At 46.6% G+C, this 115,343-nt stretch carries 110 protein-coding genes, 3 pseudogenes and 2 riboswitches (2 of these 115 cut by a window edge); of the genes and pseudogenes, 87 read left to right on the top strand and 26 right to left on the bottom strand.

Going from position 1 to position 115,343, the window contains the following annotated elements; all coding sequences use genetic code 11:
• From ilvD to ACR32F_RS25115, 3 genes are all read right to left on the bottom strand, one after another.
• Positions 1 to 263: the 5' portion of a dihydroxy-acid dehydratase gene (gene ilvD / locus ACR32F_RS25125; protein WP_036616973.1), read on the bottom strand. Its footprint begins 1,423 nt before the window's first position; 263 of the gene's 1,686 nt are visible here — the first part of the coding sequence; it begins with the start codon at positions 261 to 263; its stop codon lies beyond the left edge, outside the window.
• Positions 264 to 573: 310 nt separating this feature from the next.
• Complete coding sequence (locus ACR32F_RS25120) at positions 574 to 825, bottom strand: KGG domain-containing protein (protein WP_440111877.1); 252 nt, start codon at positions 823 to 825, stop codon at positions 574 to 576.
• Positions 826 to 935: 110 nt separating this feature from the next.
• Positions 936 to 1,988, bottom strand: coding sequence for an acyltransferase family protein (locus tag ACR32F_RS25115; RefSeq protein WP_440111874.1), 1,053 nt, complete (start codon positions 1,986 to 1,988; stop codon positions 936 to 938).
• A gap of 220 nt (positions 1,989 to 2,208) precedes the next feature.
• Between ACR32F_RS25115 and ACR32F_RS25110 the strand changes: the two genes are divergently transcribed.
• The 6 genes from ACR32F_RS25110 (at position 2,209) to mgrA (ending at position 7,489) form a co-directional block, all read left to right on the top strand.
• The gene (locus tag ACR32F_RS25110) at positions 2,209 to 3,174 is read left to right on the top strand and encodes a sugar kinase (RefSeq protein WP_440111872.1); all 966 of its coding nucleotides are present in this window, start codon (positions 2,209 to 2,211) and stop codon (positions 3,172 to 3,174) included.
• Between the two features lie 86 nt (positions 3,175 to 3,260).
• Positions 3,261 to 3,926, top strand: a complete 666-nt coding sequence (locus ACR32F_RS25105) for a bifunctional 2-keto-4-hydroxyglutarate aldolase/2-keto-3-deoxy-6-phosphogluconate aldolase (RefSeq protein WP_440111870.1) — start codon at positions 3,261 to 3,263, stop codon at positions 3,924 to 3,926.
• An 89-nt stretch (positions 3,927 to 4,015) separates the two neighbouring features.
• Positions 4,016 to 4,780 carry an alpha/beta fold hydrolase gene (locus ACR32F_RS25100; protein WP_440120010.1) on the top strand — a complete coding sequence of 255 codons (765 nt, stop codon included), beginning with the start codon at positions 4,016 to 4,018 and terminating at the stop codon, positions 4,778 to 4,780.
• A 63-nt stretch (positions 4,781 to 4,843) separates the two neighbouring features.
• Positions 4,844 to 5,608, top strand: a complete 765-nt coding sequence (locus tag ACR32F_RS25095) for an HAD family hydrolase (protein WP_440111868.1) — start codon at positions 4,844 to 4,846, stop codon at positions 5,606 to 5,608.
• Positions 5,609 to 5,649: 41 nt separating this feature from the next.
• Positions 5,650 to 6,390 (top strand): NAD-dependent protein deacylase, encoded by a 741-nt coding sequence (locus ACR32F_RS25090; protein ID WP_440111866.1) that lies wholly within the window; start codon positions 5,650 to 5,652, stop codon positions 6,388 to 6,390.
• A gap of 91 nt (positions 6,391 to 6,481) precedes the next feature.
• Positions 6,482 to 7,489 carry an L-glyceraldehyde 3-phosphate reductase gene (mgrA, locus tag ACR32F_RS25085; protein WP_440120009.1) on the top strand — a complete coding sequence of 336 codons (1,008 nt, stop codon included), beginning with the start codon at positions 6,482 to 6,484 and terminating at the stop codon, positions 7,487 to 7,489.
• 136 nt (positions 7,490 to 7,625) lie between these two features.
• On the opposite strand, the gene ACR32F_RS25080 is transcribed toward mgrA, so the two are convergent.
• Complete coding sequence (locus ACR32F_RS25080) at positions 7,626 to 8,582, bottom strand: AraC family ligand binding domain-containing protein (protein WP_440111863.1); 957 nt, start codon at positions 8,580 to 8,582, stop codon at positions 7,626 to 7,628.
• Between the two features lie 159 nt (positions 8,583 to 8,741).
• On the opposite strand from ACR32F_RS25080, the gene ACR32F_RS25075 reads away from it, so the two are divergent.
• The 11 genes from ACR32F_RS25075 (at position 8,742) to ptsP (ending at position 22,452) form a co-directional block, all read left to right on the top strand.
• Positions 8,742 to 9,923: a galactokinase gene (locus ACR32F_RS25075; RefSeq protein WP_440120008.1), complete on the top strand. Its 1,182-nt coding sequence runs from the start codon at positions 8,742 to 8,744 to the stop codon at positions 9,921 to 9,923.
• 1 nt (position 9,924) lies between these two features.
• The gene (galE, locus tag ACR32F_RS25070; RefSeq protein WP_440111861.1) at positions 9,925 to 10,914 is read left to right on the top strand and encodes a UDP-glucose 4-epimerase GalE; all 990 of its coding nucleotides are present in this window, start codon (positions 9,925 to 9,927) and stop codon (positions 10,912 to 10,914) included.
• Between the two features lie 15 nt (positions 10,915 to 10,929).
• Complete coding sequence (locus ACR32F_RS25065; RefSeq protein ID WP_440111858.1) at positions 10,930 to 12,528, top strand: UDP-glucose--hexose-1-phosphate uridylyltransferase; 1,599 nt, start codon at positions 10,930 to 10,932, stop codon at positions 12,526 to 12,528.
• Between the two features lie 256 nt (positions 12,529 to 12,784).
• Positions 12,785 to 13,372 carry an MSMEG_1061 family FMN-dependent PPOX-type flavoprotein gene (locus tag ACR32F_RS25060; RefSeq protein ID WP_440111856.1) on the top strand — a complete coding sequence of 196 codons (588 nt, stop codon included), beginning with the start codon at positions 12,785 to 12,787 and terminating at the stop codon, positions 13,370 to 13,372.
• A 90-nt stretch (positions 13,373 to 13,462) separates the two neighbouring features.
• Complete coding sequence (locus tag ACR32F_RS25055) at positions 13,463 to 14,626, top strand: iron-containing alcohol dehydrogenase (RefSeq protein ID WP_440111854.1); 1,164 nt, start codon at positions 13,463 to 13,465, stop codon at positions 14,624 to 14,626.
• A 264-nt stretch (positions 14,627 to 14,890) separates the two neighbouring features.
• Positions 14,891 to 15,427 carry a protease gene (locus tag ACR32F_RS25050; protein ID WP_440111852.1) on the top strand — a complete coding sequence of 179 codons (537 nt, stop codon included), beginning with the start codon at positions 14,891 to 14,893 and terminating at the stop codon, positions 15,425 to 15,427.
• 66 nt (positions 15,428 to 15,493) lie between these two features.
• Positions 15,494 to 17,041, top strand: a complete 1,548-nt coding sequence (locus ACR32F_RS25045) for a flotillin family protein (RefSeq protein ID WP_440111850.1) — start codon at positions 15,494 to 15,496, stop codon at positions 17,039 to 17,041.
• Positions 17,042 to 17,203: 162 nt separating this feature from the next.
• A complete protein-coding gene (gene glcT, locus ACR32F_RS25040; RefSeq protein WP_440111848.1) occupies positions 17,204 to 18,052 on the top strand; it encodes a glucose PTS transporter transcription antiterminator GlcT in 849 nt (282 codons plus the stop codon).
• Between the two features lie 290 nt (positions 18,053 to 18,342).
• Positions 18,343 to 20,394, top strand: coding sequence for a glucose-specific PTS transporter subunit IIBC (gene ptsG, locus ACR32F_RS25035; RefSeq protein WP_440111845.1), 2,052 nt, complete (start codon positions 18,343 to 18,345; stop codon positions 20,392 to 20,394).
• A gap of 77 nt (positions 20,395 to 20,471) precedes the next feature.
• Positions 20,472 to 20,747 carry an HPr family phosphocarrier protein gene (locus tag ACR32F_RS25030; RefSeq protein ID WP_440111843.1) on the top strand — a complete coding sequence of 92 codons (276 nt, stop codon included), beginning with the start codon at positions 20,472 to 20,474 and terminating at the stop codon, positions 20,745 to 20,747.
• Positions 20,740 to 22,452 carry a phosphoenolpyruvate--protein phosphotransferase gene (gene ptsP / locus ACR32F_RS25025; protein ID WP_440111841.1) on the top strand — a complete coding sequence of 571 codons (1,713 nt, stop codon included), beginning with the start codon at positions 20,740 to 20,742 and terminating at the stop codon, positions 22,450 to 22,452. Before ACR32F_RS25030 ends, ptsP begins: the two co-directional genes overlap by 8 nt.
• A gap of 293 nt (positions 22,453 to 22,745) precedes the next feature.
• On the opposite strand, the gene gcvPB is transcribed toward ptsP, so the two are convergent.
• From gcvPB to gcvT, 3 genes are all read right to left on the bottom strand, one after another.
• Complete coding sequence (gcvPB, locus tag ACR32F_RS25020; protein WP_440120007.1) at positions 22,746 to 24,185, bottom strand: aminomethyl-transferring glycine dehydrogenase subunit GcvPB; 1,440 nt, start codon at positions 24,183 to 24,185, stop codon at positions 22,746 to 22,748.
• Positions 24,186 to 24,328: 143 nt separating this feature from the next.
• Positions 24,329 to 25,684 carry an aminomethyl-transferring glycine dehydrogenase subunit GcvPA gene (gcvPA, locus tag ACR32F_RS25015; protein ID WP_440111839.1) on the bottom strand — a complete coding sequence of 452 codons (1,356 nt, stop codon included), beginning with the start codon at positions 25,682 to 25,684 and terminating at the stop codon, positions 24,329 to 24,331.
• Positions 25,681 to 26,817 (bottom strand): glycine cleavage system aminomethyltransferase GcvT, encoded by a 1,137-nt coding sequence (gene gcvT / locus ACR32F_RS25010; RefSeq protein ID WP_440111837.1) that lies wholly within the window; start codon positions 26,815 to 26,817, stop codon positions 25,681 to 25,683. The genes gcvPA and gcvT overlap by 4 nt, the downstream gene beginning before the upstream one ends.
• A 214-nt stretch (positions 26,818 to 27,031) precedes the next feature.
• A riboswitch (glycine riboswitch) is annotated at positions 27,032 to 27,132 on the bottom strand.
• 3 nt (positions 27,133 to 27,135) lie between these two features.
• Positions 27,136 to 27,258, bottom strand: a riboswitch (glycine riboswitch).
• Between the two features lie 343 nt (positions 27,259 to 27,601).
• Here gcvT and gcvH point away from each other — a divergent pair.
• From gcvH to ACR32F_RS24985, 5 genes are all read left to right on the top strand, one after another.
• Complete coding sequence (gene gcvH / locus ACR32F_RS25005; protein ID WP_440111835.1) at positions 27,602 to 27,994, top strand: glycine cleavage system protein GcvH; 393 nt, start codon at positions 27,602 to 27,604, stop codon at positions 27,992 to 27,994.
• Positions 27,995 to 28,413: 419 nt separating this feature from the next.
• Positions 28,414 to 29,850, top strand: a complete 1,437-nt coding sequence (locus ACR32F_RS25000; RefSeq protein ID WP_440111833.1) for a PTS mannitol transporter subunit IICB — start codon at positions 28,414 to 28,416, stop codon at positions 29,848 to 29,850.
• A gap of 38 nt (positions 29,851 to 29,888) precedes the next feature.
• Positions 29,889 to 31,991, top strand: coding sequence for a BglG family transcription antiterminator (locus ACR32F_RS24995; RefSeq protein ID WP_440111831.1), 2,103 nt, complete (start codon positions 29,889 to 29,891; stop codon positions 31,989 to 31,991).
• On the top strand, positions 31,988 to 32,422 hold the full coding sequence (locus ACR32F_RS24990) for a PTS sugar transporter subunit IIA (RefSeq protein WP_440111829.1): 435 nt from the start codon (positions 31,988 to 31,990) through the stop codon (positions 32,420 to 32,422). The genes ACR32F_RS24995 and ACR32F_RS24990 overlap by 4 nt, the downstream gene beginning before the upstream one ends.
• On the top strand, positions 32,419 to 33,564 hold the full coding sequence (locus ACR32F_RS24985; protein WP_440111827.1) for a mannitol-1-phosphate 5-dehydrogenase: 1,146 nt from the start codon (positions 32,419 to 32,421) through the stop codon (positions 33,562 to 33,564). The genes ACR32F_RS24990 and ACR32F_RS24985 overlap by 4 nt, the downstream gene beginning before the upstream one ends.
• A 65-nt stretch (positions 33,565 to 33,629) precedes the next feature.
• Here the strand turns inward: ACR32F_RS24985 and ACR32F_RS24980 are convergent, their stop codons facing one another.
• Together ACR32F_RS24980 and ACR32F_RS24975 are read right to left on the bottom strand one after the other, a co-directional pair.
• Positions 33,630 to 33,878 carry a cysteine-rich CWC family protein gene (locus tag ACR32F_RS24980; RefSeq protein ID WP_440111825.1) on the bottom strand — a complete coding sequence of 83 codons (249 nt, stop codon included), beginning with the start codon at positions 33,876 to 33,878 and terminating at the stop codon, positions 33,630 to 33,632.
• A gap of 122 nt (positions 33,879 to 34,000) precedes the next feature.
• On the bottom strand, positions 34,001 to 36,007 hold the full coding sequence (locus tag ACR32F_RS24975) for an endonuclease MutS2 (protein ID WP_440111823.1): 2,007 nt from the start codon (positions 36,005 to 36,007) through the stop codon (positions 34,001 to 34,003).
• A gap of 526 nt (positions 36,008 to 36,533) precedes the next feature.
• On the opposite strand from ACR32F_RS24975, the gene ACR32F_RS24970 reads away from it, so the two are divergent.
• Entirely contained in the window at positions 36,534 to 38,870 is a 2,337-nt protein-coding gene (locus ACR32F_RS24970) for a helix-turn-helix domain-containing protein (protein ID WP_440111821.1), read from the top strand.
• A gap of 51 nt (positions 38,871 to 38,921) precedes the next feature.
• Here the strand turns inward: ACR32F_RS24970 and ACR32F_RS24965 are convergent, their stop codons facing one another.
• A complete protein-coding gene (locus ACR32F_RS24965; RefSeq protein ID WP_440120006.1) occupies positions 38,922 to 39,761 on the bottom strand; it encodes an IS3 family transposase in 840 nt (279 codons plus the stop codon).
• 20 nt (positions 39,762 to 39,781) lie between these two features.
• Complete coding sequence (locus ACR32F_RS24960; RefSeq protein WP_440111819.1) at positions 39,782 to 40,102, bottom strand: transposase; 321 nt, start codon at positions 40,100 to 40,102, stop codon at positions 39,782 to 39,784.
• A 353-nt stretch (positions 40,103 to 40,455) separates the two neighbouring features.
• Between ACR32F_RS24960 and ACR32F_RS24955 the strand changes: the two genes are divergently transcribed.
• The 12 genes from ACR32F_RS24955 (at position 40,456) to ACR32F_RS24900 (ending at position 55,425) form a co-directional block, all read left to right on the top strand.
• Positions 40,456 to 41,409, top strand: a complete 954-nt coding sequence (locus ACR32F_RS24955; protein ID WP_440111817.1) for an ABC transporter permease — start codon at positions 40,456 to 40,458, stop codon at positions 41,407 to 41,409.
• A 45-nt stretch (positions 41,410 to 41,454) separates the two neighbouring features.
• On the top strand, positions 41,455 to 42,327 hold the full coding sequence (locus ACR32F_RS24950) for a carbohydrate ABC transporter permease (protein WP_440111815.1): 873 nt from the start codon (positions 41,455 to 41,457) through the stop codon (positions 42,325 to 42,327).
• 69 nt (positions 42,328 to 42,396) lie between these two features.
• Positions 42,397 to 43,896: an extracellular solute-binding protein gene (locus ACR32F_RS24945; protein ID WP_440111812.1), complete on the top strand. Its 1,500-nt coding sequence runs from the start codon at positions 42,397 to 42,399 to the stop codon at positions 43,894 to 43,896.
• A 23-nt stretch (positions 43,897 to 43,919) separates the two neighbouring features.
• Positions 43,920 to 45,029, top strand: a complete 1,110-nt coding sequence (locus tag ACR32F_RS24940; RefSeq protein WP_440111810.1) for a glycoside hydrolase family 88/105 protein — start codon at positions 43,920 to 43,922, stop codon at positions 45,027 to 45,029.
• Between the two features lie 108 nt (positions 45,030 to 45,137).
• Entirely contained in the window at positions 45,138 to 46,649 is a 1,512-nt protein-coding gene (locus ACR32F_RS24935; RefSeq protein ID WP_440111807.1) for an extracellular solute-binding protein, read from the top strand.
• Between the two features lie 170 nt (positions 46,650 to 46,819).
• Entirely contained in the window at positions 46,820 to 48,871 is a 2,052-nt protein-coding gene (gene pulA / locus ACR32F_RS24930) for a type I pullulanase (RefSeq protein WP_440111805.1), read from the top strand.
• Between the two features lie 372 nt (positions 48,872 to 49,243).
• The gene (gene pulA, locus ACR32F_RS24925) at positions 49,244 to 52,120 is read left to right on the top strand and encodes a type I pullulanase (protein ID WP_440111802.1); all 2,877 of its coding nucleotides are present in this window, start codon (positions 49,244 to 49,246) and stop codon (positions 52,118 to 52,120) included.
• The gene (locus ACR32F_RS24920; protein WP_440120082.1) at positions 52,113 to 52,382 is read left to right on the top strand and encodes a hypothetical protein; all 270 of its coding nucleotides are present in this window, start codon (positions 52,113 to 52,115) and stop codon (positions 52,380 to 52,382) included. Before pulA (ACR32F_RS24925) ends, ACR32F_RS24920 begins: the two co-directional genes overlap by 8 nt.
• Positions 52,383 to 52,398: 16 nt before the next feature.
• Complete coding sequence (locus ACR32F_RS24915; RefSeq protein WP_440111800.1) at positions 52,399 to 53,031, top strand: 50S ribosomal protein L25; 633 nt, start codon at positions 52,399 to 52,401, stop codon at positions 53,029 to 53,031.
• Positions 53,032 to 53,266: 235 nt separating this feature from the next.
• Positions 53,267 to 53,779 carry a hypothetical protein gene (locus ACR32F_RS24910; RefSeq protein ID WP_440111798.1) on the top strand — a complete coding sequence of 171 codons (513 nt, stop codon included), beginning with the start codon at positions 53,267 to 53,269 and terminating at the stop codon, positions 53,777 to 53,779.
• Positions 53,780 to 54,050: 271 nt separating this feature from the next.
• Positions 54,051 to 55,013 (top strand): helix-turn-helix transcriptional regulator, encoded by a 963-nt coding sequence (locus ACR32F_RS24905; protein ID WP_440111796.1) that lies wholly within the window; start codon positions 54,051 to 54,053, stop codon positions 55,011 to 55,013.
• A 49-nt stretch (positions 55,014 to 55,062) separates the two neighbouring features.
• Complete coding sequence (locus ACR32F_RS24900) at positions 55,063 to 55,425, top strand: HIRAN domain-containing protein (protein WP_440111794.1); 363 nt, start codon at positions 55,063 to 55,065, stop codon at positions 55,423 to 55,425.
• A gap of 56 nt (positions 55,426 to 55,481) precedes the next feature.
• On the opposite strand, the gene ACR32F_RS24895 is transcribed toward ACR32F_RS24900, so the two are convergent.
• Positions 55,482 to 56,582, bottom strand: a complete 1,101-nt coding sequence (locus tag ACR32F_RS24895) for a glycosyltransferase family 4 protein (protein WP_440111792.1) — start codon at positions 56,580 to 56,582, stop codon at positions 55,482 to 55,484.
• A gap of 174 nt (positions 56,583 to 56,756) precedes the next feature.
• Between ACR32F_RS24895 and ACR32F_RS24890 the strand changes: the two genes are divergently transcribed.
• From ACR32F_RS24890 to ACR32F_RS24875, 4 genes are all read left to right on the top strand, one after another.
• On the top strand, positions 56,757 to 57,068 hold the full coding sequence (locus ACR32F_RS24890; protein ID WP_440111790.1) for a DUF3817 domain-containing protein: 312 nt from the start codon (positions 56,757 to 56,759) through the stop codon (positions 57,066 to 57,068).
• Positions 57,069 to 57,352: 284 nt separating this feature from the next.
• Positions 57,353 to 58,174, top strand: a complete 822-nt coding sequence (locus ACR32F_RS24885; protein ID WP_440111787.1) for a TerC family protein — start codon at positions 57,353 to 57,355, stop codon at positions 58,172 to 58,174.
• Positions 58,175 to 58,773: 599 nt separating this feature from the next.
• Positions 58,774 to 60,234: an RtcB family protein gene (locus tag ACR32F_RS24880; protein WP_440111785.1), complete on the top strand. Its 1,461-nt coding sequence runs from the start codon at positions 58,774 to 58,776 to the stop codon at positions 60,232 to 60,234.
• Positions 60,234 to 61,538 carry an ATP-binding protein gene (locus ACR32F_RS24875; protein ID WP_440111783.1) on the top strand — a complete coding sequence of 435 codons (1,305 nt, stop codon included), beginning with the start codon at positions 60,234 to 60,236 and terminating at the stop codon, positions 61,536 to 61,538. The genes ACR32F_RS24880 and ACR32F_RS24875 overlap by 1 nt, the downstream gene beginning before the upstream one ends.
• Positions 61,539 to 61,567: 29 nt before the next feature.
• On the opposite strand, the gene ACR32F_RS24870 is transcribed toward ACR32F_RS24875, so the two are convergent.
• Entirely contained in the window at positions 61,568 to 62,524 is a 957-nt protein-coding gene (locus ACR32F_RS24870) for an IS30 family transposase (RefSeq protein WP_440108877.1), read from the bottom strand.
• Between the two features lie 573 nt (positions 62,525 to 63,097).
• On the opposite strand from ACR32F_RS24870, the gene ACR32F_RS24865 reads away from it, so the two are divergent.
• On the top strand, positions 63,098 to 63,355 hold the full coding sequence (locus ACR32F_RS24865) for a GlsB/YeaQ/YmgE family stress response membrane protein (protein WP_017686880.1): 258 nt from the start codon (positions 63,098 to 63,100) through the stop codon (positions 63,353 to 63,355).
• Between the two features lie 302 nt (positions 63,356 to 63,657).
• Complete coding sequence (gene msrA / locus ACR32F_RS24860) at positions 63,658 to 64,173, top strand: peptide-methionine (S)-S-oxide reductase MsrA (protein ID WP_440111780.1); 516 nt, start codon at positions 63,658 to 63,660, stop codon at positions 64,171 to 64,173.
• A gap of 86 nt (positions 64,174 to 64,259) precedes the next feature.
• On the opposite strand, the gene ACR32F_RS24855 is transcribed toward msrA, so the two are convergent.
• A complete protein-coding gene (locus ACR32F_RS24855; RefSeq protein WP_440111778.1) occupies positions 64,260 to 65,531 on the bottom strand; it encodes a hypothetical protein in 1,272 nt (423 codons plus the stop codon).
• A 418-nt stretch (positions 65,532 to 65,949) separates the two neighbouring features.
• Between ACR32F_RS24855 and ACR32F_RS24850 the strand changes: the two genes are divergently transcribed.
• Positions 65,950 to 66,252, top strand: coding sequence for a YfzA family protein (locus tag ACR32F_RS24850; RefSeq protein ID WP_440111776.1), 303 nt, complete (start codon positions 65,950 to 65,952; stop codon positions 66,250 to 66,252).
• Positions 66,253 to 66,559: 307 nt separating this feature from the next.
• On the opposite strand, the gene ACR32F_RS24845 is transcribed toward ACR32F_RS24850, so the two are convergent.
• Entirely contained in the window at positions 66,560 to 66,685 is a 126-nt protein-coding gene (locus ACR32F_RS24845; protein ID WP_440111774.1) for a hypothetical protein, read from the bottom strand.
• Between the two features lie 752 nt (positions 66,686 to 67,437).
• Here ACR32F_RS24845 and ACR32F_RS24840 point away from each other — a divergent pair.
• The 3 genes from ACR32F_RS24840 (at position 67,438) to ACR32F_RS24830 (ending at position 69,696) form a co-directional block, all read left to right on the top strand.
• Positions 67,438 to 68,034 carry a restriction endonuclease gene (locus ACR32F_RS24840; RefSeq protein WP_440111772.1) on the top strand — a complete coding sequence of 199 codons (597 nt, stop codon included), beginning with the start codon at positions 67,438 to 67,440 and terminating at the stop codon, positions 68,032 to 68,034.
• Between the two features lie 69 nt (positions 68,035 to 68,103).
• On the top strand, positions 68,104 to 68,328 hold the full coding sequence (locus ACR32F_RS24835) for a hypothetical protein (protein WP_440111770.1): 225 nt from the start codon (positions 68,104 to 68,106) through the stop codon (positions 68,326 to 68,328).
• Between the two features lie 120 nt (positions 68,329 to 68,448).
• Positions 68,449 to 69,696: a DNA glycosylase AlkZ-like family protein gene (locus tag ACR32F_RS24830; protein WP_440111768.1), complete on the top strand. Its 1,248-nt coding sequence runs from the start codon at positions 68,449 to 68,451 to the stop codon at positions 69,694 to 69,696.
• A gap of 172 nt (positions 69,697 to 69,868) precedes the next feature.
• Here ACR32F_RS24830 and fabV read toward each other — a convergent pair whose 3' ends face one another.
• Positions 69,869 to 71,062, bottom strand: a complete 1,194-nt coding sequence (gene fabV / locus ACR32F_RS24825; RefSeq protein ID WP_440111766.1) for an enoyl-ACP reductase FabV — start codon at positions 71,060 to 71,062, stop codon at positions 69,869 to 69,871.
• 203 nt (positions 71,063 to 71,265) lie between these two features.
• Between fabV and ACR32F_RS24820 the strand changes: the two genes are divergently transcribed.
• The 4 genes from ACR32F_RS24820 to ACR32F_RS24805 all read left to right on the top strand — a co-directional run bounded on the left by ACR32F_RS24820 (position 71,266) and on the right by ACR32F_RS24805 (position 72,651).
• Positions 71,266 to 71,784 carry a hypothetical protein gene (locus ACR32F_RS24820; protein WP_440111764.1) on the top strand — a complete coding sequence of 173 codons (519 nt, stop codon included), beginning with the start codon at positions 71,266 to 71,268 and terminating at the stop codon, positions 71,782 to 71,784.
• Between the two features lie 144 nt (positions 71,785 to 71,928).
• A complete protein-coding gene (locus ACR32F_RS24815; protein ID WP_440111761.1) occupies positions 71,929 to 72,243 on the top strand; it encodes a hypothetical protein in 315 nt (104 codons plus the stop codon).
• A gap of 65 nt (positions 72,244 to 72,308) precedes the next feature.
• Positions 72,309 to 72,488: a hypothetical protein gene (locus tag ACR32F_RS24810; RefSeq protein WP_440111759.1), complete on the top strand. Its 180-nt coding sequence runs from the start codon at positions 72,309 to 72,311 to the stop codon at positions 72,486 to 72,488.
• A 10-nt stretch (positions 72,489 to 72,498) separates the two neighbouring features.
• On the top strand, positions 72,499 to 72,651 hold the full coding sequence (locus ACR32F_RS24805; RefSeq protein WP_440111757.1) for a hypothetical protein: 153 nt from the start codon (positions 72,499 to 72,501) through the stop codon (positions 72,649 to 72,651).
• A gap of 186 nt (positions 72,652 to 72,837) precedes the next feature.
• On the opposite strand, the gene ACR32F_RS24800 is transcribed toward ACR32F_RS24805, so the two are convergent.
• Positions 72,838 to 73,653, bottom strand: a complete 816-nt coding sequence (locus ACR32F_RS24800; RefSeq protein WP_440111755.1) for a class I SAM-dependent methyltransferase — start codon at positions 73,651 to 73,653, stop codon at positions 72,838 to 72,840.
• 75 nt (positions 73,654 to 73,728) lie between these two features.
• Positions 73,729 to 74,670, bottom strand: a complete 942-nt coding sequence (locus ACR32F_RS24795) for a helix-turn-helix transcriptional regulator (protein WP_440111753.1) — start codon at positions 74,668 to 74,670, stop codon at positions 73,729 to 73,731.
• Between the two features lie 308 nt (positions 74,671 to 74,978).
• Here ACR32F_RS24795 and ACR32F_RS24790 point away from each other — a divergent pair, with 308 nt between their 5' ends.
• Positions 74,979 to 76,412 carry a glycoside hydrolase family 1 protein gene (locus tag ACR32F_RS24790; protein ID WP_440111751.1) on the top strand — a complete coding sequence of 478 codons (1,434 nt, stop codon included), beginning with the start codon at positions 74,979 to 74,981 and terminating at the stop codon, positions 76,410 to 76,412.
• Positions 76,413 to 76,584: 172 nt separating this feature from the next.
• On the opposite strand, the gene ACR32F_RS24785 is transcribed toward ACR32F_RS24790, so the two are convergent.
• Positions 76,585 to 77,253, bottom strand: coding sequence for a phosphatase PAP2 family protein (locus ACR32F_RS24785; protein ID WP_440111749.1), 669 nt, complete (start codon positions 77,251 to 77,253; stop codon positions 76,585 to 76,587).
• Between the two features lie 169 nt (positions 77,254 to 77,422).
• On the opposite strand from ACR32F_RS24785, the gene ACR32F_RS24780 reads away from it, so the two are divergent.
• Positions 77,423 to 77,992, top strand: a complete 570-nt coding sequence (locus tag ACR32F_RS24780; protein WP_440111747.1) for a hypothetical protein — start codon at positions 77,423 to 77,425, stop codon at positions 77,990 to 77,992.
• A gap of 211 nt (positions 77,993 to 78,203) precedes the next feature.
• Here ACR32F_RS24780 and ACR32F_RS24775 read toward each other — a convergent pair whose 3' ends face one another.
• Positions 78,204 to 78,980: an AraC family ligand binding domain-containing protein gene (locus ACR32F_RS24775; protein WP_440111744.1), complete on the bottom strand. Its 777-nt coding sequence runs from the start codon at positions 78,978 to 78,980 to the stop codon at positions 78,204 to 78,206.
• Positions 78,981 to 78,999: 19 nt separating this feature from the next.
• Positions 79,000 to 79,581 carry a LysE family translocator gene (locus ACR32F_RS24770; RefSeq protein WP_440111742.1) on the bottom strand — a complete coding sequence of 194 codons (582 nt, stop codon included), beginning with the start codon at positions 79,579 to 79,581 and terminating at the stop codon, positions 79,000 to 79,002.
• Positions 79,582 to 79,782: 201 nt separating this feature from the next.
• On the opposite strand from ACR32F_RS24770, the gene ACR32F_RS24765 reads away from it, so the two are divergent.
• The 6 genes from ACR32F_RS24765 to mmsB all read left to right on the top strand — a co-directional run bounded on the left by ACR32F_RS24765 (position 79,783) and on the right by mmsB (position 88,375).
• Positions 79,783 to 80,790, top strand: coding sequence for a substrate-binding domain-containing protein (locus tag ACR32F_RS24765; RefSeq protein WP_440111740.1), 1,008 nt, complete (start codon positions 79,783 to 79,785; stop codon positions 80,788 to 80,790).
• Between the two features lie 91 nt (positions 80,791 to 80,881).
• The gene (locus ACR32F_RS24760) at positions 80,882 to 82,729 is read left to right on the top strand and encodes a cache domain-containing sensor histidine kinase (RefSeq protein ID WP_440120005.1); all 1,848 of its coding nucleotides are present in this window, start codon (positions 80,882 to 80,884) and stop codon (positions 82,727 to 82,729) included.
• A gap of 86 nt (positions 82,730 to 82,815) precedes the next feature.
• Positions 82,816 to 84,066, top strand: coding sequence for a response regulator transcription factor (locus ACR32F_RS24755; protein WP_440120004.1), 1,251 nt, complete (start codon positions 82,816 to 82,818; stop codon positions 84,064 to 84,066).
• 504 nt (positions 84,067 to 84,570) lie between these two features.
• Positions 84,571 to 85,656: a multiple monosaccharide ABC transporter substrate-binding protein gene (chvE, locus tag ACR32F_RS24750; RefSeq protein WP_440111737.1), complete on the top strand. Its 1,086-nt coding sequence runs from the start codon at positions 84,571 to 84,573 to the stop codon at positions 85,654 to 85,656.
• Between the two features lie 21 nt (positions 85,657 to 85,677).
• On the top strand, positions 85,678 to 87,243 hold the full coding sequence (gene mmsA / locus ACR32F_RS24745; RefSeq protein WP_440111735.1) for a multiple monosaccharide ABC transporter ATP-binding protein: 1,566 nt from the start codon (positions 85,678 to 85,680) through the stop codon (positions 87,241 to 87,243).
• Positions 87,212 to 88,375 carry a multiple monosaccharide ABC transporter permease gene (gene mmsB, locus ACR32F_RS24740; protein WP_440111733.1) on the top strand — a complete coding sequence of 388 codons (1,164 nt, stop codon included), beginning with the start codon at positions 87,212 to 87,214 and terminating at the stop codon, positions 88,373 to 88,375. Before mmsA ends, mmsB begins: the two co-directional genes overlap by 32 nt.
• Positions 88,376 to 88,500: 125 nt before the next feature.
• Here the strand turns inward: mmsB and ACR32F_RS24735 are convergent.
• Positions 88,501 to 88,758: pseudogene (locus ACR32F_RS24735) on the bottom strand (magnesium transporter); the annotation flags it as partial.
• A 449-nt stretch (positions 88,759 to 89,207) separates the two neighbouring features.
• On the opposite strand from ACR32F_RS24735, the gene ACR32F_RS24730 reads away from it, so the two are divergent.
• The 27 genes and pseudogenes from ACR32F_RS24730 to ACR32F_RS24600 all read left to right on the top strand — a co-directional run bounded on the left by ACR32F_RS24730 (position 89,208) and on the right by ACR32F_RS24600 (position 107,580).
• The gene (locus ACR32F_RS24730; RefSeq protein ID WP_440111731.1) at positions 89,208 to 89,912 is read left to right on the top strand and encodes a DNA alkylation repair protein; all 705 of its coding nucleotides are present in this window, start codon (positions 89,208 to 89,210) and stop codon (positions 89,910 to 89,912) included.
• A 57-nt stretch (positions 89,913 to 89,969) separates the two neighbouring features.
• Positions 89,970 to 90,524 carry a methylated-DNA--[protein]-cysteine S-methyltransferase gene (locus ACR32F_RS24725; protein WP_440111729.1) on the top strand — a complete coding sequence of 185 codons (555 nt, stop codon included), beginning with the start codon at positions 89,970 to 89,972 and terminating at the stop codon, positions 90,522 to 90,524.
• A gap of 279 nt (positions 90,525 to 90,803) precedes the next feature.
• Positions 90,804 to 92,024, top strand: coding sequence for an amidohydrolase (locus tag ACR32F_RS24720; protein ID WP_440111726.1), 1,221 nt, complete (start codon positions 90,804 to 90,806; stop codon positions 92,022 to 92,024).
• 134 nt (positions 92,025 to 92,158) lie between these two features.
• A complete protein-coding gene (locus ACR32F_RS24715; RefSeq protein ID WP_440111724.1) occupies positions 92,159 to 92,563 on the top strand; it encodes a GNAT family N-acetyltransferase in 405 nt (134 codons plus the stop codon).
• Positions 92,564 to 92,589: 26 nt separating this feature from the next.
• Positions 92,590 to 93,048 carry a GNAT family N-acetyltransferase gene (locus ACR32F_RS24710; protein WP_440111722.1) on the top strand — a complete coding sequence of 153 codons (459 nt, stop codon included), beginning with the start codon at positions 92,590 to 92,592 and terminating at the stop codon, positions 93,046 to 93,048.
• A gap of 10 nt (positions 93,049 to 93,058) precedes the next feature.
• Positions 93,059 to 93,487 (top strand): GNAT family N-acetyltransferase, encoded by a 429-nt coding sequence (locus ACR32F_RS24705; RefSeq protein ID WP_440111720.1) that lies wholly within the window; start codon positions 93,059 to 93,061, stop codon positions 93,485 to 93,487.
• A gap of 33 nt (positions 93,488 to 93,520) precedes the next feature.
• The gene (locus ACR32F_RS24700) at positions 93,521 to 94,243 is read left to right on the top strand and encodes a DUF1361 domain-containing protein (RefSeq protein ID WP_440111718.1); all 723 of its coding nucleotides are present in this window, start codon (positions 93,521 to 93,523) and stop codon (positions 94,241 to 94,243) included.
• Positions 94,244 to 94,301: 58 nt separating this feature from the next.
• The gene (locus tag ACR32F_RS24695) at positions 94,302 to 94,937 is read left to right on the top strand and encodes a hypothetical protein (protein WP_440111716.1); all 636 of its coding nucleotides are present in this window, start codon (positions 94,302 to 94,304) and stop codon (positions 94,935 to 94,937) included.
• A gap of 38 nt (positions 94,938 to 94,975) precedes the next feature.
• On the top strand, positions 94,976 to 95,917 hold the full coding sequence (locus ACR32F_RS24690) for a GNAT family N-acetyltransferase (RefSeq protein ID WP_440111714.1): 942 nt from the start codon (positions 94,976 to 94,978) through the stop codon (positions 95,915 to 95,917).
• Positions 95,918 to 96,231: 314 nt separating this feature from the next.
• A pseudogene (locus ACR32F_RS24685) lies at positions 96,232 to 96,471 on the top strand (GNAT family N-acetyltransferase); the annotation flags it as partial.
• Positions 96,472 to 96,597: 126 nt separating this feature from the next.
• A complete protein-coding gene (locus tag ACR32F_RS24680) occupies positions 96,598 to 97,143 on the top strand; it encodes a GrpB family protein (protein ID WP_440111712.1) in 546 nt (181 codons plus the stop codon).
• Between the two features lie 42 nt (positions 97,144 to 97,185).
• Positions 97,186 to 97,608, top strand: coding sequence for a hypothetical protein (locus ACR32F_RS24675; protein WP_440111709.1), 423 nt, complete (start codon positions 97,186 to 97,188; stop codon positions 97,606 to 97,608).
• 45 nt (positions 97,609 to 97,653) lie between these two features.
• Complete coding sequence (locus tag ACR32F_RS24670; protein ID WP_440111707.1) at positions 97,654 to 98,181, top strand: cysteine hydrolase family protein; 528 nt, start codon at positions 97,654 to 97,656, stop codon at positions 98,179 to 98,181.
• 41 nt (positions 98,182 to 98,222) lie between these two features.
• The gene (locus ACR32F_RS24665) at positions 98,223 to 98,507 is read left to right on the top strand and encodes a hypothetical protein (RefSeq protein ID WP_440111705.1); all 285 of its coding nucleotides are present in this window, start codon (positions 98,223 to 98,225) and stop codon (positions 98,505 to 98,507) included.
• Between the two features lie 58 nt (positions 98,508 to 98,565).
• On the top strand, positions 98,566 to 99,048 hold the full coding sequence (locus ACR32F_RS24660) for a DinB family protein (protein WP_440111702.1): 483 nt from the start codon (positions 98,566 to 98,568) through the stop codon (positions 99,046 to 99,048).
• Between the two features lie 67 nt (positions 99,049 to 99,115).
• Positions 99,116 to 99,547, top strand: coding sequence for a GNAT family N-acetyltransferase (locus ACR32F_RS24655; RefSeq protein WP_440111700.1), 432 nt, complete (start codon positions 99,116 to 99,118; stop codon positions 99,545 to 99,547).
• Between the two features lie 58 nt (positions 99,548 to 99,605).
• Complete coding sequence (locus ACR32F_RS24650; RefSeq protein ID WP_440111698.1) at positions 99,606 to 100,469, top strand: aminoglycoside phosphotransferase family protein; 864 nt, start codon at positions 99,606 to 99,608, stop codon at positions 100,467 to 100,469.
• Between the two features lie 98 nt (positions 100,470 to 100,567).
• Positions 100,568 to 100,915, top strand: a complete 348-nt coding sequence (locus tag ACR32F_RS24645; RefSeq protein WP_440111696.1) for a hypothetical protein — start codon at positions 100,568 to 100,570, stop codon at positions 100,913 to 100,915.
• A gap of 232 nt (positions 100,916 to 101,147) precedes the next feature.
• Positions 101,148 to 102,146, top strand: coding sequence for an endo-1,4-beta-xylanase (locus ACR32F_RS24640; protein ID WP_440111694.1), 999 nt, complete (start codon positions 101,148 to 101,150; stop codon positions 102,144 to 102,146).
• A 150-nt stretch (positions 102,147 to 102,296) separates the two neighbouring features.
• A complete protein-coding gene (locus ACR32F_RS24635; RefSeq protein WP_440111692.1) occupies positions 102,297 to 102,479 on the top strand; it encodes a hypothetical protein in 183 nt (60 codons plus the stop codon).
• A 131-nt stretch (positions 102,480 to 102,610) separates the two neighbouring features.
• Positions 102,611 to 103,429 carry a purine-nucleoside phosphorylase gene (locus tag ACR32F_RS24630; protein ID WP_440111690.1) on the top strand — a complete coding sequence of 273 codons (819 nt, stop codon included), beginning with the start codon at positions 102,611 to 102,613 and terminating at the stop codon, positions 103,427 to 103,429.
• Positions 103,430 to 103,505: 76 nt separating this feature from the next.
• Positions 103,506 to 104,015, top strand: coding sequence for an ABC transporter permease (locus tag ACR32F_RS24625; RefSeq protein ID WP_440111688.1), 510 nt, complete (start codon positions 103,506 to 103,508; stop codon positions 104,013 to 104,015).
• Positions 104,016 to 104,284: 269 nt separating this feature from the next.
• A complete protein-coding gene (locus tag ACR32F_RS24620; protein WP_440111686.1) occupies positions 104,285 to 104,746 on the top strand; it encodes a helix-turn-helix transcriptional regulator in 462 nt (153 codons plus the stop codon).
• A 68-nt stretch (positions 104,747 to 104,814) separates the two neighbouring features.
• Positions 104,815 to 105,090: pseudogene (locus tag ACR32F_RS24615) on the top strand (phosphorylase family protein); the annotation flags it as partial.
• Between the two features lie 294 nt (positions 105,091 to 105,384).
• Entirely contained in the window at positions 105,385 to 106,407 is a 1,023-nt protein-coding gene (locus ACR32F_RS24610) for a hypothetical protein (RefSeq protein ID WP_440111683.1), read from the top strand.
• Between the two features lie 108 nt (positions 106,408 to 106,515).
• Positions 106,516 to 107,052, top strand: a complete 537-nt coding sequence (locus ACR32F_RS24605) for an SMI1/KNR4 family protein (RefSeq protein ID WP_440111680.1) — start codon at positions 106,516 to 106,518, stop codon at positions 107,050 to 107,052.
• A gap of 78 nt (positions 107,053 to 107,130) precedes the next feature.
• Entirely contained in the window at positions 107,131 to 107,580 is a 450-nt protein-coding gene (locus ACR32F_RS24600) for a GNAT family N-acetyltransferase (protein WP_440111678.1), read from the top strand.
• Positions 107,581 to 107,902: 322 nt separating this feature from the next.
• Here ACR32F_RS24600 and ACR32F_RS24595 read toward each other — a convergent pair whose 3' ends face one another.
• The gene (locus ACR32F_RS24595) at positions 107,903 to 108,787 is read right to left on the bottom strand and encodes an SDR family NAD(P)-dependent oxidoreductase (protein ID WP_440111676.1); all 885 of its coding nucleotides are present in this window, start codon (positions 108,785 to 108,787) and stop codon (positions 107,903 to 107,905) included.
• A gap of 132 nt (positions 108,788 to 108,919) precedes the next feature.
• Between ACR32F_RS24595 and ACR32F_RS24590 the strand changes: the two genes are divergently transcribed.
• Positions 108,920 to 109,381, top strand: coding sequence for a MarR family winged helix-turn-helix transcriptional regulator (locus ACR32F_RS24590; protein ID WP_440111673.1), 462 nt, complete (start codon positions 108,920 to 108,922; stop codon positions 109,379 to 109,381).
• An 18-nt stretch (positions 109,382 to 109,399) separates the two neighbouring features.
• On the opposite strand, the gene ACR32F_RS24585 is transcribed toward ACR32F_RS24590, so the two are convergent.
• The 3 genes from ACR32F_RS24585 to ACR32F_RS24575 form a co-directional block, all read right to left on the bottom strand.
• Entirely contained in the window at positions 109,400 to 109,744 is a 345-nt protein-coding gene (locus ACR32F_RS24585; protein ID WP_440111671.1) for a hypothetical protein, read from the bottom strand.
• A gap of 183 nt (positions 109,745 to 109,927) precedes the next feature.
• Positions 109,928 to 110,434 carry a membrane protein insertion efficiency factor YidD gene (gene yidD / locus ACR32F_RS24580; RefSeq protein WP_440111669.1) on the bottom strand — a complete coding sequence of 169 codons (507 nt, stop codon included), beginning with the start codon at positions 110,432 to 110,434 and terminating at the stop codon, positions 109,928 to 109,930.
• Between the two features lie 13 nt (positions 110,435 to 110,447).
• A complete protein-coding gene (locus tag ACR32F_RS24575) occupies positions 110,448 to 110,672 on the bottom strand; it encodes a hypothetical protein (protein WP_440111667.1) in 225 nt (74 codons plus the stop codon).
• Between the two features lie 167 nt (positions 110,673 to 110,839).
• On the opposite strand from ACR32F_RS24575, the gene ACR32F_RS24570 reads away from it, so the two are divergent.
• Both ACR32F_RS24570 and ACR32F_RS24565 read left to right on the top strand, forming a co-directional pair.
• A complete protein-coding gene (locus tag ACR32F_RS24570) occupies positions 110,840 to 111,637 on the top strand; it encodes a hypothetical protein (RefSeq protein ID WP_440111665.1) in 798 nt (265 codons plus the stop codon).
• 542 nt (positions 111,638 to 112,179) lie between these two features.
• Positions 112,180 to 115,343: the 5' portion of an S-layer homology domain-containing protein gene (locus ACR32F_RS24565; RefSeq protein WP_440111663.1), read on the top strand. Its footprint extends 391 nt past the window's final position; only the first 3,164 of its 3,555 coding nucleotides appear in the window; the start codon lies at positions 112,180 to 112,182; its stop codon lies off the right edge, out of view.

Raw genomic sequence — 115,343 nt, 5'->3', positions numbered from 1 at the left:
CCCATAGCAATTCCGTCATCCACTCCGATGGTGTTGAATTCGAATGGAACGCCACCGGCTTCACGAATAGCATCTTTTACAATTTTACCGAATTCCTGAAGGTGAACGTGGCCGGGTACGATATCGATGTAAGAGTTACATACGGCAATGAATGGTTTGCCAAAATCCTCTTCTTTAACGCCCGCTGCGCGGAGCAAACTGCGGTGCGGTGCACGGTCAAAACCTTTTTTGATCATATCGGAACGCATCTTCTTGGCTGACATGGTGTATTTCCCCCCAGATATATAATATTGAGCAACATGAATGGAAATAAAATGGCAGTGAATCTGTCGTTTAATTTCATCCGTACTCTAAAAAAATAAACCAGAACTCTGGTTTCGAGCTTCCCGTAGTTTGTGAAGTTCTTTGCTGCTTTAAACCCGTGAACAACCCGGTTTTTCTATAGAGTCTATCACAACCGTGGTCATATTTCTACATTCAATAGAAAGAAGCCTCAATCCATTTTGATGGAGTTGGGCTTCTCGGTTTGATGCATTCTATAAAGTGATCCTTGATACTGGGAACGGAGATGTGCTAATTGCTTCCGCCTTTGCGTCCGATCTCACGGTAGAATTCCTTATTATGCGTTTCGGAGGTCGCTACTCCACCCTTGCGCCCAATCTCCTTATAAAAATGAGAATCGTGTGCATCTGAAGTCGCCACTCCACCTTTTTTACCTATCATTTGGTAGAAGCTTCGATCATGATTTTTGGAGGTAGCCTTGCCACCTAACCTGCCTGCTTCCTCGCGACTCATTTTGTGTTCAGACGTCTGTGGACGTGCCATTACAAATCACTCCTTACATTATAAGTTGTTTTTTGTAGCGCGTATTCCTATTTACCACATCTTTTCCAGCCTGAAACAAATTAATGTCAATGAGAAGAGAAGGCTTTAACTTATCGGAACCAGGATGCTGAGCGTTTAAATATTCCTTGGGACCTGAAGTGGAAGTACGAGATATCGGGCTCAATGAGAGGCCGAAAGGCATGTCGGATGGCTGGATGAGCCAATGCTACAGCAAATATTAGCGCAATGGAGACAATCACCGGGATATACAAGCTGGTCTCCATATAATTGTAAACCCCAGACCAGACAGCCAAACGAACGAGAAATCCATGCAAAAGAAAGACATAAAGTGTGCGTCTCCCCAGATCGGTCAATCTGGATGTTAACGAAGGAACCCAGGCGAGAAATAACGCTGCTGATCCGATTTCAAGTGCATAGATGCCGAGTCGATAAATCCCGGCGTACCATTCATGGTGTCCAAGCTCTGCATAAGTCATGCTGCCCAGCAACCAACCTGATGCAATATCGATTCCGCCCAGTCCAATCCCTGCGAGCAAGGCGACAGACAACGTAGCGGCAATTCTACGGCCCCAGCCGGGCAGCAAACGAGAACGGATGGATGCCCCATAATCATAACCAATGACAAAGAAAGGAAGAAATACAAACGTCCGACTGAAGCTCAGCCAGAAACCATTAAGAGGTAAATATCCGGCGCATACTCCCAACAATATGGAGCCGAGTAGTCGATAAATCGGTTTCCAAGAGAGGGTGAGACGAAGCAATAACCTCCAACAGAAATGACTCGCCAGAAACCATAACAGTAAATAAGGTGCAAAGAAAGACAAACGCATATGGGGTGTGTGGAATACGGTGAAATCGGTTAGCGCGTACAAGGACTGGAACAGAAGGTACTGTAACGCAATCTGCTTAAGCACATTTCGTCCAGCTGCTCCTTCGAGTGAATGTCTGGCAAAATATCCGGTTACCCATACGAAGAGTGGCATGTGAAACGTATATATCCACAGGAACAGAGCTTCTGCTCCTGCAAAACGTGTAATAACTGGTTCAAGAGCGTTGCCTGCAAGTACACAGACAATGAGCATAAAGCGCAAGTTGTAAAAAAAAGACTCCTGATTTTCATGAATGGTTATCGGTTTGTTCATGTTGTTGTCCTCCCTGTTAACCCTTGGCGATTGCATTGTGGTTCTGTAATAAGGGTAATATGGATGTGCATTATTCATTGTGATATAATTCACAATAGAAAGCGCTATCCTTTCTCAAAGCTGTGACAACAAAATGAACGCTTCGGGATTGACAACGGTTGCATAGAGGATGACAATGGATAAAGAAGATGAGAAATTGTTAATAAGGAGAGAAGAATCCATGTCCACGAATACCAGCCAAAGCCCTGAAATTGTTACGTTTGGGGAAAGCATGGGTCTGCTGACAGCAAAGGATACAAGAGGTCTCGAATACGCGGCGACATTAGACAAGTCATTTGGCGGTGCAGAGAGTAATCTGGCGATTGGCGTAGCCCGTTTAGGGCACACTAGTGGCTGGTTTGGGCGCTTGGGTAATGATCCGATGGGAAACATGATCATGAAGGCAATCCGTGGTGAGGGTGTCGATGTATCCCGAGCAAGTTGGAGCGACACAGAGCCGACAGGTTTAATGATTCGTGAGAACGCTTCCGGGAAAGCCTCGGTACATTATTATAGGAAGCTATCCGCGGCAAGTGCGATGACTCCAACAGACTTGGACCCGGATTATATTGCAGGTGCAAAAATATTGCACATTACAGGCATAACCGCAGCAATAAGTCCGTCAGGGCTTTCTACTGTTGAAGCTGCTATACATATAGCTAAGCAGGCTGGCGTGAAGGTGAGTTTTGATCCGAATCTGCGTCTTAAACTGTGGTCAGTTGACGAAGCACGTCCGGTTTTGCTGCGTTTGGCGGAGCAGGCTGATTATTTCTTACCGGGACTGGACGAGATGAAGCTTCTGTACAAGGAAGAAAATGATCAAAAAGTGCTTGAACGTTTATCCGCCTTGAATGCGGTATGTATCGTGAAGGGCGGCCCTGATTTGACCTACGTATTGGTGAATGGTACCCTAACGGAAGTTCCGTATTTCAAGGTCGATCATGTCCTGGATACCGTAGGAGCGGGGGATGGATTCTGTGCAGGATTTCTGTCTGGTCTGATCAAAGGATATACACCTCAAGAGGCGACCCGACTTGGAAATTTGACTGGTTCCATGGTTATACAGGCTGTTGGTGATTGGGAGGCTCTCCCAACGTGGGAGCAGGTCGAGGCCAAGCTGAACAACGTAGCCCATGTTGAGCGCTAGTCGCTGCTGAAATCATATATGTCTCATCTTCGTTCATAAATGTAAGGCTTGTAATACACAACCACATTGATAAGGGAGAGAATGAAATGAAGAAGCTTCAGCTGCTGCAAAAAATAACGGATAATGGGGTTGTTGCGGTTCTGCGTGCAGATTCCGCTGACCAGGTTATTGCTATGGCCGAGCAAGCCATCGCAGGGGGCATCAAGGTCATTGAAATTACAATGACGGTGCCAAGTGCCCTTAAAGCCATTGAGAAATTAAGCCGTGTCTACCACTGGAACACACAGGACCCAGAGAAATTTGCTATTATTGGAGCTGGAACCGTACTCGAACCTCAAACAGCACGCGCTGCGATTATGTCAGGTGCCGAGTTTGTTGTTGGTCCTTCCCTGAATCCGGATACTGTAAAGATCTGCAACCTGTATCGCATTCCAATTCTGCCAGGAGTAATGACCATTGCCGATGTACAACAAGCACTGGAACTTGGCGTGGATATTGTGAAGTTGTTCCCAGGTAATCTCTACGATCCTTCCATTATCAAAACGATGAAGGGACCTATGCCGCAAGCGAATTTTATGCCAACCGGCGGGGTTTCGTTATCTAATCTGGGTGATTGGATCAAGGGAGGCGCAGTCGCTGTGGGAATCGGTTCTGACTTGACAACGGAAGCAGTGAAGACGGGGGACTTGAGTTATGTCCGCCGAAAAGCAGAACAATACATGGATGCTTACCGCAGAGCCAAGGCTGAATAGCGATGATGTATTGCAGAAGGGAAGCCTGCTAACGAAGCTTCCCTTTCTGCGAGCCGCGGCACCTGCGGGGGTGAAGAAAGGTGATCAAGTTGAGAAACAGGTATAATACTGGGCGCAAGAAGAGGGGCATCGGGAAATTCCTGCTCGTTCTTCTGGCGCTCATTGTCATTGGTTGTGGATTTGTTGCTTGGAAATTGTTCACTCCTTATGGTCCACAGGAGATGGCTCAGACAGCCATGGAAACAGCGGATCATGTGACCGTGAATGAACAAGAGAACTGGATTGATTTTGTACCAGACAAACCTGTTGGTAAGAGTGTTATTTTCTATCCGGGTGGGTTGGTGAAACCGGAAAGTTATGCACCACTTGCTCATGAGCTGGCTGCTGCTGGACATCATACCATTATTGCCAAAATGCCGGTCAATTTGGCGGTACTCAAGCCAAACCTGGCAGATGACATTCGTAACACTTATCCTGAAGAACAGTTTGTGATGGGAGGGCACTCTCTCGGTGGATCGATGGCTGCACGTTATGCAGCTGCCAATCCGGATGCATTTAAGGGTATCTTCTTCCTGGCATCCTACCCGGATGAAAAGGGAAGTGTGAAGTCGCTGGGAATTCCTGCGTTATCCATTCTCGGTACGAAGGACGAGGTTGTAGATGCAACCAAGTACCAGAATGGACGCATGTATTTGCCGGAAGGAACAGTATATTACACCATTGAGGGTGGAAATCACTCCCAGTTTGGTGATTATGGTCACCAGAGTGGTGATGGTGAAGCTGGAGTCAGTGATGAGGAACAGTTGTCCCAAACGGTCAAGACAATTCTGGGCTGGCTGAATACGATCAAGTAAGCAGCAGATTCAACGCCTGAATGTATCCATTGATTAGCATATCTGATGCTGGAGGCGATAGGTATGGCTATACTTCAAGTCCGTGATGAACAGGTTCCGTGCAGGGGCATCCTGTTTGATAAGGATGGAACACTGCTGGAGTTCCTACAGCTATGGGGTCCTTGGGCGGAGTCTTTACTGAATCAGTTGCAAGCCCGACTTACAGATCTGGGGGCTTCATTCACGGTGGAGCGTGGGCAGGTTCTCGGAACGGTCCATAACCCTGAGGGTCACCTCGTTGGATATGATCTTCAGGGGCCGCTGGCCATTGGCACAGTTGATGAGAGTAACGGATTACTGGCAGGACAATTGTATGCAGCAGGAATGCCGTGGAATGAAGCGATCACTACGATCCGCGATCTTTCCAGTGTAGCCATGCGTGAGATAAGGCAGCGAAAGCTTGCCGAACCGATGCCCGGGTTGAGAACCTTTTTGCAGAGCTGTCAGGAAGCCGGTATTCCAATGGCAATCGTTACTTCAGACAGCACGACTGCTGCGGAAGAACATCTGGAATGGATGGGGATTCGATCCTATTTCACATCTATTATAGGTTGTGACCAGGTGACTCTGGGTAAACCCGACGGTGAATCAGCGCTGATGGCTTGCCGTGAATTACATATTCATCCTGGGGAGGCTGTTGTCATTGGTGACAGCAATGGGGATATGCAGATGGGACGGAACGCAGGAGCTTCATATATGATTGGTTTCTGTCCACAAGGCGAAGAAGACTATTTACATGATGCAGACGCCATTATTCGGGACTATCATGAGCTGAAGATCATCAGTTGAAGGTTCCTGACATGGTTGATCTCACAAAAGGAGGAGAGAGGATGAACGCTACAGAACAACTGGCTGCCTGGATTCAGGAAAGTTCCAACATTGTTTTTTTTGGAGGGGCCGGAACTTCAACGGAAAGCGGAATTCCCGACTTCCGCTCTGCCGCAGGGTTGTATCAGACGGAGCAGCATTCACCTTATCCACCGGAAGAACTGCTGAGCCGGCATTTTTTTGATCAACATGCTGATATTTTTTATGATTTTTATCGGGGCAAAATGCTTCATCCTAATGCGGTACCTAATGGATGCCATCGATTGCTCGCTCGGTTGGAGCACGAAGGAAGACTTAAGGCCGTCATTACGCAAAATATCGACGGATTGCATCAGAAAGCAGGCAGCAGCAATGTGCTTGAACTTCATGGTTCGGTACATCGAAACGTTTGTATGAACTGTAAGCAGTTCTATGCGCTGGATGATATTATTCAGTCAAAAGATATGGTTCCTCGTTGCAGTGCATGCGGGGGTGTGATCAAGCCTGATGTGGTACTGTATGAAGAGGAATTGGATCAGACGACATTATATCACTCTGTTGACGTCCTGTCCTCAGCAGATCTGTTGCTAGTGGGAGGGACTTCACTTACCGTGCATCCTGCCGCTCAGTTGATTACGTATTTTCAGGGAAAACATACCGTGTTGCTTAACGCTACACCTACAGCCTACGACCGACAAGCTGATTTGTTGATTACAGAACCGATCGGTGAGGTAATGGATAGAGTGGACCAGCTTCTTGGTTAAAATGGAGCGTACACGTATGTCTGAATAACCGCATTCTCCGGCATACATACCGGATACAAGAGGCGGAACCTGGGGAAAGAAGGGATTCATGATGGTCTACGTAGCCAGCGATTCACGTTACGAAACGATGAAATACAACCGCGTTGGGCGTTCAGGTTTAAAACTTCCAGCGATTTCACTTGGGTTATGGCATAATTTTGGTGGTATTAATAACGCAGAGAACGGCCGAAACATGATTACCCGTTCATTTGATTTGGGCATTACACATTTTGATCTTGCCAATAATTATGGTCCGCCGGCAGGCTCAGCAGAGCAGTTATTCGGTCAGGTGCTGGCACAGGATCTCAAACCATATCGGGATGAACTTATCATTTCCACCAAAGCTGGGTACTATATGTGGCCTGGACCTTATGGTGAATGGGGCTCCCGCAAAAACCTTGTTTCCAGTCTCAATCAGAGCTTGAAGCGCATGGGTCTGGATTATGTAGATATTTTCTACTCTCATCGCTATGATCCCGAAACCCCTTTGGAAGAAACGATGATGGCGTTAGACCACATTGTACGTTCCGGCAAAGCATTGTATGTAGGCATCTCCAACTATCCTGCGGAACAGACGAAGCAGGCGGCGGAAATTCTCAAAGGCCTGGGTACACCTCTGCTGATCCATCAGCCGAAGTATTCGATGTTGGACCGCTGGATTGAAGAGGGGCTACAAGATGTGCTGGATGATTATGGAACAGGTAGCATCGCATTCTGTCCATTGGCTCAGGGTGTGCTCACTAACAAATATCTGAACGGTATCCCGGAAGATTCACGTGCCAAGGGACCATCTGTCTTCCTGAATGAGAACAATATCTCGCCAGAGACGTTGCGCAAAGTGCGTGCCCTGAACCAGGTTGCAGCATCGCGCGGCCAGAGTCTGGCCCAGTTTGCACTCGCTTGGGTACTGCGTAATGGCAAGGTAACTTCTGCATTAATTGGGGCGAGCCGTCCTGCACAGATTGAAGAGAATGTCGCTGCACTCAGTCAGTTGGATTTCTCGACAGAAGAACTGGAGCGCATTGAATCCATTCTTAGCCCCGAGTCGGCTGATAAATAATGTTATTTCTCATCACATCATGAAAATACCCAAATAAATAAAGTTCAAAAGGTGCATCTTAGCCATGATGGCAGGATGCACCTTTTTGCTCTCTCTATTCTACATTTCCTCATGCAGGTACAGCATGTTAAGGAGATCAACCTTTGTTGGATGGGGCTCTACGTGCTCCCTGATGTAGTGGTCTGGACAGGATATTTTCCCGATATAGGCTTGGGGCTTCTCCATGAAATCGTTTGAACTGTTTGGAGAAATACAGGGCATCTGGCAACCCTACCGAGGCAGATACCTGTTCGATGGACAGATCTGGCCGTTCTCGCAGTAGCTGTCTTGATTTGTCGATCCGCAGTTTAAGCAAATATGTGACGGGTGAGAGCCCGGTTTCCTGTTTGAAAATACGGGACAGGTATGCCCGGTTATACCCCAGGCTGGCCGACATCTGCTCTATGGAGACAGGATAGGCATATTGGGTAGACATGTATTGGATCATTTGTTTGACGGTCCGTCGGATTGAAGATTCGCCGGGAATTAAAGTAGCACCTTGAGAAAGGTGATTTTGTGCTTCGGCTAGAATCATATATAACGTACCCAGTGATGTGAAATGAGAGCTTTCTTTTCGCTCGGCAAAAGCATTCTGCATTACGGACAGCCAATCCGAAATGGACGGTCCAGCATGAAAGACAGACTTCTCTGGTCGGAAACCCGCTTTTTCCGTATGCTGCGCAGCCTGACTGCCGGTAAAGGCCATCCAACGGTACTGCCATGGATTACGGGAATGGGATTGATAGCTGACAAGCTGTCCTGGATGAATAAGAAAACAATCCCCTGCGGATAACTCGTAGGTATGTAGTTCGGTACGGAACGTACCTGCGCCTTTCTCTACATAATGCAACAGATAATAATCGAAGAGTTTTGGCCCCAGGGCATGACCGGGAAGTGTCTGGCTTGCACCTGCAAAGAGGACATGCAATGCTCCTTTTTCATAATAAACGGGATTGGAGGCAACCGAGTAACTGAGAGCTCCGCTTTTACCCGAAGTTTCCTGTGTTCTTTCGATCGGATGATCTGCTGGATCTTCCAGATGTGGTTCAGTCATAATGACATTCCTTTCCTTCCTTACGCGATGTTCCATTCATTATATGTTTAAAGGTCACATTTATCCATATGGAACACACATGGTTGCATTTCAAGAGGTATCGCTTTCTTGTATAATAACATTAAGAAAACCACAACAACGAGGCGAGGTGCAGCAGCAATGAACATAAATGATTTGAAACAAAAGTTTATTGAGAAGTACGGAGAGAGTGGAGCGGACATCCGTGTATTCCATGCCCCGGGGCGTGTGAATCTGATCGGTGAGCACATCGACTATAACGGTGGGTACGTGCTTCCGGCAGCACTTGAATTCGGTACTACATTAATCATCCGGGAGCGTAAGGACGACAAGCTGCAGTTGGCTTCCACGAACATGTCCTATGAAGGAACACTCCATACTTCCTCGATTGGCAAGGAGAAAACGGGGGAATGGACAGACTATCCAGTCGGCGTCATGGTTGAACTGCAAGGTAAAGGCGTAAACGTAACCAAAGGTTATGACTTCCTGTACCACGGGGAAATTCCGAATGGCGCAGGACTTTCATCTTCTGCATCGCTGGAGGTTCTTACCGGATTTGCAATCCAGTCGCTGGAAGGCGTAACGGATATTGATACGGTTCAGCTGGCGCTTCTGTCCCAGAAGGCGGAGAACGAGTTCGTTGGTGTCAACTGTGGCATTATGGATCAGTTCGCTGTAGCTAACGGAGCCGAGGATCATGCAATCCTGCTGATGTGTGACACGCTTGAGTATGAAAAGGTACCTTTCCGTACAGGTGCTTACAAATTGGTCATCGGCAACACGAACAAACGCCGTGGTTTGGTGGACTCGGCATACAACGAACGCCGCTCCCAGTGCGAGCAGGCACTTGCCATTCTGAAGGAACAGCTGCCTGCGCTGAACTATCTGGCACAATTGACGCCGGAGCAGTTCGTAACGCTCCAGGATCACATTAAGGATGAGAAAGTAAGACAGCGTGCTCAGCACGTAGTCGAAGAGAATGCACGTGTACTTGCATCGGTGGATGCATTGCGTGATAACGATCTCGAAACCTTCGGCAAGCTGATGAATGCTTCTCATGAATCCCTTCGTTACCTATATGAAGTGAGCTGTGAAGAACTGGACGTAATGGTGGAGGAAGCACAGCGAATTCCGGGGACACTTGGTGCACGCATGACCGGAGCGGGATTTGGCGGATGTACAGTATCGCTTGTACATGAAGATGATGTAGAGCGTTTTGTAAGCGAAGTGGGTGCAGCGTATGAAGCGCGTACCAGTCTCAAAGGCGAGTTCTATGTGTGTGGAGTAGGCGACGGTGTTAAAGAATTGAAGGAGGCGAAGTAAGATGGCAATTTTGGTGACAGGTGGAGCAGGATATATTGGTTCTCATACGGTAGCGGCTTTGTTGGAGCGTGGCGAAGAGGTAGTTGTACTGGATAACTTGCAGACAGGGCATCGTGAAGCTCTGCTGGGCGGGAAATTATATGAAGGTGACTTGCGTGACAAGGAATTTCTGGCGAAGTTGTTTGCTGAAAATTCCATTGATGCAGTTATTCATTTTGCAGCGAACTCACTGGTTGGCGAGAGCATGAAAGATCCTGTGAAATACTATGACAACAACGTATTTGGCACACTCTGTTTGCTGGAAGCAATGAACGCTGCGAATGTACGTCGCATTGTCTTCTCCTCAACGGCTGCCACCTATGGCGAGCCGGAGAAAGTGCCAATCGAAGAGAGTGATCGTACGGAGCCCACGAATGTATACGGTGAAACGAAGCTGATGATGGAGCGCATGATGTCCTGGTTCGATAAAGTACAGGAGATCAAATACGTGTCCCTGCGTTACTTTAATGCAGCCGGAGCTCACGACAGCGGCAAAATTGGCGAAGATCACCAGCCAGAGAGTCACCTGATTCCGCTTGTGCTGCAAACGGCGTTAAAACAACGTCCTCACATCGCCGTGTTTGGTGACGACTATGCTACAGAAGATGGAACTTGTGTCCGTGATTACATCCACGTAAGCGATTTGGCTGATGCGCATCTGCGGGCTGTTGACTATCTCCGCAAAGGCGAGAACAGCAATGTGTTCAACCTAGGTAATGGTCAAGGCTTCTCTGTTAAACAGGTGATTGAGACAGCGAAGAAAGTAACCGGTCTTGAGATTCCGGTTGTACAGGAACCACGTCGTGCGGGTGACCCGGCTGTATTGGTCGCATCTTCTGCCAAAGCGAGATCTGTACTGGGCTGGAATCCGAAGTGGACGAATCTCGAAGATGTTATTCAAAGCGCATGGAGCTGGCATCAGTCTCACCCTGACGGCTACGGAAAAAACTAGGAGGCGAACATCGATATGTCACAGACTCATATTGCAGCAGGTGCAACAGAGCGGACACCGGAGCAGCAGGAAGCACTGCATGCCATTGAACGTCTGGTAGCATTTGCCTTGCACAACAAACTGGTCGAAGAAGCGGATCGGGATTACAGCCGTAATCTGCTGCTGGAACAGTTCGGATTCTCCGAGCCTTATGCAGGAGTATTGAACGAGACGATATTGGACGGACCACAATCGTTGTTGGATACCCTGATTGATTACGGATTTGAAATTGGACTTATCCCTGAAAATACAGATACGTACCGCGATCTGCTCGATGCGAAAATTATGGGCCAATTGATGGCTCGTCCATCCGAGGTGGTACGCGCATTCCGCCATACCGAGCAGACCGAAGGCATTGAGGCGGCTACTTCCCAATTTTATGAGCTTTCGATTCACTCTAACTACATTCGGATGGACCGTATCTCCAAAAATGTGTACTGGACACAGGATACAGCTTATGGCGATATGGAGATCACAATCAACCTGTCCAAGCCGGAGAAAAGTCCGAAGGAAATCGCCATGGCGAAACTGCTGCCTCCTCCGGTGTATCCGAAATGCCAACTCTGTCGTGAAAATGTGGGCTATGCCGGTCGGGTGAATCACCCGGCCCGTCAAAACTTGCGTGTCATTCCGTTGCAACTGAACGGTGAGCCCTGGTTCTTCCAATACTCGCCGTATGTGTACTACAACGAGCACTGCATTATTTTCCATCATGATCATATACCCATGAAATTAACCAAGGACACGTTGCGCAGACTGCTCGCCTTTGTAGGGGAATTCCCACATTACTTTATCGGTTCCAATGCCGATCTACCCATTGTGGGCGGGTCGATCCTGACACATGACCATTTCCAGGGCGGACGTCATACCTTTGCCATTCAAAATGCAAAGCCAGAGGCGATATTCCGCCACGCTGGTTCGCCGGGACTTACGCTCAGTCTCGTAAAATGGCCGATGTCCGTTATGCGACTGGCTTCACATGATCCGGCTGAGTTGCTCGAAGCGGGCAACGCCGTTTATGAAGCGTGGAAGGTCTATAGTGATGCTGCTGTGGAGATCGAGGCATTCAGTGAGGTGGATGGAGAGCAGATTCCACACAACACGGTTACCCCGATCGTACGTCGCAGTGCAAATGGTGGTTATGAGATGGATCTCGTTCTGCGGAATAATCGCACAAATGATGAACATCCCGAAGGCATTTTCCACCCGCATCGCGAAATGCACCATCTGAAGAAGGAGAACATTGGACTCATCGAAGTGATGGGGCTTGCAATCCTGCCAGGCCGTTTAAAAGAAGAGCTGGACAGCATCGCAGATATTCTCGCTGGAGATGCCAAACTTGCTGAAGCAGCCAAAGCTTCCGATCATGTGTTGAACAAACATCTGGACTGGACGGAAGAACTGATTGAACGTTTCGGCCCTAACCTGAACAAGGAACAAGCCGTTGCCCTTGTGCAACAGGAAGTCGGCTTGAAGTTTGCCGAGATTCTGGAACATGCAGGTGTCTACAAATATGATGAGGCAGGGCGTCAAGCCTTCCGTCGTTTTGTGACCAGCATGGGATATACGGAATAAACATGTAAAACAACGAACACCAGCCCGTACTTGGGCTGGTGTTTTTGTCGTTTTTGGTCTAGGGAATTGCAACGGAGTTGTGAATGAGTCGTTTATTCTGTTGGAATTGAACGATAGAGCGGGAGGGGCGAGAGGTGAGGTTTATCTTTCCTGAAAAAAGGTGAAATGGAAGAATACTACTTCTCTATGTATACATGTATAATGATAGAAAAGTCATTGATACTCCTTATCATTTGAAGAAACGGAGGATGTGAAAATGGAAAAAAAGCCTTTGAATTTACCGTTGATTACCAATGTAGAGGAATTGCAGAGCTTGGTGGGAGAGCCGAATGAACAAGTGCGCAACAAGGTAATTTCCTTTATGGATTCACATGTACAACACTTTCTGTCCATGTCGCCTTTATTCTTCCTGTCCACTTCAGACAGTGCAGATAAAAGTGATGTATCCCCTCGCGGCGATGAAGCAGGCTTTGTAAAAGTTCTAGATCAATACCGGCTTGTATATCCGGAACGTCCGGGTAATCGCCGGATTGATTCGTTGCTGAATATCTTGTCCAATCCGGCCATCGGCATGATCTTCCTGATTCCGGGTATGAATGAAGTGCTGCGGATTAATGGGAGAGCCTCTATTACGAAGGATGAGGAATTTGTCGCCAGCTTGGGGTGGACTGGTAAAACCATCGGTGCCGCCGTCATTGTGGATGTCGAGGAATGTTTCATTCATTGTCCAAGAGCATTTAAACAGGCCGGATTATGGTCGTCCGAGACATGGGTGGATAAGGAAAAATTGCCTTCGACCAGCGAAATGTTCCGTGCCCATCTGCAAATTAACGGGTTGTTATAAAGTGAGCGGCTATCGATTTGTTTTTGTATAAACGGGGTATTATAATGGGAGTTGACTAAAATATGAATCTCCCTTGGAGGCGACATAAGTATGAGATCTTTTCAATTTTATAATCCAACCCGATTAATTTTCGGTAAAGGTCAGGTGGAGGCACTTAAAACCGAAGTGCCGAAATACGGCAAACGGGTTCTGCTTGTATATGGTGGCGGTAGTATCAAACGCAGCGGTTTGTATGATCAGGTGATCGGATTGCTTAAGGAAGTTGGAGCTGAAGTTACGGAACTGGCGGGTGTTGAACCGAACCCACGTCTTTCCACTGTGCATAAAGGAGTAGACCTCTGTAAAACGAATAATATCGACCTGGTTCTCGCTGTAGGTGGCGGGAGTGTACTGGACTGTTCCAAAGCCATTGCTGTAGGCGCCAAGTATGATGGCGACATGTGGGATTTTGCTCAGCGCAAAGCCGTTGCACAAGATGCTCTTCCCCTAGGTACTGTATTGACGATGGCTGCGACTGGTTCGGAAATGAACTCCGGTTCGGTTATTACGAACCAGGATACCCAAGAGAAATTGGGCTGGGGCAGCGCATATTCATTCCCTGCATTCTCTATTCTTGATCCGGTAAATACATATACCGTTCCTCTGGATCAAACGGTGTACGGCATGGTTGATATGATGTCCCACGTATTGGAGCATTACTTCCATTTGGATGCTAACACACCGGTACAACTCGGGTTCTGTGAGACAATTCTGCGCACAGTCATGGATGCAGCCCCTCGTTTGGTTGAAGACCTGGAGAATTATGAACTGCGCGAAACCATTCTGTATTGTGGAACAATGGCACTGAATGGCGTGCTGAACATGGGTCTTGCAGGGGACTGGGCTACACACAACATTGAACACGCGGTATCCGCTGTGTACGACATTCCACATGGTGGAGGATTGGCGATTCTGTTCCCGCACTGGATGAAGCATAACCTGGACGTAAACGTAGATCGTTTCAAACGTCTGGCGATCAATGTGTTTGAGGTTAACCCTGAAGGTAAATCGGACAAACAGGTTGCAGAAGAAGGCATTGAAGCGCTGAGCCAATTCTGGACCTCCATTGGTGCACCTAATCGTTTGGCTGATTATGATATCGATGACAGTCAAATCGAAGTTATGGCTGACAAGGCCATGCTGTTTGGACCATTTGGTAATTTTAAAAAACTGCAACGTGAAGACGTTGTGTCGATCTACAAGGCCTCACTGTAAAAAAACAACGAGCACATTAAAGTTATTGTGTTACGGAACCGCAAGTCTCCTTCACCGGAGATTTGCGGTTTTTTTTGTTGTGAATGAGAGCCATTTCGAGCGTAGTGCAGCAAATGCTCCATATTGCCATGAAAATAACCATTATCGGGTTCAGATTACATTTGAGGAAACATTTTGAAACATTTTACCCTTTACTACGTATTTATTTACATGAAGAATGCCCAGTTAGGATGGAATTGCGGCAGAAGAGAGGAGGAACGGGGAATGGAGTCAATCTATTTGGGGTGTCTAATCGGAGGAGCAATATTTGCCGTCGTCAGCCTTGTGCTGGGTGACTTGATTGACGGCTTGTTAGACGGGGCCTTTGAATTGCCTGGCCTTGATTTTTTCAAACCCGTTGTGTTAGCTGGTTCCATTACAACCTTTGGTGGGGCTGGCATTATGCTGACACGTTATGGTTCTTTGAGTGCGATGTCCGCACTGATACTATCCCTGCTTATAGGTATTGCTGCAGCCATGCTGGTATTCTTCGCATATATCAAACCGATGCGTAACAGCGAGGTCTCGGTTGGATTTTCAATGAAAGAGTTATCGGGGAAAATTGGGGAAATTACCATTCCGGTGCCGGAGAAGGGTTTTGGCGAAGTGATGATCCGTTTTGCTTCCGGTAATACGATTCAAACAGCATCCAGCTTTGAACACCTCCCCATTGCGGCGGGAGCCCGTGTTGTCGTTGTGGATGTAGTAGATGGCGTACTGCGTGTGTCGGAATGGGAAGAAGATGTACTTAAAGATGTATAAGGTAGTCTAATTAGCTAAGCAGTTTATTGAGCACTCATCATGAATGAATAAGGGGAGAGATGTGGAATGAATTTAGATTGGGATGTGTTGTTGATTCCTGCCATTGTTGTTGGTGTGATTCTGATTCTGGGTTTGGCTTTCTGGGCGAGATACAAAACGGTTGGACCGGATGAAGCGATGATCGTTACGGGGTCTTTCCTGGGTAGCAAAAATATTGCTGATGATGACTCTGGTCGAAAAATTAAAATTGTTCGTGGTGGCGGCGCATTTATCCTGCCGGTATTCCAGCAATCCGAGTTTATCTCATTGTTGTCCCACAAGCTGGATGTCTCCACACCGGAAGTGTACACGGAACAAGGTGTTCCGGTGATTGCTGACGGTGTTGCTATTATCAAGGTTGGAGGCGCTGTAGAGGACGTTGCTACGGCTGCTGAGCAATTCATCGGTAAACCTGTAGAAGCGCTTAGAAGCGAAGCACAGGAGGTGCTGGAGGGGCATTTGCGGGCCATCCTCGGTACGATGACGGTGGAAGAAGTATACCGGAACCGGGATCGGTTCGCGCAAGAGGTTCAAGGGGTAGCGGCCAGAGATCTGAAGAAAATGGGTCTGCAGATTGTTTCATTCACCATCAAGGATGTTCGTGACAAACAGGGCTATCTGGATGCTCTCGGTAAACCGAGAATTGCCGCGGTGAAGCGGGATGCCGAGATTGCTGAAGCGGAAGCGATGCGTGATGCGCGTATTCAGAAGGCCAATGCGGAAGAGCAGGGTCAAAAAGCGGAGTTGCTGCGTGATACCAATATCGCCGAGGCTGCCAAAGAGAAGGAACTAAAGGTAGCGACGTTTAAGCGGGATCAGGATACAGCGAAAGCGGAAGCCGATCAGGCGTACCACATCCATGAAGCGCGTGCGAGACAGATCGTGGTGGAAGAAGAAATGAAGGTTGAACTCGTTCGTAAAGAACGTGAGATTGATCTGCAGGAGAAAGAAATTGTCGTACGTGAGAAGCAATATGATGCGGAAGTGAAGAAAAAGGCAGAAGCTGATCGTTATGCGGTGGAGCAGGCTGCCGAAGCGGATAAAGCCAAAAGAATGCGTGAAGCCGATGCGGTACAGTACTCGATTGAAACGCATGCCAAGGCAACAGCTGAACAGAAGCGGCTTGAAGGCCAGGCGATGGCGGATGCAGAACTTGCCAAAGGTACAGCGGATGCAGAGGTTATTCGTCTGAGAGGACTTGCAGAAGCAGAAGCGAAGGAAAAGCTGGCCGAAGCATTCCAGAAGTTTGGTGAAGCTGCCGTACTTGATATCATTGTCAAAATGCTGCCTGAACTTGCTGGCAAGATTGCTGAGCCGATCTCGGCCATTGATAAGCTTACCGTTGTGGACACGGGTAAGGGTGAAGGTGCAACGCGTGTAAGCAATTATGTAACAGAGCTTATGGCAACGGCTCCAGAGATGCTCAAAAGCGTCTCCGGTATTGATGTGGAGCAGTTAATCAAAGGACTGACGAAATCCAAAATAGCGGCACCCGTTTCCGTTCAACAGAGCCAGCCTGCAACATCATCGCCCATAATCGAGAAGATTTTGGAAAAAGCCGTCACAGACGAGTAAGAATCGGGATGGAGCAAGTGAATCTCTATTGACCTTAAGGCGAATTTTTGTTACGTTTTAAACGAGACGTCCGGCGTGGATTGCCCGCACCGGATGTCTTTTCGTTCGTAACTAGGGTGTGACTTATCACATCTAAGATGGTGTAAAAAAGAGGTGCAAACGTTGAGCAGCCTGCATGTAGCCAAAGCACTAAATAATAATGTAATTATTGCACAGCATCCTGAACATGGGGAAGTCGTGGTAATTGGTAAAGGCATTGGCTTTAACAGGAAAACCAATGACATTATTCCACTGATGGCTGTAGAGAAGATGTTCATTTTGAGAAACCAGCAGGAGCAAGAGCAATACAAGCAGCTTCTTCCACAGGTGGATGAAGCATTGATCGAGATTATTAACGAACTCATTATGTATATCGGAGAGCGTACGGATGTTCCTTTGAACGAACATATTCATATTGCATTGACAGATCATATTGCTTTTGCATTGAAACGTAAAGAACAAGGGATCATCATTCAGAATCCTTTCCTATATGAAACCCGTGAGATCTATCCTGAAGAGTATCGTATGGGAGAGTATGCGGTTCGTTTGATTAAGGAAAAATTAGGCGTAGATCTGGGAATGGATGAGATCGGTTTCATCGCACTTCACATTTATAGTGCCATGACCAATCAGAATATATCTCAAGTTCGAGAGCATTCACAATTGATTACAGACTTGGTGAGCCTTGTGTCTAACCAACTGGATTATTCATTTGAGACGGAGTCCCTGGATTATTCCCGGTTATTAACACATCTTCGATTCGCCCTTGAACGCGTGCGTCGGGGGGATAAAGTGGAAGAACTCCATAAATTAGATTCCTTGTTGAAGTTGGAGTATCCTGAAATGTACTCGCTTGCATGGAAACTCACGAAAGTGATGGAAAGACGACTAAATCTTCCTGTATATCCTGCCGAAGTGGGATACCTTACGATTCATTTACAGCGTTTGAACCAAAGGAAAGAAGAAGAGTAAGTGAAATATTTACTCAGGTTTAAATGTATTTTGAGATTTTAGCTGTAAAGGCTTGCACTGAGTTTGAAGTGGTGCTACAATGATTCCGTAATCAAGCAACTGAATAAACATAAGCGACGTGTTACTGACTCGATCAGGCATGAGTTATTTAGAGTGTGATTGTTCTTACCTTATATAGGGTATGCTATACCCCAAGGTTGGCACATTTCACTTTATTAATTCATGCCTTTTTTGTGTTCCATTGCTTGCATAACAACATATAAACTTAGACGAAAGGGTGAAAAAACGCGATGTTTAAAAAACTTTTTGGTGTATTGCAAAGAGTAGGTAAAGCACTCATGTTGCCAGTGGCCATTCTGCCAGCGGCAGGTTTGCTGCTCGGAATCGGTAACATGTTAGTTAATCCGGACTTCTTGCAATATGTTACTGCGCTAGACACCCCTTGGGTGAACTCGATCGCAACAATCATGATGAACGCAGGTCAGATCGTATTTGATAATCTGGCATTGTTGTTCGCCGTCGGCGTAGCTGTCGGATTGGCTGGTGGCGAAGGGGTTGCAGGACTTGCAGCGATCATCGGTTATCTGGTCATGAATGTTACATTAGGTTCTGCGGTAGGTGTTACTCCGGCCATGATCGGCAAAGTGCCTGGTTATGCCAGCATTCTGGGTATCCCTACATTGAGTACAGGCGTGTTCGGAGGTATTATTATAGGTATTGCCGCCGCGCTATGTTACAATCGGTTTTTCAAAATTGAACTGCCGTCTTATCTTGGTTTCTTTGCAGGTAAACGATTTGTCCCGATTGTCACATCGGTAGTATCCCTTGTAATCGGGCTGCTTCTTGTGGTTATCTGGCCTCCGATTCAAAATGGACTGAATTCTATATCTCACTTCATGGTAGATACAAGTCCGACCTTGTCGGCGTTCATCTTCGGAGTTGTAGAACGGTCACTTATTCCGTTCGGTTTGCATCACATTTTCTACTCCCCATTCTGGTTTGAGTTTGGTGAGTACGTGAATAAGGCCGGAGATGTTATTCGCGGGGATCAGAAGATCTTCTTCAGCCAGCTACGTGATGGCGTTGCTCTCACAGCGGGAACATTCCAAGTTGGTAAATTCCCGTTCATGATGTTCGGTTTGCCAGCAGCGGCACTTGCGATGTACCATGAAGCAAGACCGGAGCACAAAAAGTATGTTGCAGGGATCATGGGTTCAGCTGCGCTGACCTCGTTCCTGACAGGGATTACAGAGCCGCTTGAGTTCTCGTTCCTGTTCGTAGCACCAATCTTGTTTGCAGTACACTGTATCTTTGCTGGTTTATCTTTCATGACCATGCAGATTCTTGGTGTCAAAATCGGGATGACCTTCTCCGGTGGATTCATTGACTTCCTGATCTTCGGAATCATACCGAATCGCACACCTTGGTGGGATGTTATTATCGTGGGCTTGGTTCTTGCGGTAATCTACTACTTCGGATTCAGATTTATCATTCGCAAATTCAATCTGAAAACGCCAGGACGTGAAGATGCAACACCTGAAACAGCATCGGGTGGAGGTTCAGGCTCAACGGATGAACTGCCTCATAATATTCTGGCTGCCTTTGGTGGACAGGAAAATATCAAACATCTGGATGCATGTATTACTCGTTTGCGGATTGAAGTCAATGAGAAATCCAATGTAAATAAAGATCGTTTGAAACAATTGGGTGCATCTGGCGTGCTTGAAGTGGGTAATAATGTACAGGCCATCTTTGGTACACGTTCAGATACGATCAAATCTCAAATGCAGGACATCATTGCAGGCCGGACTCCAGCACCAACGCCAGCAGCTGTTAAACCGACTCCTGAAGAGGAGAAGGCGCAAGGTGAGCAAGGCGAACGTATTATTGCTGAGGACATCGTCATGCCAGTTAATGGTGAGTTGATGGATATCACTAACGTTCCTGATCCGGTCTTTGCAGAGAAAATGACAGGTGACGGTTTCGCTGTTCTGCCACATGATGGCAAAATTGCTTCGCCTGTGTATGGTAAAGTGTTTAATGTATTTCCGAGCAAACATGCCGTGGGCATTATGTCTGACGGTGGCAAAGAAATACTTGTTCATATAGGTGTTAATACGGTGAAGCTGAAAGGTCAAGGCTTTAACGTACTTGTGCAGGAAGGCGATCTGGTATCTGCGGGACAGCCGATTATGGAAGTGGATCTGGAGTATGTGAAAGCTAACGCTCCGTCGATCATTTCCCCGATCATTTTCACCAACCTGCCAGAAGGCTCCACAGTGACCTTGAAGAAGAGTGGAGTGCTGAAAGTTGGCGATCAGCCAATCATTGAGATAAAATAAGAAGTGTTACGTCGATGGCAAGCAAGTGTGTATATATGCAATGCCTAAACCAAATTACTGAAAGTGAGATGATTGTAATGCAACAAACATTCAGAATTACAGACGAAGATGGTATCCACGCACGTCCGGCGACAGCCCTGGTTAATACAGCTAACAAATTCAAAGGTGCAGAATCCTTTGCAGAAGCTAACGGTAAAAAAGTAACTTTGAAATCCATCCTGGGTGTTCTTTCTCTCGGTTTGGAACAAGGCGACATCATCAGCATCATCGTTGAAGGTGAAGGCGAAGCTGAAGCTCTTCAAGCTTTGACTGACGTTATGGTTAACGAAGGGTTGGGCGAAATTAATGCTTAATGTCTCCGGGATCGCGGCTTCGGCGGGTATTGCTATCGCCAAGGCGTTTATCTTGGAGCATCCTGATTACTCTGTAGAAAAACGCCAAATTAACGACGTTGACGCAGAGATCGCGAAACTCGACTCAGCTCTGGGCAAGTCCCAGGCTGAGCTTGAGGCGATCAAAGAGCGTACTTTACAAGAGCTTGGCGAGAAAAAAGCTGAGATTTTTGCTTCACATTTGCTCATCTTGAATGATCCGGAACTAATTGATCCGGTGAAAGCTAGAATTGCTGATGATATGATCAATGCCGAATTTGCTTTGAACGAAACGGCATCGCAATTTATCTCCATGTTCGAAAACATGAAGAGTGCTTACTTGCAGGAACGTGCTGCAGACATGCGCGATGTGACCAAACGTGTGCTAAATCACTTGCTTGGTATCGACTTCATGAGTCCGGCTGAGATCAATGAAGAAGTAATCGTGCTCGCGGAGGATCTGACGCCTTCCGACACGGCTCAACTGAACCGCCAATATGTTAAAGGTTTTGCGACCAACATCGGTGGACGTACTTCTCACTCGGCGATCATGGCTCGTTCCCTTGAAATCCCGGCTGTCGTTGGAACCAAGGACATTCTGGCTCAAGCGAAACAAGGCGATATGATTATCGTGGATGGTCTGGATGGTCATGTACTGGTTAACCCTACAGATGACGTTATTGCTGAATACCGTGCCAAACAGGAACAGTATGATGCACAACGTGCAGAGTGGAGAAAACTTCGCGATGAACCAACCGTAACCGTGGATAACGTTCATGTGGAACTGGCTGCCAACATCGGTACACCGAATGATGTAACAGGAGTCCTGGAGAACGGCGGCGAGGCTGTAGGCCTGTACCGTACTGAGTTCTTGTACATGGGCAGAGACAAGCTTCCTTCCGAAGACATTCAGTACAATGCATACAAAGCGGTACTGGAAAAAATGGAAGGCAAACCTGTGGTTGTCCGTACACTCGACATCGGTGGAGACAAAGAGCTTCCATACCTGGATCTGCCAAAAGAAATGAATCCATTCCTCGGCTTCCGCGCAGTTCGTCTGTGTCTGGACCGTCTGGATATCTTCCGTACACAATTGCGCGCATTGCTGCGTGCCAGCGTACACGGAAACCTGCGTGTCATGTTCCCAATGATCGCAACACTGGGTGAATTCCGTGAAGCGAAGGCTGTCCTGCTCGAAGAAAAGGAGAAGCTGGTTGCTGAAGGGATTGCTGTTTCTGACAGCATTCAACTCGGAATCATGGTCGAAATTCCTTCGACTGCAGTTCTGGCGGATCAGTTTGCTAAAGAAGTGGATTTCTTCAGTATCGGAACCAACGATCTGATTCAATACACGATGGCTGCTGACCGTATGAACGAACGAGTGGCTTATCTGTACCAACCTTATAACCCGGCCATTTTGCGTCTGGTTAAAATGGTTATCGATGCAGCGCATCGTGAAGGCAAATGGGTTGGCATGTGCGGTGAGATGGCCGGAGATGAAACAGCAATTCCATTGCTGCTCGGTCTTGGGCTGGATGAGTTCAGCATGAGCGCAACATCCATCTTGCCAGCTCGTAGTCAGATCACCAAGCTGTCCCGTGCGGATATGCAAGGACTGGCTGCCAAAGCTCTGGATATGCAAACGGCTGAACAAGTCGTTGAATTGGTTCAAAGCATTCAAGCGTAATTTTAAGGGGTTTCCACCCGATTTTAAGGGCCTTTCTTTTTCCGATAAAAGAACTGCAGTCATGCAGTGATTTTGCCGGTACCTGCTGTTACAGCGGGTACTGGCTTTTTTTATTTGGAGTCGATGTTCTTATGAAAAGAATACACAGCAGCAGTCGCTCTACGCGGTTGCTGCTGTGTATTTATGAACGACTGTATTGTCTCCTTATTTATCAATTCCAACATCCGACAACCGTACAGCTCTCAATTTAGAGTTGTACGGTTGTCGGAATTACGATACGAATGTAGACAGGTTTAACTGCAAGCGCAGTTCAGGATAGGTTTACGGGCAGCCGTTGTCTCGTCCAGACGGGTAACTGGCGTTCCATATGGGGCATTAAGTACCAGTTCCGGTGTCTCTTCCGCTTCCTTGGCAATTCGAATCATCGTATCAATGAAGCCATCCAGCGTTTCTTTGCTCTCGGTTTCTGTTGGTTCGATCATGATACACTCTTCGACGTTGAGCGGGAAGTATACAGTCGGCGGGTGATATCCAAAATCAAGCAAACGTTTGGCAACGTCGAGGGTGCGCACACCATACTGTTTCAGTCCCCGGCCAGACATAACAAATTCATGCTTACATATGCCCGGATATGGAATCTCGTAGTAAGGGGAGAGCCGGGCCATCATATAGTTGGCATTCAGTACTGCACATTCGGATACGCGGCGCAAGCCTTCGGGTCCATAGGTACGAATATACGCATAGGCACGTACCAGGATACCAAAGTTGCCGTAATAGGCTTTGACCCGACCAATGGATTGATCACCTTCACGGTCCAGTGCATAAATGCCCTGATCATTTTTGATGACCATCGGTTTGGGAAGGTACGGAATCAAACGGCTCTTCACACCAACCGGTCCGGCACCGGGGCCACCTCCGCCGTGTGGTGTACTCATCGTTTTGTGCAAGTTCAGATGCACCACATCGAAGCCCATGTCTCCTGGACGGGTAATGCCCATAATGGCATTGGAATTGGCTCCATCATAATAGAGCAGACCACCAGCCTGGTGCACAATGGATGCAATCTCCTGGATGTCTTTCTCAAACAGGCCGAGTGTATTCGGGTTGGTCAGCATCAGTGCAGCCGTATCCGAACCAACAGCTGCGCGGAGTGCTTCCAAATCCACCAGACCGTCAGTACGAGATGGAATCGTTATAGTCTCAAATCCTGCAACGGTTGCGCTTGCCGGGTTCGTACCATGAGAAGAGTCAGGCACGATCACTTTTGTACGCTGTTCACCGCGACCTTCATGGTAGGCACGAATCATCATGAGACCGGTCCATTCCCCATGTGCGCCAGCGGCCGGTTGCAGGGTCACCGCATCCATACCCGTCAGACCTGCAAGGTCATTTTGCAACGTGTATAACAGTTCAAGTGCGCCCTGAATGCTGGATTCATGCTGATAAGGATGGATTTTGGCGAATCCATTATACCGTGCAACATCCTCATTAATCTTCGGATTATATTTCATCGTACAGGATCCGAGTGGATAAAATCCGTTATCCACCCCGAAGTTACGACGGGACAGGGCAGTGTAGTGACGAATAACATCTACCTCGAACACTTCAGGCAGTGCTGCTGCTTCCGAACGGAGCATTTCCCGGGGAATCAACGTATCGGCAGCTTGACGAGGAACGTCACATTCTGGCAAGGAGTAAGCGACCCGACCCGGACTGCTAAGTTCAAAAATCAACGATTGTTCTGGTGCTGGAGTGGTAGCCTGAGCAGTGGTTGTTGTTGTGACTGCTTCAGGCTGGCCTGAAGTGGAGAGAGAGACAGTCGATTCGGTTTGAACTTGTGCGGATGTTGTTGTCGTTGTTGTTTTGGTTTCCTGAGTCACAGCGATCCCTCCAATACACGTGCGAATTCGTCGATCTCTTCCTTGCTGCGTCGTTCAGTAACGGCAATCAGCATATGTCCGGCGAGCTCGGGATAATCCCGTCCCAGCTCATACCCGCCAATGAAACCCGCTTCGAGCAATTTCAGTTGCAGGGTTTCTACATTCGTTCCCTCAGGCAGTTGGATGACAAACTCATTAAAAGTCGGTGCGGTGAATGTAAGCGAGACTCCCGAGATTGCGGAAAGTGTGTTAAGGGCATAATGACTCTTTTGCAGATTTAGATCCGCGACATCGATCATGCCCTGTTTACCCATAATGGACATATACACGGATGCGCTGAGCGCAAGCAAAGCCTGATTGGAACAGATGTTGGACGTGGCTTTTTCACGGCGGATATGCTGTTCACGAGCTTGCAGTGTAAGTACAAAACCGCGTTTGCCGTTACGGTCGGTGGTCTGGCCTACGATTCGGCCAGGCATCCGGCGCATATGAGCCTGGGATACAGCGAAATATCCGCATGTGGGGCCGCCGAGTGAAGCGGCGATGCCAAGGGGCTGCGCATCGCCAACTACGATGTCGGCACCCAGCTTGCCTGGGGCTTCCAGCAGACCCAGCGATAGCGGGTTAGCACTGACAACGAGCAGGCCCTTGTGCGCATGCACGAGGTCAGCAGCCTGCTTTACATTTTCCACAGCACCGAAGAAGTTTGGGCTCTGAATCATGACAGCTGCGGTATCGTCCGATAAGGCGGCTTGCAGGGCTTCCCAATCCGTCACTCCATTTTGATAACCGATCTCGACGATTTCCAGACTCAATCCGCGTGCGTAAGCCTGCAATACCTGACGAGCTTCCGGGTGAACGGTGCGGGATACGATGAGCTGTTTGCGACGAGTGGCCGCTGCGGCCAGATTGCCTGCTTCCGCGAATGCAGTCGCGCCATCATACATGCTGGCATTGGCTACGGCCATGCCTGTTAATTCACAGATGTACGATTGAAATTCAAAAATGGCCTGTAGTTCACCCTGGCTGATCTCAGGCTGATAAGGTGTGTAGGCGGTATAAAATTCGGAACGGGAAATGACATGATTGATGACGGAAGGAACGTGATGATCGTAAATGCCTGCGCCGAGAAAGCTGGCATGTGTTTCGAAGTTTGCATTGGCGTTAGCCTGTTTGGACATGTGACGTGTTAGCGCATATTCATCGAGTTTGGAGGAAACGGGCAGCTCGCCCTGATAACGAATCTCCTGTGGAATGTCCTGGAACAGATCCTCCATCGTTTCCACACCGACGGTTGCCAGCATGGCACGCTGATCCTGCTCGGTCATGGGAATGTAACGGTGCTTGCTCACGCTTGATCAGCTCCTTGAGTAGGTGTCTTTGACGTACGTGTCCGTTTATGAAAAGGGGTCTTCACGACCTCGGCTTTCAGTTTTTTGCCGCGGATCTCAATCTCAAGAGGGGTTCCCAGCGCAGCGTATTTGCTGTCGATGAGGGCAAGCCCCAGATTACGCTTCAATGTAGGGGATTGCGTGCCTGTCGTCACTTCACCAATCTGTACACCTTCGGCGTAAATCGGATAATGAGAGCGGGGAATACCGCGCTCCAGCACTTCGATGCCGACCAGCTTGCGGGCAGGCCCATCATTTTTTTGCTGCAATAAGGCTTCGTGTCCGATAAAAGGTCCGGCATTCAGCTTCACAAACATACCAACGCCAGCTTCCAACGGAGAGATGGTTGCGGACAATTCCTGCCCATACAGAGGCAGCTTGGCTTCAAAACGCAGGGTATCCCGTGCGCCAAGTCCGGCTGGCACCAGTCCGTTGCCTTCTCCAGCCTGCATCAATCCGTTCCAGACTACAGTGGCCTGATCCGCAGGTACATAGAGTTCAAATCCGTCTTCACCGGTATACCCGGTGCGGGACAGCAGCAATTTTACTCCGCATACTTCGGCATCCTGTACAAAACGAAAAGGCTCAATCGTGGATACATCGGCATCGGTAACCTTTCGGATAATATCAACAGCCAGTGGGCCTTGCAGGGCCAATAGGGCAGTATGCTCGGAATCATTCGTCATGCTCACACCAGGGATCAGGTGCTCTTGCAGCCACGTCCAATCCTTGTCGATGTTGGAGGCATTAACGACCAGCATATAATGCTGATCTTCCAGCTTATAAACGAGCAGATCATCCACCACGCCGCCATCGGGATAACACATCAGCGTGTATTGAGCCTGACCGGAAACAAGCGTGGTGACATCATTGGTGGTCATCTGCTGCAAAAAAGCTTCAGCCTGCTCCCCTTGTACCATGAATTCGCCCATGTGAGATACATCAAACAGTCCGGCACGTTCACGTACCGCTTCATGTTCTTTCTGAATCCCGCTGAATTGGACTGGAAGCTCCCAGCCGCCAAAGTCAATGCACCGTACACCTTCATATTGCTGATACAGTGGAAAGAGTGGAGTTCTAAGCAAATCGGACATCCAATCACCTCGTTATGGGCCGTAAAGGGCCGAGTATACAATCATGGATCAATGAACTAAGGTATTCTTAAATTTTCATTTAGAGATCTTCATTAGATAAGTTTGATAAGGCAGCTATGACAGCGCCGCTCTAAATCCTGTTTTTCATTTTTTGGGAAAAAGGAAAAGGACAGGCCAAAGAATCGGCATGCCAGAAGCACGCTGTATTCTTAGGCTCTGTCCTTGGTACCTGAGAGTTACCCCGCCGCCAATATGCAGCAGGTTTCCCCTTGGGTGATCATAACGCCGCATAGGGCGAATAGATGCTCTCCAGAGTTGCGTCCCGTAAAAGTCCTTTTGCCTGAGAGATTCACCTCCGCTTATCGGTGGCTTACTCCTTCGGCGTTACCGCATGTACATCCCAAATCGGGTGTCAGGGGTAAACTCTCCCTTTACATTCATCCGCGGGTATTACATAGTCCAATAAACACGTTTACTCCTCTCATTAAAACGTGAATCCACTATCGATGTCAAGAACGATATCATAGAACTGAATATAAAACCGAATATTATTTACATTGAAATTTATATTGTTCGTGTATTTTGAAAGAGTACGCTTACTATTCTAATATTCACCAGTATATGTAGAAAGAGTGTATTAAGTCACTGGTTTTTGCATGTATTCATTATATAAATTGTGAGGTATCTTGACATTTGATTCAAAAATATCATACGCTATATTCTGGGAAAAAGGTTAAGGTCAAAGAACGCATGCACTCATTAATGAAAAGCGAGGCGGATATCGATGAGCGAATTGAAAAGTGATTTCCTGTACAGTGAAGAGCACGAATGGGTGCAAACCGTAGGGGAGGATACCGTACGTATTGGCATTACCGAGTTCGCGCAGCATCAGCTGGGTGACATTGTGTTTGTGGAAGTGCCTGACCTTGAATTGAATGTAAAAGCGGAAGACAGCATTGGAACGATCGAATCCGTCAAGACGGTTTCGGACTTGTTCTCTCCGGTCAGTGGTACCATTATTGCTGTGAATGATGCATTGCAGGATTCGCCGGAACTCGTTAACAGCTCTCCATATGAGGAAGGCTGGATGATCGAGATTCGTGTTGAGGGTGATCTGACAGCAGCATTGTCCACATTGATGAATGCGGAAGCGTATCGTAAACATATCGAAGAATAGAATCAACTAATTTGTACTCCATAACATATGATGTATACTAAAATAAATATGATTAATGTTGTTACGACCTGTGTGAGCCTTGGTGCTTGCGCAGGTTTTTTTGTGCTTTCAGAGGTCTGCTCCAGCTCCTGGATCAAGCTGATCTGGAATGAAAACGGTCAAGTTGAATCAAGCTATAGCATTCAAATTCATTCTGGAAATGATAAAAGTCATATACAGAAAAAGCCTTGTATATCAATAGATACAGCCGATATGCATACATAAAAACGATTACATAACCTAATGTTGTCATCATTGTTCATGACGAAAGTACGCTTTCATTTTATTGAACAAGGGACCATTCTCGCTTAGGATTACAACAGGGGAGAAATGATACCCCTTTCATAATCATAATCACTTGATCCAAGGAGGATAATACAATGAGTAATTTGGACCAATCGTCCAATTCCAAAGGTGGAATGCGGGTAGGGGTGCAGCGATTTGGCCGGTTCCTGAGCGGTATGGTCATGCCGAATATGGGAGCGTTTATCGCCTGGGGATTAATTACTGCACTGTTCATTAAAACAGGCTGGTTCCCGAATGAATCTTTTGCACAACTTGTTGATCCAATGATTAAATATCTGCTCCCATTATTGATCGGTTACACGGGTGGTTCGATGATTCATGGCACGCGAGGTGGAGTCGTTGGTGCAGTGACAACCATGGGTGTCATCGTCGGAGCGGACATTCCGATGTTCCTGGGAGCAATGATTGTTGGTCCGCTCGGCGCCTGGGTGTTGAAACAGTTCGACAAGTCGATCGAGGGCAAAATCAAATCCGGATTCGAAATGTTGGTCAACAACTTCTCGTCAGGTATTATCGGTGGTATTTTGGCACTCTTGGCCCATATGGCCATTGGACCCTTCGTACAGGTTATCAGTGGTACACTGTCCGCTGGCGTTGAGTTCATGGTTGGACTCGGCCTGCTTCCGCTAACTAACTTGATTATTGAACCTGCCAAGGTGCTGTTCCTCAATAATGCGATCAACCATGGGGTACTGAGCCCAATTGCATTGGAACAGGCTTCGCAGACGGGCAAATCCATTCTGTTCATGCTGGAATCCAACCCGGGACCGGGACTGGGCATCTTGCTGGCTTACATGATTGTAGGTCGAGGATCGGCCAGACAATCCGCTCCGGGTGCAGCAATCATTCACTTCTTTGGTGGTATTCATGAAATTTACTTCCCGTATATTTTGATGAATCCACGCTTGATCCTTGCTGTAATGGCGGGAGGGGTCGTAGGTACATTTACATTTGTTCTCACGGGTGCAGGTCTTGTGGCAACCCCTTCACCAGGAAGTATCGTTGCTTATCTGGCGATGGCACCAAAAGGTGGACTGTTTGCGGCCCTTAGCGGCGTAGTGACCTCCACCATTGTATCCTTCCTTGTAGGTGCACTGCTTCTGAAAACATCCAAAAAGACGGAGGAATCCGATCTGGAAGAAGCAACGTCGAAAATGAAGGACATGAAAAATACAAGCAAAGGTGAATCGGGCGCGGTAGCGATGGATAACGCACAAGCTGATCACAAACCAAAAGAATCCGTGCGGAAAATTGTATTCTCCTGCGATGCGGGAATGGGTTCCAGTGCCATGGGCGCTTCCATTCTTCGGAAGAAGATGAAGGCAGAGGGAATTGACGTTGCCGTGACCAATACGGCCATCAGTGATATCCCGCAGGATGCAGATGTGGTTATCACCCAAAAAACATTAACCGATCGTGCACGAGGTGTTGCACCGGCGGCAGAACATATATCCATCGACAACTTCCTAAAAAGCCCGGAATACGATGCGCTGATTGAACGCCTGAAGTAATATGGTGCATTCGTCTTCCCTGAGCCGGAGGCTGAGATATGAGCATTACGAAAAGACAACGTGAGATCGTGGAGTTCCTGTTGGAGCATCCACATGAAGTAACTGCCGGCGAAATCGCTGTTGCTGTGAAAGTCAGCACCCGAACCGTTCACCGGGAGCTTCAAATGATAGAACAATGGCTTGAACCGCTGGGCATGAGGCTGGAAAAAAAATCAGGAACCGGTATCCGAATCGATTCCGGTTCCGATGATTTGGCTGTATTACGCCAGCAACTGGAGGGTAATGAATACGTTGAGTTTACGCCTGAAGAGCGTAAACTCTTCATGCTTTGCATCCTGCTTGATGAGTCGGAACCTGTGAAACTGCTTGCCTTGGCTTCGGATCTGAAAGTAACCGTATCAACGGTAAGTAATGATCTGGACGATCTGGAGACACGGATTCGTCAGGCTGGACTGAAACTGGTTCGCAGACGCGGGTATGGCGTCAAGATTAACGGAAGTGAGACGACTCATCGTACAGCCATAGCCGCACTTGCACTGGAATTTCTGGATGAGTCGGATCTGTTTGGAAGACAGCCCGAGCAAGGGGGCTCCATCGTAAATAACAAACTGTTGGAGATGATTGGGCACAGCGATGTTCTTACGGTCGAAAATGCGCTGTGGCAACCAGATATCGAGTGGTTGGAGAATATCCCGGAACGACAGTACATGAAGCTGCTGATTCAATTATCCGTAGCAGTTGTACGTATTCGCAAGGGTTTTGGCATTGACCGGACCACTCATCAAGAGAGAACTGGAGACGGATATGCACAACAGGGTGAGATGAAGGTACAACCATACATGGCTACCCGCTTGTGCAGCATTCTATCCACCCAGCTTGGACTGACATTTCCCCAAGATGAGCAGGATTATTTTCACAGGCTACTGATACAGACGGAAGAACGGAGTCACTCGTCACGCCTGTTGCCAGTAGACGACTTGATTTTACTGGACAGGGTATGTTCCCTGATGGATCAGATGCAGAAGAGAACCCATTACGCCTTCCATGAGGATCGTATGCTTCGTGAAGGTCTGATTGCCCATATGCAACCGGCGATGGAACGGATTGAGGGGCATCAAATGATCCGTAATCCGCTGCTTCAACAGATCCGTAAGGATTATGACTCGCTGTTCGAAGATGTAAAAAAAGCGGTGTATCAAGCTTGGCCCGGGGCGGGCGTACCGGATGAGGAAATTGGTTTTTTGGTTATGCATTTCGGTGCTTCCATCGAGAGGCTGCGCGCATTAAAGCGGGAGATCAGGGCCATCATTGTCTGCACGAGCGGGATTGGATCATCACGGATGCTCTCCAGTCGATTGTCCAAGGAAATTCCCGAGATTCGCATTATGGACAGTGTGTCGTGGTATGAGGCTGCACGCATTCCAACGAATGAATATGATCTGGTGTTATCCACAGTCGATCTGCCAATGGATAAGCATCAGTATTACAAAGTCAGTCCGCTGCTCACGGCAGAAGAGAGCGAACGTCTGCGCCATTTCATCCGAACAACAACGTTGCAGCGGGAACATAGCAAGTCATATGAAGCTGAGCTTCAAACGACAAGTCGTTATTCTGACTCCGCTGGCATGGAAGCGACACTGATTGAAATCGTCCGAATTATTGGGAAGTTTCAGGTGTTCCCGCTGGACAACAGAGATATCGGATTTTATGAAACCGTCTATGCGATGTGCAGGGTGCTTCACGGATCAGGTGTGCTGAAGGAGCCTGAGGAGATAGCGAGGCTGTTGGAGACACGTGAAGCGGTGGGAAGTCAGAAGATTCCCGGCACATCACTTGCGTTATTCCATACACGCAGCGATGGAATCTATAGGCCGTCCATCAGTCTGTTTCAATTGACAGAGCCGCTTCTGTGTACACCGGATGATCCCATAGGGGTCAGCCACATCCTGTTGATGCTCGGACCCAGAGAGTTATCCAAGGAAAGCCTGGAAGTTCTGAGTGAGATCAGTGCGCTTTTATTACAGGAAGAATTGATTATATTGCTGGAAAAGGGAATCAGGGATGATCTTATTCATTACCTGTCCCAGGAACTGGTTGGATTTTACCGCAGTAAAACCGAAATTGGAGGTCAACAAACATGAGTATGTTAACTACAGATAAAGTCATCATGAACGCGATGGCTCAGGACAAATACGAAGCGATTCGCATGGCAGGGCAGATTCTGAAGGATGCGGGACATATTACCGCTGATTATATTGACAAAATGCTTGAGCGCGAGGAAATTGTCTCCACATATGTAGGTAATGGGCTCGCTATTCCACACGGAACCAAGGAATCGAAATCATTTATCCTGTCCACAGGTATATCCGTGATTCAATTCCCGCAGGGTGTTGATTTTGGAGAAGAAAAAGCTTACATGGTGATTGGTATCGCGGCTCAAGGTGGGGAACATATGGAGATCCTGACCAGCATCGCGGTGATCTGTGCAGAGGATGAGAATATGGAGGCCCTGCGTCTGGCGAAGACAGCCGAGGAAGTTATCGCTATTCTGGAAAGTGAAATGGAGCTATGAAGGCCCTACACTTTGGCGCAGGCAACATTGGACGCGGGTTTATCGGATTGATTCTGTCCCGTGCAGGATATGAAGTAATCTTCTCTGACGTGAATCAGGAACTGGTTACTGCTCTCCGGCACCGTGGTCAGTATACGGTGGAACTGGCTAACGAGAGCAAGGATCAGGAGACCGTCACGGGCGTGAATGCAATCGATGGAACCCGTCTGGAGACCGTTGCTCAGAATGTCGCAGAAGCAGACCTGATTACAACTGCAGTCGGTGTAGGCATACTGAAACATATTGCCCCTGGAATCGCGAAGGGACTTACAGTGAGACTGGGAACAGGCAGTGTCCATAAACCTCTTCATATTATCGCCTGTGAGAATGCAATCGGAGCCAGCACTCAATTGAAAGAGCATGTGTATGGGCTGTTGGGTGAGAATGTCCGATTGCTTGCCGATCAATACGTTTATTTTCCTGATTCTGCAGTAGACCGGATTGTGCCGATTCAACATCACGAAGATACGTTGCTTGTGCAGGTTGAGCCTTTCTATGAATGGGTCGTTGATCGTTCACAGATGGCTCCAGCGTACCAACCGATCAAGGGTGTGCTCTACGTTGATGATCTGGAGCCGTATATCGAGCGGAAGCTGTTTACCGTAAACACGGGCCACTGCGTTGCCGCTTATATTGGCTATGTGAACGGGTACGACACGATTCAGAAGGCCATTGCCGATGAAAAGGTGAAATCCATTGTATATGGTGCCTTGCAGGAAACTGGGGATGTTTTGGTAAAGCGATTTGGATTTAATCCGGAAGAGCATCAGCAGTATATTTTTAAAATATTGGAGCGGTTCGTCAATCCATATCTCACGGATGAAGTAACTCGTGTAGGGCGCTCGCCGCTGCGGAAGCTGTCTGCGAATGACCGTCTTGTTCGTCCGGCGCTTCAGGCACACGAGTACGGAACAGCAACAACGTATCTGGCGATGGGGATGGCCGCTGCCTGTAAGTTCGATGTTCCAGAAGATCCCGAAGCAGCAGAACTGCAGGATATGATCCAGCAGAAGGGGATCGCTGCGGCACTCAGCCATTATACAACCATGGATGAGCAACATCCTGTGCTTCAGGAAGCTGTGGCTCAGTATCATCAAATGTAACAGTCAGCGGATTGGCTATCATATAATAAAAATAGATTGTGCTTAGCAAAAGAGCCACACAGTAGTTAACTGTGTGGTTCTTCTTCTTGCTTAAGCTTGCTTTTGTACGTGTCCAAACATCGCTGGCATATACAAGATTTTCGGCGTTGTTCCGCCGGAATGCGGTCAAATACCCCTTCAGGGAATTCAGCCTGATTACACCAGCATTCAGAATGGGGTCGTCCTGCGGCATAGGAACAGCCATTAGCCTCCCCGCATAATGGACATACAAGCACATTGGGTGCAATCAATTTCGTATCTTGTTCTGGGGACATGCTGGTCTTCCCTTCCCTGTGAATTTTCTAACATCGAACGAGAGAAATGTGCTGATCACAGTATATCAACAATATTCAATGGTTCGCAGTATACCACCTTACGATAGTATAGCAATTTCGAACTATTCTTCAGGCGGTAATTCAATGATGAGTCCTTCCACGTGTTTACGGCCCATGAGTTTACGCTTTTTCCGGTTTTCTTTGGTCTCCAGCACAATGTCGAGGTCGTAGTCGCCAGGATATAGTTCATTTGCGGATATATGAAGAGTCAGGCGTTTTTTATGAATTTTCACTTTGCGTCCACGTAGCATAACCCCGATCTGTCCACGACTGTCCTCCACATCACAGACGATTCCCGACTGATTCAGATAGGCTGCATACACGCGGTCCCCTTTACGGAATGTTTTGGGTTTCTGTTCTTGTCGTTCTGCCTTTGATGAGGAATTGCCGGGATTACTCTCCGTTGAGTGTGATGGCACTTGCACTTGTAATGGCTTTCCCGATGATTGATCCCATTTCGTTAGATTAGTAGGGGCAGGTTCGGATTGCTTCGGAGTTGATTCCGGCTTGAATTGGGAAACGTTGTTGGATATTTCCTGGCTAACCCCCTGTTCCGAAATGGACTTCGAGCGCTCTATAATCCGCTGTGGCATCCCGAGCTTCAGCGCGATGGAATAGGCATAACTGTCCCCGGCTTCTCCGATTCGCAGTCGATATAGTGGCTGGAGTGAAGCCGTATCAAATTCCATTCGTGCATTCTCAAATCCCGGCGTGGCGGCTGCAAAATGTTTAATTTCCCCGAAATGGGTTGTTGCAACAACGGTTGCTCCGCGGCTGTGTAGTTCCTCCAGCATGGCGATGGAAAGTCCGACCCCTTCACCAGGGTCCGTACCCGAAGCCATCTCATCAATAAGCACAAGTGTTGATGAATTGGCCTGTTCCAGGATGCCGATCATATTGCGAATATGTGCAGAGAAGGTGCTGAGTGCCTGCTCCAGGCTCTGTCCATCACCGATATCGACAGCCACTTCATGATAAACCGCCATTTCGCCACCTTCTCCTACGGGAACGAGCAAACCGGATTGCATCATCAGAGTGAGCAGGCCCAGTGTTTTGAGCGCCACCGTCTTGCCGCCCGTATTCGGCCCTGTAATAATAAGCGACGAGTAGGCTCTGCCAATTGCAAAATCAAGTGGAACCATGGAGGAATCCATTAACGGATGTCGTGCACCCTGAAGCTTGATTTGCCCGTTGGCATTTACTCGAACGGCACGTCCATCCATGGTGGCCGCATATTTTGCTTTGGCGAACAGAAAATCCAGAATGCCTACCGTTTCGGTATTCAGCGCGATTTCACGATGATATGAATCCGTCAGCGTGGTCAGGTCGCCAAGAATCTTCATTTCCTCGCGCGACTCCTCGGCCTGCAACGCAGCCAGTTCCATCTGCAAACCTACTAATTCAGCCGGCTCAATATATACGGTTTGCCCGCTTCCCGACTCATCCAGCACGCTGCCTTTAACCTGTTTGCGGAATTCCTTCTTGATGGGCAGTACCGTTCTTCCGCCCCGTTGACTAATGACGTTCTCCTGCATGATAGAGCGGTGTTTGTTCACGATAACATCCAGCTTGCGCTTCATGCGTTCCTCATTCACTGTCATTTTTTTGCGGATTCGAGTCAGTTCCTTGCTCGCCTGATCCTGAATGCGACCACTGTGGATACAGCGCTCAATTTCGCTCAGCAAGGATTCCATCACCATCATTGATGCTGCGTAACGGCTGACCGTGGGAGCAGCAGCAGACTTGCCCTCCATATATTTCATGAGCTGTGTGCAGCTGCGCAGAAATTGGGCGAGATGACTGAAGTCATGTTCGCTGAATAAGTAACCGGTGCCGAGCAGATCCATGATCGTTTCCATACCGTCCAAAGAAGGAATAGGCACGCTGGCTCCAAAACGGATCAATGCAGCTGCTTCAGCTGTTTCTTCCAGACGCATCTGAATCAGATGCGCATCTACCATGGGTTTCATGTCTCTTGCATAACGTTTGCCCAAATAGGATAGGGCACAGGCTGCAACATTTTTTTGAATTTGAGGATAGCCCAGACTGTTTAATGTGTTCTCATTCATTCGTAATCTCTCCTTGGGTTTAAAATAGAATTTCAGTTGAGGCGGGTAGAGCGTACTCCTGGAAAACGCAAAAAGGGCGGAGAATGAACAAACGTCATTCTCCGCCCTAAACGTATGGGAAAGCAGGGTCCCTTACAGGTCTATACAAAAAAAACCACGCTGAACACAGCGCGGAAATAGACCCGGACACGTACAATCCCGGAGGCGATTTATGATATCCGCTGTTCTTAACTAAGTACAGGGATCTGGCGCATCATGAAACACACGTATGCCAATGGGCACAAGCGCAGCTGAAGGGCCAAACTCCTGAATATGAAACTTGGTTAGTTAAGAACGCTCACCGACATCAAAATCTCTCCTTTGATTGAGGAATATGAAACCAATATAAACTGGAAATTGCATTGAAGTCAACCTCGAAGAATAAATATGTGGACTTGAATAAGAATGGGTTTTAAAATAACAATAGTAAATTAATCCAATGAAAGCGATTTTATTTAATGAACATATATAAAGGGGGCTGCTCTTTTTGCCTAAGTATTTGCTGCGTCTACTCTGTTTTACCATGATTCTTGGGGCCCTCCCGGTGATTGTTATTGGGTCAGTCTCCTATTCGATTGCTTCACGGGACATTGAACAGAAGGTGCGTGAGGGCAATCTGCAGATTCTGCATCAGACTCAAATGCGGGTAGAGCAAGTGCTGCGCAGTCTGCAATTATCGTCCATTCAATATGTGAATTCTCCATTGGTGTTACAAGCCATGAAAAAACCGCTGGACAGCAGCGAATTCCAGGAAATTCGTGATCTGACATCTGGATTTAATAATCTGCAGGCGGTTACCAATATCGATCAGGCCTATCTCGTTAATCTGGATGAAGATTGGGTTGTTTCGATGCGATCATTTGGAAAATTGGATGATTTCAGTATTCGAGACCGCATTGGCTCTTACCTGAAATATACGAACAGCCTGTTCTGGGTCACCCAGAATGTGAATTCAGCCAAAGAAAGTGTGCCCGTATCGGCCGGAATGGGCGAAGCAACACTAGAACAAGCGCCTACCCTTATCTCAGCCGATAATGTGGTTAGTATGGTGTTCAAAATTCCAATGATGCCAACCAATGTGAAACCTAAGGGATTTCTGGTGATCGATATCGCCGATACGGAGCTTAGTACATTTTTGAGCCGAAATACGAATTCAGGAGATATGTACGTGCTGGATCGGGAACAGAAGTATTTTCTGAACGATATGCAGCAAGGTGGGAAATATGACACGCTGAATAAGGAAATTCATGAAATGGTGCAAACGACGGGTGAGCCAGAGGGCTTCTTCAGTGCAGAGGTGGAAGGAAGTCAGGTGGCGGTCAGCTACAGACAGTCTCCACTCAATGGCTGGTTATATGTGTCTGTTGTATCCCTGGGGCAGATTACGGCTCAATCGCAGAAAATTGCCCTGGTCACAGGTGTGGCTACACTCGTCATGTTATGTGTGACGGGACTCGTCGCCATATATGGCAGTCGCCGGATGTATTCGCCCATTTCCAGACTGCTTCAGTTCACCAAGGGGCTGGATTCTCCAGTTGCTCCGTCTGGACGCCGTCAGGATGAATTCATCTACATCGAAGAGCGAGTGTCGACCTTGTTTAGCTCGGAGAAAACGATGCGTGAGCAGATGAAGGGCCAGCATGTTCATTTGCAGGAATTTTTCATGACCAAGCTGCTTACAGGCAAAATATCGGAAGATGATTTCAGATATCAGGGTGAGCTGTATGACTTTCCAACAGGTTGGTCGAGTCTTGGAGTGCTTACACTCCAGATCGACACCCTTGAAGGGACACGCTATGAAGAACAGGATCGGGATTTGCTGTTATTTGCCTTGAACAACATGGTGGGTGAACTGCTGCCTTCCGAGATCCGATTTGCACCTGTCATGATTGATGACGCACAGGTTACGGTGCTGGCATCGGTGCTGGATGATGAAGTACAGCTAAAAGAATGGATGCACACGCAAGCCGAGGAGTTACGTGAGCGGGTCGTCACTTATCTGGATCTGCCTGTAAGTATCGGTGTCAGCTGCTCGTATTCTTCAATCGGGGATACGCCAAGGGCTTATCAGGAGAGCCGAAAAGCGCTGCAAGGCAGGGTCAGTCTGGGAAGCCGTATTATCCTGCATTATGAAGACATTCAGCCGCGCGGTCAGACAGAGGCTGCGTTATATACACAGCTTCGGATGATCGAAGACCAATTGGCCTCTGCGCTCAAGCAAGGAGACGAGGACAAAACGGATACGTACTTCACACAATATCTGGGCCTGCTTGCCGACAAGAAGCTGCACTTCAGCGAGTATCCCGTCATTATGGTTCAGCTGTTATCCCGTGTGTATCAACTCGTTCAGGAGCAGGGCGGAGATGTAGCAGAAGTGTTGGGCGAAAAAGCTTCCATGACTCGACTATTGAAGTTGTCCACACTGGACGAAATGAAGAATTGGTTCCGCAACTGCTTGTTTCAACCGGTGATCCGATTCTGGCGGGAACAGGAAGAATCCCAGTATCTGAATATTGCCCGGCGCATGATTCGGCTGATCGAGGAACGTTATGATCGCGAATTGTCGCTGGAAGCCTGCGCAGAAGAACTGAATTTTCATCCCGTCTATCTGAGCCGTGTATTCAAGAAGGAGGCAGGAGTGAACTTTACCGAATACCTTGCCCAATACCGTATGGAAAAAGCCAAGACCTGGCTCCAGACGACCAACCTGAAGATTTCGGAAATTGCCGAGAAACTCAACTACACGAATCCCACCGCTTTTATCCGTACATTTCGTAAAATTACAGGAACGACCCCCGGAAAATACCGGGAGCAACAGCGATAAAAAGGACCTGCTCTGTGGTCATACCCCTGTCAAGTAGACAGATGAAAAAAGCTATGCTGCCAGTGCGCATCGATATTCAATCGGTGCGCGCTGTTTGAGTTTGGCTTGAAAGCGTCGGTAGTTGTAATTGTAAATGTAATCTTCCACAGCTTGTCGAATCTCTGCTTCTGAATTACACTGGTTAAGGTACAGCTTCTCTGTTTTGAGATGCGAAAAGAAAGATTCGATGCATGCGTTATCCAGGCAGGTTGCTTTGCGAGAGTGGCTGCCCTTGACGCCGAATGCTTCTAATCGTGAGTTGTACGCCTGAGACGTGTACTGGAAGCCCTGATCCGAATGGAGCACGGCTTCCGAAACGTCTCTTTTTTGTGTCCATTGTTCTACCGTATCCAATACGAGCTGAACATCGTTCCGTTTAGATAACTGCCAAGCTACAATCTCGTTGTTGAACAAGTCTTGAATCACAGACAGGTAAACGAATGCGCTCCCATCCGAAATATAGGTAATATCCGTCACCATTTTTTGCTGGGGTGCTGTGGCATGAAATTGGCGCTTCAGGCGATTCGGATAGATAACAGATGGCGTATAGCTGGACTTCTTCCGCTTCTTGCGAATCACCGATTGGATCGATAGTTCCCGCATGATTCGCCATACTTTCTTGTGATTGACGTTCAGACCGGCCTCCCACAACGCCGTTGTCATGCGAGGATAACCAAACTCTCGGTTTGCAAAATGAATAGCCATCATGTGTTCTTTGATCTCACGATCACGGTCTTGTCTTGCGTCTCGCTGCGGCTGGGTTGCTCGCCATTTGTAGTAACTGGATCGGGGTATTCCTGCAATTGTTAATAGGCGTGTAATGCCATGCAAGCAGCGCAATTCATCTAGGATATCGTAGTTCTCCCGTTGGCTCAGCGCTTCTCCTTTGCTAGATTGGGATACCGCTTTTTTAAATAATCCACCTGTGCTTGAAGATAATCTCGTTCTTCCTCCACGCTGCCAAAGGTTGTACGGGGACGTCCCTTCAGTGGATTCGGGACACTGTTTTTTCGCTCATCGAAAGCTTCCCCGTTTATCCACTTTTTCACCCACACCTTCAATTGTGAACAGTTTCGAATCCCCTCGCGCTCAGCAACCACCTTGTAACTTGAAGAACCTTCGACATATGATCTAACTGCATTCAATTTGAATTCTTCGGTATACGTCTGAAATGTTTGCCCTTTTTTCGCCATAAAAATATCCCCTCCAAGTGTCACTTGAACCCCCATGATAACATGAAGGTTTTTTTAAGTGTCTACTTAAAGGGGATAATACCACTGCCTGCCATGGCGGGCAGGTTTTTCCTTCTTCTAAGGTTGGGTCCAGTGCTTCATTGGGGTCGGGTTAAGACAGGAATATCGAGGTTAAAAGCGGTTCATTGCGATCCATATCATTGTTTCGAAAACCTGCTAAACCCTTGCTGTACAAGGAAAAACAACAAGCTAAAACGAGACGATAGCCAGTTACCCATTTATCCTCCACAATGAAGACATGAATTCAGGAAGTGATATATTGTAATCGTTTCCAATGTGGGGAGGAAGACACTATGAAAGCCGAAACGGCGGCTCGGAAACAGCCCGCTACCCGCAGTGACAAAAACCTGCTGTGGAGGGACGTTATCAAAAACCGGTGGCTCTATATTATGTTGATACCGGGCGTGCTTTACTTTGTTATTTTTAAATACATACCCATGTATGGCATTACGATGGCTTTTCAGGATTACACACCTTACAAGGGCATTCTGGGTAGTGACTGGGTTGCTTTCAAGCACTTCCAGCGTTTCTTCGGGGAACCGCAGTTCTGGACGTTGTTTCGGAATACGTTTTTACTGGCGATTTATAACATGGTGTTTTTCTTCCCGTTGCCGATTGTGCTGGCACTGATGATGAATGAAGTTCGCCGTGAACGGTTCAAACGATTTGTACAAACGCTTGTATATGTTCCGCACTTTGTGTCCTGGGTTGTTGTGGTCGGTGTGTTCTACATGCTGTTCACAACCGAGGGTGGAGCTATTAACGAATTGCTTTATAATCTGACGGGGCAAAAAGTTGCTTTCTTGCTTGAACCAGGCTGGTTTCGGACGATGATTGTTGGACAATCCATCTGGAAAGAGGTTGGCTGGGGCACGATTATATTCCTGGCGGCACTCTCCGGAGTAGATACACAGCTCTATGAAGCTGCGCGGATTGATGGTGCCAACCGCTGGCGCCAGACTTGGCATATTACGCTGCCTGCCATTCGCAGTACGATCATCATTTTGCTTATTCTGCGTCTGGGGAACTTCCTGGATACAGGCTTTGAACAGATCTTCCTGATGCTGACTCCGACGAACCGGGATGTGGGTGAGGTATTTGATACCTATGTTTATACGAAGGGTCTGACACAGGCACAGTACAGCTATAGTGCTGCTGTTGGTTTGTTCAAGTCGGTTGTTGGGCTGGCGCTTGTACTCGGTGCCAATACGCTGGCCAAAAAATTCGGGGAGGAAGGCGTCTACTAACACTTGGGAGTAGACGTTCTTCACCAGACAGGAGTGAACTTTAAGATGCAACAGGATAAAACGTGGGGCAACCGGATCTTTGATATTCTCAATCACGGCTTTCTGCTGTTGATCGGGATTGTGACCGTCATCCCGTTCATTTATATTTTGGCAGTTTCGTTTACGAGCCCGCATGAAGTGGCTAAGGGAGGTTTTATCCTTTTTCCAAAAGAGTTCTCGCTAGCGGCCTATCGCTATATTTTCTCGACGGACACGTTGATTCGCAGTCTGGGTGTATCGATCTATATTACCGTGGTTGGTACATTGATTAACCTGCTGGTCACATCACTTATGGCTTATCCGCTCTCCAGAAGGTATTTGCATGGACGGCGGCCGATATTGTTGGGTGTTCTGTTCACGATGCTGTTCAGCGGTGGGATGATTCCAACGTATTTCGTGGTGAAATCGTTACACCTGACCGACACATTATGGTCATTAATGTTGCCTACGGCGATTAGTGCATTCAACCTGATTGTACTCAAAAATTTCTTCCAGGCCATCCCAGATGAACTGGAGGATGCAGCCAAAATCGATGGATGTAATGATGTGGGTGTATTGTTCCGTATTGTCCTGCCCTTGTCCATGCCAGCGATGGCGACATTCTCCTTATTTTACGCGGTGGCTCACTGGAACAGTTTCTTCAACGCCGTTATTTATATCAACGATAGTGAAAAGTGGCCTGTACAAGTCTGGCTGCGTGAGATTGTCATCCTGGCACAGAGCCGAATCGGGGATACGAGCATCGAAGAGACCGAGATTCAGCCGCTTACCATTCGCATGGCTGTCATCGTGTTCTCCACGATTCCAATCATGCTGGTGTATCCGTTCCTGCAAAAGCACTTTGCCAAAGGGGTAATGCTGGGTTCGGTAAAAGGGTGAGTTGTCACACGTTTGGAAGTCAGAACATTATAACGGTTGGAGCAGTATAAAAAGGGAGGTTTTCATGTTATGAAAGCAACAAAAAAGAAAGCCGTAGCTGTCTTGAGTACACTGGCACTAGTCACGGGTTTGTTGGCAGGATGCGGATCGGATGAAGGTCAGGCTGCCGAGGGCGGCGTACAGAATGTGTCCATTGCAGTTGCGCAGGTGGGCGATATGCCAAGCAAAGGCAACGAGATTCAGCAAAAGATCGAGGCATACACCAACACAAAACTGGATATCCAGTGGATTCCGGCTTCGGCCTACAATGACAAGATTAACGTCATGATCGCTTCCAGCGATATGCCCAAAATTGTGAAGGTGCAGTATAACCCAACGGTGACCAGCGCGATGCGTAACGATGTATTCTGGGAAGTTGGCCCATTGTTGAAAGATTATAAAAACCTGTCGGCACAGAACGAGCGTTTTTTTGACAATATCAAGGTTGAAGGCAAAATCTACGGGGTTCCGGTTTTCTCGGATATTGCCCGTGCGACCGTGATCTACCGCAAAGACTGGTTTGAGAAGCTGAATCTCAAGGTTCCAACAACGCCGGATGAATGGTATGAAACGATTAAAACCCTGTCTACCTCAGATCCCGATGGAGATGGTCAGGACAATACATTTGGACTGATGCTTTTCAAAAAGTATAACGAGGACCAATACTCCTTCACTACGCGTCTTGGTGTGAGTTTTGGTGCACCGAACAAGTGGAAAGTAGAGGATGATGGCAGTTTTACGCCGGAATTCATGACCCCGGAATATATGCAGGTACTGGACTTGCTCAAACGCTTATACAGCGAAAAACTGTTAAACCAGGACTTTGCCGTATTTGACTCTACGGAAGCGGAGAAGAAATATGATTCAGGCGTTGTCGGCATGCGTGTCGGTGTTGCCCAGAACGGAAAGAGCCAGCAGGAGCGCCTGTCCAAGAACGACCCGGATGGTGTGGTAGACATTGAAGGCTTGCTTGGAGCCAATGGGGATCGTGTTGCAGGACAGACGGGTAACTCCGGTATCCTGGCATTCCCTAAATCGACGGTGAAATCGGAAGAAGAGCTGAAAAACTTGCTGTCTTTCCTCGATAAGCTGATGGACCCTGAGATGGCGACCTTGCTGATGCGCGGCGTTGAAGACAAACACTACACGAAGGCTGGCGAAGATCAGGTGGAGATGAGTGATTTTGATGCATTCCAGCGTGAAGTGAAGCCTTATCGTGACAACCTTCCTTATGTGGAAGGATACAATGTGCCGAAATTGAAGGATACCGAGCTGGGTGAGAAGGGCACATCACTTGCTAAGGAACTGGCTGAACATGCTGTACCGAACCCTGCACTGACCCTGTACTCGCCAACTTACGGTGACCGTGGAGCAGATCTGGATCAGATGATCGCCGATGCACAGACGAAATACATTATGGGCAAAATCGATGAAAATGGCTGGAAAAAGGAAATCGAGAATTGGGCTAATGCAGGCGGTACCAAAATTCGTGAGGAATATGCCGAAGACTACAAAAAACAGGCTCAATAAAGAGCCGGAAGCGGAGGAACGCCATGAAAGAAACACTGCAATTCACACCGGTACGGATGGCCGAACAGTTCATGGAAAGTTATCGCAATCATGAGCTGTATCCCACCTGGCACTATGAGAATGGTTGTCTGCTGAAAGCGCTGGAGGAGCTGTACACCTATACGGGAGAACAGCGATATTTCGATTACATCCGTGAGTTGATGGACAACTTTATTCAGGAGGATGGCACGATCCGCTCCTATACGGTCGAAGAATATAATCTGGACCAGATTAACCAGGGTAAATCGTTATTCCTTCTGTTGGATCAAACAGGGGAAGAGAAGTATCGCAAAGCTGCAGACTTGCTTATGGTACAGCTTAAGGGGCAGCCCCGTACGAGTGAGGGCGGGTTCTGGCACAAGAAGATATATCCTTTCCAGATGTGGCTGGATGGATTGTATATGGCTACCCCGTTTCTAACGCAGTACGGTGCGGTTACCGGGGAGCAGAAGTGGTTTGACAAGGCGGCATTGCAATTGCTGCTTGTGGAGCAGCGTACGCGTGATCCACGCAGTGGTCTGTTGTATCATGCCTGGGATGAGAGCAAGGAGCAGCGGTGGAGCTCGGGTGAGACCGGTTGTTCTCCGCATGTCTGGAGCCGTGCCGTGGGCTGGTATGTGATGGCGGTTGTGGATACATTGGATCATCTGCCGTTGGATCATGAACAGCGCGGCCAGATTGTGGGTATCTTCGAACGTCTGGCGAATGCACTCGTGCATGTTCAGGATCAACAGACCGGATTATGGCCTCATCTGCTGGATCAGCCGGGACGTGAGCGGAATTATCTGGAGGCTTCGGGAAGCTCGATGTTTGTGTACGCGCTGGCTAAGGGTGTACGTAAAGGATATCTGAGTGGCAAGTTCAGAGCGGTTGCGGAAAAAGGTTACCAGGGGCTGTTGCAGCAATTGCTTCAAACCGACCGCGAAGGTGTGTTATCTCTCACCCAGTGTAACGGCGGGGCAGGTCTTGGGGGTAACCCATATCGTGACGGGTCCTACGAATATTATGTGACAGAATCCATTCGAGTCAATGATCCGAAATCGGTTGCTCCGTTTATTTTGGCAGGCGTGGAGATGGAACTGGCGATACGCTAGTTCTTTTCTTCAGACTCATTTATGATAGCGCATTCATTTTACGTAGCGATTCTAAACAAATGAGGCAATATGCTGAACAATATGGTTATCCAAAAGGAGAGATGGTTCATGAGCCCAAAAGGTCGGATGTCCCGTTTAGGCGGATTGGTTGTGGTTGGTGCAATGTCCGCTGGACTGTTAGCAGGCTGTGGGGGAGAGAAAGCGCCTGCTGCAGGGGAAGGCAAGTTTCCCATTTCCATCTCTTTGATGCAGGTCGGCGATGTGCCGGCCAAGGAGAACGGGATTGAACAAAAGATTGAGGAATATACGAATACGGATGTCAGTGTACAGTGGATTCCGCAGTCTGCTTTTGACGATAAAGTGAACGTTATGGTTGCCTCGGGCGAGATGCCTACCATTATGCGGGTGAATTATGTACCGACGACGTTCAATGCAGCCAAAACGGGGCTGTTCTGGGAAATTGGACCTTACCTGAAGGATTATAAAAACCTGTCTGCCCAATCCGAGGCTTATTTTAACAATATCAAGATTGAAGGAAAGATCTACGGCGTTCCCAACTTCCGGGATATCGGCCGTACGGCGATCGTGTATCGCAAAGACTGGTTTGATAAATTAAAGCTGGACGTACCCCAGACACTGGATGACTGGTATGAAGTGATGCGCTCCATGCGCAAGGATGATCCGGACGGAAACGGCAAAGAAGATACGTACGGTGCGTTACTGTTCAAAAAGTATAACGAAGGCGTCTCTTCCCCTCTGACACGTATTGCTGTGAGTATTGGCGGTGTCAACAAATGGGGAGTGGATGAAGCAGGTAAACTGACACCGGAGTTCATGACCACAGAATATGTGGACACCATGAAGCTGTTCAAGCGGTTGTTTAACGAGGGGTTAATTAACAGTGACTTCCCTGCACTCGATTCTTCGGATGCGGACAAAAAAATGGACTCTGGCCTGATTGGTATGAAACTCAACGGTGTGGCCCAGAACGGAAAGTCTTCCCAACAGCGGCTTACACCTAACGCTCCGGATGGAGAGATTGATGTGGCTCCGTTCCAGGGAACGGACGGTATTCGCATCGCCGGTGAGCCGGGGAACTACGGGATGCTTGTGATCCCGAAGGCATCGGTAACAGATGAGGAGCAGTTGAAGCAAGTGCTCACGTTCCTGGATCAGCTGATGGATGAGGAGCTCAGTACATTGCAGCTGCGCGGACTGTTGGATGTACATTACGTCAAGACCGCCGACGGCAAAACCGGACTCAAGGACTTCGACGCGTATCAGCGTGAGGTGAAGCCTTATCGTGACAATTTGATAAGCATTGAAGGATATAATGTGGCAGAACTTGTCGATGTAGCAATTGGTATGAAGGGCACAAAGATGGCGCGTGAGAATGAGCAGTATGCTATTTCAAATCCTGCGCTAACGCTGTCCTCGGCAATCTATACCGAGCGCGGGCAGGAGCTGGACCAGATGATCTGGGATGCTCAGACCAAGTACATTATGGGTAAAATCGATGATGCAGGATGGGAGCAGGAAGTGGCAAACTGGCAAAAATCCGGTGGGGATAAGCTCATTTCTGAATTTGAAGCATCCTATGCATCGTTGAATGGGAAATAAAATCCTCCCAAAAACAAGCTGTGTTTTGCGTGAGATCACGTGAAGCATGGCTTGTTTTGTGTTCTCTTTTTCCGTCACAAGATTATGGTTGGGCATAAGAAGGGGTATAAAGGGTAAGGAGCATGCTCTCCACATTTATTATTTTGCTCATCGAGAGGGGAATACACAGCATGATTGAAGATGATTACAAGCAGGATGCAATGAATTTGAAGGATACATATCAGGGAAGAGACCTGGGTGTCAAAATAGAATCACAGGCCTGTAGTTTCAAGGTGTGGACACCTGATGCCGTTCAGGTGGATGTGCTCCTGTATCCACCTTTGACGGGGGGCAGTCCTGATGAAGAGCCCAACCAACGGAAGCAGAAAGCAACACCCATGCATAGACAGCATCAGAGTATCTGGTCCCTGGAGCTAGAGGGAGATTGGAACGATTATCGTTATATGTATCGGGTCACCTTCAAGGATGGACGACAGGAGATTGCAGTGGACCCCTACGCAAGGGCCGTTACCATGAACGGAGAAATGGGCGTGCTGGTCAGATTGGAGCGAACCGATCCCGAAGGGTGGAGTCAGGATATTCGTCCAGAGCTGGTGAGCCCGGTGGATGCTGTGTTATATGAGCTGCATGTGCGAGACTTTTCGATTCATGAATCTTCTGGTATGGCGCACAAAGGCAAGTATCTGGCTTTTACCGAGACGGGTCTGTGTGATGCCGAAGGCAACCTGCTAGGAATTGATCATTTGGCTGAGCTTGGTGTTACCCATGTACATTTGCTTCCGGTGTTTGATTTTGCAACTGTGGATGAATCCAAGGTAGATGACTTGTCTTCGGACGTATCCAAGTATAATTGGGGCTATGACCCGCTTCATTTTAACGTACCCGAAGGCTCCTATGCTACACGTGCAGATGAGCCGGAGACACGAATCCGTGAATTCAAATCGATGGTGCTCGCACTCCACCAGAAGGGCATCGGTGTCATTATGGATGTGGTGTACAATCATACATTTGATACCGCAGGCAGCTCGTTTGAGAAGCTTGTTCCCGGGTATTATTACCGCCAGAATGCGGATGGCACATACAGTAATGGATCAGGTACAGGCAATGAAGTCGCTACAGAACGTCATATGGTTCGCAAGTTTATCATCGACTCGGTACGTTACTGGGCAGAGGAGTACCATGTGGATGGTTTTCGATTTGACTTGATGGGCCTGATTGATACTGCAACGATGAAACAGCTTGCAGCAGAAATGCATGCTGAGGTTTCTCCGTCCATTTTTCTCTATGGCGAGCCTTGGGGAGCGATGGAGTCGCCACTTGGGGATCAAATGACACTTAAGGGTGATCAACGTGAAGCCGGATATGCCGTATTTAACGATAACTTCCGCGGAGTGATCAAGGGTGACAGTGATGGAAAGGGTACAGGATTTGCTACTGGTGCGGAAGGCAAGGAAGAGGAGATTTGGACAGGCGTGCGGGGAGCGATAACCGATTTTGCGGCAGGCCCATCCGAAACAATTCATTATGTGACCGTACATGATAATCTCAACCTGTGGGACAAAGTTGCACGTACGCAAGGGTTGGATGATCAGCTGGGCTTTATCACATATGACGAGGATGGACGTGTCCAAGGCAGCGCAAGCGTGGAAGAGGCTGTACAGCAAGCCAAGCCGCACTTGTACGTGGACCCGACTCGCACACTGGAGAATGAAACGGTAAGGCGCTGTCTGCTGGCTGGTGGCATCGTGTTGACCTCCCAGGGGGTACCGCTGCTTGCGGCTGGAGACGAATTTCTCCGAAGCAAATATGGCGATGCAAACAGTCACGTAAGTGGTGATGCGGTCAACGCCATTCGTTGGTCACAGAAACAGCAGTTTAAGCCTGTATTTGATTATTATCGTGGACTCATCCGTCTCCGGCGCGAGCATCCTATCTTTCGTCTTCGCACCCGGGAAGAGATTGAGAAGCATGTTTGCTTGCTTGAAAAAGGTAATGGGATATTGGCCTATGAACTGGCGGGTAAGGCCGCAGGGGATACCTGGGGAAGGATCATCGTCATCTATAACGCGGCTAAAGAGACTCGTACAATCCCTGTTCCCTCAGATACATGGCATGTGGTTGTCGAGCAGGGACAAGCAGGCACTCAGACACTGCGTACAGTCAAGGAAGGTCAGATTAGCGTGTCCGCGATCTCCATGACGGTCATGTATTCAAATAAGTGAACCATACGTTGCATTTGTATCGTTATGTCGGTACAAACCTGCGGAAATTAGTACGAATAGCATGTGCTCGGTTCGTTACACAGGAGTAAGCCAAAAAGGGATGTCCTCCGTCATATCATGACTTGAGGGACATCCCCATTTTGTTTTTTTTCATCAGGACAGGTACAAATGCTGTCAATCTATGGCGCTTGTTTACATATGCTGTATCTTGAAAGCGATTGCTGTGTGTATGTGCAATACATTTAAAATACTAATTGAAAGCCTCTGTACAACCGATATGTTGGATACAGACAACCCCGGGTTGACAAATGACGTCCCTCTTCGTAACATCGGGACAACACGAAATCAATGGAACTAAAGGCGGTGGGAACGATGCCGGAATGGACATCTTTTCGTTACGAAGGCAACGATCTTGGCTTAACATATACTCGTGATGCAAGTACTTTCAAGGTGTGGGCACCTACAGCACAACAGGTTTCCATACTCATTTTTGATAATGAAGGCAACTACAATGATAGTGGAAAAGTAACGGCACATGATGACGGACAAGAACAGTCGATGACCCGTGATCCCGATGGAATATGGAGTATACAGCTTGAAGGGGATTGGGCAGGACATTATTATATGTATCACATTACGCATGATGACGAACATATTAAAGTGGCGCCAGACCCGTATGCTCATGCAGTATCAGCGAACGGACAACGAACAGCTATTATTGATCTAGGCACAACCAATCCGATGGATTGGGAAGAGGATACCAAGCCCGTATTTCTGCGTCCTGTGGATGCGGTTCTATATGAACTGCATGTGCGTGACTTCTCCTCCGACCCACATGCGGATATTCCGTACAAGGGCAAATATTTGGCATTTACCGCTTCGGGACTGACCGACAGGGGTGGTAATCGCATTGGCGTAGATCATCTTGCCGAACTCGGTATTACGCATGTTCATCTTCTTCCTGTAGCCGATTACCAGACGGTTAATGAGTTGGCAACAACGGAAGCAGGTTCAAACGCCAGAGTGCCATACAACTGGGGGTATGACCCACAGCATTATAACGTGCCAGAGGGTTCCTATGCTACAGATCCGCGTGATCCGGCGGTTCGGATCAAAGAGTTCAAAGCGCTTGTGCAGTCGTTGCACAGACAAGGCATTCGTGTAGTACTGGATGTGGTCTACAATCATACGTATAGCGTGGATGATGGGCCTTTTGAGCGGCTCGTACCGGGTTACTATTATCGATATCGTCAGGACGGTACACTGAGCAATGGATCGGGTGTAGGCAATGAACTGGCGACGGAACGTCCGATGGTGCGAAAATATATTGTGGATTCTCTCTTGTATTGGGCTGAGGAATATCATGTGGACGGATTTCGCTTCGACCTTATGGGACTGATCGATACTGAAACGATGAATGAACTGACTCGCGAACTGCGAGAACAGATTGATCCGGCTTTTCTGATCTATGGGGAACCTTGGACGGGCGGAGATTCACCATTGGAGCGGAAAGCGTTAAAAGGAACGCAGCGGGGGCAAGGATTTGCTGTATTTAACGATCATTTCCGTAGTGCCATCAAGGGAGATAGTGATTGCAGCGGCAAAGGGTTTGTTACCGGAGCGGATGGTAAGGAGTATGATATTGCCGTGGGTGTAGCCGGAGCACTGGATGATTTCACATCTTCACCTGTGGAATCTGTCAATTATGTGACAGCTCATGACAATCTCAATCTGTGGGATAAAATCGCAACAACGATGAATCTTAGACATGATCTTGGTTTCCCGGTATGGAAGGATGGTCAGCCTTTGGAAGGTGGCAGCGCAGAGTCAGCTGTAAAGGCAGCTGATCCCTATCGTTATATAGATGCGGATGATGTGCTTGATCATGAGATGGTTCGCCGTTCTGTACTATCATCGGGTATTTTGCTTACCTCTCAGGGGATTCCATTTCTGCATGCAGGTGATGAGATTCTGAGGTCCAAAGCCGGAGATCAGAACAGCTATCGCAGTGGAGATGCAGTCAATACGATTACATGGGCTAACAAGTCCCGTTTCAGACCCGTTTTTGACTATTATCGTGGTCTGATTCACCTGCGACGTACACATCCGGCCTTCCGCATGACCCATGCGGAGCAGGTACGGAACCATCTTCGCATTATGCGTGCGGAAGGAAATATGGTTGTATTTACTCTTCAGGATGGCGCGAATCAGGATTCCTGGAATCAGATCGTAGTCATCTACAACGCAACCGGACAGCAGCAGCAAGTGAGTCTACCGGAAGGTGACTGGCATGTCGTTGTGAATGACCATCAGGCAGGGACAGACCTGATTGAAACGGTTAACGGCGTAGCGTTGGTGGAGCGGTGGTCGTTGATGGTACTGTATGACACGGAGTATGGTAGCGGTGTTGAGCCGGCTGTGATCGAGATTAATTCTCCACGTCAGGTGTACAATTCCGGAGAGACGGCTGAGCTGCGAGCATTGGTGAGAGACAGCCTGGGTAACGTTGTGGAGAATGCACCTATATCCTGGAGCTCGTCGGAGCCGCACATCATCCAAATCCAACCGGATGGAACGATTGTTACGGATGAGACCGGAGAAGCAACCATCCGAGTTCAATGTGGCATGATTACCGCAGAGTGTATATTGCAGGTCGATCATCTCCGGCCCGAGCGGATTGAAATCGTAGGTGAACCTGTGATGTACACCACACGGATTAGCCGTTTTCGGGCACTGGTTCTCGATCAGTTTGGGCAGCCATTGCAAGGAATGAATGTACGCTGGAGCTCCTCACATCCAGGCACGGCAGCTGTTAGTGCAGCAGGTATCGTGCGAGCATTAACACCAGGGGGAACCCGAATTATGGCGGAAGCTGGAGGAATTCAGGCATCATTTACGATCAAGATCCATAAACAGAATTCGCGAATTGTTACCCTCCGATATGAGCGGGAAGACCACCATTACGCGGGATGGGATGTCTGGGTATGGGGCACAGGCATGGAGGATGGAGCTGTACCCCTGGAGCAAGTCGGAGAGGCAGCAGAGGCACGCTTCCGTGTGGCTCCAGGACTGCATCATCTAGGTTTAATCATTCGGCTGAATGAGTGGGAAGCCAAGGATACATGCGGAGATCGCTATGTGGATATTGGACCTGAAGATGGAGATGTACAGATTATTGTGCGCAGTGGGTCCGATCAGATGCAGGTCATTCGGGATAGCGATGAACAGGATGATCGTAACAGTGCATAAATCCATTGTAGAAAATCATATTTATGTGCTCGAAAAGTTCAGGATAGATACACAGTCGGAAGAGATTCCGGCTGTTTTTTATGCATTAAAACCGGACGATTTCGGTCAAAAAATAAAAAACTGTGCAACGGAGTGTTTGAGATCCTCTATCATTGGGGTAAATATAGATATGGCCCACGATTCGGCCACAGAAAAAAAGACCCTATTGGTCTACTTGATAAGCCTTACCGCTTCCAACAAATATAAAGTAGGGATCCCTTGAAGGAGGATGTTCAATCATGAAATCCAACGGAAAAATGGCTCAACTTACAGCAACACCAAGAACGGAAAAGAAAGGTGCAGCACTGCGCCTGTTAAGACAAGGCGGACGAGTTCCCGCTGTCGTTTACGGCCCGGGACTTGAAGGTGCCTCCATACATGTAGATGAAAAAGAGATGCTGAAAGTAGCACGTACAGGCCGCTCCGAGATGTTTAACCTCAATGTGGAGGGTGGCAAAACGGTTCCGGTGCTGATCAAGGATCAGCAGGAACGCAACGGACGTCTGCTGCACGTAGACTTTCTACAGATTTCCAAGAACAAACCGATCAGCGTAAGCGTATCGATCGATTTCCAAGGTACTGCAGCCGGCTCCAAAGCTGGCGGCGTATTCCAGACACAGGAAACACAACTCGAAGTTGAAGGACTTCCAGCTGATCTGCCAACCTCCATTGAGGTGGATGTTAGTGGACTGGAAATTGGTGATCGTCTGACTGCGGCTGATATCAAATTGGACAAGGGTCTGACTCTGGTAACATCAGCCGATTCCATCATCGCTTCCGTGATGCCGCCACAAGCGGCTGAGGCAGAGCCAACGGCTTCTGCAGAAGCCGCTGAACCAGCAGTTGAAGAAGAAAAAGCTTCAGAAGAATAAAGGATTGGAATCTTCAGATTCTGTTCCTTCAGCGAGCCCGGTCGTGATGACCGGGCTTTTTTTGTTGTATGGTCGTTTCTGCCGGTAGAAGAACGCCTGTGTGATATCTTTCGTTTAACTTGTTCCGGATTGTCTTACACGAGGATGGTTCGTTATGATGGTAAGGTTGAATGGATTGAATATGAAGTTAGAAGTGGTGTAGGGGCTAATTTAGAGAGAAAGCAGGTTTCATGATATGTTTGATCCAACCGTGTATGACAACCTGAAAGTAGGGTTTGAAAATCATCTCTATGATCTCGATAATTTGGATGAGATCATTCAGATCACAGATCGAAAAGATCGGCTGGAGATGGCGATCATGTCCAGAGAGTTCGTGCTACAGTTTTGCCTGAGGAATCACCCTGAAGTCACAGGAGAAGTCGTGTTAAGAGCTTCGCTGGTGGAACTTGCCGCTGAGATTCTGGAGATGCCTGGCGGTCATCCAGGCTGCAGCTTGGAACTTCGGTTTGGCATGCTTATCAAGGAGCCCGAGAATCAATGTCCAGTGATCCGTTCGATATTACAGCAAAGCTGGCCGGAACAGAGGACGCTGCAGAACATTCAGTATACATTTGAAGATCAGCCGATGGTGTACAGAGTCTCAGCAGAAGTCTATTTTGACCGCAGTGTGAATGAAGATCAGATGGGAGATATTCCTGATCTATGCGATCATATGGTCCATGTGCTGAACCAATTGGTGCAATTGTAGTATTATTAAGAACTAAAAAAGTCTTGTCTCTCCTTAAAGAGGCAGGGCTTTTTTTGCGTTTTATATATAGGCTATCAGGCGTGGGTATAAGGACTTGTGGTTAATAATTTACGCAAGCGAGTAAGAGAATGTATATTTAAAGAGCACAACAAGTGCGATTGAACTATATAAGAATGGTGAAACTGCGAAAATAAGATGGGACTAAAGATTTAGTACCCTACTAAAGGAACTAGTTTTCCTTGCCGATAAAATATCGAAGGGGAGAAACTACATGACAGAGAAATTAATTCGTCTGCTGCGTATACTTCAGGCTATACAAGCGAATCCCGGAATTTCAGCCAAGGAACTGGCATTGAAATGCGGTACAACTGTGCGCACGATTTATCGTGATCTCCGGATTTTGGACAGGGTTGCCCCGATTATGAACGAAGGCTATGGCAAAGGTTATCGGTTCATTGGTGAATTTGCAATGTATCCTCTGGATTTTACAGAACAGGAAGCGATGGTATTCTCCTTGCTTCCATCCGTAGTGGATACCTCCCAATTCCCGGCTGAATTTGATTCGGCTTTTGACAAAGTGATGACAGCACACACTAAATTAAAATCGAGAAACAGTGACATTGTAGAAAATATTGCAGGTATTATTCGAATGGGCACTCCTGCATATCGAGAAGAAGGGAAATATCCCAATCTGCTCATCCCAGTGATTGAAGCTATTCTGAATCAGCAAACGATTCGAACCCAGTACCACACCCTAGCAAATAATGAAATAACAGTTCAGGATATTGATCCCTATTACCTCATTCCACGTGATCAACGTTTTTATGTGATCGGTTACTGCCACTTGCTGCAGAAGGTCCGTTTGTTTCGGATGAGTCGCTTTCTCGACGTTATTCAAACTCATGACCATTTTGATAAAGGCGATTTCAACATCACGCAGTATATGAAAAATACGTGGTCCATTGACCGTGGTGACGAACATATCCATTTCAAGGTAAGATTCACTGAGAAAGTGGCCCCCTACATAAAAGAAGAAGAGATGTTTGTTCGTCCACGAATGACGGATATGCCGGATGGGGGGTTGTTATTTGAAGTCACCCTGAACAGTAGTCGTGAATTTCTGGAATGGTTGTATCAATTTGGTCCCCAAGCAGAGGTTCTTGAGCCCCGTGAATATCGCAAAGAAATTCGCAAACAACTCATTGAGTGGTTGGAGCATTACAAGGAAGATTAGTAGTTTCAATCCCTTTAAATTGAAAAAAACAGTAAAAGGAGCAGATGAAATGAGCAGCAAATTATTCACAGCTATGTATGGGATGGAACATTATCATGGAGTACAAGCTTTAAATGTGGGAGATACCTTATTTTTGGTCAAAGATCCTGATAATCGGTTGGATCATCGAGCGATTAAGGTGGTGATTCCTCCAATTGGGACGGTCGGCTATATCATTAATAATCCGCTCATCGTTCCTCATGGCTGCTGGACAGGCACTGGAATTTATGATGCTTTTCACCAACAGACCGGCGCCAAGGTGAGATTCACCATGAAGGATATGATTATTTTGGAGTTAATTGAAATGGTTCACGTCCCTGTCCCACATATGGATGCCTTTATTACAAGCTGGCAATCTCGTGAAAAAGCCTGACAAATCCTCCAGCCCGCATGGACTGAAGGGATTGTGAATGGGTTAACGGGAGACGCTCATCCACGGATCAGTCTGGTATAGATTGCTTCGAGATGTATGGCTGTCCGCGCCCAACTGAAGTTTTCAACCGCACTGGCTCGCCCGGCATCCCCCAGAGAATGAGCTAGCGCAGAATTACTTGCCAGTTTGTACAAGTAAGCAGCGAAACTTTGGGGTTTGTGATATAGCTTCACAAGGTATCCATTCCTGCCAGACTCTATGATTTCGCGGATGCCTCCATTGTCTGAAGCAATGACAGGCAGTCCAGAAGCCATAGCTTCAACATTAACCAGCCCGAAGGCTTCATGCTCCTGTGAAGGACAAACAAGACAGTCTACCGCCCGGTATAATCGGTCAATCTGTTCATGGGCGATCTGACCCATGAAGGATACATGAACTTTCAATTTTCGGGCAAGTTGTCGCAGTTTGCGGACGTAGACCTGAGGTCCTTTCCCTGCAATGATCAGCTGCACGGATACCTGCTGTTGTAGGAGAGCTACCGCTCGAATCAGGACATCCACACCCTTGCCGGGAATAAGTCTGCCTACATAGAGAATGGAGAAAGGTGCTAAGATACCGAGTTGTTTACGCAGAAGTGCCTGCTCTCCGGCAATTGAAGGCAGAAAGCGGCCTAGGTCGGCACCCAAGGGTACAACGCTCATACGACGTCTCAAGGATGGGAATCTGTGACTAAGCCTCTGTCTGAGGGATTGACTGTTCACGGCAATCCAATTGGCTTGCCTTAACACGGCTAAACTTGAAGGTCCTGGTTGTGCAAAAGTTAAAGAGTGAAGGTAGAGCACCACTGGCATATGGGGGAAATTACGCTTAATCGCAGCCATACTATGCGGCCTGTTATCCACCTGGATAACATCAAATGGTTGGCTTTTCAGTATACGGATCACCGCTCTTGTATATCCGGCTGGGCTACCTGCTGGGAGACGGCGGATCGTAATACCATCCATTTGTTCTGTCATGGGGAGGCCTTTCATCTCACGGCTTAGGATCGTCACCTGGTGACGGAGTGCCAGTTCACGAGCAATACCCAGGATACAAATCTCGACTGAACCATTACCAGGTAAAGGTAATTTTTCGGGTGCAATCATGGCTATTTTCATCAACGCGCTCCTCCTTGTCCGACATCCGTAACCATCATCGTCATATATCTTATGTGCACAAGAAGCATTTGGCTCCTCAGGAACGTAGGCAGGATGAAAAAATATCCATTCCTTTTTTGTGATATACTGTAGAGATTGCATTGGGTTTGTTATACGTATAGAAGCAGGAGGAAAATGATGTTACGTTCAACACTTGGCCGCTTTCGACTGATGATGTGGCTGCAGGGGCTTTCATATGTACTATTGTTGTTTGTTGCATTTCCATTGAGAGAGTCGGGCATTATGCCTCAGGCAGTCACATGGGCGGGCAACTTGTACGGTTTTTTGTTTCTGATGTATTTGTTATTTATGGTGAGTCTATATACCACACAAAAGTGGCGTTTACGTCGTCCGCTTGCTTTATTTTTTGTTTCATTTGTTCCACTGGGCAATTTCATATATGATCTGCTGGTTTTTCGCAAGCTGGATCGTGGAACAGCCAAATAAAGCTTGACTTTGTTTATCATTATGAATATGATGAGAACAGGTTATTAAATCAGTTTCAACTAAAACTACATATTCCTGTTAAAGGGGAGTAGCTTTTACAGTAAAGTCGTCAGTTCGGGATTAATCATCCCCGGCTTTATTGGCAGCAATTTTGTTGTTAGCGAGACCTTTACCAAGTTTTGATACTGGGTAAAGGTCTCTTTTTATGAATAAAAAGGACCTTGCCAGTTATGGTAAAGGTCCTTTTTTTTGTACATCATAAGGATACTAAGGAGGAGTCAATTTTGGAGTTGTCATTATTATTGGAGTATGGGTGGGTGCTAGCTGTCTTAGTAGTCCTGGAAGGATTGCTTGCGGCAGATAATGCATTGGTTCTGGCAATTATGGTTAAACACTTACCTGAAGATAAACGCAAAAAAGCGTTGTTCTATGGTCTTATGGGTGCATTTGTTTTCCGATTAGGTTCGTTGTTCCTGATCTCATTCCTTGTGGATGTGTGGCAGGTTCAAGCGATTGGTGCGTTGTATCTCCTGTATATTTCGATTAACCACATTGTTAAAAAATTGCTGAGTAACCGCAATAAAACAGACGAAGCAGCTGATTCGGCACCTGAAAAGAAGAAAAGACAATCCGGTTTCTGGATGACCGTATTCAAGGTAGAAGTAGCGGATATCGCGTTCGCGGTTGACTCCATTCTGGCCGCTGTTGCTCTTGCTGTGGCATTGCCACCAAGTGGATTGCCTGCAATTGGCGGACTTGACGGTGGACAGTTTATCGTCATTTTCCTCGGAGGATTTATCGGTCTTGTCATCATGAGATTTGCGGCTTCCTACTTCGTTAAATTGCTTCATTCCCGTCCGGGACTCGAAGTTGCAGCCTTCGTCATCGTAGGTTGGGTTGGGGTTAAGCTGGCAGTCATTACACTTGCTCACCCTTCACTGGCCGTTCTCGATGAGCATTTCCCAGAAAATAAAATTTGGAAAATCGGTTTCTATATCGTGCTGATTACGATTGCAGTATGCGGTTGGTTCCTTTCCTCCAAGGTGCCTGAGAAAGAAGAGGAGAACCCTGTGAAAGAACTGGAACAACAAACAGATAAATTGTAAAAAATGTAGTCACATTAATAACCATAGGTTATATGAGTAAACGATATCTAACATCATGATATGCATGAGCAAGCTGGGTCTGTTCCTTACAGATCCAGCTTTTTTTATATGAGAATTTGGCATGAAGGAAGTTCTAATGTGCAAGTAAGATTGGAATTTTTCCAAGATAAGGGTTGACACATCGAAACGAGTCCGCTTAATATAAACATAATATTCATGAAGGGAGGCCGAAAGACATGATGGTTGGTTATGTTTTGAAACTTACAATGACACAACGTGCTATACAGACAATTGCATATCCAGTTCATCGTCTCTTTGGCCTCATACGGGCGACATAGGGGAAGATGCATATCCTTAAGGGGGTAACCTTATTAATCGATATGCTACTCTCGGCTTATATAGCAACAGAGAACAGACAAGGCATGTTCATGCTGCACTGTTTTCCGTTATTGTCATGAAGGAGTCACGGGCGAACTGTCCCCGTGGCTTCTTTTTTTGTTCTACGGACTGGGTTGTGAAGTGAAAAAAACTTGAGCCATCTTAAAGTTAATTTTGGTTAAGTTGCAAAAGTAGTGAACGGGAAGGAATAATACACATTTATGAATACACAACCATATTTATTTACAAGTCAAAACGAAATCACAGATGGCTATCGGCATGAAGTCAAGCTACCTGCTGGCAATTTAACCGTATATGCAGCACAACAGCTGTTCTCCTCACTGGATTACAAGGTGTTCGAGATGGCAAACAACAACCTGCAAATTCCCGGCATATCGTACATGAGCTATACGCCGGACGTACACGTTGGCGTAGGAACCTGCATCGGGACCACCGCAGTATGGGACGCAACCAGTGGGTATGTGTCCCCTTCGATTGTAGGCAGTGACATTGGCTGTGGCATGCGGGTGCATATGACCAATCTGCATAAGGATGATCTGAAAGACGTGAAACTGCGTCGCAAGCTCGTGAAAGCCATTGAGAAGGTGCTGCCGATGGAAGCCAATCAGCGGGGGCATTATTCGGATATACGGCTGGAGCATATTGTATGCAAAGGATTGCATGGTCTACCCAAAAAATATATGGATAGTTATACACCCAAGAAATCAACATCCATTACTCATGTAGAGAGCAGCAAGTTCAGCTATGATGAGGAGGTATTGAATCTTGTGCCGGATAAGACGTGGCATCGTGCTCATCGTCAGTTGGGCACACTGGGTGGAGGGAATCACTTTGCCGAGATTCAAGCGATTGAGATTGCGGAAGAAAACCGCGAAATTGCGGAAGCTTGGGGTTTGTCCGATGGACAGATTGTAGTTATGATTCATTCCGGTTCCCGTGCCTGGGGCGGGCATGTGAGTCAGACAAGCTCTACAGCTATTGCAAAAGTCATGCAGCGAATGGGTCTGGGAACATCGGATCCAAGGCTGGTTTTTGCTCCGCTTGAGCATGCAGAAGGTCGCCATTACGTAAATATGATGTACTCTGCACTGAATTACGCCGTCGTGAATCGACATCTGATCGCCTATGCTATCCGTGAAGCATTCCGAGATGTGTTTGGCCCCAAATGCGAATTCCGTACACTATATGACCTGATGCACAACTATGCTTGGGAAGAATCCCATGCAGAACATGGATCGGTCTTTGTACACCGAAAAGGCGCTACACGTGCATTGCCTGCCAACCATCCGGATAATCCGAAGCCTTATCTGGCAACAGGGCATCCGGCTCTTATTCCGGGTTCCATGGGCACTGCTTCGTACATCATGGTTGGTCAGCCGCAGGGTGCGGACAATTATTATTCGATCTGTCATGGTGCGGGACGTATTCGCTCACGTACAGCAACAAAACGTTTGGTGACGGTGGATGATTTTGCTTCGGCGATGGGCGTTGGTACGGAAGATGAGATTGTGGTGAACCAGCGTTCACTTGAATCCATCATTGATGAATCGCCGCAAGCATACAAAAATGTTGATGAAATCATTGATAGTGTTACAGGCGCAGGTCTGGCTCAAGTTGTAGCCAAATGTAAGCCGCTTGCAGTCGTGAAGGGAGCAAAATAATGACAGTAGAGAAAGAACAAGCGAATCATAGCAGAGTCATCTATTCCTATGAGGAGCAACAAGATAGTCGCATACGGATTGAAGGCTATGCCATATATGCCCGCCTGATTCGAGGCATCATTGAAGCGCTGGGCAATCGATACGGAGTTCGTTATGAACTCTTCGCCAGCGATGATCCAAACAGTGAATACTGGGATCTGCTGAAGGAAGATCTGCAAAGCAACAGTGTTGAAGTGGAGCTGGTTGCCCGGATTTTCGAAGATCTTGAGCTACGTACGTTACACTATGATGACGACGGGGATGCACCAACGTATGGTGTGAACTATTCCATTCGCAATAATGTATTTGCCTATCCCCAGTGGGGCGTAGCCCTTGTACGGATTCCATTCTTCCGGGAAAATGGGATCTACAATGAGGACTTTGTTTTTGCTACAGGAGAAGAGGCATTGAAGCAGTTTCTGGGTAGTGTGCGAGAACGGGAACGGCAGCAAAATATGAAAAAGGTGACGGTATACACGGATGCTCGAAATGGCAGTGACCGTCATGTCGAATCCATCACCCGCTCTGTGGGAAGAGATGAGGTGGTGCTGTCGGCACAGATTAAACAAGACATTTTCCGTTCACTGGATCAGTTCTTCGAGGCAGATCGCTCTTTTTATCGAGATTATGACATTCCGTATAAACGAGGGATTTTGTTGTATGGGCATCCTGGGAACGGGAAGACTACACTGGTAAAATCGATTGCCGGGAGCATCCCTGGTCCTGCCGCATACTGGCAAATTACCGAATATACGAACAGTGAATCGGTACGTGAAGTATTTGAGGCCGCCAAGCGGCTGGCACCGATGGTGTTGATCATTGAGGATATCGATTCGATGCCGGATGAAGTCCGGTCATTTTTCCTGAATACACTGGATGGCGCTACGTCAAAAGAGGGCATTTTCCTGATTGGTACAACCAATTATCCGGAGAAAATAGACCCAGGCCTCATGAACCGTGCCGGACGGTTCGACCGTGCTTATGAAATACCGCTCCCCACGGAGCCGCTGCGGCTGCAATATTTGCAGCAACGGGGATTTTCCGTCTTTGCTGGTGAAGAAGGTACGGTGGAAGCAGCGCGCCTGACGGATTCATTCTCTCTGGCACAACTCGGAGAGCTGTATGTCAGTGCTGCACTCGAATGGCATCAGAATGGGCATACAGACATTGTGCAAGTCATCCAGTCCATGCGAAGCGAACTGGACAAGAGTCATAAGCATAACTGGCTGGCTCAGCCAGGACAGGGTCGTGCAGGCTTTTATTAATTGGCTCCAACCCTTCAATTGACGGATTGTCAAACTAAGTGCGACAGTTCCTCTGTGAAAGATTCGTGAGCGGTTCTCCAACCCAAGCATTTTCGTGGTCTGTGATTCATTAGATCGAGTGAATGGGCGAGATCTTCATCCTCCACTTGAGCGAGATCGGTACCTTTAGGGAAAAACTCTCGAAGCAACCCGTTTGCATTCTCGTTGGAACCGCGTTGCCAAGACGAATACGGATCAGCAAAATAAACGTGCAGGTTGTGGGTCGTTTCCAGATTGGCATAGCATGCAAACTCCTTTCCTCGATCAGCCGTAGCTGTGAGGAAGGTCCCAGTAGGGTACTGTGATATAGCTACACCGAGCGCAATCTCCATCGACAAAGCGGTACGGTCGGGCATGAGAACAGCGGTATATAAGCGTGTTTTGCGTTCAATCAACGTCGCTACGCATCCTTTACTTTTCCCACGACCCGATACGACGGTATCCAGTTCCCAGTGTCCAAACGTTTCACGGGAACGAACCTCTTTGGGGCGATCTGAAATGGATTGACCAATAGCGAATTTACCGCGAGTTTCTGCGGGTTTCTGGCGCTTCCCCTTGTGTCGAAGAACCTGTAATACACCTCGAACCAAGCGCCCAGCGTAGATCCAGCGGTAGATGGTTTTGAAAGAGACTGCACGCCGGCCTTCGGTGCGGAAACGTTCAGTGATTTGTTCCGGAGACCACGTTGCCTCAAGTTTTTCCTCCAGTGAAGCAGCCAAGGCGTCTGACCATTTACCTGGAGAGACAGAAACCTTACGACGCTCCTCATAAGCGTTCTGAGCTTGTTCTGCCTGATAGGGATGCGATGCAACAACACGATCTAGCTCACGGCAAATCGTGGAAGGATGTCTACCCAGTTCCTTTGCAATGGCTCGTGAACTTTGGCCTTGCTTGTGGAGGATTTCTAGCTTGCTACGTTCGATTATGCTAAGATGTGAATAACTCATGGACTGATTCTCCTTGTGTGAATGCTGGTGTGGTAACTTTCATTCTACACGAATCAGGCTATGAGCCATTTTTTTATTTTCAGTAGGTGTCGCACTTCATATTACAATCCGTCAATTCTAATAATATGGCGTAATCTTAAAATTAATTCTTGGACAGATGAGGACAATGTAGTGGAGGGTCCGAAATCGATTCTAAAGAAGCGGAGCTAAAGCTTTCTGCAAGAAATCCGGGGATAACAGCGATCGGAAGAACGATTCGTAACCGGAACGGCTACTTTGATGTACGTTAAATTTTAAAATGGACCAAAAATAATTTCACCTCAATTGGTTATACTAAGGCTGTCTGTTTCAACATACAATGACTTTCGGGAGGTACATAACGCAGCCCTGAGCTGTGAGATGCCGGAAGTGATGCGATCTGTTTTCAATGCCTTGTTAAGTGCTGTTTGGCAGAGAAGGGAGCATATAAACAAAAGGTGATATAAAAAAACTTTCATGCCAATTGTTTAAATGCTTCTGTAGCGGTTAATAGTAGACAGACAACAACAAAAACTTTAATTAGAGGTGAATGATATGGGTTGGTTATGGTCATTAATTATCGGTGGTATCATTGGATGGTTGGCAGGTTTGATCGTTGGTCGTGACATTCCGGGCGGTGTTATCGGTAACATCATAGCCGGTTTTATCGGTGGATGGTTAGGTGGAGTCATTCTGGGAGATATGGGTCCTGAAATGGGCGGATTCTACATAGTACCGGCATTAATCGGTGCCATCGTACTTGTAGCCATTGTAAGCTTGATCTTCCGTTCGATGGGTAGAAGTCGCGGGTAACGAATTCATGATATCTTGAATGTAGTTGTCAGCTATAAGCATTAAAGCGAAGAGGTTGATTGAGAGCCATCATGATGGCTTTCAATCAACCTCTTGTTGTTTTAAAATATAAGACATGTATCAGTATCAGAGATTTTGGTTTCTTATACTTTGTTTATATACAAGCATTTTGCATAAATCCAAAGAGCGTCTTTCAATCAGCAAGATATAGATCGAAATGCTTCTATTCGTCTAGATCTTGTACCCGGGAGCGAGTTGAATCGAATGATGCAAAATGCGGATACAAGAAGGGATGAGTGGGAATGGAAAAAGCTACATTTGCTGGCGGATGCTTCTGGTGTATGGTTACACCGTTTGAGGAGCAGCCAGGCATTCATGGTATCGTATCCGGCTATACCGGCGGTCACATCGATCATCCAACATATGAGCAGGTCAAAACCGGGGAAACGGGTCATGTGGAGGTCGTTGAAATTACATTTGATCCAGCAGTGTTCCCATATGAACGACTGCTGGAGCTGTACTGGCCTCAGATCGACCCCACCGATGATGGTGGACAATTTCAGGATCGTGGCACGCAGTACAGAACCGCCATCTTTGTGCAAAATGAACGTCAGCGTGAATTGGCTGAGCAATCCAAACAGGAGCTGGCAGCCAGCGGAAGATTCGATCAGCCGATTGTAACCGAGATTCGCGATATGGCAGTATTCTATCCAGCAGAAGATTACCATCAGGATTACCACAAGAAAAATCAGAAGCATTATAAAGAAGACCGTGCGTTATCCGGACGGGATGAATTTATCGAAGACAATTGGAAATAATCTGTTGCATTTCATCAATCCAGATGCCATATGCCAAAAAGAGCGCCCTGTTCGCCGATAGTCGGTCATACAGAGCGCTCTATTTCCTATTTAGCTGAGGCTGTCTTCAATACATACTTGGATAACGCATCCTTATTGAACTGATAGATGATATGATCGCTGTACGTTGAATATCCATCGAGCATTCCAGGGGATGAGGCAAATGCATATTCATGTACCGTATCCAATGTTTGTGGATCAAGGATATAACCTGTTTTGGCAAAGTTAAGCTTGTAATTCCCATCTTGGGTATGTTCAATATTCGTCAGTGCTGCCTGCTGATCCTTGAACATGCGTTCCGTTACTTTGCCTTTCATGGTGTACAGCTCCAGTTTCGGGCCTGTAAAGACAATATAACCATTGCCTGCCGTTTGGATATAGGCATCAGCTGCAATGGAGCGGCCCCAAGCAAGCTTGCCATCGGTACCAAAGCCCATGAGCTTATTGCCTGAGTTCAGCAAATTGGCACGCATGATGATGGAGCCATCGTCCAGAATGGATAGCGATTCACCGCCACCGTCGCCTAGGGTGTTGGCATTGCTTGGGAACTGATAGAAGGACAGACGATTCAGTGTGCGATCATAGATCTCCACTTTTGGATTAGCTGCAGGCTGCCAGAAGTCGCCGACTTTGATGCGTTTACTGGTATCGACTACGATCCGATTGTTGCCAGCCTTGAGCACAGAGCCGTTGATCGTTTTTTCGCTGATCAGTTTGCCTTTCTTGTCATACAGCGAGATGGCCGAACGAACGGAACCATTCGATTGAGCACCCGCACTTGAAGCAATCATCAACGTATCGTTATCCAGAAGGGATATAGATGATGAATTATTTACGGTTTTGATCCAGTTGGTTTTGCCGGACGTATTGAACGAGTATACTTTCTTGGTTCCATCGGAATATTCCATATATACGTAGGCAGTGCCGTAGCTGGTATACAGAGAATTGGAATAAGTCGTATAAGGCCCGCTTTTTTCATGGAAAATATAGTTCCATTTCAGTTTGCCAGTTGTTGCATCCAGCGCCTGAAGTGAATCCAGCTGCCAATCCAGCTTGGTGTTGCTGCTCGTTTTGGTCACGGGCTGGGAGGAATGCACGTATACCAGATTTTTGGCAGGCATGGCGTTCAATTTTTTGATGATGACGTCATTCTCCGTGTTCACTTCAGTAAGTGCCAGGGATGATGAGGTCCATGCAGCCTTGGGCAGTGGAGTATTGGACTCTGCTGCGTAGCCTGGTGTATGCAGGCTGAAGAGGAGCGTGCCACTGAGAATGAGGGCAGCCCAGGTTTTGGACTTTCGTTTGTTGGATGTATGCAAGTGATAAACCACCTTTCTTCGATTCAAAATAGAACCGATTGTTGAATTCTACCATTTAAACCAAGGAGAATTCAACCCGAGTATTTGTAACCTTCTATCAATAGGAGAAATTAATAGAACGAAGAAGTCCTTTGAGAAGAAAGGAACGAAACAAATGGGAAACCACAATGGGGAATTGGTTTGCTTAATGATGGAATTTGAATTATTTGTTTTATTTAGAATAAAATATATTAATTATGCTATGTTTATGTATATATAATATGGTAGATAAGTTATCCTTGCTATATATATTAAATATAGATATCAGGGATTACATGTAAATCACTCTTCGATGGCCATTAATAAAGTAGGTAATTATCAGCAATATGTATGCTTTAATGATGATTCAAAATTGATCGCGAAAAGGAGAAGATGTAAAATGTCATATGCCCCCAAAAAACTTCATACTAATCGGACAAAACGCTGGATAATCACGATTGGAATATTTATCCTTGTTCAATTGATCTTTATTGCTATTGATGGTACTTTCTTGGAGCCCCGCTTAAACGATAGTGGCTTATTTGCCGAGATAAAAAGAGAGGTTTTGGAATCAAGGTTACTTACAGAATGGGTTGCCCCTTATTCCTTTCCGTTGTTTAATTTAACTCTGATCATTTTTGTTGTTGCAATGCTGATTCAAGCAGTAGGAGACATGATATCAACAATGTTTGTAAAAAAATAAGGCAGAGGATTGGCAGTACTGATGTGTTCATTGAAAAAGATGCTAAGCTGGTTCCGGTACGATTGGAGTCAGCTTGTTTTATTTTAATTGAATACGCACGTGATTATGGATAAAAGTCTGAGTACGCATTTCCATTTTCTACTAAGACCTCCGATCAAAGATCTCCAACCACTTTTTTTAACATCCCATTCTCCAATTCAAGTCTCTTCACATACCCATTGTATTGGTTTCCAGACGGGATGTCGCTCCTCTGCGATCATAAACATAATCACTTACTTTGCTATAAAAATCCACTTCTACACACGGTCTACATCATACATCCAAGTGGTTCAGAGATTGCAGGATACGTCCATTTTCCCTCTATTCTTAGCCAGACCGCCTTGTTGCTTAAACTTTCTGGATCGTGTTTAAATGCTTGCTTCTTCTTCGCCATAAACAATGCATCTCCTATAATTACTTCGGATAAATTAGGGTAGATATTCCAAAGTTAATTCAAATGGAGGAATGTATGTTTACAAAAACAACAATCAAGGGTGATAATGTGCATAAAAAATTTTGGACATTCAATAGGGCAGTGGCGTAGCCCCTTCGTTGTTGATCTATATCATGCTCAGGTCCTATCATTACCGGATTCGCAAATTGTCGAGACATATGGAGAAGGTGCACAATGAGCGCTTTGACCTGATTGATATCCAGAAAGGATGGAACGAGATTGGTGACTTGATTCGAACTTTTAATATGATGATGGCAAAAAGCCATTCCTTTTAAACCAAGGAGAATTCAACCTGAGTGTCTGTAACCTTCTATCAATAGGAGTTATTGTTTGACGAAGTGTAACGGTTATAGGGCATTCATTTTCTTCCGCTTAAGAGAGAAGTCTGCTATATTTAGTCCGGTGATGGTGGCTATATCAGTTCAACAAAACGTTTACACAATAACGGAGAAGGCAGAAATAACCTGAAGAAGCGAAGCGTTCGCCTAAAAGCTTTCTGAAAGAAAGCTGCATCGGAAGCTTACGCTTATCCCCGGATTTCCCCTTTTCATAAAGGAATCAAAAAATCTGGGGATAACAGCGATCGGAAGGTTGTTCTGTCATCGAAGTGCCAGTGTAAAGATTCATTAGTTAAACTGATATAATACAGACAGCTGCCAGAATGAATAGAGAAGCGGACAAGGAGAACAGATATGAACTGGAATCAAAATATGAGCACGGTGGTTATTGGCGCTATCGTCTTATTATTGTTCGTGGCCTGGATTATTCGACGAGTCATTCGGCGAGGGCAGCGTATACGAAGTGAAGCAAACCCGCGCAAGATTACGATCAAGGATATTGATAAAATGCAGGATGGATCGGAATTCGAATTGTATTTGTATCATTTATTTCAGCAGCTTGGTTATAGCGAAGTACATAAAACTACAAGCAGCCGTGATTTTGGTGCCGATCTTGTGTTTGTGGATAGGTCCGGCAGACGGAGTGTCATTCAGGCGAAGCGTTACGGAGCGAATCATCCGGTAGGATTAAGTGCAGTACAGGAGATCTACACGTCCATGCGTTATTATGAGGCAGATCGATCCATTGTGCTGACCTCGGCCAGATATACGGAAGCATGTCGCACGCTGGCGGCTGTCAACGGGGTGAAGCTGCTGGACCGGGAAGATCTGATAGAATTAATGATTCTGTTTAAGTCCAGAAGAACGGAAGAGGCGCTGGAGTTGATCGAAGAGGACGATCATGAACCTGTGGAAACGTGGCAATCGCGGCGGAAAAGACTTCCTCGTTAATCACCTTCACTTGTCTGGCTGCACATGATATATTGAGTGCATACCAACCAAGGGAGAGTGTTCATTATAATGGCACGTACACAAACACAAAAAACCATGCGCAAAGCAGAACGATCGGGACAATGGTGCCCGGAACAAAGCCGAAGAGTAAACGGAGATTACGGAGCGTTATCCCAGCATGTTCGGATCATGCCCACAAAGCAGGAAAAATTGCAAAAGGTCAAACACAAGAAGCGGACCCTGGATGGTGGTGCTTCTTTTTATTTTGTCTCTGGTGTGCAGATGACCGCATAAATCCCGCGTACTCATAAAGATATTCCTTTGGTTGGAATGAACCCTTTGGACTGTTAAAATCAATATATCTTTTGAATTTGAATTTGGAATTATCCTGAATGAAAGGAAGAACCTATACATATGACAACCGCCCTGCGCATGAATAAGAAAATCGTTCGGCGTTTTTTGCTGCATACGCAAGCTTTACTGGGACGTTGGTCCGTAGTTTCCTTACCTTCGGGACCTGAACAGGTTATGAGTCTGATCCGCTCTCTTGGCTGCGTACAGATCGATCCTGTGGCTGCTGTAACCGGGAACCAGCATCTGGTGCTGGGCGCTCGTGACCCTGGATATACTTCTGATACCTTAAATGCGCTGCTGAGTGATCACAAGGTATTTGAATATTTTGCAAATGCTGCCTGTGTCATTCCGATTGAAGACTATGCTCTCTTTGAACCTGTGCGTGCCCGATTAAGGGAACGTCTCGCTCCGTCCTTGCAAGGTCTGGAGAAGACAGTGCAGCATGTGTTACAGCGTTTAAAGGAAGAAGGACCTTTACCTTCAAGAGCTTTCCGCGCTGTTGAACGGGTAAGTGGCTATTGGGACAGTGCGGATGTACCAAAGACCAAGGATACAACACTTGCTCTGAATTTACTGTTGGACTCGGCAGTGATTCGTGTGGTGGCAAGGCAGGGGAATGAACGTTATTTTCATATTACCGAATCCGGGTTGCAGCAACAGGGGTTTCCGATGAAAGAAGACATCGATGTGTTCGCCCAGAGACAGCCTCTGCTGGATAAGTACATTCATGCGTATCGGGTCGTAGATGCACGTGATCCCCGTCTGGGTTGGCTGAAATCTACAGCGGCTGAACGCCGAGCAGATATCGCTGCCCGTGTGTCAGATGGACGAATGATCCCGCTGGAGGTGGAGGATGTGGCGACGCCTTATTACATTCGTGCTGAAGATGAAGAGTTGCTGCTGCATATGGAAAGGGAAGAGCCGCATTATGATCCGTCAGGTCCGGTACGTTTCCTGCCACCGCTGGACAACCTGTTGTGGAGACGGGAACGTATTGTGGATTTATTCGATTTTCATTACAAATGGGAGATTTACACGCCAGAGGTGAAACGAACCTACGGTTATTATGCCATGCCTATACTTCATGGTGATCGGTTGATCGGACGTATGGACCCGAGACTTGATCGCAAAACAGGAGTGCTTACCGTTCGTTTGTTATCGATGGAAGAGACAGCTCCACCTGTGGAGGAATGGATCACGGATTTCCGCGAGGGACTTCAATCCTTTGCATCCATGCATGGAGCACATTCCATCATCATTGAGAAGGCGGTACCGAATGGGTTGAAAAAGCTGCTTAAATCAATTTGATTAGGGGATACAACATGAAGTAGTGTACGGATACAAGAATTGTACTGGGGATTTAAAAGGACAAAAAAGGGAGAGCCAAGTAGCTCCCCCTTCATTTATTTTATAAACACATTTTAACCATTGCATCGTAGCGCTAACGAAAACCTAAGTTCACGTCCACACCAAAAGTTCTTTAGTTAACCAGATGTGGAACTTCCACATTCGGATCAACGTCAGCCTCATAATCCACTCCGTCCATTTCAAAACCGAACAGTTGGAAAAACTCCCGCCGGTAACCTACCAGATCGGACAGATCGTAGATGTTTTCTGTGGTCAGTTCGTTCCAGATCTTAGCCACTTCTTCCTGGACGTCGGCTCTCATCTCCCAATCATCAATACGAATCCGGCCTTCCGCATCGGTTGGAACCTCTCCTCCTGCATACAGGCGATCCGCGAACAGACGTTGCAATTGCTCGATGCAGCCTTCATGTAGACCTTTTTCTTTCATGACTTTATATAATGCAGAGATGTACAGTGGCACCACTGGAATCGCGGAGCTGGATTGAGTCACCAGCGCTTTGGCTACAGTGACGTAAGCACGTCCACCTGTTGCACTCAGACGATCGTTCAGCTTGTGTGCAGTGGCTTCCAGATGATTCTTGGCCTGACCGATGGAGCCATCACGATAAATGGCATGGGTAAGTTCAGGACCGATGTAGGAGAAAGCAATCGTTGTTGCATCATTAGCAAGCACGCCGCCTTGTTGCAGGGCATCCATCCACAGTTCCCAATCGTCTCCGCCCATCACGGTTACCGTCTGACGAATTTCCTCTTCGGTTGCCTCCTCAAGGGTAACAGAGCTGATTTCTCCTGTGTGGAAATTGACGGTTTTGTTGGTATACGATTGTCCAATGGGTTTCAGTACAGAGTTGAATACTTCACCCGTGTTTGGATCGGTACGGCGTGCCGAGGCTACGCTGTATACAACCAGATCCACTTGACCGAGTTCACTGCGAATCAGTTCAACGGCTTTGTCTCGTGTTTCGTTCGCGAATGCATCACCTGTGATGCTGTACGATTTCAGTCCTGCTTCTTCAGCCGCCTTCTCAAATGCAGCGGAGTTGTACCAGCCTGCTGAAGCCGTGCGTTTGTCTGTGGCGCTGCTTGGTCGGTAAATGCCGATTGTATTCGCTCCGGCCCCAAATGCGGATACAACGCGCGAAGCGAGTCCATATCCGGTGGAAGCACCGATCACAAGCACGTTACGCGGTCCTTTCAGCTCCGGCTGGGATTTAACATAATCAATCTGTTCCTGCACTTGCGCAGCGCAACCTACAGGATGGGAAGTGGTACAAATAAAACCACGTGTTCTTGGTTTAATAATCATTTATTTGCATCCTTTCATATTCAGCTCATGTTTCAGCATTTAGGTGAAATGCTCTTATGCATACCTCCTTATTGTAAAACAATTATCTCGGAAACGGAAACCGTTTCGGTTGATTTCGCTGGAAGGGCGGTGTTTCTTCTCTGATTTTGCGATGATGTGGATAGAATGTATTCGCTCGTTAGGATAGAAAGGACAGGGATACCATGCTGAAGGAACGCATTGAACTTCTAAGCAAAAGAAAACAGATCTCCCGTAAAGACCTTGTGGAGGGTCTGGTCACGCAGGCCCACTTTGCGAATATTCTGGCGAATCGTTATCCGCTCCCTGAGGACTTGGCAGAGGCCATCGCAGGGCGTCTTGGGGTATCCCCTTCCTATATTGTAAAGGCTGCGGCTCAGGACGAGGAAACACTCGAACGGGCAGAGGCCATTTTCGAACAAATGTCGGTTCCAGCGTCGACCATACCAGAAGATACAGTGCATGCGCTGGCAGATCGGGATGACACGCTGACCGTAGAGCTGACAACAGCTCTGATGAAGGCGGTCTATTATCAGCAATTAAACGATGTAACGGCTCATGAGTACATACATACATACATACATACATACATACATACATACATACATACATGCGTCCTACCTCAATGTTTACCTAGAAAAATACGGTCGTCCAGACGATGTGGGTCTGCCACGTCCGTTAGTCAAGGCGCTCTTGTTTTATAAAGTGCAATATTATCGTTCCAAGCTGGCCTATGTGGACGTGTTGACTCATGCAACCAGACTCAGTGAATTGGCCCTTCCTGGCAGTGAATTCTGGCTGTCTGTGCCAAAATATCAAGATGGAAGCCTACATCCAGGTTAAACAGTATGAAGAAGCCAAATCCGTTTATGATTATGCAGGCATGGTGGTACACTCCGGCAATCTTTGCCGGGTTTGCACTGATCTTTGTTCCTGCGATTTTAAGCAATATTTTCGGCGTATGTCGAGTCAAGACAGGTTTGCCAGCAGTTGGGGTCATTAAGACTATACAGCAGACAGGTACGTATATTAATGAACAGCCGGAGGTTCGATTGGGTCTGACCGTTTCGTACAGAGGGCGTGAGAAATACGATACTGAGATGAAAACCGTCATCCCGCTGACATCCATGGCACAGTTTCAGCCGGGCAGTTTTTTCCATTAGTCGTCTCCGTAAAGGATGAGCGCAAGGTAGGGCTTGATCTGAGAGGGCGGCTGTCGCAGGAAGATATGCAGCAATTGCTGGATGAAAAGATGGTACAGCAAGGGGGATCGCCTGAAATGATGGATATTGCAAGAACAGGTGAAAAAGCGATGGCCAAGATTCTCGACGTAACCCCGCTTGGAGGCGGAAGCAATAATAAAATCAAAGCTTCAGCTCAAGCTCAGCATTACGAAGGCGAACGGTGAAACCTTCCATGTGACCACGCAAAAAGAGGTTTTATCATCTGCGCTATCTCAGGTGCAGCTAGGTCATATTATTAATGTCATTTATTCAAGGCAGGACCCAACGAAATTGGTGCTGGCATTAAATGTACGGGAAGAGCAGTTAAGTGACTTGTTCTCATCCTGATGATGTAGCCAACATAATAAATTCAACATCTCAGACTTCGTTGAAAGCAGCATAATGAAACGAGGTTGTCCTGAAAGTAATTTTTTCTCGGGTCAAAGTGAAAAAGGAGGTCCCGTTAGGCTCATGACTAATTTGACCTCCTCATTTCATTTAGCCTGGACGAGAGATGCAAGCATTGTATTGTTTTTAAACAATACCAAGGCGCATTCGATACGAAAAGAGTGCGGTTCTGGATTGTCCATCAAATATTTGGCTTGCGAGTGCTCTGAACTCGTCGGCAGCCGTTAATAGATCATCCGCTCCGAGCTTCAATGCGGTTTGCAGACCGCCTTGACTGAGGGCCAGATTCACATATCGGTCTGCATCAAATGTCTCATGGTGATGAAACACAATCTCACGGGCATAACGGAACAGGCCAGATTGCTGAATTTGCTGTAAATGACCTTCCTTATTCCATTTGTGAGCCTGATGTTCCTGATCCTCCAGAGTGAGTGCCCGCTGATCAGCTTGGGCAATCAATTGCATATAGGCTTGCTCCAGTTGCCAGTCCAGCATGGGTGGCCAGTCGCAGTCGTAGGCAGCAAATATGCCTCCTGGACGCAGTACACGCGCGAACTCCCGCAGTGTGGATACAGGCTCCATCCAGTGAAACGATTGGGAGCAGGTCAGCACATCCACACTGCCATCGGGAAGCCCGAGGTCGTGAGACAAGCCGGACACAAACCGGAGGTTATCTGGCTTGCCCGCGGATTCCCACTTGGACTCAGCTACAGCCCTCATGTCATCACTCGGCTCAAAGCCGATGATGCGTTCGGCCTGAAGAAGCCAGATCCACGAGGATAAGCCGGTACCACAGCCAACATCTGCGACCATACGCGGTGTGCTGCCAAGGTATGTCGTTAGAATATTCACCACTTCAGTGGGAGCAGCAGGCCGATTCTGATCATATAACGTACCGAACCCTTTGAAACGTTCCACATTGTTGCGTCTAATGTTTTGCATGGGGGAAAACCTCCTTCGGTCAGATGTATGGCTGAGAGTCAACTGTGGTCAAAAGTTGTATAGGTTTATATTATATCATTCATTGTGGAGTCCTTTGTTCATGACGTTCTGCAAATGATCAACAGCCTTCATATGACGCCTGAGTAATTCCTGTCCAACATGAGCAGGCTCTATTACAGTCAATTCGGAACCGAACGACAACAGGAAAGAGTATAGCCACTCTCCTACATTCAGTTCAAGGGAGACACGGAGCCTGCCATCAGGCTCTTTTTTAATGAGGGATGGTTCAAAAAAATCATGCACTCGGTATGCAATGGTGCTGGAGAACAAAAGTGTCAGAGAGGTTAGGGCAGGGGCTACCTCTGATTCAAGGCGGGGTGATCCCTCAGTAGCAGGATGATCGTGTTTTCTCGTCAGAAAAGTCAATTGGGTAATCCGTTTCATCTTGAATGTCTCGATTTCTCTCCGCTCAGGATCATCAAAAATATATCCTTTGAAGTACCATGTACTGTTTTTGAATATAAGCTTCTGTGGCTGGACGGTCGGAATGCTCTCCTCTCCATCCGAATTGAAATAATGAAACGTAATCAGCTGATTCGTTAATACGGCCTGTTTCACCTGATTGAACAGTTCTCTCTCCTGCAAAGGAATGCTGCCCCAGGGCGAGAAATTGAATTCGACCCAATCCAGCTTGTGATCAAACAGGGCAGTCAGTCGTTGCAGCATGTGGGCACTGTTGAGGTGGGGGATAGCACTGACACTATATAGGCCCATCAAAATTTCGTTCTGGTCTTCTTCCGACAGCAGGGACTTGTCCATGACATAACTGTCCATCAAATGAATACCGCCATGTTTACCAGTAGTGGTGTAAACCGGAATGCCCGCAGCGCTCAGTCTGTCGATATCGCGGTACACCGTGCGTACAGAAATCTCGAACAAACGGGCGAGTTCTGGTGCAGTAGCTTTCTTTTTCTCCAATAACAAAAGCAATATTCTAAATAGTCGGTTATTTTCCATGCCGTCATTATACCATGACAATAGGTGTCAGGGTATGGATGGTACACTGGTGTAAAAGTCTTAACAAGACATTTTGCCTCAATCTTATAATTAGTTCTTAATTTATTGCACAGTAGTGAAGGGGACGAGATCGATTCTGACGAAACGAAGTGTTCGCCTTTATCATCGGATTTTTCCATTTAGAAATGGGAATAAAAGAAATCCGAGGATAACAGCGATCAGAAGAACGATTCGTGACCGCAACGGCTACTCGCATAATATCAAGCACTTAATATTGGAATGAGTTAAATATGAAGGAGGAACTGGTCATGACAATGAAAGAAGGATTTTACTGGGGCGGTGCAACGGCTGCCAATCAATTCGAGGGTGGATGGAACCTAGGCGGCAAGGGGCCAAGCACGTCTGACATGATGACGGGGGGAACTCACACGATTCCACGCCGGATTACGCCTGTATTGGAAGAGGGCACGTATTATCCGAGCCATGAAGCGGTTGATTTTTACGGACATTACAAAGAAGATATTGCCATGATGGCAGAGATGGGCTTCAAAATGTTCCGCATGTCCATCAACTGGTCCCGCATCTATCCGAATGGTTACGATCTGGAGCCGAACGAAGAGGGATTGCAGTTCTACGATAATGTCTTTGCCGAGTTGAAAAAGTACAATATTGAGCCGCTCGTAACGATCTCCCATTACGAAACGCCATTTGGTCTGACACAGAAGTATAATGGCTGGGCTTCCCGTGAAGTCATCGACTGTTATATCCGGTATTGTACAACCCTCTTCAACCGGTACAAGGATCAGGTGAAATACTGGCTGACGTTCAACGAAATCAACATCCTGACGATGCCACTGGGCGCTTATATGGGTGCAGGTATTCTGTTCGAAGGCAAAGAGACGTTGACGGATGGTATCGATGATCCACAGACCCGCTTCCAGGCGTTGCATCATCAATTCATTGCCAGTGCCAAAGCGGTGAAGCTTGGACACGAGATCAACCCTGAGTTCAAGATTGGCTGTATGGTTGCGTTCATGACAACCTATCCAAATACATGTAATCCAGACGATATGCTGCTTGCACAGAAGAAAGACCAACTGTCCAACATGATCTGCGGTGATGTACAGGTTCGTGGTGCGTATCCTGGATTCGCGAAACGTTTCTTCGCCGAAGAAGGCATTCAGATCGAGATGCAACCGGGAGACGAACAGACCCTGCGTGAAGGCTGCGTAGACTTCTATTCCTTCAGTTATTATATGTCTTTGGTTGAAAGTGCGGACGAGTCTCTAGAGAGAGCAGAAGGTAATCTGCTGGGTGGTATCAAAAATCCATACCTGGAAGCCTCCGACTGGGGCTGGCAGATCGATCCGAAAGGATTGCGTTACACGCTGAATCATCTGTATGATCGTTATCAGATTCCATTGATGGTGGTGGAGAACGGTCTGGGTGCTGTCGATGTAGTAGAAGAAGACGGCTCCATTCAGGATGACTATCGGATTGATTATCTGAAAGGTCATATTGAACAAATGAAAGAAGCGGTAGCTGACGGCGTAGATCTCATTGCCTACACGATGTGGGGATGTATCGACCTGGTCAGCGCATCCACTGGAGAGATGAAGAAGCGGTATGGCTTCATTCATGTCAACAAGGACAATGATGGTAGTGGTGATCTGAGCAGAACACCAAAGAAGAGCTTTCACTGGTACAAAAAAGTTATTGAATCCAATGGTGAAGAGCTATAAATTGGCGTGAAAATACAAGACCCGTCTGTTCCCTTAAGTGGGACAGGCGGGTTCATGTGGTCCTGAACGAGTTCAGGATGTATTCAGGATCAGACATCAGAATGTAGAAATACCCGGCTATCCTTCAGTTAAGGAAAACCGGGTATTTTTTTATGCACGCAATAATGAGCGTCTATGCCAGTCCTCTGAAATGCAATTGGGACAAGCGTTCCAAATATCGCTGGTAAAACCATATGCAGGTGGCGAGCCAGCACCCACTTAGAAAGTATCCGCCGACAATATCACTTGGATAATGCACACCCAAGTATATACGACTTATACCAATGGTCAGGCTAAAGACGGCACTGGCAATGATCATAAGCACACGTCCGGTGACGGTAGGTATATGCTTCCAGATCAGAAAGGCCAGTCCACCGTACAGGCTGAACGCTGCCATTGAATGCCCGCTGGGGAAACTGTAGCCACTCACTTCGATAATCCGGTTAATGGTAGGTCGGGCACGCTGAAACACTAGTTTGAGTAGTGCATTTAACAATGTTGAACCCACAAGCACGCAAGCCAGGAAGAGCAGTTCACGTTTGTGTCTCAGAGAAACGTATAACACAAGCATGGCGATGATGGTAATGACAACCACGAGCTTCCCGCTGCCCATCCAGGTAAACAGCTGCATAAATCGTGTCATTCCAGGTGATTCCATACCCTGAATCCACCCAATCAGTGTATCATCGAATCGATGAATCTGGTTGTCGCTGATGGACAGGGCGATACTTACAAAAGCGATGAGACATAACACTGAAACGAGCGACGGGAATGAGATATTCTTTTTCCAGTTTTGTATCAAATGTTGAGTTCCTCCGCAGTGTAAGAATTCTTAGGCTGTGTCCTTGCGAATGTCAGGTCAAAGCGATATTTGTATTATGCTATAATTTCACAATATATATATCATGAATAAAAATATGAACGTTTACGATGGTTTTTCAAGCAGTGAATGTAGGAGGGGAGTGGGCGAAATGAAACGGTTGGTGATGTACATGTTGGTCTTGCTGTTGGTGGCGTCTGGGTTAGCTCTATTTCCGGGAGATAAAGTGCATGCTTGCAGTTGTGTCGAGAGTGATGCCCAAGAGAGATTGAAGACGTATACAGCGGTATTCACGGGAGAAGTGGTTAAGAAGGGCCTTTCTCAACAATCGCAGCATGATGGTTTATTAAGAGAGTATACCTTCGATGTAGATACCGGATGGAAGGGCGTTAATATGAAAAAGATGAAGGTCATCGGGAGTGACGGAGGATCTGACTCCTGTGGAGTTCAATTTGAAAAAAATCAGTCCTATCTGATCTTTGCTTATCAGTATGAAGAGGATCATAAGCTGCGTACAAATCTGTGCAGTGGCAATGTTTCTATTGAACAAGCCGGAGACGATTTGAAATTGCTGGGCGCAGGCAAGGTTGTAAGTAAAGAAGATTTTAGGGAAATCAACGATGGGCGAAATGGGTTGTTCTATCTCATCTTATACGGTGGAGTCATTCTATTGACAGGGTTGGCATTGGTCTGGATCTGGAGACGGAAAAAAAGAACCTGATTACAGGTCTGATGAAAGCTGGATTGTGAACATAAGGTTTGTCAGAGTGAAAAAGATGCGAATCCCCGTACAGAGTGTTAAGGTACATTGACGTTCCATACGGGGATTTTCAGGAGCAGGGTCAAAATTGCATTGAATTGGAGTCGATCCAACTAGAGAGTGTCTTCAAACTCAGGCCCTTCTCTAGCTTTCAGAGGTTTGAAGACACTCTCTAGTTTAGCTGCAACATGTATTCATAAGCCGTGACGCCGAACACCCGTTTGAAATGCCTGTTCAGATGGGTCAGATCGACAAATCCGCAATCGGCAACAGCGGCATAGACGTCCTTCTGCGTTTCGATAGATTGACGAGCACGCTCCACCTTGCAGTTCAGAAAGAACTGGTAGGGTGATATGCCGGTATGTGACTTGAACTCACGGATAAACTGAAACTTGGACATGCCAAATTCGGAGCACAGATTGTCCAGCTTCAGCACATCCTCGGTGCTGCAAAACATCATTTCCTTGGCTTGTCGGACCAGACTATCCTGAGGCAACCAGAGCTTGGTATCCATCTCCTTCCGAGCCAGAAGATGAACCAGATTGAAGAGCCGTTCGCTGCATTCGGCTTCGTCCTGTCTGTGCTGAACGGCATTGTTCAGCATCAGGATGTTACGTGCAAGCTCGGGATCATAGACGATGGGGCTTACGAAACGCAATTCCTTTTTGCCTATAATCTCCTCTACCAATTCCGGCTTCAAATACAGCATCACATAGTCAATGCCTTCTTTATCATAGGAGCTTCCGTCATGGGACTGTTCCCGGTTGAACAGCATAACGCCATTTTGGTGAGAAGCCTGATATTGTCCGTCCAGGTTGTATTGTTGAATGCCGCGCAGGGTTACGCCAACTGCATACTCTTCGTGGCAATGTTTTTTATATGCAAAATCGGTAAAGCTGGCGGATAGTGCCAGCACGTCTTGTGACTTTTTATAGTTAAAGCGTTCCATGCAGCACACCTCTCAAGCTTTAGATTACTCCGGATACTATAATGGCTGAGTATAACAAAAAAAGGGCCATGAGAATACTCAGTAATTTTTGGTGCCGATTCAGCAGCGTTCTGAAAACCGTGCCAAACACAACCCAACTGGAATAGGCGAGAAAGCCAATGAAGGTAATAAGCAACACGAACAAAAACGATGAAAATGTACTTGGATAATAGGGCAATACATAGCTTGGAATGACAGTGAAGGTGAACAAGACCACTTTTGGATTCACAAATTGCATGACCAGACCGTTCAAAAAGCCGGTAACCTGTTTGGGTGCAGCTTCTGTAGAACCCATTTTGTAGATCTGGTAGGCCAAATACACCATATACAGTCCCCCGACAATCTGCATCACCTTGAGAATTCCGGGCAACACTCCGGCAAGCAGTTGATTGAGGAAAGCGGAGGCAGTAAGCAGCAGGCTAAAGGCCAGTGTGGCTCCCCCGACATAGGGCATGGTTTTGCGCGGGCCCATCTTCTGTGTGGAAGATAGAATGACGATATTGCTGGGCCCGGGTGTGAAGGTAACGACGATGCAGTAGATCAAAAAGGATGTAATATTCATCTGAAATCTCCTCTGGAAGTCATTTGGTTTCATGATCATACGTCAGAGACGCTCCGGGCTATAGTACATTATTGCAGCTGATCCATGGACAGTAATAGCAGCTTCCTTCCGAAAAGGAAGAGTAGTTTCCTTTTTGATTGATTGCGTTTACAATTTAAAACGAAGTGTAAGGTGATCAGACCACTTGAGGAAGTGAATGAAATGAAGAAAATGCTGCTGGTTTATATTTTACTTATTTCAGCCTTTGCCCTATATGTGCTGAGATTTGAATACACTAGTCAGGTGAACAGCTCCTGGGAGGACCGGGGGCTGCGCGGCGATATCGGTGAGACGTACATCATGATTACGTTCCAGTCCGGGCTGGAGTACTGGAAGAGTCCGCTCAAAGGTTTCGAGGACGCCGGGGATGCGCTTGGTGTGACCGTGGAATATCGCGGAGCTACCCGGTATGATGCGAAGGAGCAGACAACGGTGATCGAGCAGGCCATCGCTCGTAAACCTGCGGGCATTGCCATATCTGCGATCGATCCTCAATCGCTGATCCCGGCGATTAACAAGGCAATCGACGCGGATATCCCCGTTGTACTGTTCGATGCGGATGCACCGGATAGCCGGGCGTATTCCTTTCTCGGGACAGATAATTACAAGTCGGGTGTAACGGCTGCCGATAAAATGGCTGAACTGCTGGGACGTGAGGGAGAGGTCGCCGTATTGACCCTGCCTGAACAGCAGAATCATGAAGAGCGGACGAAGGGTTTCCGCGATACGATTGAGGAGAGATACCCTTCCATGCAGGTGGTTGAAGTTGCAGATGGACACGGAGATGCGATGGTATCCAGAGATGAAACGATGAGAATAATGAAGGCTCACCCCAAGCTGGCGGGTATTTTTGTGACCGAGGCGACCGGAGGGGCTGGAGCGGGTGAAGCTGTTCAAAATGCAGGGGATGGTCATGCTTTGCAGATTATATCTTTTGATACAAATAAGGCTACATTGGATATGATCAAGAAGGGTACGATTTCGGCCACGATTGCACAGGGAACCTGGAACATGGGATATTGGTCGCTTCAATATTTGTTTCATCTGCATCATCAGTTGACGGTTCCTGCCCCGTCCTCTTCCGGTGAAAATGCACCGATCCCGGTAATGGTGGACACGGGGATCTCTGTGGTGACACGCTCGAATGTGGATGATTATTATGCCAAGTAACAAAGGGGGTTCCACAAGATCAAGGTTCTGGAGCCGGCGAGCCATTCGCTCAAACTTCAGAAACGGGATTCGACGTTTACGCTTGCGCAACATGCCGCTTCGCTATCAGCTGATGCTGCTGTTTCTGCTATTCGCCATCGTACCTTCCGTAGGACTCGGATTGCTCGTGAACTGGACAGTGGAGCGGGTGGTGGAGCGACAGGTTGAGGGGCATACCATGCAACTCATTGGCAAAGTGAATGAAGCCCTTAACAGCAAGATGGAGAATTTGCAAAACATGACATACCTGATTGCGTTTGACCCGGAAATTGGTGCATTTATGGACAACAAAACGCCACCGAATGATGATGCAGGCAGCGATACGGTGAAAAACAAGGACACAAATGCCGAGACGGAGCAAAATCGGCTGTATGGCATCAAGCAAACCTTGCAGGGCTTCACGACCCTGTATCCAGAAATTGCCGGGATTGTTCTCGTTAACGGAAGTGGTGACTATATCAGTAACGAGATGTACCCCCGAGCGGAGAAGAGCCTGACCCAGGAAGACTGGTACCAAAAAGCTTCGGTTAATCCGGGCATTTTCACGGTATTGGGTCAGCCGAAAGAGCGTAATCTCACGACACATGTACGGTACAAAAATGATGAGATCGTTTCGGTTGCACGCTCTATAACGGATGAAGCATCAGGACGTGTGCGAGGGGTCATTATGATTGATCTTAAGCTGAGATCCGTCTCTCAGGCTGCCCGAAATGTTACGTTGGGGAAATCCGGATATGTGATGGTGACGGATGCAGAGGGACGGAGCGTTTACAGGCCTGAGCATCCCCTGATTGAGCACATCCCTGCAGACTGGTTTCCCTCCGGGGACAGTGGGACGTTTACTGCCGAAGCAGATGGCGGAGAGTTATTATTCATGTATCAGTCGTCCACATTTACAGGGTGGAGAACGGTGGGGGTATTTCCGGCAAGGGAGTCCATAACCGAAGTACGCCAGATTCAGTTTTATGTGGTTAGCTTTGTGTTCGTGGTGTGTTTGTTCGGTCTAAGTGCCTCCTTATGGTTCTCACGTTCCATTGCCCAGCCCATTTTCCGGCTTATGTCGTATATGCGCAGGGCGGAGACCGGTAATCTCAGAACAGGCCGCTGGAGTGATCGTGCCGATGAGATTGGCATGCTCGGCGACAGCTTTAACCGAATGCTGGCACAGATTCGGCAGCTCATATCACTCAATGAACTGAGGGAGCGGCAGAAGCGCGATGCCGAAATGCGCAGTTTGCAGGAGCATATCAAACCCCATTTTTTATATAATACCCTGGATACCATTCATTGGATGGCGCGCAAAGAAGGCGCAGACGATGTATCCGACATGGTTGGCGCTCTATCTCGATTGTTTCGTATCGGGCTTAGTAAAGGACAGGATTATATTCCGCTGCATTCCGAGCTGGAGCATATCACCAGTTATTTGCAAATTCAGCAGACACGATACCGTGATCGTCTTCAGTATACGTTGAATATTCCCGAGGAACTGCGGGATTTGTTCGTGTTAAAGCTGCTGCTTCAGCCCCTGGTGGAAAATGCAATCTATCATGGAATCAAGGGCAGGCGTGGGCCAGGGCATATCCGTATGGAGGCCAAAACAGAACACGGCAGACTGCTGCTGACCGTTCAGGACGATGGGGCGGGTATGTCCAAAGAGCGGCTAGAGGAGATGGAGCGTCTGCTCGAAGCTCCTTTGGAAAGTTTGGAGGCGTCTTCGCCTGGCATGACCGGCAAAAGCTATGGCATGTTGAATGTGCAGGCCCGTCTCCGACTGTCCTTTGGGAATGAATACGGGATCGTACTGGAGAGCCGGGAAGGAGAAGGCACTTGTGTCACGATCATTCATCCGTTGATGCGAGAGCTTCCACCCGCACAGCAACTTGATCATGAAGAGAGGTAGGAGAGCGAATGAAGAAATCCATAGAATCGACAATGACGACTTGCATGGATGCAGATGAGACATCTGCACCGACCGCCGAAACGGAGATGACTTCAGATAGCCAGACGGTAAAGAAATACCGCGTGCTCATTGCGGATGATGAGCCGATTATTCGTGAGGGCATCCGGGATGCAATCGACTGGGCCACTCTTGGGATGGAGGTTGTGGCTGAAGCGGAGGACGGCGAAGAAGCACTGGAACGGGCTGCCAACTTGGGTGTGGATATCGTTCTGGTTGATATGAATATGCCATTCCTGAACGGAATTGAACTGATCCGTGCCCTTCAGCAGAAGTGCCCAGGCTGTCGCTACCTGATCATTTCGGGACATGATGAATTTGCGTATGCCCAGGAGGCGGTTCGTCTTGGTGTAGAGGATTATATCTTGAAGCCTGTACAAGCTGAACAACTGTATTCCGCGCTTCAACGATTGCGTCAGCGGCTTACTGAAGAACACCAACGGACGGCATATGTAAGACAGGCAGCCCATCAGATTGAACGCAATATCCCGCTGCTGCGTCAGCGATTCTGTCTGGAATGGCTGGAAGGGCAGGCTGAGGGGAGAGATCTGACGGAGCAGCTTGCGTTTTTGAGTTTGCCTTCCGCCGCACCTGTGCAGATCGGGGTCGTGCGCTGGCCTGCCGCGGAAGCACGTCAGACGATTATGCGGGAGAACGATCGGCAGTTGTTTCTTTTTGCCGTGGAAAATATTATAAGTGAACTACTGGAAGAGCTGCCGCATGTCCTGTTTCGGGACGCGAGCGGGTTGATCGGCATGTGTCTGTGGCAGGCAGCTCCGGAGGAGATAGAGTCCCTCTTGGAGCAGCAGATCAGTTCCTGCCTGAATATAGCGATTCATGCCCATGTGGAGACCCATGCAGGCACATTGGAGGAAACGCCGGATACGTACCGTCATTGTCGTGAGCTTATCCATGGAGAAGCTCGCCTGTCTCCTCTGGTCCGCCGGGCAAGACAGCTTATTCAGGAAGAGTATACTGAGCGGGAACTGACCTTGGAATCGCTCGCTTCCCGCCTGCAAGTGTCCGCCGTATATCTTAGTCGGGTGCTGAAGAAAGAGCTGAATGATTCCTTCGTTACGCTCGTCACGCATGCCCGGATTCGCAAAGCGGTACAGCTGCTGGACTCGACAACACTACCGATCCACACCATAGCGGAGCGTGTAGGTTATGATACGCAACATTATTTCAGCACCGCGTTCAAGAAAACGATGGGCATTTCACCTGCACAGTATCGAAAAGATGGGGGGACGGGTGATCGTCCTTCAGCGAATCGAATATAGCATCATTAAATATAATGAATAAATACAATTAATATATAAGTTGAACTAAAGATATATTCACACGTACACTCCGATGACAGAATAACCTTCCAATCGCTGTTATCCCCAGATTTTTTTGATTTCCTTTTCTCAAGGGAAAAATCCGGTGATAAAGGCGAACGCTTCGCTTTTTCAGTTTTTTTCTGTCCTCTCCGTTTCTGTGTAAATGATTATTTCAACTTATATAGATGAGATGGATGTGTTCTACTTCTGCGAAACGAAGTGGAGCATGTCCTTTTTTGATTCTAAAATGGTTTTTCCTGAAGTCAAACCTGTGCACATATTCCCCATCAAAAGTTAAATTTTTATAAAAAAGGTTCAAAACCTGCAAAGACCTCGCTGCTGCGGAAATGCTACGATTGGACTCAGACAGGAACAGCAAGCAACATGCTGAACTCCATATGTTGTAAGCGTTGTCTTATGACTCATTCAGAACCGTATGATGTGAGGAAAGGGGAACTTCATATGAAAAAAGGAGCAATGCTCATCTGGCTTCTGGTCATGACCTTAATGCTCTCCGCCTGCAATCTGGCTGAGAGTGGCCCGGGCAGCAAGGAAAAGGGATATGTCGGCATATCGATGCCAACCAAATCATCGGAACGATGGGTGGGCGACGGGGAGAACATGGTCCGTCTGTTTCAGGAGCAGGGCTACAAGACTGATCTTCAGTATGCTGAGGATGTGGTCGAAAATCAGATTTCACAGATTGAGAACATGATCACCAAAGGTGTGGATGTGATGGTTATCGCGTCTGTGGATGGCAATACACTGACGGATGTAATCAAGAAGGCGCATGACGAAGGGATCCAGGTTATCTCGTATGATCGGCTCATCCGCAATACTCCTTATTTGACCTATTACGCCACGTTCGACAATTTTAAGGTAGGGGTGCTTCAAGCTTCCTACATCGAGCAAAAGCTTGGGCTTAAGGAAGGAAAAGGACCTTATAATATTGAGCTGTTTGGTGGATCTCCGGACGATAATAATGCCTATTTCTTCTTTGATGGCGCGATGTCCGTGCTGAAGCCGTACATGGATTCAGGCAAGCTGGTCGTACGCAGCAAGCAGATGACGATGGCTCAGATTGCAACCTTGCGCTGGGACGGTGCGCTGGCCCAGTCACGGATGGATAATCTGCTTAGTGCCTATTACTCGGGAGACAACCTGGATGCGGTCTTATCTCCGTATGATGGAATTAGTATCGGTATTATCTCATCCTTGAAGGGGATCGGTTACGGAAAAGCGAACAAGCCGCTGCCCGTCATTACAGGACAGGATGCTGAACTTGCTTCGATCAAGTCCATTGTTGCCGGGGAGCAGACGCAGACCGTCTTCAAGGATACGCGGAAGCTGGCCGAGCAGACGGTAGAGATGGCCAATAGCATTCTGCAAGGAAAACAGGCGGAAGTGAATGATACAAAATCATATAACAACGGAATTGAAGTTGTTCCAGCTTATCTCTTGGACCCGATCTCCGTGGACCGAACGAATGTGGAGCAGGATATTGTCGGCAGCAAGTATTACACGAAGGAAGAAATCGGGTTGCAATAATGAATGAAAGGAGCACATCCCATGGCCGGAATCATTCTGGAAATGAAGGGTATTACCAAAACGTTCCCTGGCGTCAAAGCGTTAGAAAATGTCAATCTGCAAGTCCGGGAAGGTGAAATTCATTCCATATGTGGTGAAAATGGTGCAGGCAAATCTACGCTGATGAAGGTGCTTAGTGGTGTATATCCACATGGCACATATGAAGGAGATATTTTATTTCAAGGCAAAAAAAGTGAGTTTAAGGATATCAAGCAGAGCGAGGATCTGGGAATCGTCATTATCCATCAGGAGTTGGCCCTGATTCCCTACCTTTCAATCGCGGAGAATATATATCTGGGCAATGAGCGTGCCAACAGAGGCATTGTTGACTGGAAAGAGACGTTTGTAGGTACACGAGAACTGCTCTCAAAGGTGGGACTGAACGAAAATCCGAACACACTGGTATCCAGCATCGGGGTAGGCAAGCAGCAATTGGTTGAAATTGCGAAAGCGCTCTCCAAAAAGGTGCGGCTGCTCATTCTGGATGAGCCAACCGCTGCGCTGAACGAGGATGACAGTGAGAATCTGCTGCAATTGATGCTGGAATTCAAGAAGCAGGGCATTGCCTGTATCCTGATTTCGCACAAGCTGAATGAGGTATCCAAGGTGTCGGATTCCGTGACCATTTTACGGGACGGCAAGACGATTGAGACGCTGGATATGAAGAAGGACAACGTGACGGAGGAACGGATTATTAGCGGAATGGTAGGACGTGATCTTACCAGCCGTTATCCGGAGCGTCATGCCACTATCGGCGAAGTCATCCTTGAGGTGAAGGACTGGACGGTATATCACGAGCATCATGCCGAGCGAAAGGTACTGGATCAGATTCATATGAATATCAGACGTGGTGAGATTGTAGGAATCGCCGGACTGATGGGTGCCGGGCGTACCGAGCTTGCCATGAGTATATTTGGCAAATCGTATGGACGGAATATTACGGGCCAGCTCATCAAGGACGGCAGACCTATCCAAAACAATAGCGTCACGGAGGCCATTCAGAATGGCTTCGCTTATGTGACGGAGGATCGCAAGGAATACGGGCTCATCCTGATGGATGATATCAAGCGCAATATTTCACTGACTGGCCTGGGCAAGCTGACGCGGAATGCGGTTGTGAACGAGCACGAAGAAGTGCTGGTGGCGGAAAAGATGAAGAAAAGCATGAACATCAAAGCACCAAGTATTTTGCAGAAGACCGGAAATCTGAGTGGTGGTAACCAGCAGAAGGTAGTGCTCAGCAAATGGATTTTTGCCGGACCGGATATTCTCATTCTGGATGAACCAACACGCGGTATTGATGTGGGAGCGAAATTTGAAATCTATACGATCATTCATCGTCTTGCCGCTGAGGGCAAGGGCGTACTGGTAATCTCATCTGAGCTGCCGGAGGTTCTTGGCCTGTGTGACCGGATCTATGTGATGAATGCCGGGCGAATCACCGGGGAAGTCAGCCGGGAACAAGCATCGCAGGAAACGTTGATGAGATATATGACCAAGTCTGGAGGCGGTAAGCATGGAAATGATAACGAAACTGTTCAAAAATAACATTCGTCAATACGGCATGATCATTGCCCTGGTTGTGATTATGCTCTTGTTCGAGGTATTGACGGGCGGGCTGTTGCTCAAGCCGATTAATATTACGAATCTGATCTTGCAGAACAGCTACATCCTGGTGCTGGCGATCGGAATGGTGCTGGTCATCATTACCGGGCATATTGATCTGTCTGTTGGTTCCATTGCAGCCTTTGTCGGTGCAGTGGCTGCGATCATGATGGTTGATTGGCAGCTTCCGACCTGGCTTGCGGTTATCGCGTCTTTGCTGGTGGGTGCTCTGATCGGTGCGTGGCAGGGCTTCTGGATCGCCTATGTGCGGATTCCGGCCTTTATCGTGACCCTGGCGGGCATGCTGCTGTTCCGAGGCTTGACGATGATCGTGCTGGAGGGGCAATCGATCTCTCCTTTTCCGGGTGGATTCCAGAAAATAAGTTCAGGTTTCCTGCCAGATATTCAATTCTCAGGCCTTGGCCTGGTGTCCATTATCGTGGGTCTTGTGCTCACTGTCTGGTACATCGTCAATGAATTGCGGGAGCGCCGTTCCCAGCGCAAATATGGATTCGAGGTGGTGTCCCAGGGACTCTTCCTACTCAAACTGATTGTGGTGGCTGCTGTGACGAATCTGTTTACGTTTGTACTCGCGAGTTACGCAGGTATTCCAAATATCCTGGTTCTGCTGTTTGTACTGATCGTTGTTTACTCTTTCGTCATGAACCGCACCGTTATGGGACGGCATGTGTATGCACTTGGAGGCAATGAGAAGGCTGCCGGGCTGTCCGGGGTGAAAACGAAAAAAGTCACCTTTTGGGTGTTCGTAAACATGGGTACGCTTGCCGCGGTATCCGGGTTGATCTTCGCTGCACGTCTGAATGCGGCTACGCCAAGAGCCGGTACCAACTTTGAGCTGGATGCCATCGCTGCCTGCTTCATCGGTGGAGCTTCAGCTTCCGGGGGTATTGGAACCGTATTTGGTGCCATCATCGGTGGTTTGGTCATGGGTGTGCTGAATAACGGGATGTCCCTGATTGGTTTGGGCATTGACTGGCAGCAGGGAATCAAGGGATTGGTACTGCTGCTCGCCGTAGCGTTCGATATTTATAATAAAAATAAAAGATCGGCGTAGCGCAGTGTAGTTGGGATAGTTAGTTAAAAAGAGAGATAGATGAAGGGATATACACACTTCACTTTGCAAGCAAAACAGACCTTGATCGCAGGATCAGGTCTGTTTTTGCTGTATACGCGGCTTGTTTACATCAAGGCATCAAGGAAACGTGTTGCGATTCCAAAATAGATAAACAGGGACAAAATATCATTTAATGTGGTGATTAATGGGCCGGAGGCGACGGCAGGGTCAACTTTGAAACGACTGAGCAGAAGTGGAATGCAGGTACCTGTCAATGTGCCGATCACCAGAGTTAAGAATAGAGACACGCCAATAATGGCGCCCAGCAGCCAGTCCCCTTGCCAGAAATAAGCAATGACGGTAATCAGCAATCCACATACCAATAGTCAACTTCATATTTTTAAACGGAATGGGTTGGAAGTCAAACAACGAAGGGAAAAAAAGGGAGCGCTGAAGGTAGCAAAGGTGAAGAGAAACTTTTAATATATATAAATTGAAATAAACATTTACACGGGAACGTATAGGACAGAAATAACTTGAAGAAGCGGAGCGTTCGCCTAAAAGCTTTCTGAAAGAAAGCTGCATCGGAAGCATACGCTTGTCCCCGAATTTTCCCCTTTAAAAATAGGGAATGCCAAAAACCTGGGGATAACAGCAACCTTAAGGTTGTTCTGTCATCGGAGTGGCAAGTGTAAATATTCATTAGTTCAATTTATATAGAAGGCATGGGGAATGATATTGTAATCTTGCTCACCTATTCGATATGGGCTTACAAACGAGCGCTGCAAGGCTATACTTGTTGTACAGGAACGGACGAGGAGGACATGGGCTAGTGGAAGCAGATATTAGAACACAATTACTCAGCTTGGCCGAGCCAGGATATCAGAAATTCTCGGCTGCTCTTATTCCCAATATAACAAATGTGCTGGGTGTGAGATTGCCGGCCTTACGAAAGATTGCCAAGCAACTTGCTGTCGGGGACTGGCGCACGTATCTGGATACAGCAGATGATGAATATTTTGAAGAAGTGATGCTGCAAGCGATGGTGATTGGACATGTACAGGCCGATCTGGACGAACTGCTGAAGGCCATTGCCGCATTTGTGCCAAAGATCGATAATTGGTCAGTGTGCGACAGCTTCTGTGCCGGACTGAAATATACGAAAGTCCATTCAGAACCGATGTGGGAGTTTTTGCAGCCCTATCTAAAATCAGAACAGGAATATGAGATCCGGTTTGGCGTAGTTATGTTGTTGAATTTTTATCTGGATGAGAGACATATCGATCAGGTTCTATCTGTATTGGATCAGATCAGGCACGAGGCTTATTATGTGAAAATGGCGGTTGCCTGGGCCATCTCAATGGCTTATGTGAAACAGTCTGAGGTGACCATGCGTTATCTGAAGCATAATACCCTGGACGATTTTACGTATAATAAGGCACTCCAGAAAATCACGGAATCCTATCGCGTAGATCCAGAGAGCAAGCAGATGATCCGCAGCATGAAACGAAAGGTGAAGAAATCTGTTCGTATATAGCGTACGTGTGGGTCAACATAAACCCTATCATGCCACAGGGGAGAGGACAATAAACGGATGAGGAAAAAGTTGATGTTCACCACCATGAAGCTGGACGGTCGTCCATGGGTGCTGCTCGCTACTGAGAAGGGCCTGTGCCGAGTAGTCATGCCCAATGAAACACTGGAGGACTGGAATGGCTGGATACAGAAAATTGCACCTGGAGTGGGACTGGAAGAGAACGAGGATGCTCTGAAACGGACAGGCATGATGGACTGGTTGCAGTCCTATTTTGTCGGGGAACAGATGGATTTTACAGATGAAATCCCGTTGGATTTGATCGGTACCCCGTTCCAGCAACAGGTATGGAGAGAGCTGGGGCGTGTGCCCTATGGTGAAATTCGGACCTATGGAGATATTGCTGCTGCGATTGGAAGACCATCCGCTGTGCGGGCTGTTGGGGCTGCGAATGGAGCCAATCCCATCCCGGTTCTGTTACCATGTCACCGCATTATTGGGGCCAATCGCAAGCTGACCGGGTTCCGTGGAGGTTTGGAGATGAAGCGCAGACTGCTGGATATCGAACAGATTGAAGGCGTGACCGATGGAGGGCATGCGCGGTTTTATTTTTAATGGAAGAAAGAACGTTGGATGAATAGATGAAATAGATGAAAGGATTAGGGAAAAAACCTCTGGTTAAAGGGGATCGAGCTGACATGGGCAGGCACTTCATTGTGCCTTTTTTGGCGTTTCTTCAGGAGGGGCGATCCAAACGATTGACGTATGGAGCACCAACGTTTTACATATTTTTGCCCGGTGAAACCGTATGGTACCATAGACCATAGCACTTAAAATAGAACTTAAATCGGTATCCGGCTGACGAAATGCCGGGTGAGAAAAGAGGGATGATATATGAATCAGGCCTACTGGTTAACGAATGTAGCTTTGGAGCAAAGTTATCTTAGGGAAGAGGAACAGGTGACGGGCACACGGACGAGCCTTGCTCATCTGCGAATTGAAGACGGAGTCATTGCGGCGATTGTGGAGGGAAATGATCCACTGACAAACGATCTGCCACAAGTGGATGGTAAAGGGCTGCTGCTGTTGCCTTCGTTCGAGGAGGCACATATTCATCTGGACAAAACCTACTATGATGGACCTTGGACAGCGGTCAAGCCAATCTCCAGCATTTTTGATCGTATAGAAGAAGAGAAGGTACTATTGCCACGGATTTTGCCTGAGGCGAAGCGTCAAGCAGAGAGCATACTGTCCTTGATTCAGGGGTATGGCTCCACCCATGTGCGTAGTCATTGTAACATTGAACCGGTCAGCGGGCTGAAACGACTGGAAGCGACGCGGCAGGCACTGGATACATTTTCGGGTAAAATCTCTTCGGAGATTGTGGCTTTCCCGCAGCATGGGCTGCTTCGCTCCAGCTCGGTAGAGTTGATGGATCAAGCGATGAAGGAAGGCTCCACCCATGTGGGTGGACTTGATCCTCATACGGTGGACGAGCATATCGAGAAATCACTGAACGCGATGGTCGAGCTGGCTGTTCAGCATCAGGCGGGTATAGACATTCATCTGCATGATGGCGGGGAGGCCGGCAAACAAACACTGCTGGAACTGGCTAATCTGACCGAAGCAGCAGGGCTTCAGGGCAAAGTCACCGTGAGTCATGCGTTCTGGTTCGCATGCGCAGAGCAGCAGGAAGCGGAAAATATGGCGAAGCGGATGGCCTCGCTGGGTATGAGTATTGCTTCAACGGTGCCTATCGGCAGAATGATGATGCCTCTTCCCATGCTTCAACGTATGGGCGTGAACGTGAAGCTGGCAACAGATAGTTTGACGGATCATTGGTCTCCTTTTGGCAATGGGGATCTGCTTGAGAAAGCAGGACGCTTTGCAGAATTGTATGGATATAGCGATGAGTTGTCCTTGTCTCAATCTCTTGCATTTGTAACAGGCGGCATCACACCGCTGAATTCACAAGGGGAACAGGTATGGCCGAAGGTGGGAGACACAGCGAGTTTTGTACTGGTACATGCAAGTTGTTCGGCGGAAGCCGTTGCAAGGCGATCTGCGCGGCAGTCGGTATGGTACAAGGGGCAATTGGTGAGCGAATTAACGTAGGGTTGAGGAAAATAGAAGCGGAGAAGCCACGGGAAACCGTGGCTCTTTACGTTGGGAGAAAAGAGGAAGGAACTGTTCGCATATACCACATTCTGGGTTATGATAGAGGTAGTTTAATGGAAGGAGTAATCCAGATGAAGATTGAATATGCAACGATGGCCGATTACGAATATATCCTTGAAAGAGATCGGCATATCCATCAGGCACTTGTGGAACCAAAGATCAAGGAGAAGGAAATATTCATCCTATGGGACGAAGGGTCAAGAATTGGATGGATGAGATACGGTTACTTCTGGGACAACATTCCCTTCATGAATATGATCTGGATTGATGAACCCTATCGGAACGGTGGGAACGGCAAAAAAGTCGTGCAGCACTGGGAAATTTTAACGAAGCAAAAAGGCTTCGATACTGTGATGACTTCAACTCAATCGGACGAACATGCCCAACATTTCTATCGAAAACTGGGGTATGTTGATGCAGGGGCTTTGTTGCTGGATACACAACCTTTGGAGGTCATATTGATCAAGAAAATCTAGTGAATAAGCCTCAAGGAGAGATTACTGTGAAGGTGAATCAAGTGACGCTGCAACGTATAACCAAGGAGAACGAATTCGAGTGCATTCAACTTAAACCGCGTGAAGACCAGCTAAATTTGGTCGCAAGCAATGCGGATTCATTAATCCATGCGACGAAGGAGATTACGTCCAAGCCATACGGCATTTTTGCAGAGGAGCGCATGGTGGGTTTTATTTTATTTGATAATGAGATGTACAATGACGGGTATTACTGGATTCTTCGGTTCATGATTGATGAGAAATACCAGGGTAAGGGCTACGGTAAACAGGCTATCAAAGAAGTGATTCGCACGTTACAAGAGAGAAGTGATTGCCAGCAAATCAGGGTATCACATGTTCCGCATAACATTACGGCAAACGCGCTATATAAGCATTGTGGGTTTCAAGACACGGGTGAGTTCGAGGACAATGGGGATATCATATTAAGTTTCCAGATGAAGAATTAGGGGGTACCTGATGATTAGAGAGGCGGAAGCTAGTGATGCAGCGGTTATAGAAAGGCTTTATAAAGAATTGTTGCCGAACAACTTAAACACGAAGGTACTGGCAGAGCGCATTGAAGAAATTAGGAATAATCCAGACAGTTTCTTGTTCGTTTATGAAGTGGTTGATCAGGTGATCGGAACTGCCCATTTACATATTTGTCTGGATGCTTTGGTAGAAAATAGACCATTTGGCGTAGTTGAGCGGGTCATCATTACGGAGCATGTGCAGAGCAAGGGATATGGATCTGAACTAATGAAGTATATTGAGGATGTGTGCCTACAGAGAAACTGTGTAAAGGTGTTTCTCACCAGTGGATCGTCCAGAAACGAGGCACACCGCTTCTATACGAAGCTAGGATACAATGGGGAGTCCAGCAAGGCATTCAAAAAGTATTTATAAATCCACCAGGGAAAGGGAAATAGAAACAACAAAATGAATCATAACAAACATCCAATTCAAGATTTTCGATTTGTCGTTACCTTGGTCGTGGCAACTTTATGTTGTTTAGGTATGGCTATGTATTTACGTGCCAAAACAGGTGCGAATATGTATCAATTTCTAAGCTGGGATATTTTCCTGGCATGGGTACCATTCATCATCTCATCTTGCATTAGATACATATCCAATAAGAAAGTAACGAAAACGAGCGTTATATTTATGGGGCTGATGTGTGCAGGCTGGCTCTTTTTTCTGCCGAATTCGGCCTATCTTTTTACAGAGATCCTGCATTCATTTAGGTACTTCGATGCTCAAGAGGGAAGCAAATTCTGGGTCCATATTGATTTTTGGTATCACCTCACCCTGACGTTTGCCGTAGCCATCCTAGGTTTACTTCTCTCCTTTTGCTCGATAGTCCAAATCCATGGAATGTTAAACAAATTAGTAAATAAGTACATTAGCATGATGGTTGTAGGCATCATTTTGCTTTTAAGCAGTATAGGCGTATACATTGGTAGATTCAATCGGTGGAATTCGTGGGATATACTGTCCCGACCTGGAAAGATCTTTATGGATCTTGTGAATGATTTCAATGCGGCGAACAGCATTATGCTTGAATTTGTGGTCATCATATTTACGGTTCAAGTTTTTGGATACGTTATCTTATCCTTGCTAACCGCAAGGTCTGGCAACGAAACACTCCATTCGAAAGGCTAAGAGTACAGCCATTGCACATTTATTTATAAAAATGACATCAAGGAGGAATTATCACACGATGGGTATTCCTAATCTTATTGATAAACTTCCTCAAATTAGTGAATGTAGACAGATTCTAAAGGCGGCAGCTATGATAGATGCTATTCTGATGCCAGAGTGGGAGTACAGGTATTACTCATATAATTCCCAGTGGGACACGAATGAGCAGATGGCGTCAATGAGAGATGGGCAAGGAGATCATTACTTTGCATTATTTAGTTCGAACGGACTTATTATTAAAGGCTTTGATAAAGAATATGCATTTCAGCATAAGGGTGACATGAGTGATGTGGTAAAGGGCGTTCCAGAAGTATTTAATACTTTTTTGGTAGAGCCGGCATTTGTTATGGATCAGACGACTTTCTGTATCTGGAATGTGGCGGATCAGGAAGGGTGGTCGGCGGGTGCGGAGCTTGCGGATCATGTTTACGAACTGTTAGGAATTTTAGTAGGCGGCGCGAAGTACTATCATGCTTGGGCACAGGACTACTATGAGATAGAGTTGGATTTCACATTAGTTGAGCAGATATTTGATATGAAGCCGATCGATGAGACGTTTCTCCAGCAATTGAATGAAGAACTGGAATTTAGTGATATCGAAGGTGAACTTGCAGAAATAGGATACCCGGATAAGGATCTGAAAAAAAATATTTAATTGCTGTTCATTTAATTAGAATTGAGGAGGAATTACGTATGGGTTTAACCGAGTGGTCCACAGATATTCTTCAATATGATCTGTCGGATGAATATTCGATACGGAAAGCTGATTTTGCTGAATGGGGATTATATTGCTCTGTTTATTATGATATGCGTTATATCGGATTTTTTAGGGAAGAAGAATTCCGTTCCTCCAAGTGTACCGCGTACTGGATCTACAAGGGAGAAAGCAAAATAGGTGGCGTGAGGATGGAGCCTAACCGGATGTATCATTTGTTTTTTATCCCGCCATTCCAGCAGCTCTTTGAGGTATTGAAGCTTCTGAAGCATAAATTAATACAATGGTCGGATCGCACCAAACGTATTCTGACCTTTGAGATTCTTCCAGACCAAGTCGATCTATATGCAAGAGCTGGATTCTGGCCGGTGGAGTTCAGATGTCGCTGGATGCAGCGACCTACAGATCATTTTGAAATTGATTGGGACAGTAGGGTTACGATTCAAAGTCCCGAGATCATTGAAAGTGAAGCGGGTACCCGAAAGTATGTGAATGAAGATGAGATTGCTCAATGTGACCTGGACAGTTTTGCAGGAAGTCTTGAAGCTGTAAGAAGAAAACAGACATCCCTTGCAGATTTCATACCTGACGAAGACCCCAATTATACAAATGAGATTCTAACTCAGGCATCTACACTTGTATACGATAAGGAGACGGGGCAGCTTATTGCCAACTGTCGTCTCTGTTTGCAAGATAATCAGGCTGCCGTGTATAGCATAGGGGTTCGCCCGGCATATAGAGGAAGAGGGCTTGCTACACTGATGTTACAGAGAGCATTGAATGCGCTTAAGGGTAAGTATCCCGTTCTACGATTGTATGTGATGGAAGGAAATGATGCCGAGTCCGTGTATCTGAACATGGGCTTTGTACCAGGCGTACAAGAGATACAGACGATGTATATTCCTGAGGAGAAATCATAATAAACATTGCTAACATAACAGATATTCATGGTAATGTCCTGCTCTTGAATCGGTATTGGCTGATATGGATTCAAGAGGGGCCATAGTACATTTGTTATTCCGGAATATTGCTTTGGGGTAGAACTCGACGAAATGCTGGCGATGTAGTGTGATTTTGTCAATGGAAAAGGAGGAGTATTTGAATGAACTCAATTTCGATAATACCTATTGATAAAAATAATTGGGACGAGGCTTTCGATCCATTTATATTACGTGAGGGGGATAAAACATTTGGTTTCTTCTAATTATCCTACACACCTAACAGTGCGGATAATTATTGGATTGGAGGTTTTCAAATAGATAAGGAATATCAAGGTAAGGGATTAGGAAGGCAGGCACTTCATACCATATTGGAGTTCATTCAGGAAAACCATTACGAGTGCCGAATCATTTCTTTGACTGTAGAAAAAAGTAACACGCATGCCAGAAAACTATACGAGAAAATGGGATTTATAAATCAAGAAATAGATAACGACGATGGTGAATTGATATACAAAATAAGATTACATGAATAAATAATGATCATTTTTAGTTTTTGGATTATATCCTTATTGCATCATTAATTAATCGAAATGTAACAAAAGGTTAAAAGAACTTGTTGTTAATTATATAGCTTGATTGTATACATAAGGGGGAAACGCATGGAAGATCAATGGAGAATTGCACCGTATGATCCTGCCTGGAGAAATTTGTTTCTCGAAACGGGGTCGAAATTAAGAGAAGCATTGGGAGAAAAGGCCGTACGGATTGATCATGTCGGATCAACTTCCATCATCGGCATGGATGCCAAACCCATTATAGATATACAAATCTCAGTTTTTGAGTATGAGAATTTGGCGGACTACAAACATGAGATCGAAGCAGTTGGCTTCGTATTCAGAGAAGAAAATCCGGATAAAACCAAACGGTATTTTCGCGAAGTACCCGGAAACAGAAGAACACATGTACACGTAAGGAGAGCAGGGAGTTTCTCTGAGCAGATGAACTTGCTGTTCCGAGACTATTTGAGGGAACATCCAGAGGATCGATTAAAATATGGGGAAGACAAGCACAGACTTATGGGATTATATAAGCAACAGCGGCACAAATATGTGGAAGGTAAAGGACCGATGGTGTGGAGCATAGTACAGAAAGCTCATATATGGTCCCAAGAAATCGGATGGCAACCGGCAAAATCTGACGTATAGGAACATCCAAATAAATACAGATAACTTTATTGGAGTGGTGAGATGAACATTGGAAGAAAGCTGCTGACGACCATTTTAACCATCATTTGTTTTACTTTGGCTGCAAGTATACTATCCATGAATGAATCTTACAGCTTTGATTTTTATATTATCGCATATCTTGTATATTCCACTCCCCTGATTGTATTAATTGGACTGCCGTTATCCCTATTGCTGGACTATCTGCTGAGCCGAATCCCATTCGTTAATCATGTGTTGTACCTGATTGTGAGGATACTGGGCTATGCATGTGCTGGAGTCCTAGGTATGTATATCTATTATTTGATCATGGGCGCTGGAGAAGCCATTTTGGATTTTAGAGAGACGTTAGTCCTGACCTTATTTGGCGTCATGGCTGCTGTATTATTTGTACTGATCGATATGGGATTGGAGTTCTTGTTAAAGGTTCGAAAGCGGAAGGCATAGGCTTAACAAGCGCAGAATAAACGCAATTGTCAGGAGGAATGAAGGATGCCAACTCATTATGCACTTCTTGTGATCGATGTTCAGGTAGCCATGTTCGATGAAGCAGATCCTGTACATCAAGGGGACGTACTGCTTGAGAGAATACAAAACCTGATCTCCAAAGCTCGGCAAAAAGGTTACCCCATCATCTATATTCAGCACAGTGAAGGAGCGGGAAGTCCGCTTGAACGAGGAACGCCGGGGTGGGCGATTCATCCGTCTATTGCGCCGATTGCTGGTGATCTTGTTGTTGAAAAGAAAACACCTGATTCGTTTCACGAAACGGATCTACATCTGAAGCTGCAAGAAAACGAAGTAACGGACCTTATTCTCGCTGGCATGCAGACAGAAGTATGCGTGGACACAACCTGCCGCAGAGCGTCCAGTCTTGGCTACGCCGTAACCTTGGTGGGTGATGCGCATAGTACATGGCATTCCAACAGTCTTAAGGCTGATCAAATTATAGAACATCACAATACGGTTCTGCGCATGTTTGCTACTGTCGTGGATTCCGAAAATGTGCTGAATGAATGATATATTTTAAAAGAATTATTTAGATGAAAGGAGGAGATGAATTGATATTTAATAAAAGAATATTTAATCTTTCAGCCTGGCTTGCTGTGTTGGCTATGATGTTTATTCCTGGAACAGCCTATACGGAGGGGCCTTTACGAACAGAGTATGGTTTTCCTTTGCGATTCTATACTGATTATCACTATGAAAAACCTGATGATACGATCTGGTTCCTTTCCAATGTACATGTGAATGCGCTCCTTTATCTGCTGAATGTTCTATTCATATACGCTGGAATCCATGTTTTACTCTATGTGAAAAAGAGATTGACCTCGCCGAAAGAGTAGAGGGTTGTGAATATCATAGTTCTTTAGGACTGCTGCATTAGACAAGGAGGATGGTTATATGGAAACTTTTTTTCGTTATAACTGGATCGTTCGTGAGCAATGGTTTGAGTGGTGTGAGGACGTACCGCTTGAAGAGTTGCTTCGGCCTCGAACGGGTGGAGTAGGGAATATATTACAAACATTCTTTCATATCATTGATGTGGAGTGGAGCTGGCTTCAATTATTACAGGGAAAACCGGATGGTATGGAGAATTTTGAAAACTATAAAACGTTGGAAGCCGTGAGAGAATTCGATCGTAAGCTGCGGCTTGATGTAGAGGCATTTGTTATAGCCTGGGACCCCAGTGTGGAAAAGAGACCCTACATCGATCCTGAACTAGATAGTACCACAGTCAAGGAATCGTGGGGAGAAGTGATGCGTCATGTGATTGCCCATGAGATTCACCATATGGGACAATTATCGGTATGGGCCAGAGAACTGGACAAGAAGCCCGTGTCTGCCAATTTCATTGGTAAAAGCCTCATTACGCCTGATAACTAGTGCGGGAATTATTTTGGAGAAGGAGACAAGATCCAAAATAAACAAAGATTAATCTAAGGAGAGACAGATGATGATTCATTGCAGAGCAGCTATGCTTGAGGATGGCGAAGTGATTAGCCAATTATCCCATCAACTGGGTTACACCAGCACAACAGCAGAGATCATCGAAAGATTGAATCTTCTAAGTCCATTAACGGATCATTATGTTTGTGTGGCTGAGCACGATTCCGTCATTGTGGGATGGGGCCATGTGCAGGGAAGACATTCCATTGAGAGTGCTTCTTTTGCCGAGATCGGTGGCTTGGTTGTAGATGAACATCATAGAGGTGCAGGAATTGGAAAAAAGATCATGAACGACTGTGAAGAATGGGCACGGGCGAAGGGCTTTAATAAAATTCGGGTACGCTCCAATGGGAAAAGGGAATCTGCGCATCAATTTTATATGGCCATCGGATATGAAGAGATGAAGTCGCAGAAAGTTTTTGATAAACCATTGTAAGCTGGCCGGAGTATGAAGTGCCGTTATCCCCTGAGCTCACGGAGAAAGGTAGGAAAATATGATTGTAACTCTGGATAATATCCACTGGGTCACGTTGGATGAAGGAACTCGAAGTTTAATGAAGCAACACCACAAGCTGGTTCCCCTGTCACCAGGGCTTGAAGCGGACGTGGTGAAGATTGATTTTGATGGCCAATCTTATGTGCTAAAGGTATGGAATAAAGAATCCAAGCCCAATATCCGTAACCAGTTTCAACTGTTGTCTGAACTCTATCAAAGTGGAATTCCAGTTTCCAAACCTTATGGTTGGGGAACGGATAATGATGAGAATCAGGTATTGCTAACAAGCTATGACGGAGAGCCAATCACTAAGCTAAATAAATCCAAACTGAATATTTTGGCTGAAATGCTAATAAAGGTGCATGCTTATAACGTAAATGATGCGGACATCGTGGACGTAGACTTCATAGCACAGTACGACTTCATTGAGTATTTCTTTCCCTCTATCGAATTACATAAGGATATCCAACAGATATTAGAGAGTTTACTTCAACGTATCGAGTATAGACAAGACAAGTTGATTCATGGGGATTATAACCTGGGAAATATTCTGGAGGCACAAGACCACTATGCCGTTATCGATTGGACAAATGGACAGCTGGGTGATCCCAGATATGATATCGCTTGGTCCATATTTCTAATGAACATATATGTTGGGGAAAGAAACGGGAAGATCTACCTTGCTCAATTCCAGAGTCTCACGTTGTACACACCGGAAGATGCCGAGGTTTTTGAAGCCATAGCTTGTTTGCGCTGGATTCTGTTGAAACGGGTTGCACATGTGCCTGATGGACCCAATGTAATGAAGCGAATTGGAACGATCGTCCAAAACAATCCCTACTTAAACGAGACTCTATTGTGATCATAATCAATGTAGACATCCTTGGCAAATAATCATATACAGCCTGTCCTAAACCGTACTTTCCTGCATACCTATGGTATAGAGGAGCGTGATAAGGTATGGAACAGAAGGTACAAACCTATTTTGAATTGAAGAAGCAACAAAAGGAAATTGAACAGCGACTCTCTGTGCTGCGCGATGAGATTGTAGGATATTGCGCAGAGCAAGGAGTCTATGAGACACAGGTCGGAGGATACGCCGTAAAAACGGTGCTTCAGCACCGAAAAGAATACGATGATCAGAAGTTGTATGCTTCCCTTCCCGATCCCGATATTTGGCGGCTGCTGTCCAAGGTGGACAGCCATAAGCTGAAAAGCCTGATCAAGCTGAACGTGCTAACCGAGGAGCAGATTAGCCCAGCGTGTACCGTGAAGCAGGTTACATTACTACAGGTGGACAAGATATAAGCTCTTTTATACTATCGTACATTATCTATCTTAAATGGCCATGGCAAAGCACCTTCCGTGATATATTGTTTTGTTGCTGCAAGCGACAGAGCGCGAAGGTGTTTTTGCATTGTATAGATTTTGCAGGAGCATAAATAGTTAAATATGAGGGGGTAAGAGATTTAATTTATTCGTAGTAAGCGCATTCATAAAACGGTATGATGAAGGAAAACCTGCGGGGAGGAATCAGAATATGGCCAAGGAAATCCCGTCTCTACATTCTGCTTATGCGAGTCAATTCAAAATAGGTGCAGCGGTACATACGAAAATGTTGCAGTCCGAAGGGGAATTTATCACAAAGCACTTCAATAGCATTACGGCTGAAAATCAGATGAAATTCGAAGAAATTCACCCGGAAGAGGATCGTTATACATTCAAGGCAGCAGATGAAATAGTTGATTTTGCAGTCAATAAAGGAATAGCTGTTCGCGGACATACGCTGGTATGGCACAATCAGACATCGAAATGGGTCTTCCAAGATGCTTCAGGAAATCCGGCATCCAGAGAGCTGCTGCTGTCCAGGTTGAAACAGCATATTGACACGGTGGTGGGCCGATACCAAGGACAAATTTATGCGTGGGATGTCGTAAACGAAGCCATAGAAGACAAGACGGACCTCATCATGCGTGATACACCATGGCTCCAGTTGATAGGGGAGGACTACTTGCTTCAAGCTTTTAACATGGCCCACGAGGCAGATTCCGAGGCGCTGCTTTTCTATAATGATTACAACGAGACTGATCCGATCAAACGTGAGAAGATTTACAATCTGGTCCGGTCATTGCTGGATCAAGGAGCGCCTGTACATGGTATTGGTATGCAAGGTCACTGGAATATTCATGGCCCCTCCATTGAGGAAATCCGGCTCGCCATCGAACGATATGCTTCATTGGATGTACAGTTGCATGTTACAGAGCTGGACTTGTCCGTGTTCCGCTATGAGGATCGACGAACGGACCTCACAGCACCTACTTCGGAAATGGCTGAGCTGCAGGAGCAGCGTTATGAGGAAATTTTCCGATTGTTCCGGGAATATAAATCGTCGATCACGTCTGTGACGTTCTGGGGGGGAGCAGACAATTATACCTGGCTGGACAATTTCCCTGTACGTGGACGCAAAAACTGGCCTTTTGTGTTCGATCAACAACGACAGCCGAAGGGATCGTTCTGGCGTATTATTGACGGAATATAGTTGCAGCCAGCCCCTGAAATATGCGAAGCAGTCTATGAGGAAAATGGGAGAATAGACAAAGTTCTTTTCTGGATTTATATGGTAAAATATGCTAAGATAAAGCGATAGGATATTTTGAGTCGAAATTTGATCCCGAAATGAGATGAGCAGATGGATTCCATCCGCAACTACCTGTTTGTTTTTACAGGCAATTTTGCAGCTGCCTATTTTATCTTTTCTGAAGGGACCCTTCGCGAGCCCTTGATGTTTGCTGTATGCATGCTGCTGCTAATGCTAGGGATCGATTACATGAAAAGCAAAACTTCACACGCACTGGATGAGCGTCGATTATAGAGAAACAGATCAGAACCAAGTTGTTTGTGTTCAATGAATAGAGCCGATTCTCGACAGAGGATCGGTTTTTTGTGTACACTTGATGTATAGCAACTTTTTACCAAACTTAGATTATCAGGAGGAATATACTTATGCACCAATCCGAACATATTCAGGAAGCCAAAGACTACATATTAAGCAGAATTCATTCCAAGCCAGTAGTGGGCATGATTTTGGGATCTGGGCTGGGCCCGCTCGCGGACGAAATCGAGAATGCTACCATCATTCCCTATAGTGAAATTCCGTACTTCGCCAAATCAGAGGCTATTGGTCATGCAAACGAATTGGTTATTGGAGAGCTGATGGGCAAGACCGTTGTTGCCATGAAGGGACGTCTTCATTATTATGAGGGCTTTACGCTGGATGAAGTGACCTTCCCGGTTCGGATCATGAAAGCTCTGGGTGTGGAGCAACTGATCATTACCAATGCCTGCGGGGCGATTAATACAAGCTTCGAACCAGGACAGCTCATGATCATTACGGATCATATCAATCTGGTGGGCAATAATCCGCTGATTGGCCCTAATAACGATGCATTGGGTGTGCGCTTCCCGGACGTGTCACAGGTATACAACCGCGAATTGCGCAGTATTGCCTCACGGGTAGCTTCTGAGCAGAATGTTAGTCTGCAGGAAGGTGTCTATGCCTGGTGGAGTGGTCCTGCGTATGAGACACCCGCCGAGATTCGCATGATTCGTACTATGGGTGCGGATGCGGTGGGCATGTCGACGGTTCCCGAGGCGATTGTAGCCATTCATGGCGGAATGAAAGTACTGGGTATCTCGTGTCTGACAAATATGGCTTGTGGTATTCTGGATCAGCCGTTAAGCCATGATGAAGTAATCGAAGTGGCTGCAAAAGTGAAAACGACCTTCATTGGATTGGTCAAAGGTATTTTGCAAGAGATGTAATCACGAGATTATTTTGAATTTGGGTTGTCAGTTCAATTCGACCTAACAAAGTTATATGATCACAGAAGAAAATTTGTTGAAGTATAAGCTGCTTGGTTTGAATTCATTTACGGTTTCATTCGGTATGTTTTTAGCAACACTAGTTTTTCAGATCATTGCTACCCTTTTACTAATCATATTTGCAGTTACAACTAAAGGGGTTTCAATACCCTATGATAATATTATTTCTGTCATATTAATGGTAATGCTTATTAACCTGTATCAGTTTTCAATCGTAATCTTGTTGACAGCTCTTGTGGACAAGAGCACTACGTATCAATCAATTGCCCTAATTATATTCTATATTCAGATTTTTTTGGGTGGTTTAACATTCCCACCAGAGATGTTTCCTCAAGTCGTAAGAAATATTGTATATGTCTTTAATCCGATCATTTATGGTTTAGAAGCCATGCGGGGAATATGGACGGACGGTCACAGCATTTTTGTTTATGCGAAGGAGTTTCTGATTTTGTTACTTGTCTCAACCTTTTTGATAAGCATAGGCTTGTTGTTAGCGAAGAAAAGGGAGAAAATTCAGTATCAATAACCGGGTAGAATAGAGTGGAGTATCTTTGTTGTAGTAACTTTTACATGCCGTTGGTTTCCTATTTTTTATGGGAACCCAACGGCAGTGTTATTTTAGGAAGGCAAAACGTGTATGTGTTGTGTAATGGTATGGGCTAATTCCTAAAAGGTACCCAACAAGTTGAGGAACTTTAGAAAAATAGAATTCTATTTTCTAAAATTCCTTTAAATGGACTACATATTTGGTTTTAATTAACTTAGATTAAACAACAAAAAAATGGTGGTGAGCAAATGACGAAGAATATATTGAGTGAAAAGTTAAAACAGTATCGTGAACAAAAAGAAATCACACAACAGGAACTTGCAGAGTTATTAGATGTTAGCGATAAGTCCATCTCAAAGTGGGAATTAGGAAATGGTTATCCAAGCAAAAAAAACATGATGAAAATTGCAGATCTACTTGACGTGTCTTTGGAGGTTATGTTAATTGAGGAGAAGCATGAGGGAAATAAATTTAAAAAAAGTTTGAAATATGGATTAATTAGTTACTGTGTTATTTTTGCGGTTACAATATTGATTAAAGGGTGGAGAGAACAAGAGCGCTATCAAGATTTGTGGAGTGAGAATTTAAGTGAAGTGATTAAATTAGTGTTTATTACGTTTGGACAAAACATATTTACTGCTTTAATTCCAGCTATGATAATTGGTTTAGTTTTTTATTTTTATATCATTCCACGACAGGAAGTCGATTGAATTTGGAATGTAGATGGACTGATATGTACTTGTGTTTATCCAGAAACAGTCACAGTGAAGGAGTAGCGGGTGTCTATGCCTGGTGGAGTGGTTCTGCATATGAGACACCCGCCGAGATTCGCATGATTCGTACTATGGGTGCGGATGCGGTGGGCATGTCGACGGTTCCCGAGGCGATTGTAGCCATTCATGGCGGAATGAAAGTACTGGGTATCTCGTGTCTGACAAACATGGCTTGTGGTATTCTGGATCAGCCGTTAAGCCATGATGAAGTAATCGAAGTGGCTGCAAAAGTGAAAACGACCTTCATTGGATTGGTCAAAGGTATTTTGCAAGAGATGTAATAGAGCGGAGATCGTTTCTTACCTATAAGCTTTAGCGTAAAAAGCATTGTCCATGACGGAATGATTCCGGTGGGCCATGCTTTTTTTGGAGTTGTCTGACAGCTTGTTCTGCGGAGCAACGTTTATTGAACGTTAGTGGATTATAGGGTAACAAGCATTGCTTGGATCAGTGAAACTATGATAGTATCGAAATAAGAAAATATATGAAATGTTTACAAAAAGTAGATAATGATAGGTGAACTACGGGTTAGAGAAGCATACTTTTAATAAAATGCTTAAGAACGGAGACCGATTATGATTAAAACTCTCAAAGTCAATGAACCTTTAATGACAACGTATCCGCATCATGCCAATTTGTTTTCGATGCTAGATCTGGATCAGCGTTCACTCAGCTGGGTCTATCATAATTATCTGTTGGTGATGTTGCATCATAATGATGAAGGCGGGTATGGGCTGGATGTATGCTCCCAATATTACCCATGGCACCAATTCAAAATGGCCACATGTCCTATGATTATTACGAGGGTATATGAGAGCGAGATGGTTCTCAGCCAATGGAAGCTTCAAGATTTTCTTGTAGAGCTGCTTCAGAAGGATAATTACATTTATTTTCTAAGGAAGAGACCTAACGGGATGAATCATGAATTGTTCATATCCGGATTCGATTCGGATCAGGAGCTGTTTCTATGCCATGATTTTTGGGATGGAGTATACCAGACGAGATGGCTGCCTTATGATGAGATCAGATTGATTGAAGACTCGGCTTTTTACGCAGAGTGGTCTGCAGATTATTTGAACGGCATATGGGCGATCGAGAAGACGGATAAATATAAAGCGAAGAGCGAGTTTTACTATGAAACCGTACTGAATTTTACCAAAGAGGATCTACTGGACGTGTTAAACGAGTATATGGGCATAAGCAATCAGGTGCGCAGTGTACTCAGAAAAGACAATCGGTATGTCGGCATTGAAATATACGATATGATGACCGATTTATTGGATATACAAAAAGAGCGGTTGAAGAATCAAGCCTTTGCCATTCATCCCTTTCAATTACTTTACGAGCATAAGAAGCTGCTCATGCAAGCCATTCAGGAGTTTTTTCCCGAGTTACAGCTTCGTGACAAGCTGGAGGAGATGGTCAATGATACATTGAAGCTTCGTAATCTGGTCATGTATTCAAATGTTTTCATAGCAGAGCATGGGATATATAAGAAGTATGATACGATCCTTCAGAAGATTAGGGACTTGAAAGTGCTGGAATCCGAGATCATGACTAGTATACTAAATAACCATATTCCTTCAACTATCAATTGATTGCGCTTACCTCACGAAGCGATTGAATCCATGATGATTCAATTGCTTTTTTTGTTGACGTGACGCTGAATGATATGGAAGTATGGATAAAAAGGAGATGAGGGTGTAATGAACCAACAGGCAGAACTATTGTGGCAACGTATTATGGATAAAGCGGTGAGTATTAATGCAGACACTGAGGCTGCGCTCAATCTCCAGCCGGGTGCGACGGATGAAGATTTTCAATCCGTGGAAAAAGCGTTGGGCGTTTCCTTGCCTGAAGAGATGAAGGCACTCTATCGCGTGCATAACGGGCAAGTCTGGGATATTGGGGTGAACTCCTTTGTCCGAAATTTAACTTTGTCTCCCCTCTCGCAGATTAAGGAGAACTGGACATTTCTACAAGAGGAATTCGATCCAGATGAGATGGAACCTGAGATTGGGGATGCCATCAAGCCCATGCTGTGGAACTGCAAATGGATTCCGATTGCGGAGAATGGTGGAGGTGATTATCTATGCCTGGACACAGACCCATCAAGTAAGGGAAGCGTAGGGCAGGTGTTAACCTTTTGGCATGATTGGGGACATCGGTCGGTTGAGGCTACGGGGTTATTTGAATTTATTCAGAAGTGTTTAGAGGAAGAGGATGAGGATGATGAAACTTAGATCCTCAGAACATTTTATTATGGAAGGCATTCCGGATAATTTATTCAGTTATTGTTCGAATTGAAAGGAGTCAATCCAATGATCCAGATTACGATGCGCCAATCTATACAGAAAGACCAAGAGCAGTTGGCAGATTTGCGAGCCCTGGCCCTATATGATGATCTAACCAGGCTAGGAAGGTACGATGATGTGAAAGTGCGTGATCGTTTCCGTAATACGTTCGACGCTGTACATACATGGATTATTGAGGTGGAGGGTTCGTTAGTGGGTTGTGTAGCGCTGAAGCCCAAGTCCGAGTCCGAGGAGGTTTTGTTAGAACACTTCTACATCCATCCCGATTATCAAGGCCAGAAAATAGGAACTCAAGTGCTGAACATACTTCTGGAACAGGATGAAGTTCAGGGGAAACGTGTTATTTTAAATGTGTTGCAGGGAAGCCCTGCTCGGCGATTGTATGAACGATTTGGATTTATCTTGGACAGTGAAGATGATGTGGATGTGTTTATGTCTGTCCAATTGCCGCAATAGTATGTCACGCTACGTAGTAAAGTTAACTTCATAGTTACACGACAACGGAGAGGACAGAAAAAATCTGTAGAAGCGGAGCGTTCGCCTTTATCCCCGGAGTTCCCCCATTGAAAAAGAGTATTAGAAAAATCCGGGGATAACAGTGATCGGAAGATTGTTCTGTCATCGAAGTGATCAGTGGATTGTGTGCCCCTTCTACGGATCACTTTCTGATAAATATGGCACAGTAAACTGATGTTTCTCCGTTCAGGAATTAGGCTAGGCATTGCGCATCTGACTAACTATTTTGTTCATGATCCGTATACATCTATTGAGGTAAGTGTCACTCTTTATCCAACAAGCCACGTTCTTTCATTAATTGTGTCGTAACCTTCCAAAGTTTGTTTTGCATCGCCTCATCTCCGCCCGGATGTACAGGAACAAGCGCAGCTCCATTTCCCACATTAAAATATCCTCCCGATACCTCACCAAACTTCGGTTCCACAGCCAAACGAGTCATGATGTCTGCACCCCGGCGTGGGTCGCCGATATGCAAAAACGTTAAAATGCGCTCAAGCACACTCGCAAACCAAAGCTCTCGTCCAAGGCCTGTGACATTAAAGCCCGGATTTAAGGCATTTACGTGGATTCCAGTTCCATCCCATTGACGGGCAAGTTCACCTGTAAACATGATATTGAGCAGTTTGGTTTTGCCATAGATTGGGGAGGAACCGCGGGCAGTAAAGGAAGACGTATCCGTCAAGTCATCCGGCAGCACCAGTGTGCCATGATTTCGCGAAGCTTCGGATGCAACATTGACAACTCGGGCATGGCCTGCCTGAATCAGGGAAGGTTGCAATGTGTGCGTTAACAGCCAAGGTGCCAAATAATTTACGGCGATCATCTCAGCAAATCCTTCGGATGTGACTCTCTGTTCAAAAGCATGAAGACCCGCATTATTCAGCAGTACGTCTATACGTGGATAAGCGGCTGCAATCTCAAGGCCAACACGTTTTACATTGCTCAGTAAGGACAAGTCTCCAAAGAAAAAGTCGATCTTGGCGGATGGCATGATTTCCTTGATTTTGTAGCTGGTCGCCTCGGCGCGTTCCTTGCTTCGGGCTGTGAGTACAAGATGTGCACCGCGTTTGGCGAGTTCCAGGGCAGCCAGCTGCCCTAATCCACTTGTTGCTCCGGTAATTACAATAACGGGATGTGTGGTGTGCATGATGATATCTCCTTTTGACACGAATAGGGTTAAATTATATAATGGACATAAATCAACTATAAGTATTAATTGATATTTGTCAACTATATATTTAAAAGCCTGCTTCAGTGTATCAAGGAGGGAGTAACCATAATGAGTGAAAATCCAGTCAATACCAAAGATAGAGAAACCCTGGAGCTGGCGCTTGGTGAGCAGATCCATGCGCTGATTAGTGCTTCACATGCGCTTAATGTCCGATCTGCCGAACGTTTTGATGCAACCCTGCAACCTGCCGCTTTTCATCTGGTCCGGTGGTTATACTCCTACGGCCCTATAAGCGCCGCAGCTTTGGCAGAAGCGACTGCCATGGACCGCAGTTCGGTAAGCCGTTTGATTAAACAACTTGAGAAGGCGGGGTATGTAAGCAAGGAGCCGGACCCTGAAGATCGGCGCGGCGTTTTGCTGTCTCTTACTGAGGCTGGTCAACAATCGACGGTGAGTGCGCTCAAGGAGAAGGAATCAGTTTTTTATGCTCGTATATCTGGATGGGATGATAAGGAACTGGAGCGTTTCACCACCATGCTTCGGCAGTTTAACGGATTTGATAGTGAGTGAGAGGTTCTCCAAATGATTTCATAGTTTCCAAGGAATCTTTGGGAGCTTATATCGGAAACCCTGATGGTTTTCTTTTTTTACATAAATCCAAGGTGGTGGGACAGGGGTGCCTTTTGCTTTATACAAGACCGTTCCTTCATCGCTTATCGAATATTGTTCGACAATGCTTTGGAAGTCCTCCCAATTAACCTTACCTTGGTAAGATAGTGTCTGCCCTTGAACGACAACATGAGGTGCACCTGAAATGACTCTCTGTGTTATGTTGAGAACTCCAACCTTTCCAGAACACCAAATCGCAAGCTCGCTTATTAAAAGTATGCTAATCAAAATAACTATGCTCACAATCCATCGCTTTTTTCTCATTTCGTGACCTCCGATAAATATTTGTAACCCTATCCGTAAAAGACTTGAAGATCTCTTGATGGACCCGGCATAGTCTGCCTTAAAGAGGTTCCATTTCGGTAAGAAGCTTGAGGAAGTAATGATAAAAGTTGAATTTGGGAATGAAGAAAGGCCCACAGGTTATCCATGGGCCTTGTTGAATAATTAAGGATAATCAAATCCTCCACCGGTGATATTGCATTTCCGAAGACGCTGGATACCAAGGGAAAGGCCCTTTACCGCGCCATATTTCTCAATAGCTTGTATCATATACACGGAACAGCTTGGTTCAAAACGACATTTGTTTCTCAACTCAATGGGTGCCAAACGTTGATACATTTTAATAATCCAAATTAGAATCGCTCTAGCACGTATCAGAACCATAAAGAACATACTTGCTATAAAAACAATCCGGGCACTCAGCAAGGCATACACTGGAATGAACTGATTTGAAAAATAGAAAATGACTATAGAGATCATTAGACCAACGAATAGTGAAAGCACAACGTTACCCAAAGACTTCAACACATTAATTTCTGGAATAACATGAGTTCTTATATAGAGATTGCTTCGAGGATCGTTTTCTTCGTGATGTGTATGTAAGAGTCTGATCAATTCTTCTTCGGATGGCATGTTATTATAAATCAGTTCCTCGGATTCTGAGTTTTTCATGATTCTTGAGCTATTAGTGAATCTCTCTGTAAAAGATCAACATGTAGTGATGCGTTGTAACGGGTTGCTGAAGACAACCGGGCTTCTCGGTAACCGCGAGCGACTCCATCGATTGATAGATCCATCCAGATTGTGCTTTGTAATTGATGATATCAGAAAACAAATTAACAGCGGCCTGGGTATCCCCTCGGTTTACTTGAACATTTTTGGGACCTGGAACGACAGTGTACTCTCTCATTTGAATCATCCTTTCATATATTGAAATTATAGCCATGGGCATTCCATTATTTTACTATGGGTACAGTAAACTGTCGATTGAAACTTATTAAATCATTGAGGCAACACACTCTGCTGGAATGTACTACATGTATTATCTATAAGGATTAGTTAGGGAGGTCTATAATCATGAAGTATATGAGAATTGTAATGATGATATGGATTGGTCTAATGGTCAGTTCCCTGATGGCGCCAAGTAGTTATGCCAGCAATGTACCTGAAGATGTACAGACCTTTGCCAAAGGACAAGGATTGGATGAATTCAAAAAAATGGTATTAGATGATCCTGTGGGATACGGTTATGAGAATGATGAAGAAGTTAAAGGTGTTACTTTGGGCCATGGTTTTGAAGTACATTTATTTGACTCTGACAAGTTTAAACATGTATCTGACAGTCTGATTGATGTGTCAAAGCCGACAGGACAGTATGACTTTATTGTGCAATCGGGCAGCGTTGGGAAATCATTTCTTAGTGTAGAACGATTTGAAGGTAAGTTCAGGGTAGTTCTTGCAGGAGGAGATGCATCCAGGTTGGATGCATCCTTAAGTATGATGACAAAATCCGTATCTACTGACGTAGATACGCTTAATCCGGTGTTAATCAAAGACGGTAATATCCGTTATCTGGCCGTTAAGATCGATGGTAAAGAAGTAAATATTCCAGATGTACCTACAGAGAAACAATCGCTCATGGGAGGCATGGATAATAATCAGCTATGGGATTCCGCCAAGACGATTGATTTCTTGAAAGATGTGCAATCCCAAGGAGTTGATCCAGAAGTAGACGGGGCGGGTGGCTATCCGGTCATCAACTCCGGTACGTCTACCAATAATTATATGAGCATAACAATAATAAGTTTGGTCATTGCTTTAGTAGGTTCAATAGCAGTGTATATGTGGGTAAGAAAAAGACAAAACATAAAATGATCGAATAGTAAGAGCAAGCAAGCTAGCTAGTCCATAGTGGCCCGCATTTCACAACCCGTTAACTCTAATTTCACAAAAGTAAACATGTAAAAGCTAAATCAAAATCCAGTCAAACCCAGCGTACCTGCGGATTCAGGGCGCATTGCTCCTGTGCATTCGTGGGTTCTTTTTTCTATATTCGGCAAATACTCCATCCCTAGATATTTACAAAGTCCTTCATTTCTCTCCCTTCGCTACCCCTGTTACGCCAGTTCTCTTCCTAATAGCCCACTAGCTGTGGTGGAACTTTCCTGAATAGTGAACAAAATCTGAATTTTGATTCACCCTCATGCAACCGCTCTCTAGCACATCTCCATACCTCAATATGAAGGAAAACAGAGCATGTTCTTTATAGACACAGCAAAAAAAATCGTTAGCGGTATATGAAGGAATGTAGGCATATGTAAAATTTTAAGTACATGCTTCCAAGTTATTGACCCTGCTCTCAAAGTCTCTTATATTTACTCCCGACACAACAACTTAGAACGGGTGGTGGGATGATCTTGTTCATCAATAAAGGAAAGAAAATGATAACTATGCTTACACTTATACCCTTGGCTACTGGCCTTGTTATGAGCGCTTTTCCTACGGCGGTAACGTATGCAGATACGGGAAATAATGCGCCACTCCATAGTTCGAATACAGGGTCATGGCAAACGGGAGATTTGCATGTACATACCTTTGAGTCCGATGATGCACAGGTTTCACTGGAGAACGTTCTCGATGCAGGTTTAACGAAATATGGGCTGGATTGGATCGCACTCACGGATCATTTGCGGTTATCGAAGCGAGATCACAACGGCGTAGACATTCCAGGTGGACCAATACCGATGTCCCAAGGGATGAATGAATATCAGGTACCACAGATCAAGGCACTTCAGGATGCAGGCAAATACGCAGGTAAAACGATCTTCTCCGGTTTCGAATGGGACATGCCGACACATGAACACGTTGGGGTGGGGATTCTCACGGATGAGCCGAACTCAACCGAAGCGCTGAACGCTGCCAAGGAATTCGAATACCGCTTTACGAATCGGGCAGCGAACCTGTTTAATGCGCCGGACGTAACGAAATGGGAACAGAGCGGAGAGCGTGCGTACACGACTCATCAGGATGCGCTGACCGCCATCAATTGGCTGGCAACCAACTATCCATCGACAAGTTATGCGATGATCAACCATCCTTCACGCGGTAAAAACAAATATACTATCGCGGATTTCCGCGATTTCAATGATCTGGCCCCACAAGTGGTATTCGGCATCGAGGGCATGTTGGGTAACCAGATGGAACCGGATCGCGGGGGGTACAACACAAGCTACAACGTAGCCAATCCGACCGCAGATGATGGATACAAATACCGTACATATGGCGGTGTGGACTATATGGTTGCCAAAGTGGGCGGTCTGTGGGATGCATTGCTGGGAGAAGGACGTCACTTCTGGAACTATGGCAATTCGGATTATCATTTCAAGACGATTGGCACGAATTCCAGCGGTTATTTTCCGGGCGAATATGCCAAGACCTATTCCTGGGTTGAGGGCACAGGCATGCAGGCGGTGCTGGATGGACTGCGTTCGGGTAAATCATATTCCGTGTTTGGTGACCTGATCAATGCCCTGGATTTCACGGCTTCGGGAGCGGGTACTCAGGCTGAAATGGGCGGAGACCTTAATGTGACCCAAGGCGACGAAGTAGAACTGAAAATCCGTTTCAAGAGCCCGGCCAGCAACAACTATGAAACACCAATCAACAGCGGCACGTCCGCTGGACAAGTACCGGTGGTAGATCACGTCGATCTAATTGCCGGAGATGTGACGGGCAAGGCCGAGAAGGGCACAGCCGCATATACCAAAGACACCAACGACTCTACCAAAGTGCTGGCTACCTTCACGTCCAACGATTGGACAACAGACGCCGAAGGCTACAATGTCATCACGTACAAGATCAAAGCCACAGACCAGGATCAGTATTTCCGCCTGCGTGGTACGAATCTGGGCATGAATGTGACAGGTGAAACTGTAGATGGTGAGCCACAGCTTGATCCGAAAATTACAACAGCTGATGCAACAACCCGCTTTAATCAAATTAATGACAGTAACTATCGCGATCTGTGGTTCTACTCCAATCCGATCTTTGTGAGTGCGACACCATACAGTGATACACAGGCAGTAACCGATACTCTCCAAGCCATTGATCTAGGTGATCTGAATTCGGTTACTTCCGACCTTACTTTGCCTGTAGAAGGAAAACATGGCGCGACCATTAGCTGGTCCAGCTCCAAACCGGAACTAATGAATAACGAGGGCAAGCTGCTAACGCAACCGGACAATAATGAACGACTCGAACTGACGGCAACGGTGCAACGTGGCAACGAAACCAGAACCAAAACATTCACTGTCATTGTGGAAGGAACGAATAATCAGGTGCTGGTGTTAAAAAGTAACATGGCCACCGCTGACGGTCAGCCGTATCATACGGACACATGGACGAACCAGTCCGTAACGGTTAGTGTAACCAGCGCAGTATACGCGCCTGCTACTTCCGCAATCATTGAGCTATCCCGCGACGGAGGCCAGACGTACGAACCTTATACGGAGAATACGCCTATGGAGGTAACGGAGCCGGGAGAGCACAACCTTGTATTCAAAGCAACAGACGATCTGGGTGAAACGTATACTTTGCCTCTCGTCATTAAAATAGACTCTGAGATTCCCGTCATCACCCTGCAAGGTAGAAACCAGATGACGCTGAACATGGGAGATACGTACAACGAGCCTGGAGCACAGGCTTCCGATAATGTCGGCATCCGTGGTTCAGTGCAGATGGATGGCACGGTGAACACACAAATAGCAGGGATCTACACCCTTCGTTATAACGTGAAGGATATCGCTGGCAATGCAGCACAGGAAGTCACACGTACGGTTACCGTACAAGCCCGTTCGGGCAATGGTGGTGGTGGTTCAGATGGTGGTAATGGAGGCAACTCTGGCGGGAATTCGGGAGGAAGTACACCAAGCGTACCGACAACGCCTACCGTTCCAACCACACCAAACATTCCAACTACACCAACCAATCCGGAAACGGGACCAGGTTCTTCTACTGAAGTAAAGGTAGAGGTAGAAGCAAATCAGCCTGTGCAAACGGGTTTGAAAGACATCGTGCAATTCAATGTTCCTTCGGGAGCCATTGGTTCCAAGGATACGTTGCAAGTGTCTGTTGTTGCGAAGGACAAGTTGCAGAATGCAGCTGCCCTGAATGTACTTGGACAAGCAGTACAGATCAGCCGCAGTGGCGGAAGAACGTTGAATGATCAGGCGGCATTGAGCATGAATGTGGATTCGGCAGATCTGCCGAATGGCACCCAACCTGCAATCTACTATTATAATGAAGCTCGTCAGAGCTGGGTATTTATCGGTGGCAAGACGAATGCTGCAGGAAGCGTGACGGCCAATGTAAATCATCTGGGTACATTCGTTGTGTCCAGTTACACAGCAGTTATTCTATCTGATCTGAATGGACACTGGGCTTCCGACTACGCGGATCGCTTGATAGGAATGAACGTGATTCAAGGTTACACAGATGGTACATTCCAACCATCGAAGAAGATCACACGGGCAGAGTTTGTTACGTTGCTTAGCAAGGCGCTGGCATTGAAGTCAGTGGAGTC

The sequence above is a fragment of the Paenibacillus hebaui genome, from assembly GCF_051934385.1.
In the GTDB taxonomy this organism is placed as follows: domain Bacteria; phylum Bacillota; class Bacilli; order Paenibacillales; family Paenibacillaceae; genus Paenibacillus.
This window is presented reverse-complemented; position numbering and strand designations above follow the sequence as displayed.

What these genes read in the sequence shown, in the direction of transcription:
- mmsB (WP_440111733.1), top strand. Translation starts at nt 87,212, where the DNA reads ATGGAAATGATAACGAAACTGTTCAAAAATAACATTCGTCAATACGGC.
- ACR32F_RS24800 (WP_440111755.1), bottom strand. Translation starts at nt 73,653, where the DNA reads ATGCAAAACATTAGACGCAACAATGTGGAACGTTTCAAAGGGTTCGGT.
- ACR32F_RS25105 (WP_440111870.1), top strand. Translation starts at nt 3,261, where the DNA reads ATGAAGAAGCTTCAGCTGCTGCAAAAAATAACGGATAATGGGGTTGTT.
- ACR32F_RS24590 (WP_440111673.1), top strand. Translation starts at nt 108,920, where the DNA reads ATGAGTGAAAATCCAGTCAATACCAAAGATAGAGAAACCCTGGAGCTG.
- ACR32F_RS24940 (WP_440111810.1), top strand. Translation starts at nt 43,920, where the DNA reads ATGAAAGAAACACTGCAATTCACACCGGTACGGATGGCCGAACAGTTC.
- ACR32F_RS24990 (WP_440111829.1), top strand. Translation starts at nt 31,988, where the DNA reads ATGAGTATGTTAACTACAGATAAAGTCATCATGAACGCGATGGCTCAG.
- ACR32F_RS24880 (WP_440111785.1), top strand. Translation starts at nt 58,774, where the DNA reads ATGAATACACAACCATATTTATTTACAAGTCAAAACGAAATCACAGAT.
- ptsG (WP_440111845.1), top strand. Translation starts at nt 18,343, where the DNA reads ATGTTTAAAAAACTTTTTGGTGTATTGCAAAGAGTAGGTAAAGCACTC.
- mmsA (WP_440111735.1), top strand. Translation starts at nt 85,678, where the DNA reads ATGGCCGGAATCATTCTGGAAATGAAGGGTATTACCAAAACGTTCCCT.
- ACR32F_RS24630 (WP_440111690.1), top strand. Translation starts at nt 102,611, where the DNA reads ATGCACCAATCCGAACATATTCAGGAAGCCAAAGACTACATATTAAGC.
- ACR32F_RS24950 (WP_440111815.1), top strand. Translation starts at nt 41,455, where the DNA reads ATGCAACAGGATAAAACGTGGGGCAACCGGATCTTTGATATTCTCAAT.
- mgrA (WP_440120009.1), top strand. Translation starts at nt 6,482, where the DNA reads ATGGTCTACGTAGCCAGCGATTCACGTTACGAAACGATGAAATACAAC.
- ACR32F_RS24845 (WP_440111774.1), bottom strand. Translation starts at nt 66,685, where the DNA reads ATGGCGAAGAAGAAGCAAGCATTTAAACACGATCCAGAAAGTTTAAGC.
- ACR32F_RS24570 (WP_440111665.1), top strand. Translation starts at nt 110,840, where the DNA reads ATGAAGTATATGAGAATTGTAATGATGATATGGATTGGTCTAATGGTC.
- ACR32F_RS25095 (WP_440111868.1), top strand. Translation starts at nt 4,844, where the DNA reads ATGGCTATACTTCAAGTCCGTGATGAACAGGTTCCGTGCAGGGGCATC.
- ACR32F_RS24575 (WP_440111667.1), bottom strand. Translation starts at nt 110,672, where the DNA reads ATGAGAGAGTACACTGTCGTTCCAGGTCCCAAAAATGTTCAAGTAAAC.
- ACR32F_RS24690 (WP_440111714.1), top strand. Translation starts at nt 94,976, where the DNA reads ATGGGTTTAACCGAGTGGTCCACAGATATTCTTCAATATGATCTGTCG.
- ACR32F_RS24755 (WP_440120004.1), top strand. Translation starts at nt 82,816, where the DNA reads ATGACTTCAGATAGCCAGACGGTAAAGAAATACCGCGTGCTCATTGCG.
- ACR32F_RS24790 (WP_440111751.1), top strand. Translation starts at nt 74,979, where the DNA reads ATGACAATGAAAGAAGGATTTTACTGGGGCGGTGCAACGGCTGCCAAT.
- ACR32F_RS24720 (WP_440111726.1), top strand. Translation starts at nt 90,804, where the DNA reads ATGAATCAGGCCTACTGGTTAACGAATGTAGCTTTGGAGCAAAGTTAT.
- ACR32F_RS24660 (WP_440111702.1), top strand. Translation starts at nt 98,566, where the DNA reads ATGGAAACTTTTTTTCGTTATAACTGGATCGTTCGTGAGCAATGGTTT.
- ACR32F_RS24915 (WP_440111800.1), top strand. Translation starts at nt 52,399, where the DNA reads ATGAAATCCAACGGAAAAATGGCTCAACTTACAGCAACACCAAGAACG.
- ACR32F_RS24595 (WP_440111676.1), bottom strand. Translation starts at nt 108,787, where the DNA reads ATGCACACCACACATCCCGTTATTGTAATTACCGGAGCAACAAGTGGA.
- ACR32F_RS24830 (WP_440111768.1), top strand. Translation starts at nt 68,449, where the DNA reads ATGACAACCGCCCTGCGCATGAATAAGAAAATCGTTCGGCGTTTTTTG.
- ACR32F_RS24975 (WP_440111823.1), bottom strand. Translation starts at nt 36,007, where the DNA reads ATGAATGAGAACACATTAAACAGTCTGGGCTATCCTCAAATTCAAAAA.
- ACR32F_RS24890 (WP_440111790.1), top strand. Translation starts at nt 56,757, where the DNA reads ATGATGTTACGTTCAACACTTGGCCGCTTTCGACTGATGATGTGGCTG.
- ACR32F_RS24675 (WP_440111709.1), top strand. Translation starts at nt 97,186, where the DNA reads ATGAACATTGGAAGAAAGCTGCTGACGACCATTTTAACCATCATTTGT.
- ACR32F_RS25080 (WP_440111863.1), bottom strand. Translation starts at nt 8,582, where the DNA reads ATGACTGAACCACATCTGGAAGATCCAGCAGATCATCCGATCGAAAGA.
- ptsP (WP_440111841.1), top strand. Translation starts at nt 20,740, where the DNA reads ATGCTTAATGTCTCCGGGATCGCGGCTTCGGCGGGTATTGCTATCGCC.
- ACR32F_RS25060 (WP_440111856.1), top strand. Translation starts at nt 12,785, where the DNA reads ATGGAAAAAAAGCCTTTGAATTTACCGTTGATTACCAATGTAGAGGAA.
- ACR32F_RS24635 (WP_440111692.1), top strand. Translation starts at nt 102,297, where the DNA reads ATGGATTCCATCCGCAACTACCTGTTTGTTTTTACAGGCAATTTTGCA.
- ACR32F_RS24705 (WP_440111720.1), top strand. Translation starts at nt 93,059, where the DNA reads ATGATTAGAGAGGCGGAAGCTAGTGATGCAGCGGTTATAGAAAGGCTT.
- ACR32F_RS24900 (WP_440111794.1), top strand. Translation starts at nt 55,063, where the DNA reads ATGAGCAGCAAATTATTCACAGCTATGTATGGGATGGAACATTATCAT.
- ACR32F_RS24820 (WP_440111764.1), top strand. Translation starts at nt 71,266, where the DNA reads ATGCTGAAGGAACGCATTGAACTTCTAAGCAAAAGAAAACAGATCTCC.
- ACR32F_RS24810 (WP_440111759.1), top strand. Translation starts at nt 72,309, where the DNA reads ATGCAGCAATTGCTGGATGAAAAGATGGTACAGCAAGGGGGATCGCCT.
- ACR32F_RS24765 (WP_440111740.1), top strand. Translation starts at nt 79,783, where the DNA reads ATGAAGAAAATGCTGCTGGTTTATATTTTACTTATTTCAGCCTTTGCC.
- ACR32F_RS24935 (WP_440111807.1), top strand. Translation starts at nt 45,138, where the DNA reads ATGAGCCCAAAAGGTCGGATGTCCCGTTTAGGCGGATTGGTTGTGGTT.
- ACR32F_RS24875 (WP_440111783.1), top strand. Translation starts at nt 60,234, where the DNA reads ATGACAGTAGAGAAAGAACAAGCGAATCATAGCAGAGTCATCTATTCC.
- ACR32F_RS25115 (WP_440111874.1), bottom strand. Translation starts at nt 1,988, where the DNA reads ATGAACAAACCGATAACCATTCATGAAAATCAGGAGTCTTTTTTTTAC.
- ACR32F_RS24780 (WP_440111747.1), top strand. Translation starts at nt 77,423, where the DNA reads ATGAAACGGTTGGTGATGTACATGTTGGTCTTGCTGTTGGTGGCGTCT.
- ACR32F_RS24840 (WP_440111772.1), top strand. Translation starts at nt 67,438, where the DNA reads ATGAACTGGAATCAAAATATGAGCACGGTGGTTATTGGCGCTATCGTC.
- ACR32F_RS25110 (WP_440111872.1), top strand. Translation starts at nt 2,209, where the DNA reads ATGTCCACGAATACCAGCCAAAGCCCTGAAATTGTTACGTTTGGGGAA.
- ACR32F_RS24770 (WP_440111742.1), bottom strand. Translation starts at nt 79,581, where the DNA reads ATGAATATTACATCCTTTTTGATCTACTGCATCGTCGTTACCTTCACA.
- ACR32F_RS24640 (WP_440111694.1), top strand. Translation starts at nt 101,148, where the DNA reads ATGGCCAAGGAAATCCCGTCTCTACATTCTGCTTATGCGAGTCAATTC.
- ACR32F_RS25090 (WP_440111866.1), top strand. Translation starts at nt 5,650, where the DNA reads ATGAACGCTACAGAACAACTGGCTGCCTGGATTCAGGAAAGTTCCAAC.
- ACR32F_RS24955 (WP_440111817.1), top strand. Translation starts at nt 40,456, where the DNA reads ATGAAAGCCGAAACGGCGGCTCGGAAACAGCCCGCTACCCGCAGTGAC.
- ACR32F_RS24815 (WP_440111761.1), top strand. Translation starts at nt 71,929, where the DNA reads ATGAAGAAGCCAAATCCGTTTATGATTATGCAGGCATGGTGGTACACT.
- ACR32F_RS24620 (WP_440111686.1), top strand. Translation starts at nt 104,285, where the DNA reads ATGACGAAGAATATATTGAGTGAAAAGTTAAAACAGTATCGTGAACAA.
- ACR32F_RS24715 (WP_440111724.1), top strand. Translation starts at nt 92,159, where the DNA reads ATGAAGATTGAATATGCAACGATGGCCGATTACGAATATATCCTTGAA.
- ACR32F_RS24850 (WP_440111776.1), top strand. Translation starts at nt 65,950, where the DNA reads ATGTCATATGCCCCCAAAAAACTTCATACTAATCGGACAAAACGCTGG.
- ACR32F_RS24960 (WP_440111819.1), bottom strand. Translation starts at nt 40,102, where the DNA reads ATGGCGAAAAAAGGGCAAACATTTCAGACGTATACCGAAGAATTCAAA.
- ACR32F_RS24650 (WP_440111698.1), top strand. Translation starts at nt 99,606, where the DNA reads ATGATTGTAACTCTGGATAATATCCACTGGGTCACGTTGGATGAAGGA.
- msrA (WP_440111780.1), top strand. Translation starts at nt 63,658, where the DNA reads ATGGAAAAAGCTACATTTGCTGGCGGATGCTTCTGGTGTATGGTTACA.
- ACR32F_RS24870 (WP_440108877.1), bottom strand. Translation starts at nt 62,524, where the DNA reads ATGAGTTATTCACATCTTAGCATAATCGAACGTAGCAAGCTAGAAATC.
- ACR32F_RS24910 (WP_440111798.1), top strand. Translation starts at nt 53,267, where the DNA reads ATGTTTGATCCAACCGTGTATGACAACCTGAAAGTAGGGTTTGAAAAT.
- pulA (WP_440111802.1), top strand. Translation starts at nt 49,244, where the DNA reads ATGCCGGAATGGACATCTTTTCGTTACGAAGGCAACGATCTTGGCTTA.
- ACR32F_RS24645 (WP_440111696.1), top strand. Translation starts at nt 100,568, where the DNA reads ATGGAACAGAAGGTACAAACCTATTTTGAATTGAAGAAGCAACAAAAG.
- ACR32F_RS25045 (WP_440111850.1), top strand. Translation starts at nt 15,494, where the DNA reads ATGAATTTAGATTGGGATGTGTTGTTGATTCCTGCCATTGTTGTTGGT.
- ACR32F_RS24795 (WP_440111753.1), bottom strand. Translation starts at nt 74,670, where the DNA reads ATGGAAAATAACCGACTATTTAGAATATTGCTTTTGTTATTGGAGAAA.
- ACR32F_RS24600 (WP_440111678.1), top strand. Translation starts at nt 107,131, where the DNA reads ATGATCCAGATTACGATGCGCCAATCTATACAGAAAGACCAAGAGCAG.
- ACR32F_RS24945 (WP_440111812.1), top strand. Translation starts at nt 42,397, where the DNA reads ATGAAAGCAACAAAAAAGAAAGCCGTAGCTGTCTTGAGTACACTGGCA.
- ACR32F_RS25030 (WP_440111843.1), top strand. Translation starts at nt 20,472, where the DNA reads ATGCAACAAACATTCAGAATTACAGACGAAGATGGTATCCACGCACGT.
- chvE (WP_440111737.1), top strand. Translation starts at nt 84,571, where the DNA reads ATGAAAAAAGGAGCAATGCTCATCTGGCTTCTGGTCATGACCTTAATG.
- gcvH (WP_440111835.1), top strand. Translation starts at nt 27,602, where the DNA reads ATGAGCGAATTGAAAAGTGATTTCCTGTACAGTGAAGAGCACGAATGG.
- ACR32F_RS24985 (WP_440111827.1), top strand. Translation starts at nt 32,419, where the DNA reads ATGAAGGCCCTACACTTTGGCGCAGGCAACATTGGACGCGGGTTTATC.
- ACR32F_RS24725 (WP_440111729.1), top strand. Translation starts at nt 89,970, where the DNA reads ATGAGGAAAAAGTTGATGTTCACCACCATGAAGCTGGACGGTCGTCCA.
- ACR32F_RS25120 (WP_440111877.1), bottom strand. Translation starts at nt 825, where the DNA reads ATGGCACGTCCACAGACGTCTGAACACAAAATGAGTCGCGAGGAAGCA.
- ACR32F_RS24905 (WP_440111796.1), top strand. Translation starts at nt 54,051, where the DNA reads ATGACAGAGAAATTAATTCGTCTGCTGCGTATACTTCAGGCTATACAA.
- ACR32F_RS24670 (WP_440111707.1), top strand. Translation starts at nt 97,654, where the DNA reads ATGCCAACTCATTATGCACTTCTTGTGATCGATGTTCAGGTAGCCATG.
- fabV (WP_440111766.1), bottom strand. Translation starts at nt 71,062, where the DNA reads ATGATTATTAAACCAAGAACACGTGGTTTTATTTGTACCACTTCCCAT.
- gcvT (WP_440111837.1), bottom strand. Translation starts at nt 26,817, where the DNA reads ATGTCCGATTTGCTTAGAACTCCACTCTTTCCACTGTATCAGCAATAT.
- ACR32F_RS24700 (WP_440111718.1), top strand. Translation starts at nt 93,521, where the DNA reads ATGAATCATAACAAACATCCAATTCAAGATTTTCGATTTGTCGTTACC.
- ACR32F_RS24980 (WP_440111825.1), bottom strand. Translation starts at nt 33,878, where the DNA reads ATGTCCCCAGAACAAGATACGAAATTGATTGCACCCAATGTGCTTGTA.
- ACR32F_RS24585 (WP_440111671.1), bottom strand. Translation starts at nt 109,744, where the DNA reads ATGAGAAAAAAGCGATGGATTGTGAGCATAGTTATTTTGATTAGCATA.
- ACR32F_RS24760 (WP_440120005.1), top strand. Translation starts at nt 80,882, where the DNA reads ATGCCGCTTCGCTATCAGCTGATGCTGCTGTTTCTGCTATTCGCCATC.
- ACR32F_RS25065 (WP_440111858.1), top strand. Translation starts at nt 10,930, where the DNA reads ATGTCACAGACTCATATTGCAGCAGGTGCAACAGAGCGGACACCGGAG.
- yidD (WP_440111669.1), bottom strand. Translation starts at nt 110,434, where the DNA reads ATGAAAAACTCAGAATCCGAGGAACTGATTTATAATAACATGCCATCC.
- ACR32F_RS25050 (WP_440111852.1), top strand. Translation starts at nt 14,891, where the DNA reads ATGGAGTCAATCTATTTGGGGTGTCTAATCGGAGGAGCAATATTTGCC.
- galE (WP_440111861.1), top strand. Translation starts at nt 9,925, where the DNA reads ATGGCAATTTTGGTGACAGGTGGAGCAGGATATATTGGTTCTCATACG.
- ACR32F_RS24610 (WP_440111683.1), top strand. Translation starts at nt 105,385, where the DNA reads ATGATTAAAACTCTCAAAGTCAATGAACCTTTAATGACAACGTATCCG.
- ACR32F_RS25055 (WP_440111854.1), top strand. Translation starts at nt 13,463, where the DNA reads ATGAGATCTTTTCAATTTTATAATCCAACCCGATTAATTTTCGGTAAA.
- ACR32F_RS24835 (WP_440111770.1), top strand. Translation starts at nt 68,104, where the DNA reads ATGGCACGTACACAAACACAAAAAACCATGCGCAAAGCAGAACGATCG.
- ACR32F_RS24605 (WP_440111680.1), top strand. Translation starts at nt 106,516, where the DNA reads ATGAACCAACAGGCAGAACTATTGTGGCAACGTATTATGGATAAAGCG.
- ACR32F_RS24865 (WP_017686880.1), top strand. Translation starts at nt 63,098, where the DNA reads ATGGGTTGGTTATGGTCATTAATTATCGGTGGTATCATTGGATGGTTG.
- ACR32F_RS24680 (WP_440111712.1), top strand. Translation starts at nt 96,598, where the DNA reads ATGGAAGATCAATGGAGAATTGCACCGTATGATCCTGCCTGGAGAAAT.
- ACR32F_RS24995 (WP_440111831.1), top strand. Translation starts at nt 29,889, where the DNA reads ATGAGCATTACGAAAAGACAACGTGAGATCGTGGAGTTCCTGTTGGAG.
- ACR32F_RS25075 (WP_440120008.1), top strand. Translation starts at nt 8,742, where the DNA reads ATGAACATAAATGATTTGAAACAAAAGTTTATTGAGAAGTACGGAGAG.
- pulA (WP_440111805.1), top strand. Translation starts at nt 46,820, where the DNA reads ATGATTGAAGATGATTACAAGCAGGATGCAATGAATTTGAAGGATACA.
- ACR32F_RS24695 (WP_440111716.1), top strand. Translation starts at nt 94,302, where the DNA reads ATGGGTATTCCTAATCTTATTGATAAACTTCCTCAAATTAGTGAATGT.
- ACR32F_RS24655 (WP_440111700.1), top strand. Translation starts at nt 99,116, where the DNA reads ATGATGATTCATTGCAGAGCAGCTATGCTTGAGGATGGCGAAGTGATT.
- ACR32F_RS24775 (WP_440111744.1), bottom strand. Translation starts at nt 78,980, where the DNA reads ATGGAACGCTTTAACTATAAAAAGTCACAAGACGTGCTGGCACTATCC.
- ACR32F_RS25000 (WP_440111833.1), top strand. Translation starts at nt 28,414, where the DNA reads ATGAGTAATTTGGACCAATCGTCCAATTCCAAAGGTGGAATGCGGGTA.
- ACR32F_RS24895 (WP_440111792.1), bottom strand. Translation starts at nt 56,582, where the DNA reads ATGAAAATAGCCATGATTGCACCCGAAAAATTACCTTTACCTGGTAAT.